Genomic DNA, 115,343 nt, shown 5'->3' on the forward strand with positions numbered 1-115,343 from the left:
CGCATTCAGCGGCAGGCGTTACTCCTTGGCCCCAACGCTGACCACCACCGACTGCGGCTTGATCCGCATCGCCGACACCACCCCCACTATCAGGCAGGCGATACCGCCCAGCGTCAGCAACGGTGGCCAGGCCTGGCGCAGCATAAAGGTGTAAGCCAAGCCGGCCAGAATTTCGAAGACGATCAGCGGCCCGACCAACACCGTCGGCAGACGCTGACTCGCCTCATTCCAACACAGAGCGCCAATCCACGAACACAGAATGCCGATAGTCATCATCAAGGGCACGAACACCTCCGGCCTGGGTCCGAAAGGCAACGCAAACTCGGGCCGGGTAAGGGCCAAATGACCGCAAACCACCAAATAGCCGAGCAGCGCCAGCGGCAGCGTCGCCAGGCCCTGCGCGGTCGCCCAGGTCGCGGGCCTGTGGTTCGGGTTCTCGCGCAGCCAGCGGGAATTGCGCAACGGGAACCAGGTCCAGCACGCCACCGCCAGCAGCGCCAGGCCCAAGCCGCTGGTATAACGCCAGACGTCGATCGGGGCCGTATTGCCCTGCAGTTCGGCAACGTTGACCAACGCCAGACCGCAGGCAATCAGCACCAGCGCCGGCGTCAGTTTGCGCCAGGAAAGCCGCCCATCGTGTCGGCTGTAAAACAGGTTGGCGGTCACCGAGATAACCACCGGCAGCGTACCGATAATCATGGTAGAGACCGGCGCGCCAGTACGTTGAATGGCACTCGCCAGGCACAGGTAATACAGCAGGTTGCCAATCGCCGTCAGCTTTAACGCCTCCAGCCAATCGTGACGATGTAACTTTTTCAGACGATGACGATCAAACCAGGCCAACGGCAAGGCAATCAGCCCAAAGGCCAGATAGCGCCCGGTCGACTGCAACGCCGCCGGGTATTCAGGGATTAACACCGGGCCGACAAAAATCAGCCCCCACATCAGCCCGGCAGACAAGGCAAATAACACGCCGACAAACATAATGACTCCATCAACAACCGGGTACAGCAATGCGAACCCGTGATTAAATACTTGGAGTCAGCCTAACGAGCTCGGGCGGGAAAATATTGTAGCAGGTTGCTGTTTTAGCGGTTGGTGACCTGTTTCTGGTAGCGCACTGGTGTGACACCGTAACGATTGGCAAAAGCGCGCGTCAAATGCGCCTGATCGGTCAACCCCGCTGCGGCGGCCACCTGTGCCGCAGGCATGCCGCGCCCGAGCATCTGTTTGGCCTGTGACAGGCGGATCGCCATCAGCATTTGTTGAGGGGATACATGGTATTGGGCTTTGAATTTACGCAGAAAATGATAGGGACTGAGAGAAACCAGCGCCGCCAACTGATCGAGCGTAATGACGGAAGCAAAATTATCGTGCAGATAGCTTTTGACGATATCAAAACGGTGCGCCGCTTCTGCTTTCAACGGGCGTGCAGCCTGGATATGCGGACGGAAAATGCTGATGACCTGCATCAGAAGATCGTCGATGGTCAGCGGATCACGAGCCTGCCACAGTGCGGCCAGCGTGGCGGACAACTGCCGTGCAGCTAACGGATCCTGGCGTATGGCATCGGTGAACCAAAACCCCTGCTCACCGGACAGCCGTTCCAGCGTGTGCGGTTCAAGATAAAGCATCCGATAATTCCAGCCGCCGGCGGTTTCCGACTCGCCGGTGTGCAACTCGTCCGGGTTCATCAATATCAGCGAACCCGGCGCCGCCAAATGTTGTGCTCCGCGATAGCGAAAGCGCTCAGCCCCCGAATCGACGGTACCAATGGCGAAAGCATCGTGGGTGTGCGGCTCAAAAACGTAGCGCTCAATATGCGCGTGATAAAGCTCAACGCCCGGCATCTGCGGTAGATGCCGAAACTGCGCGCTGTCTTTCTCAAAGGGAAACTGTTGTGGAACACCCTGCACCGTACCGCCCTGCTTCAATTGTGCCGATGCCGATAGGATAGACAACGCCGCAGGTTTTGAGTAGTGCGCAACGCGGTTTTCTGGACGCTGATGCTCATTCAGCGTAGGGTATTTTACTCAGCGTCAGGCATCTGCCAGCCAGCACCGGCGTCTTGATTATCCCGCCGCAGAACGGGAAACCCGTTTTTAACCCCTTGAAAGTAAGAGGCAACAATGTATCCAGATACTCAACTCTATATCGACGGACAATGGCGTAACGCAGTCGCCGGCAAAACCACGCCGGTCACCAACCCCGCGACCGATGAGGTGATTGGCAGCGTGGCGCATGCCGCCGCAGCCGATCTCGATCTGGCACTGGACGCAACCGAACGCGGTTTTAAAGTCTGGCGCGACACCTCCGCCTATCAGCGTGCAAACCTGATGCGCAAGGCCGCAGCATTGTTGCGTGAACGCGCCGAGAAGATCGCCGCCATCATGAGTCAGGAACAAGGCAAACCGGTGGCGCAGGCCAAGGTTGAAATCCTTAATTCGGCGGACGTGATCGACTGGTTTGCCGGCGAAGCCAGCCGCACTTACGGCCAGATTATCCCGTCCCGCAGCCGCGATGTTCAGCAGCAAACCCTGAAACTGCCGGTGGGGCCCGTTGCCGCCTTTACGCCGTGGAACTTCCCGATTAATCAGATTGTTCGCAAACTGTCCGCCGCGCTGGCAGCAGGCTGTTCGATCATCGTCAAAGGCCCGGAAGAGACTCCGGCCTCACCGGCGGAGCTGATCAGAGCCTTTGCCGACGCAGGCGTGCCGGCGGGCGTTATCGCGCTGGTATACGGGACTCCGGCGGAGATCTCCGAGTACCTGATCCCGCATCCGACCATTCGTAAAATCTCGTTTACCGGCTCCACCCGCGTGGGTAAACATTTGGCGGCACTGGCCGGCCAGCACATGAAGAAAGCCACTATGGAGCTGGGTGGCCACGCGCCGGTGCTGATTTTTGACGATGCCGATCTCGACGCGGCCGCCAAAGAGCTGGCGTTGGCCAAGTTCCGCAACGCCGGTCAGGTCTGCATTGCCCCGACGCGTTTCCTGATCCAGCAAGGCGTTTATGAAGCCTTTGTCGAGAAGTTCACCGCGGCGGTGCGTGACATCAAGCTGGGCAACGGTTTGCAGGAAGGCGTCACCATGGGCCCAATGGTACTGCAACGCAGCGTAGAGGCTATTGATGCCTTTGTGAAAGATGCGATTGCCCAGGGCGCTAAAGCCACAACCGGCGGTCACCGCGTGGCGGGTGTCGGTAATTTCTTTGAACCGACGGTATTGCGTGACGTGCCGCTGAGTGCGCGCGCGATGTCTGAAGAACCTTTTGGCCCGGTAGCCCTGCTGCGTCCGTTCGCCACCTATGACGAAGCCATTGCCGAGGCTAACCGCCTGCCGTACGGTCTGGCGGCTTACGCCTATAGCCGCAGCATCGCCACGGTGACGGCGCTGGGGCGCGATGTGGAGAGTGGCATGCTCAGCATCAACCACATAGGTTTTGGCCTGCCTGAAACGCCGTTTGGTGGGGTTAAAGACTCCGGCCACGGTACCGAAGGTGGCAGCGAAGCGATCGAATCCTATCTGGAAACCCGCTTCGTCACCGTCGCCGGCCGTTAAGTCATTCAGGCCGGCAAAAATGCCCCGAATCATCCATTCGGGGCATTTTTTATCAGCCTAGCTTGTCGAACAACAAGCGCGCCGCCGGGGTCAAGCCCAGCATATGAATGCAGGCATGCACCATGCCCGGCAGCCGCTCGCAACGCGCCTCTACACCCGCATCCTGCAACCGCTGGGCATAAAGCTCGGCCTCGTCGCGCAACGGATCGTATTCGCAACTAAGAATGGTCGCCGGGGGTAATCGCTGCAACCTTTGGGCATGCAGTGGCTCTGCGTAAGGATCCTGCGACTCGTCCGCTTTGCCCAGATAGGTGTCCCAGCAAAACTCCATCACTTCCCGCGTCAAATAATACCCTTGCGCATACTCCTCATAGCTTGCGGTATCCATCGCACGACTCAATGCTGGATACAGCAACAGCTGATGCTCAATCTGCGGCCCCTTACGGTCACGGGCCAATAACGCCACCGCCGCGGCCAGGTTACCGCCTGCGCTGTCGCCGCCTACCGCCATGCGGGCAACGTCAACGCCCCACTCATCGGCCCTTTCCACCACGCCGCACAGGGCCTGATACACGTCCTCGAGCGGCCGTGGATAGGGATACTCAGGCGCCAACCGGTAGTCAACCGACAGGATCAATCGCCCGGTGGCATTGGCCAACGCCTGACAAGGCCGGTCGTACAGCGCCAGCGATCCCAGACACCAGCCGCCGCCGTGGGCATACAGCATCGCAGGCAAAGGCTCATCCGGTGTCGCCCCCACCGGCGTATAGGCACGAATGGCGATAGCCTGCCCGTCGTCAGCGGTCACCCAACCATCACGGACGCCACCGCTGGCTTCGGCTTCGCCCTGCAGCGCCAACAACCCGGCCTGGGCGGCCTCTCGCATCTCACCGAGCGATGCAGGCACCGGTGCCTGCGCAGCCTCTGCCAGAAAACGAGCAATCAGGGGATCAAGCGGCATGGTTCTGGCTCCCTGACAGGAAGGGGATCACCAACGCGATAAATTCCTCGTGGCACTCTTCGGTAATGAAATGGCCACAGCCGGCCACGGTTTCTCCTCGCAGATCCACCGCGTTGTCGCGCAGCGTGACGAAGGGCGCGTCGCCGGTGGCGTGTTCTGCACCAATGGTCATCACCGGCATGGTCAGCCGAGTCTCCGCCCGCCGCTGGTTTTGGCGGATGGTTTCCGGAATGGCGCGGTAGTAGTCAAAACCGGCCCGCAGGCTTCCCGGTGCTGAATAGGCGGCAATATAGGTTTCCGCCGCCACCCGATCCCGGCGATAGGACCAGCGGTTAAAGATATAGCTGAGATATTCCCTCTCGCGGCCCTGCGTCAACGTCTCCGGCAGATCCGCCAGTTGGTTGAACATGAAGTGCCACAGGAAAATATTTTGATCTGCCGCGACAAAAATCGGTGGCGCCGGTGCCAGGCCGGGGATCACCGCCTCCGTCAGCACCAGCCCCGTCACCGCCTGCGGGAAGTCGCTCGCCATCGCATAGCCAACCCACATGCCGATGTCATGGCCAATCAGTTGATAACGGTCATGCCCCAGTTGCAGCATGGTCTGGTGCAGCGTCTCGGCAACGCTGCCGGTGTCATACCCACCGATCGGCTTGTCCGAATCGCCGATGCCCGGCGGGTCTACCGCTATCGCTTTAAAACCGGCGGCCGCAAGCGCTTGCATGACATGACGCCAGGTAAACCAGGTCTGCGGCCAGCCTGGGATCAGCAATACCGGCTGCCCTTCGCCCAGCGTGACGCAGTGGATGCGGTTACCCTTTACCCGCGCATAGACGTGTTCCGGCTCAGGTCCATTGGTCATGGACCCGTTATTTTGCAGTGTCATTGTTGTTCTCCGTCGTGGAATTGCGTGGCTCAGCGCAGGCCGAGCAAAGTGTTGATTTGCTGTTGATCAACCGGCGCGCCGGCGAAGTCATCAAACACCTTGTCGGTAACATTGATGATGTGATCACGAATAAAGGCGGCACCTTCGCGGGCCCCATCCTGTGGATGCTTCAGGCAACACTCCCACTCCAGCGTCGCCCAACCGTCGTAACCGTGCTGCGTCAGCCGGGAGAAGATGCCCTTGAAATCCACCTGGCCGTCGCCCAATGAGCGGAAACGTCCGGCGCGCTCGGTCCATGACTGATAACCGCCGTAAATGCCCTGTCGCCCGGTGGGATTGAATTCGGCGTCCTTGACGTGGAACATGCGAATGAAATCCTTATAAATATCAATGTAATCCAGGTAGTTCAGCTGCTGCAGCACGAAGTGGCTCGGATCGAACAGGATTTGGCAGCGTGGGTGTCCGCCAACACGCTGATGGAACATTTCAAAGGTCACACCGTCGTGCAGATCTTCGCTGGGGTGGATTTCATAACACAGGTTCACCCCCTGTTCATCGCAGGCGTTGAGCACCGGCAGCCAGCGTTTGGCCAACTCATCGAACGCCGTTTCGATCAGACCCGCCGGGCGCTGCGGGAACGGGAACAGATAAGGCCAGGCCAGCGAACCGGAAAAGGTGCCCATTTCGGTCAGGCCCAGCCGCGCTGAGGCTTTGGCCGCCAGCAGCAGTTGCTGGTGCGCCCACTCGCTGCGCGCCTGCGAATTACCGTGCAGCTCCGGTGGCGCAAAGCTGTCGCACAGTGCGTCATAAGCCGGGTGCACCGCCATCAACTGACCGAAAATATGCGTCGTCAGTTCGCTGACCACCAGCCCCTGTTCTGCCAGCATGCCGATCAGTTCGTCGCAATAGGTCTGGCTTTCTGCCGCGGTGGCCAGATCAAACAGACGGCTGTCCCAGGCGGGGATCTGCAGGGCTTTAAAACCGGTTTTCGCCGCCCATTGGGCGATCGCCGGCAGGCTGTTAAAAGGGGCAGTGTCGTCACTGAACTGGGCGAGATGCAGGCTTGGACCTTTCAGGGTTTTCATCATAAACTCCTATTATTTGTCGATTGACAAACAATAGGCTCAAATGAATCTCCCGGCAAGCGAATTTTAAAAAATCGTTGGTATTACAGTGGATTTAAGCGATCCTGTTTTACTGAACAACTGAGGACAGGAACCGAGTCATGGCAGGCAGACCACGCGAATTCGATCGTGACCAGGCGTTACTGAAAGCACGAGACTTGTTTTGGCGTCAGGGGTACGAAGGCACCTCGATGTCGGATTTGGTGACCGAACTGGGCATCGCTTCCGCCCGTATTTATAAGGCGTTCGGCTCGAAAGAGTTGCTGTTTCGCGAAGCCATTGCCCACTACGAAAGCCTCGAAGGCGGGTTTGCCGACCGTGCCTTTAGTGAAGAAAGCAGCGTGCGCTCGGCGATAAAACGCATGCTGGATGACGCTGTGGCGCTCTACAGCCGCGCAGACCTGCCGCAAGGGTGTATGGTGGTTTCCTCCGCTGCCAGCGTCAGCGACGAAAACAGCGGGATCAAAGCCTGGCTGGCGGAACATCGTCTGCTTCGCACCCAAGGCATTGTTGATCGGCTGCACGCGGCCGTTGCCAGTGGTGAACTGCCGCCCAATACCGACGCTAACGCCCTTGGCGACTTTTTTGCCGCCTTCTTGCACGGCTTGTCGGTTCAGGCGCGCGATGGCGTTAGCCGGGCAAGGTTGGAAGCGGCGGTCAAGGTTGCGCTCGCCACGCTGGATTGATCACTCCGGCAAATCAAAAATCACCAGGGTGCCCTGGCTGCCCGCCAGCACCCGATGCGGCACACCGGCGGCGGCCTGATACAGTTGCCCGGCATTGACCGTAATGGTCTCTCCCTGTACTTCCAGCCGCAACTGCCCGGCGATCACCAGCAGTCCCTCATGGTAGTCGTGCACCTCATCGGCAATCGCACGCTGATCCATCCGCAGCACTTTGATATTGGCCGCCCCCACCTTTCCAAGTACGCTGGAGCGCCACGCCTGCGGCAGATCGGCGGCCAGCGCAGTAAGATCGAATAATGACATAAACCCTTCTCCAGCAAGCAGCTCCCTTCGCTGCCACGGCAATTTACCTCCTGGCGCGCCAACGGCTAAATAACCTTTGCTTTTAACCTATAGCCAGGGGGCTCAAACCGGCACCCGGCGGCTGATCTCCACCACCTGATCGCTGGGCAGATAATAGTAATCCGTCACATGCATACCGTTGCGCACCATCAGCGCAAAAATGTTGCGCTGCCAGGCTGGCAATCTGTCGCTGGCTTCACGGCGCACCACGCTTTCATGCCCCAGATAGTAGGTGGCGTCGTCAAAGTTGAGTCCGGTTTTCTGCGCCTCCACATGCTGCAGCAAGCGGGGAATATTGGGCCTTTCCATAAAGCCATAGCTGGCTACCGCGCACCAGAAACCCGGCGACTGCTGTCGCATCACCAACCGTTCGGCATTCGTTACCCGCGGTTCGTTAACTATCATGATATGCAGCGCCAGCACATTGGCGTGCAGCGAACCGTTGCGTTTAACGTGCCATTTCATTACCGGTGGCGTGCCGGTTAACGTTCGGGTCAGAAAAATGGCGGTGCCCGGCACCCTTGGGATGTTACGTTCTTCCAGGTGCGCCAGAAAATCCGCCAGCGGCAGGCTCTTTTCCCCTAGCGTCCGAGAGGCTGCCAACACTCCGCGATGCCAGATTAACATCACCCCATAAACCAGCGTGGCCATCAGTAAAGGGACATACCCGCCCTGCATGACTTTGCTGAGGTTAGCCAACAGGAAGCTGAGATCGACGATAAAGAAGCCGCCGGCAACCAGCAAACTGGCGAGGGTTCCCCAGCGCCATACCTCGCGCATGGCCACAAACAGCAGCCCGGTGGTCATGATCATGGTGAGAGACACCGCAATGCCGTAAGCCGCGGCCAGATTGTCGGAAGACTTGAAAAACACCGTAAGAAATACCGTCACCGCCATCAGCAACCAGTTGATGGCACCGATATAGATTTGCCCGTAGCTCTCCTCGGTGGTTTGCTTCACCCGCAAACGTGGCAACCAACCCAGTTGGATTGCCTGACGGGTCATGGAAAAGGCGCCGCTGATGATCGCCTGACTGGCGATAATGGTGGCCAGGGTCGCCAGGATCACCAGGGGGATTTGCAGCATCGGCGGGCACAGGCGGAAAAAGATATTCTGGGTGACGTCGGCACCGGAGAGGATCAGCGCGGCCTGCCCGGCATAGTTCAGTAACAGGCTGGGGAAGACGATACCAAACCAGGCCAGCCAAATCGGTTTTTTGCCGAAATGGCCCATGTCGGCGTACAGCGCCTCCGCGCCGGTGACGCATAGAAACACGCCGCCCAGCACCAAAAAGCTGGTCAACCCATTGGAAAACAGAAAGTGGATGCCGTACAGCGGATTTAATGCCATCAGCACCGCCGGATGCTGCACAATGCCCCAGATGCCCAGTACGGCGATGGAGAAAAACCACAGTGCCATGATCGGTCCGAAGACTTTGCCGATGCGTGCCGTACCCAACGGCTGAATGGCAAACAAGCTCACCAGGATCAGCACCGCCGCCGGCAAAATATAGGGTTTCGACTCGGGCAGCACGATGTTCAGCCCTTCCAACGCCGACAGCACCGAAATCGCCGGGGTAATCGCCCCGTCGCCGTAAATCAACGCCGCACCGAACAGACCGGCAAACAGCACCATCGGCCGGGCCTTTTTCTTGCTGACCAACAACGACATCAACGCCATAATGCCGCCTTCGCCCCGGTTATCGATGCGCATGGCAAACATGGCGTACTTCAGCGAGGTGACGATCACCAGCGTCCAAAAAATCAGCGACAGCAGGCCCAGGATCACCGGCGCGGACGGCGCATCCCCCGAGAGATAGAGCACGGTTTTCAGGGTGTATAACGGGCTGGTGCCGATATCACCAAACACTACGCCCAGTGCGCCACCGGCCAGCAGCGGCAGGCTCATTTTCGGCGTCTGTTCCGGTTCATTCCCTGCGCTCATTGACGTCTCCAGTATTCACCATTGCGGTTTATTCAGGATAGTCAGTTCAGGCGGCTAGCGTGCACCTGTCAGTGAGATAACCTTCAGTTTCCCGCCTCTTTCAGCAGCCAGTGCTGCAAATTTAGCCCCTCGGGCGACAGTTCGTTGTCCTGGCGTACACACAGGTAGTAATCGCGACCGTCGTCAATCGCCAGATCGAACAATTTAACCAGTTCGCCGCTGTTGAGATAGGGTTCGATCAGCGGTTCACGCATCAGCGCGCAGCCCAGGCCCGCCTGTACCGCCGCCAGCGTTAACAGGCCGTCCTCGAACATCGGGCCGGTACTGCGCAGCGGCCGCTTGACGCCGGCCAATTGAAACCACTGCATCCAGGTTGCACGCTCTTCGTCGTGCAACAGCGGCAAGGGTGCAAGCTGCTCTGGCATGTCCAACAGCCCGTGCAGTTGGATAAACCCACGGCTGCACACCGGCACCATTTTGCCGGACATCAGTTTTTCGCTGCGATAGCCACTCCATTGCCCCGAACCAAAGCGAATCGAGATATCTGCGGCGTCGCTGAGGTAATTGCGGTGATTGGCATACACCACGTTGATGTCGATTTCGGGATTCTCGCGCAGAAAGCCGCGCAAGCGCGGAATGAACCACCCCATGCCAAACAGCGGGATCAGGCTGATGGTCACCTGCCGGGAAGCCGACTGCTCACGCACCTGCTCCGTTGCCTGACGCAGCACATTAAATGCCGAGCGGATCGAACGGTAATAGTCCCGCCCTTCGCTGCGCAATATCAACCGGCGCCCCTGACGCTCGGTCAGCGGCATTTGCAGAAAGGCCTCAAGCGTTTTGAGCTGATGGCTCACCGCCGATGGCGATATTTCCAACTCTTTCGCGGCGGCGCTGATGCTCCCCAGACGGGCGATAGCTTCAAAGGTCCGTACGGCGCGCAGCGGTGGATCGTTTGGCAACGGCACATTGTATTGTTCTGTTTTTTTCATATGTTGACTATTTTGCTGAAAGATCGGCGGCAGTTGAAAATTAATATACAAATAAATCAATAAATTAAAAACACACATTTTCTGTATAAGAAATTATATTTCCGTATTTTACAATTTTATTTAATTCTCTACTGTGAGCTTCCTGAATCATTATTTTTCGGGACTCCTCCCTATGGATACGCTGGTACAGCAGACCGTCAACGGACTGATGCTCGGCAGCATTTATGCCTTGATTGCCCTGGGTTACACCATGGTGTACGGCATTCTGCGCATCATCAATTTTGCCCACGGCGATGTGCTGATGGTCGGAGCGCTGAGCGCCCTGTCCGCCATTAACCTGTTGCAGCACCATTTTCCTGCGCTGTCACCCTATGTCGTGCTGTTACTGGCGGCGCTGATCGCCATGGCCGTCTGCGCGCTGGTATCTATGAGTATTGAGCGCCTGGCGTATCGTCGTCTGCGCAATGCTCCGCGCCTGGCACCGCTGATCAGCGGAATTGGCGTTTCTCTGCTGCTGCAAACGCTGGCCATGCTGATCTGGTCGCGCAACCCGTTGATGTTCCCGCAACTGCTGCCAATGGATCCTATCGCCCTCACCCCAGGCAACGCCAACCACGCGCCGGCGGTGATCACCGGTACCGGTATTGCCACGCTGGCAATCGCGCTGCTGGTGATGGCCGGGCTGCTGCTATTGGTCGAGCACTCTCGCTTTGGGCGTGCCATGCGCGCCACGGCAGAAAACCCGCAGGTTGCCGGCCTGATGGGCATAGACCCCAACCGCATCATCGTTCTGACATTCGCCCTCGGCGGCGCTTTGGCGGCAGTGGCGGGCATCATGATGGCCAGCAACTACGGCAATGCCGGTTTCTCCATGGGCTTTCTGCCGGGTATCAAAGCCTTTACCGCGGCGGTGTTAGGCGGCATCGGCAACCTGCGCGGCGCCATGCTCGGCGGTCTGTTGCTGGGGTTGTTCGAGTCGTTGGGCACCGGCTATCTCGGCGAACTGACCGGGGGCACCTTCGGCAGTAACTATCAGGACGTTTTCGCCTTCCTGATATTGATCGCCGTGTTGGTATTTCGCCCATCCGGGCTGCTGGGCGAACGCGTCGCCACCCGCGCCTGAGGAGACAAGATGACTATTTTGACTCACCTACAGCAAACCGATGCCCCTGGCCGTGCCAGACTCGGCGTGGCGCTGTTTATGCTCGGCCTGCTGCTGGCCCCCTGGGTGGCCGGTGCCGCAGGCGGTAACTACTGGGTGCGGGTGATCGATTTTGCCTTGCTCTACCTGATGCTGGCATTGGGGCTGAACATCGTGGTCGGCCTCACCGGCCTGCTGGACATGGGGTTTATCGCCTTTTACGCGGTAGGTGCCTATCTGACCGCGTTATTGTCGTCACCACACCTGACCGAGCAGTTTCCAATATTGCTGCAGTGGTTCCCCGATGGGCTGCATTTGTCGATCCTGCTGCTGATCCCGCTGGCGGCTTTATTGGCAGCGCTGTGCGGCATTCTGCTGGGCGCACCGACGCTGCGACTGCGTGGAGACTATTTGGCGATTGTCACCTTGGGCTTTGGCGAGATCGTCCGCATTCTGATGCGTAATCTGGACCGGCCGCTCAACATCACCAACGGGCCCAAAGGGATCTCCGGCATCGATCCGGTCTCGCTGTTTGGCCTGAAGTTTTCGGGGATGCAACAGTGGTTCGGTTTCCGCTTTTCGTCACTGTATCTCTATTACTACCTGTTCGCCGCCCTGCTGCTGCTGATCCTGTTTATCTGTCTCCGCCTGCAACATTCACGGGTGGGTCGGGCCTGGACCGCTATCCGCGAAGATGAAGACGCGGCACGGGCGATGGGAATCAATACGCGTAATTTCAAGCTGTTGGCTTTCGCCATAGGCGCCACCTTCGGCGGCATCGCCGGTGCTTTATTTGCGGCATTTCAAGGGTTCGTCTCACCGGAGTCCTTTACGCTGCAAGAGTCCATCGCGGTGCTGGCGATGGTGGTGTTGGGCGGCATGGGCCATATCCCCGGGGTGATCCTCGGTGCCCTGTTGCTGGCCGCCTTGCCTGAACTGCTGCGCAGCACCATGGGGCCGCTGCAACAGGCCCTGTTCGGCCAGGTGTGGATCGATCCGGAAATCATCCGCCAGCTGTTCTACGGGCTGGCGTTGATTCTGGTGATGCTGTATCGCCCGGCAGGCCTGTGGCCCGCACGTCATCCACAGGGGGCCACTTTATGACGCCGCTTCTCACGCTCAGTCACGTCAGTAAACGCTTTGGCGGATTAACCGCGGTGGACGATGTCAGCATCAGCATTCGCCAGGGTGAGATTTACGGCCTGATTGGCCCCAACGGCGCCGGCAAAACCACCTGCTTCAACCTGATTACCGGCCTGTATCGCGCCGACAGCGGCGAGTTCCGCCTGCAAGAACAGCGTTACAAGCCACAGGCTATCGATAAGGTGGCGCAGGCAGGCATCGCGCGTACCTTCCAGAACCTGCGCCTGTTCAATGAAATGACCGTGCTGGAAAACGTGATGGTCGGCTGTCACCTGCGCACCCACAACGGCCTGTGGGCGGCAATTTCACGTCATCGGCGCGCCCGCCAGGAAGAGCAGGCCACGCGGGAAAAATCCCACGCGCTGCTGGAGTACGTCGGCATCAGTCAGTTCGCGCATTATCGCGCCGGCGATCTTTCCTATGGCCACCAGCGTCGGCTGGAAATAGCCCGGGCATTGGCTACCGAGCCTAAATTGCTGGCTTTGGATGAACCCGCGGCCGGGATGAACGCCGGCGAGAAAGTGGCGCTGCGCGATCTGCTGCTGCGCATTCGTGACAGTGGCAAAACCCTGTTATTGATCGAGCATGACGTCAAGCTGGTGATGGGCCTTTGCGACCGCATGACGGTGCTCGACTACGGCAAAGTCATCGCCGAAGGCGAACCGGCACAGGTAAGGCGTGAGCCGGCGGTGATCCGCGCTTATCTGGGAGGCGCTGCCCATGTCTGAGCCCTTACTCAGCGTTAAAAATTTAAAAGTGTCTTACGGCGGAATTCATGCGGTGAAAGGCATCGATTTTACGGTGAACAGCGGCGAACAGGTGACGTTAATCGGCGCCAACGGCGCGGGCAAGACCTCCAGCCTGCGTGCGCTGACAGGCCTGCAACCCTTCGAGGGCGACATCCTGTTCGACGGCCGGTCCATTCGCGGCATGCCACCCCATCGTTTGCTGCAACAAGGATTGGTGATGGTGCCGGAGGGCCGCGGGATTTTCGCCCGCATGACGGTGCAGGAGAACCTGCAGCTTGGTGCCTATACGCGCCGTGACCAACCGGCGTTACGCCAGGATCTGGAGCGAGTTTTCACGCTTTTCCCTCGCTTGCGTGAACGGCTGAGCCAACAGGCCGGATTACTCTCTGGGGGAGAACAACAGATGGTGGCGATCGGCCGTGCTCTACTCAGTCGTCCGCGCCTGCTGGTGTTGGATGAACCTTCTATGGGACTGGCCCCTATCGTGGTTGAGACCATATTTGAAGTCATCAAAAGCCTTTCACGTGACGGTGTCACCCTGCTGTTGGTGGAACAAAACGCCAGGCTGGCGCTGGCGTCGACCGATCGCGCCTATGTGTTGGACAGCGGTAACCTCAGCCATTGCGGCCGCTCTGCCGACCTGCTGGATGATGAAAAAATCAAACAAGCCTATCTGGGCGAATAACCGTTTTTACTTTTAACCACACCGGGAGTTTTACATGAACAAAATCACTCGCTTCAAGCCGCTGGCGTTAGCCACCGCCGTTCTGGTCAGCCTGAGTGCCGCCTCGTCGGCGCTGGCCGATGAAACCATTCTGATCGGTCTGGCCGGCCCGTTAACTGGCCCTTCCGCCCGTATCGGGAAAGATTTGGAAAACGGCGCTAAGCTGGCGATCGCCGATGCCAACGCGCAGAAACCCACGCTCAAAGGCAAAGCCGTCACCTTTAAATTGTTATCCGAGGACGATCAATCCGATCCGCGCACCGCCGTCGCGGTGGCGCAGCGCCTGGTCGACGAAGGCGTGGCCGGTGTGGTCGGCCATTGGAACACCGGCACCAGTATCCCGGCCGCACGCATTTACCACGACGCCGGTATTGCCCAGGTCGCGCCGGTCGCCACCGGCCATGGCTATACTCAACAGGGGTTTGATACCAGCTTCCGCGTCATGGGCCATGACGACGATGGCGGTAATTACGCCGGGATCTACGCCGTCACACAGCTAAAAGCCAAGCGCATTGCGGTGATTGACGACCGTACCGCGTTCGGACAAGGACTGGCGGATGAATTTATCAAATCGCTGGCAGCTCAGGGTATCCAACCGGTGGCGCGTGAATATGTCGACGACAAGACCGTCGATTTCAGCGCGGTCCTGACCACCGTACGCAGCAAGAACGCCGATTTGATCTTCTTCGGCGGCGTCGACTCGCAGGCAGCGCCGCTGGCACGCCGTATCAAACAGTTGGGCATGAACACCCCGTTGATGGGCGCCGGCGGTTTTGTCAGCCAGACCTTCCTGACGCTGGCACAGAAAGAAGGTGAAGGCGTAGTGGCGCTGGAGCCCGGTCTGCCGCTGGAGCAAATGCCCGGTGGCAAAGCCTTTGAGCAGGCCTACCGCGACCGCTACCAAACCCATATCGAACTGCATGCGCCGTTTGCCTACGACGCCACCCGGGTATTGATTGCCGCCATTGAGCAGGCGGGTTCCGCCGATCCGGCCGATTATCTGCCGAAGCTGCGCGCCATTCATTATCAGGGCGTCACCGGCACCATTGCATTCGATTCACAGGGCAACCTGCAACAGCCGAGCTTCACCCTGTACCGGGTGGTTGACGGCAAATGGCAGCCGCAGACCGTACTGGGCGGCGCAAAAAAACAATAAAAACCCGCAAGCAATGAGGAGCAAGGCGATGAGCGATGCAAAAAACGAGTTGGGTATTCTGGCCCGCCGCCGCATAGAAGCGGAAATCATCAAACCGATCTACCAGATCCTGGTGCGCGAGATCGGCAAAGAGCGCGCACAGGCGGTCATTGGCGAGGCTATCGAAAATGCCGCCATCGAGGCCGGCAAAAACTTCGCCGCGCAGGAGCCCAATGGCGCGGATTTGCAAAGTTTCGCCGCCTTGCAGTACCTGTGGGAAAAAGACGATGCGCTGCAGGTGAAGGTGATATACCAGGACGAGCAACATTTTGACTATGACGTCACCCGCTGCCGCTATGCCGAGATGTACCATCAAATGGGCTTGGGTGAGATCGGCCATCTGTTGTCCTGCGCGCGCGACAGTCAGTTTATCGTCGGCTATGCGCCAGAGGTAGAACTGCAGCGCACCCAGACCATCATGTCCGGCGCGTCCTGCTGTGATTTTCGCTATGCCGCCAAGGCGCAGGGAGAGGAAAAGTGACGCATCGAGTGAACGGAGATCGCCTGTGGCAAAGCCTGCTCGACATGGCTCAGTTCGGCGCTATTCCAAAAGACGGCGTGACACGGCTGGCTCTGAGTGAAGAAGACCGCCAGGCACGCGATCGGTTACGCGATTGGGCTTTGGCGGCCGGTTGCAGCGTACGCATCGACCGCATGGGCAATATGTTCCTGCGCCGCGAAGGCACTCGCCCCGATCTGGCCCCGGTGGTCACCGGCTCACACGTTGATTCCCAGCCCAACGGCGGCCGTTTCGACGGTATTTACGGCGTGCTGGCCGGGCTGGAGGTGATTCGGACCCTCAACGATCGGCAAATCGCCACCGAGCGTGCGGTGGAAGTCATCAACTGGACGAATGAAGAAGGCGCACGCTTTGCGCCGGCAATGATCTCCTCTGGGGTATTTGCCGGCGTGTTCGAGCTGGAGTACGGCCTGTCGCGCCAGGATGCTCATGGCACCAGCATCGGCGAAGCCTTGCAGCAAATCGGCTACGCCGGCGAGCATCCGGTGGGCAACATGCCGATTCACGCCGCCTTTGAGCTGCACATCGAGCAAGGCCCGATCCTCGAAGCGGAAAACATTGAGATTGGCGTAGTGACCGCTGCGCAAGGGCAACGCTGGTATGAGCTGGAGATCACCGGATTTAGCGCCCATGCAGGCACGACGCCGATGGATCGTCGGCGCGACGCCCTGCTCGGCTTTGCCGACATGGTCAAGGCGGTCAATGAGATCGGTAAAGCCTTTATGCCGGACGCTCGCGCCACGGTGGGTATGGCGCAGATCACGCCCAATTCCCGCAACGTGGTGCCGGGCAAGGTGTTCTTCAGCGTCGAATTCCGTCACCCGCAAGAGGCGGTATTGGCGCAGATGGAACAACGTTTGCTGGCCGCGGTGACCGAAGTGGGTGTCGATGAGCTGAAGGCCCGCGCCGAGCGCATTTTCCAATATCAACCGATACGCTTTGATTCTGGTTGCATCGACAGTGTGCGACAGGCCGCCTGCACGCTGGGTTATTCGCACCGGGATATGATTTCCGGTGCCGGTCATGACGCCTGCTACCTGAGCCGCGTAGCACCGACGGCGATGATATTCATTCCCTGCGTGGAGGGCATCAGCCACAACGAATTGGAGAACATCTCCCCGGAGTGGTCAACCGCCGGGGCCAACGTGCTGCTCAACGCGATATTGGCGCAAACCCACGCCTGAACCCTGGCTCCGGTTAACCCGCCGGGGCCAGAAAAAATATTCAACAAATTGGTTGAATATTAGCCCGCCTGTTCTATATTCAACCATATGGTTAAATTATCTTCCTCACAGCTGGACGCCATTTTCCATGCGCTTTCCGACCCGACACGCCGCGCGATACTGCGGTCGCTGGCCGGTGGCGAGCACAGCATTGGTGAACTGGCCGCGCCGTTGCAGATGTCGTTTGCCGGCGCCTCCAAGCACATTAAAGCACTGGAGCTTGCTGGGCTGGTGCAGCGCACCGTGCAAGGAAGAAACCATATCTGCCGGCTTGAACCCGAGCCCATGGCGCAGGCCATGCAATGGTTGCAAACCTACGAGCATTTCTGGACTGAGCGGCTGGACGCGCTGGAAACAGCGCTGCTGCAGCCGGAACCGAATCCTCCCGAGGAGTGAATGATGAACGACTACGGCATGATTATTGAAACCGGCACGCTGCGCATTCAGCGGCTGCTGCCCGGCCCGATCGACCGGGTCTGGGCCTATCTGACGGAATCCGACAAACGTGCCACCTGGCTGGCCGCCGGCGAGATGAAGCTGGAAAACGGAGCCCAGGTGGAGCTGGTTTTTCGCAATTCCGATCTGACCGGCGAACACGAGCAAACGCCGGCCAAATATAAGCACCTGAGCTGCAGCGTCAGCAACGTCGGCCATATCACCTGCCTTTTCCCACCGCGGTTGCTGAGTTTTACCTGGGCAGAACAGGGGCAAAGCCGCCCCTCCGAGGTGACCTTCGAACTGACCGAACAGGGTAAAGCCGTGCTGCTGACGGTTACCCACCGTCGCCTGGCCAACCGTGATGAAATGCTCAGCGTGGCCGGGGGGTGGCACACCCATCTGGATATCCTGGTCGATCGCCTGCACAATCGCCAACCACAGCCGTTCTGGAGCACCCACACCAGGCTGGAAGAAGAATACCGAGCCAGACTTTAATCACCTCTCGTCCCGCCGTCTGAACGCCAGATAGCCGGTGACCAGCGTAAAGCCGCCGACCAGCAACACCAGCAAAACAAAGCCGTGGTGATTGCTGGCCAGCGGGATCCCTCCCACGTTCATGCCAAAGAAGCCGGCGACGATATTGATTGGCAGTGCCAACACGGTGATCACCGTCAGGGTGTAAAGCGTGCGGTTGTTCTGTTCCATCTGCTTGGCGCCTATCTCTTCCTGCAACAAGCGAATGCGTTCGGTCAAGCTGGCGAGATCGTTTAGCACCACCGTGAACTCTTCGGTGAACTGACGCAGATCCTGTACCACGTCCCGGCTCAGCCAGGTCGGCGGCCGATTCAGCAAACGAAACAGCGCCGCGGGCTCCGGTGCCAGCAGACGCTGAAAACGCAGCAGCATGCGGCGCATCCTCCCCAGTTCGGTACGGTTGCGTTTCACATGGTTGCTCAGCAGGCGATCTTCGATGGTATCGACATACTGGTTGGCCTGCCGCACCACCTGCTCCAGCACCTCTTCCTGCTCCTCCAGCAAATGCGCCAGCAATTCGGTAGAAGACGCCAACTGCAGCGGCCCCAGCCGGCCCAGCAGCCGCTCAATCAAACGCAGCGGTTTGTGCCGAACCGTGACCACCAGGCCACTGCGGCAATACAGCCACAGCGTCGCAATCTCAGGGCTGTTCTCTTTCGGGTGGAAGATCACGTCGTTAAGCACCGCGAACAAATCCTCTCCCTGACGTTCTATGCGCGTGGTATGAGATCCGTGGCGGATCTCGTCGAAGAAAAAGTCGGAAATCGCAAAGTGGTTTTTCAGCCATTTTTCCGCCGCGGCATGGTTCAGGTTGAGATGCAGCCAGATAAATCCCTCCCCCGGCGACAGCGTCTGATAAGCCTGGCAGGCCTGTTGCGAAGAGACCCGCTGCGGCGGCTCTGCCGTACGAAAAACGTGGCCGTAAATCAGCCCGGTGACCTCATCGTCAAAATCAAGTTTGTGTAATTTTTCCGCAACCGTTTGAGCCATAAATCTTTGTCCCGAATAACCGCACGCATGAGTTAACCAATCTCAGTCTTTATATCAACCTTTAAATGCCAACGTTAATTATTTTCACTGTTCCCGATGATTAATATTAGCGTCATAAAAAAGTCACATTATTTCCCAATACTTTGATGGCAACACCGTACAGCACCGTCAGTAATCTAATGAAGTCTATCGGGAAGGTCCTTTATGAGCGATAACAGCGCCGTTCAAGCGGGTGCGCCATCTGCGTCAAGCCTGCCAAAAATCTACCAAAAGAACAGTCGACTCACTGTTCTTTTTTTTATTTTATTATTAGTGCTGGGGATAGCTTTTGCCGGAGTAAATCTATTTAACGACGTCAGCGATGCCGGTGCGGTTTATACCAGTTACGTTCCGTTTCTTTTATTGGGATTGGCGTTATTGATCGCGCTCGGCTTTGAATTCGTTAATGGTTTCCACGATACCGCCAATGCGGTAGCCACCGTGATTTATACCCATTCACTGTCGCCGATGGTGGCGGTGGTCTGGTCGGGGTTCTTTAATTTTCTCGGCGTGTTGCTCTCCAGCGGCGTGGTCGCTTTCGGCATCATTTCGCTGCTGCCGGTTGAACTGATCTTGCAGGCCGGTACCGGCAACGGGTTCGCCATGGTCTACGCCCTGCTGTTCTCGGCGATTATCTGGAACCTCGGCACCTGGTGGCTGGGGCTGCCTGCGTCGTCATCGCATACCTTGATAGGCTCGATCATCGGCGTTGGGGTGGCTAACGCCCTGATCCACGGGCGCACCGGCACCAGCGGCGTCGACTGGGGTCAGGCCATTAAAGTGGGTTATGCCCTGCTGCTTTCACCGGTGATCGGCTTCGTGTTTGCCGCCTTGCTGCTGCTGGCGCTGAAGGTCTTTGTCAAAAACCGCCAGTTGTATACCGCCCCCAAAAATGACTCGCCGCCGCCGCTGTGGATCCGCAGCCTGCTGATCCTGACCTGTACCGGTGTTTCCTTTGCTCACGGATCCAACGACGGGCAAAAAGGCATGGGCCTGATCATGCTGATCCTGGTCGGTACCATGCCCATTGCCTATGCGTTGAACCGTTCGATGCCGCCGGAGCAAATACCCCGCGTAGCGGCATTGGCGGAAGTGACAAAAAACCAGCTGCTGCAACAGTTCCCAGCGGTTAGTCAGGTTCCCGCGCGTGAAGTTCTCACCGGCTATGTTCGCACCAGCGAGCTGACGCCGGAAGTGGTGCCTGCCCTGGCCCAACTGACCGGCGCCATCGGCGATCAAATTCGCCAGTACGGTTCGGTCGACAAAATCCCTGCGCAGGCAGTATCCAACACCCGAAATGATATGTACCTGACGTCGGAGGTCATTAAGCACCTGAAGACGGAAAAACAACTTCAGATCCCCGCTGACTCGCAACGCAATCTGGACGCGCTGAAAGGTGAATTGGACAGCGCCACCCGCTTTATTCCGTTCTGGGTCAAGGTGGTGGTGGCAATAGCGCTTGGGCTGGGCACCATGGTCGGTTGGCGGCGCATCGTGGTCACCGTGGGCGAGAAGATCGGTAAAAGCCATCTCACCTATGCTCAGGGCGCCAGCGCCGAGCTGGTGGCGATGACCACTATCGGGGCGGCGGACGCCTTCGGCCTGCCGGTTTCCACCACCCACGTTCTTTCATCCGGCATTGCCGGGACCATGGCGGCCAACCGCTCCGGCCTGCAAATGTCCACCCTGCGCAATCTGCTGATGGCCTGGGTGCTGACGCTGCCGGCCTCGGTGCTGCTTTCCGCCGGGCTCTACTGGATCTTCACCCATTTTTAAAACCGGGCTAACACGGAGAATCAACTATGGCTATGCATGAATTTAATCACGACGACACCTTCAACCAGCGCCTGCTGCAGGAATTCTACGACAGCTATGACGAAGAGCTGGAAATGGAACTGGACGACCTGCGCTTTGACGACACCGAAGTGGACAGCGACCAGAAAAAAGCCTGGCGCAAACAGTACTTTCGCGAGTTGCTGCGGCTACAGGGTGAGCTGGTCAAACTGCAGGACTGGGTGATGCGTACCGGCCACCGTCTGGTGATCATCTTTGAAGGCCGCGATGCCGCCGGCAAGGGCGGCGTGATCAAACGCATCACCCAGCGTCTGAACCCGCGTACCTGCCGTGTGGCCGCGCTGCCGGCCCCCAACGACCGCGAACGCACCCAGTGGTACTTCCAGCGCTATATCGCCCACCTGCCGGCCGCCGGCGAGATGGTGTTGTTCGATCGCAGCTGGTACAACCGTGCCGGAGTGGAAAAAGTGATGGGCTTTTGCAACGACGAGGAATACGAAGAGTTTTTCCGCAGCGTGCCGGAGTTCGAGAAGATGCTGACGCGCAGCGGCATTCAAATCGTCAAGTATTGGTTCTCGATCACCGACGATGAGCAGGAACTGCGTTTCCTCAGTCGCATCCACGATCCGCTCAAGCAGTGGAAGCTCAGCCCGATGGATTTGGAGAGCCGCCGTCGCTGGGAGGATTACACCGAGGCCAAAGAGGTCATGTTAGCGCGCACTAACATTCCTGAGGCGCCATGGTGGGTGGTTCAGGGTGTCGACAAGAAAAAGGCCCGGCTGAACTGTATCAGCCATCTGCTTAAGCAGCTGCCTTACGAAGAGGCCGAAGGCAACGTGATCACCCTGCCGCCACGCAAACGCAGCCCGGACTACAGCCGCAGTCCGGTCCCGGATAACATGGTCGTGCCAGAAGTGTATTGATGCCCTGCCAGGGAGGCGCATCGCCGCCTCCCTGCCTTACCCTCACGCCAGAACGCCACCGCCGGGTTTTCAGATCCGCAAGGGTCACCTTATTTTCTCCACATTTGCTGTGCAGACTCTTGCTGATATTTTTTCATCAGTCAGGGACGTAGTCACGGTTGCCATGCATTTATTGAATTCCCTTTTTCGCTTTTCCACCTCAGGTTTCGGCGTCAGTTTGATTCTCACGCTGTTGTTGGTTCCCCCTTCTGCACAGGCCGCTGCGCCACTGGCGCTTCATTCTGCTTCGGTGTTGGTGGTCAATCAGCGTACCGGCAAAACGCTGTATCACAAACAAGCCAACCGCGTGTTGCCGATAGCTTCGCTGAGCAAATTGATGACCGCCATGGTGGTATTGGACAGCAAACGCCCGCTGGGCAACCCGATAAAAGTCATTCCTGCCGACCGCGATCTGCTCAAGAAGACCCATTCGCGCCTGACCCTGGGCTCCATTCTCAGCCGTCGCGATATGCTGCACATCGCCCTGATGTCATCGGAAAATCGTGCGGCGGCCGCGTTGAGCCGCAGCTATCCCGGCGGACGAAAAGCCTTTGTGGCGAAAATGAATCAGAAAGCCCGCATCCTCGGCATGAAACACGCCCGTTTTTACGATCCGACCGGCCTGACGCCGCGCAACGTTGCCAGCGCCAATGATCTGCTGAAAATGGTTAATCACGCCTACCGTTATCAGACCATTCGCCGTTTCAGCACCGACAGGCAACAAATCGTCCGGCCTGGTCGCGGCCAACTGGTTTATCGCAGTTCCAATGGGCTGATCAACAATCCCGCCTGGAAAATTCAGCTGCAAAAGACCGGTTTCACCAACGAAGCCGGTCACTGTCTGGTGATGCGAACCCTGATCAAGGGGCAGCCGGTGGTGATGATCCTCCTTGGTTCAAAGCAGCGCTACGGCCACTACAGCGACGCTATTCGCCTGAAGGCCTGGCTGGAATCCTGATGTGAATCGGGCGCGTCAACCACGCGCCCCTTTACCACCCGGTGCATATCTAAATCCGTTTTTTATCAATGGAATATCCTATCTCCAATCAATATTACGCCGGCGGCATCCTGCATGGTATTTGTCATCAATCATCGATGAGAAAGGAACAGGAAAATGGCTTATGCCCTGAGCGTGTTGGAAAAAAGTCCGATTGCCGAAGGAGAAAGCGCCGCCGAGGCGCTCAAGCGCACGCTGCATCTGGCACAGCAGGCGGAGGTCTGGGGGTACCGCCGTTTTTGGCTGGCGGAGCATCACAATACCCCGCAGCTGGCTTGCCCTTCCCCGGAAGTGCTGATTGCCTATTTGCTCGGACAAACCTCGCGGATCCGTATCGGCTCCGGCGGCGTCATGCTGCAACATTACAGCGCTTATAAGGTGGCGGAAAACTTCAATCTGCTGGCCACGCTGGCACCGGGCCGGGTTGATTTGGGCGTGGGAAAAGCGCCAGGCGGGCTACCGCTCTCGACTCAGGCGCTGCAGGCCGCGCACGATCAACAGAATAAACCTGACTTCCCTCAACAGCTCGCGCAGCTCAATGCCTTTCTGAATGATGATGCGCAGCCTGGCCTGAGCGCCACGCCACAGCCGGTGCAACCGGCGCAACGCTTTCTGCTGGGCGCCAGCAACGAAAGCGCCCAACTGGCCGCCGAACACGGCTGGGCCTTTGTGTTTGCCGCCCATCTCAATGGTAACCCGGAGGATATCCGTCGAGCGCTGGCCCATTACAGTGAGCAAAGCGGTGGCCGCAAAGCCCTGTTGGCGGTGGCGGCGATCGTCGCCGACAGCGAAAGCCAGGCTAAAGATCTGGCAGCCGGGATCCAGCAGTACCGTGTCCACGTGACCGGCGGGCAAAGCGTGACCGTCGGCAGCCTGGAGCAGGCGGAAAGCTTTGTGCAACAGGCCGGCGCTACCGATTACCGTATCGAACCGCGCGAAAGCCACATTCTGCTGGGTACCGCCCGGCAGGTGCGCCAACAGTTGGATCAGTTGCACCAGCAGTACGGCGTAGAGGAGTTTGTGATTGATACCCCCATCAGCCAGCCTGCCGCCCGCCTTGCCTCTCTGCAATTGCTGGCGTTAGCGGGTGAGGCTGTTTGATTCAGTTAACCACGGTGCCGGCACCGATGGCGACGGCCAGATCCTGAGCCAGCGTTTCCATCTGCGCCGGCTCAAGGTTAGCCAGACTGATGCGGATCGCCGGACCGCTTTTCAGGCGGAAGGGTTCGCCGCTCTGCACCAGCCAGCCGCGCTGCGCCATCATTTGGCTGGCGGCGGCTTCTGAACGCACCGGCAACCAGATATGCACTCCCTCTCCCGGCGACACCGGCACGCCGGTCAATGCGTGCAGCCGTTCGGACAAATCGTCACGCCGCTGCTGATAAGTTTGCTGCGCCCGTGCAAACAACCCCTCTTGCCGGGCCTGCGTCCACAGTTTAACGGCAATCTGCTGCAGGATATGGCTGACCCAGCGTTCGCGAATGTATTGATCCGCCCGCATGGTCTGCAGCAGTTGCGGCTTGCCGCAGGCCAGCGCAATTCGCAGATCCGGGCTGAGGAACTTGCTCAGCGATAACACATACAGGCCATTGTCTGCGGCAAAGGGCAAATGCAACGGCCGCTGCGACAGTGGTCCCCAGAAGTCATCGACGATCGCCAGACAGCCGGGGTTTTGCGACAGGAATTCCCGCCAACTTGCGGCCCGGCCCGCGCTTAATGACATGCCGGTCGGGTTCTGTGCCCGAGGCGTCATGATCACCGCGGCCCCCAGCGGTGCGGCCTCTTTTTCCGGCAAGCGGCACCCTTGTTCATCAACCGGTAACGGCAAAGGCTTCAGCCGCAGATGCCGCAACAGCGTCAGTAACGGTGGCCAGCAGGGATCTTCCACCCACACCGAGGCGCCCGGCGCCGCATGAATACGCAAAGCCTTCTCGATAGCGTCCAGCGCGCCGGAAAACACCGCCGGTTCACCCAACTCTGCCCCTTGTTGGCTTAACCAGTCGCCGGCAAGCCGGCACAGCGCCGGTAAATCCCCGCTAACGTCATAACCGGTCTGCTGTGGGAAAACGTCTTCGGCACCCAGCGACAAGGCCGGCAGCAGTGCAGCATCCAGATTACCACTCGCCAAATCCCTCATGCCCTCCGGCACTTGCCGAACATTACGCACCGTCATTAAAGGTTGCTCTAGTACCTGAGTACCGGCACGCCCGCGGGTAGCCACCAAACCGGCATCACGCAGTTTGGCATAGGCGCTGGCGACGGTATTGGGGTTGACCCCCAACTCGCCGGCCAATTGACGCACCGGCGGCAGCAGGTCACCCGGCTGCAGATCCCCCTGCTTTATCTGCGTGCTGATCTGTTCAGCAATCTGGACAGCGCTGCCGCCTTTTGCATACAATGAGCTCATACATAAAACCTTTTTGTATTAGTTCAAAATAGATTACCTGTTTCGAACGGAAAAGTTAAGGGGTAAAAATGGAAAAACATTACGTACTGGATATTAAACAGGGCGGAAAAGCCTTTGGCCGGTTGCAGATGTTCACGCCCTGGGCCGCCGAACAGTTGCAGCAGGCTCAGGCGCTGTTCCCTGCCGATCAGGGCTACCAGTTGAGTATCAGTCAAGTCAAAGAGCGTCGGATAGTTTATCAAAGCGGCCTTGGCGGTATCACCATCCTGGGCGATACGCTGGAACTGGAACCTTACCCCCATAGCCAGGAGGCACCACAACAATGAAAAAAGTTGTCGCGATAAGACATGTGAATTTTGAAAACCTTGGCATTCTGGGCTCACTGCTGTCATTGCGTGGCTATCAGATTGATTATTTCGACGCAGGCCGTGACGACATCCGCACCATCGTTAATGAGGATACCGACCTGCTGGTGGTGCTGGGCGGGCCGATCAGCGCCGCTCAGCACTTTGCCGGCCAGCAAAACTATGCGTTTCTCAACGATGAGTTAGCACTGGTTACCCAGCGTTTACAGCAAAAACGGCCTACGATCGGTGTCTGTCTCGGCGCGCAGGTGATTGCCCAGGCGTTGGGTGCCGAAGTCGTTTCGCTCGGTGTTAAAGAGATCGGTTACGCCCCCTTAACCTTGACGGACAATGAAGACTCGGTGCTGGCGCCACTGGCTTCCACGCCGGTGCTTCACTGGCACGGCGATATGTTTATGATCCCCGAAGGCGCGACCCGCCTGGCGGGTACCGATATCTGCCCCAATCAGGCATTTGAGTATCAGGATTTCGCCCTTGGGCTACAGTTCCATCTGGAAGCCGATCACCGCGATCTTGAGCGCTGGCTGGTAGGCCATGCCTGTGAACTTGAACTGGCCGGCATCGTGCCGCAGCTTTTGCGTCAACAGGCTGCGCGTTACGGCACAGAATTGGAACAATGCGCCCGCCAGGTATTTGCGCGCTGGTTGGATAAAATCGAACCCAGGAAGTGATAGATGCAACAAATTTCTCAATTACAGCCGCCGCAGATTGATGTCATCAGCATTCAATCTCAGGTGGTGTATGGCAGCGTCGGCAACGGGATAGCCTATCGCACGCTGTTGAAAAAAGGGCTGGAAGTGCTGCAGGTGCCCAGCGTGCTGTTCGGTTGCCCCCCTTATTACGGCGCACCCAGCGGCGGCGTGATCTCCGCCGAGTGGTTCGGCGGTTTTCTGGCGGATTTGCTTGCCCGCGGCGTGATGAATCGCACCCGCGCGGTGATTGTCGGTTATCTGGGCAATGTCGACCAGTGCCATATTCTGGATGCCTGGTTGCAGCATGTGCGCACGATCAATCCGCAGATAAAAATTTATATCGATCCGGTGATGGGCGATTACGGCGAAGGGGTGTATGTGGATAAACGCATTGTCGATTGCTATCGCTCCCCCTTCCTGCAATTGGCCAATGGCCTGACCCCCAACGGCTTCGAACTGGAACAGCTTTGCGGTCACCCTCTGACCACCCAGGAACAGACGCGGCAGGCCGCACAGGCGTTGCTCAATGACACTACCGAGTGGGTGTTGGTGACCAGCGCACCGGGCGTGGCGGAAAACGACGATCAACTGGGGTTACTGCTGGTCAAACACGACGAAGTGCAAAGCTATACCCACCCCAGAATTCAATCAAAGGTCAAAGGCACCGGGGATATGTTTGCCGCGTTGCTGGTCAGCCATCTGCTGCACGGGAAAAGTCTCGATGAGGCGATCGTGACCGCCGGAGGTGAAGTTTGTGCTGTTCTGGCGGAAGCGGAGCATTTCGGCCTGGAGGAAATTGGCAGCCTGCGTGCCTTGAAATAGGCCGGGAGTGACGGGGCAGCCAGCTGCCCCTCGCGTCTTACTTAGCGTTTTTTCTTTTTGTTGAAGTCCAATTCAAACGCAAACACCGCACTCTGAATTTTTCTTTCCATCGCCAAACCCAGTTTCATAAAGCGGCACGACAGGCGTGAAAAATGCACCATGTTGTCGTCGTCATCCAGCTCATGATCGTCGTTGATCACCACCAGCTCCATATTGACCTTGAAACTGCCGTAGCTGCCAAGATCCAACAACGCTTTTTTGAACTGGAACCCGGGCTGCAGGTTTGGCGGTAACGGGCCATCAACGCGTAGCCCTACACCACCGGCTGACAGATCGTGGATCCTCAGCTGATATTCACTGCCATCGGCGTATTCACCACTGCACAAAAACTGGCGCCAGTGAGGTGTCGTCACGCGAAACTGGCGACGGCGCTGGATGTAAACCAGCTGCTTCGGCAATTGGGTTGAACAAACGTTGACGCCCTGCTGATGGCTGAACTCGGCCCGACCTACGGAGAACTCGATCTTCGCGTCATGGCTTTCAATCACGATGGTGCATTCGCCATCAACCGCCGTATCCGCCTCATCGCCGCTAAACACGATGTTGTCCGGCCCGACGCTCAATAACAAACTCTGAAACTGCTGTTTCTCATTTACGACCCGTAGCGGCGTGCGTTGTTTACAAATCTCACGCAGAATCGCCAGTACTTCAAAGCGCTCCTGCTTGATAAACAATCCGTTATCATTCTGCTCCACTTGACGCTCCTGGCACTTCCCAATGACGTTGACACTTTCCTTACAGTTATCATCACTGGGAATATTCCTAAAGTCAAATTTGCCAGCGATGCCAGGCTTGCGGTAACAGTCTGGCGAAGCGTTCTGCCCAGGCCTGTTGACCTTGTTGATCGGCAAGCAGATCCTGGCGGATCTCGATACCGACATAGGGCAATTGCCGGCGCTCAGCATGCACCGGCAGGGTGTAGTCCGTCGCGTCGGTCATGGCGTAGGGCTCATTGACGCCCACCTGCAAATCCCCTTCTTCACGCAGCAACTCTGCCAGCAACAGCGCGAACTCCGGTTGACGGTTGAACAACAGCCCTACCTGCCATGGGCGCGCATTGCCTTTAAACACCGGCGTAAAGCTGTGCATGGCAACGATCGCCGTCGGCAATCCGCTACGCTGGCGCGCATCCAGACTGTCGGTTATCGCCTGATGGTAAGGCAGAAAAATCTCATGCTCGCGCGCCAGTGCCTGTTCGGCCGCAATGCCCACGTTGCCGGGGATCGGCGTTAGCTCCGACAGCCCAGGTATGGAGCTGGGAATGCCGGGAGTCCGATTACAGTCAATGACCAAACGCGAGTAACGCTGATGAATCAGCGAAGCGTCCAACTGGCGACTAAGGTGACGTGAAACGTTCAGTGCGCCGATGTCCCATCCGATATGACGGTCTATTTCGCCGGGCGGCAGCCCCAGATCGCCCAATTGCTGCGGTATCGCCTGTCCGGCGTGATCGCAAAGCAATAAGAAGGGCGCGAGGCCTTTTGGCGTTTCAATCGCGACGGCGGCGGGATCTTCGGCGGACAACAAAAACGGGGCGAACGGCTGTGGCATGAAAAACTCCGGCGGAGGAACAAAGCCTTATCTTAGGCTATTTTCCCCCGCCGGCGCCAAGCTTCGGATTAGATCAAAAACGCATGAGCGCCTTGCCAATTACTCTATGCACGCCTCCTGCGGCTGATGCACTGCGATGTAACGTTGGAAACGCGCCGGTTTAAGCCGCGTAAGATCGACCAGCACCAGCCCATCAATACAGTTATTGAAGGCCGGATCGGTGCCAAAATCAATGAACTGCACCCCGCCCGGTTCACACAGTTCGGTATATTGTTTATACAGCGTGGGGATGGAACAGCCGATATTGCTCAGCAGGCTTTTTAGCCGCACCAGATCTTCCTGATAGTTATCGCCGGCAAACTGCGCCAGCACCTGAGGTAACGAGGCAGGGTACGGCTGCCGAGACTGCGCCAGCGCACTGTCCGGCGAGAAATACAGCCGGTAGAAGGCGATCAGCAGATCGCGCGCCGTTACCGGCATTCCACCTGAAATGGACACCGGGCCAAACAAATAGCGGTACTGCGGGTACTTCGCCAGGTAGGCGCCAATGCCCAGCCACAGGTAGTCCAAGCCCCGCTTGCCCCAGTAGGCCGGCTGAATGAAACTGCGGCCCAGCTCAATGCCCTGCGCCAGGATCGGCGCCATATCGCGGTCATAATGGAACAGGCTGTTGCTGTAAATGCCTTCCAGACCCTTGCGTTCCAGCTGCTCGGCGGTAGGAATAAAGCGGTAAGCGCCGACGATCTCCAACTCATCCGCATCCCACAGCACCAGGTGGTAATAGTCGTCGTCATAGCTGTCCAGATCGCGGCGGCGACCGGAACCTTCCCCCACCGCACGGAAAGCGATTTCGCGCAGGCGTCCCAGCTCACGCAAGATAGGCGTACGCGCTTCATCCTGACGGCGATACAGGAAGATGATTTTGCCGTCCGGGGTCACCCCCAGCCGCTCGCAGTTTGCCAGCGCTTTCTTCAGCTCCAGCCGGTCTTCCGCCAAGGCGATCGGGGATTCGCTGGCAAATAGTCCTTCTTTACCCTGCCCCAGGCGATAAACATGTCGGCGGAAACGTTCCGCCAGATCTTTCGCGCTGGTATGGCCGTCGTGCCAGTTGGCAAAGGGAATACGCCCACCCACGCGGATTTTGATGCGCCCGCCCTGTTGCTGGAACATTTCGCGCACCAGCAATAGCGTGGACAGTGGGCGATAAACCAGGGAGGTGAAGTAGAACAAATTGCTGTTACGGGCGCTGATGTGGATCGGCACAATCGGGGCGCGCGCCTTGGCCGCCAGACGCAAGAAACCGGTATGCCAGTGCCCGTCGCGAATGCCTTTCGGGCTCATGCGCGACACTTCGCCGGCGGGGAACAAAATCAACGCCCCTTGCTTGTCCAATTGCGCCTGCATGCCTTCAATTTGCTTGCGGCTGGTCTTGTAGCCGACGTTGTCCACCGGCACGAACAGGCTGCGCAGCGGTTCGATATAGGTCAGCAGTTGGCTGGCCACCACTTTGACATCCGGCCGCACCGCCGCGACCGCACGCAGCAGCACCAGGCCGTCAAGTGACCCTATCGGGTGATTAGCCACCAGCACCACCGGCCCCTGGCTCGGAATGTTTTCCAGGTCGCCATCCACCAGTTCACAACTGAGGTTGAAGTAGTCCACCACCTGCTCGATCAGATCCAAGCCTTTCAGATGGGGATAGTCGGCGGCAAACTGTTTGAATTCTTTTTCGAAGAGTAAAGTTCTCAGCAGGCTACGCTGCCAGGCAGGGGTATTGCGGTGTGGAAATGCATCATGCAACAGAGAGTCCAAGCTAAACATCGCGTTATCTCCTGGCTTAGTCGCTGCAAAATTAAGCCAGCGCTATGACCCTAACATGTCAGTAACATGACAAAAAAATGAAATCCCTCGACCTATCAGGTATAGCAAATTATTGAAAACTTGGTGGCGACACTCTGCCTGTCGCCCCCCTCGCCGCATTTTATGCCCATTAAATCAGCGCTTCGATCCGCTGATTCACCGCTTCACGCAGCCGCAGCAGCGGTGCTGCCTGATGCGGATAACGTTTAAAAGTGATACGCATCCCCAATTCCTGTTCAATCAACGCCTCTACCCTGTTGCGGTCCGTCAGGCTTTCCAACAGCTGCAGCGCCCGCATGTCCTGCAACCCCTGATGCAGCACCCGTAACCGCAGCGACTCCACCGGCGTCAGGTTTTCGCCGGGGTAAACCACAAAGGCGTCGCCGGAAGGAAACGCATTTCGGCAATCGGTCACCGCATAGGGGTTAAGTTTTTCTCGCGAATGGCCGCTGTTATAGAAGTTGAACCCCCAGTGCAGAAAACCGCTGATGTTGTACAGGTAAAGCTGGATGCCCAGAATACGATTACGCGCCGAAGGCTGAGCAAAGAAACGGTTGGCTACCTCGGTCTTTTGCACGCAGCAGTAATAGGCCCACAAGCCCGGAACCTGATGCTCAAGAAAAGCGTCTATATGATCGGTAGCGGCCACCGGCGTTTCCACCAGTCCTTGCTGGTAAAAAGCGTAGTCTGACAGCGCGTCAAAAGTGCGGAACCCGGCCAGCAGCGGGCGCAAGGCGGCAACGGCTCGCTGATAAACGGCAATGTTCTCCAGCGTCGGCTCATCCGAGATATGGAACCAGACCTGCTGTTGCAACTGCCGCTCGCGCAACCAGGCGGTCAACGCCGGCAACAGCGCCTGCAAAAACTGTTGATACTCCTGCGCGTGGGCGTCGGTGTGCCAGCCGAACAGCGGGCAAAGTTCGCCGTCGATCTCCACCAAAATTTTTGGCGCGTGCGCCGCGCCCCACTGGGTGAATAACGGGGCAATCTCAAAGTGTTCAATGCCCTCTTCCTGCGCCATATCCACCCACTGGGCCAGCCGCTGGAAATCAAACCGATAACCCTGCGCGGAACGCTGTACGCCAATCAACTGAACCGTGGTGCGTTCACCGCCGACGGCGGTATCCAGCGGAGGCGTGAAAATCGGCGTCAGCAGCATGTTTACGCCGCTGTTGACCGCGCAGCGGACAAGGTTGCGCACCGCCTGCCAGTATTCGGGGCTGAACACGGGAACGCGGTAATAATCCGCCAGACAATCGGTATGTACCCACTCGGTATGCAACAGGGTTTGCGGCGGCAGTTCGGCCGGAACGATATGCAGCGTCAGCACGGCGCTGGCCAGGGCTTCGCCGCTGATAACATCAAACAAGGTCAGTTTAAGCGGGTAGTCCCCGCCTGCCACCGGCGTAGACGGCGGCGTAAAGGTCAGCCAAAGGCAGCCGTAATAATTGTTGGCGACAAAGAAACGCTGCTCGGCCAGCGGTATCAGCGGATCGGGAAATAACCCCGGTTCGGTACGCAGATAGTTCTTATCGGTCTGGGCATAACAGGGAAAGTGGCTGGGTACCGATTGCACCTGACGCACGCTGATATACTCCGCCAGGGATCCCTCAAGACGGTAGCTTAATTCACGTCGAGTTTCGTTATCTGCCCGATGAAGGCAATAGACTCCCTGCCAGGAAAGCATTTCATTGCTCAGGCCACTCAACTTATTTATTTGATCAATCTGTGGTGCATTACGGCTGTGGAATATCTTTTCCAGACTGTGAGTAAAGGTCAATGAAAGGCGCATAGCAGTAATCTCGCTCTAATGGGGAAATACCGATGAGTGATTTTCAGGCTAAACCCTTTTATCGATTCAAACAATAGTGGTCATTCGAAAAACGGCGTTTTAGACGAGACAAAGCTTGCCGATGCAATTTTTTTGTTTATTTGCATCACAAAAATGAAAGATACCCAGGCATGCACAATAAAAATATTTTTAATCCCCATTATGGTGCAAGGGTTATCACTTATTCCTATGACCCCAAAGGCCAGTCATTGCCGTATGGCAGGGCTAAAACCGCCGCAAAAGGTTAACGAATTGTGAACAAGTAACGCTTTCGGTTTACCCGCCAACCCTTTCGATCTTAACAACATCGAAACATTCGCGCCCCATTTTTGGGCAGAACGGGGTGTATTGACACATTGAAAGTTAAGGGATAGAAAGAATTCACGTTACGAAAATATTTATTCGTCGTCCACCGAGGGGAAAGCAATGTCACCGATAAAAAATACCGGCCGTCTTCTGGCGCACTCTGCCATTGCGACGGCATTATTATTGCCGACCATGTTATATGCCGCCGATCAAATAACTTTGCGTTATGCCGTGTGGGACAGAAATCAATTACCGGCCGAGCAGGAAATCGCCAAGCGCTTTGAAAAAGAAAACCCCAATATCAAAATATCCATAGAATTAACGCCGTCGGCACAATACTTCGTTAAATTGGATTCCGCCGCAGCCGGTGGCGTAGCGCCAGATATATTCTGGATAAATATGCCTTATTTTGTTCAATATGCCAAAAACGGCATTATGCAACCTTTAACACCTTATATTAGCGGCAGCGGCGTCAAATTAAATGACGTGGTCGCCAGTTCGGTAAAAGCCTATCAGTATGACGGCCAACAGATGGCTATCCCGCGCGACGTGGACTCCATTGCGGTGTGGTACAACAAAAAGCTGTTCGATCAGGCCGGTGTCAGCTACCCCACCAGCGACTGGAACTGGGACGATCTGAAAACCAAAGCTGCCGCCTTGAAAACCGGCCTGAAAGGCGGCGCCTTCCCGTTGGTGATGGACCTTAGCATCGACGGCCAGGACAGCTACATGAACCTGCTGTTCCAGAACGGCAACCACATCGTACCGAAAGACGGCCAGCCGACCGACATCGCCAACGACAAGTCCATCTGGGTCTATCAGCAGCTGCAGTCAATGATGAAAGACGGGCTGATGCCCAGCGCCCAGCAGATGAGCGAAGTCAAAACCGAGAACATCTTCCAGTCCAACCGTGCGGCCATGGTGTATGCCGGCTCGTGGTTGGCGGCCCCCTTCGCCAACAATCCGTTGATTAACGACCATATCGGCGTGGTAATGATGCCGAAAATCGAACGTCAATCCGGCGTGGCGCACAGCCTGGCGTTCGCCATGTCCGCCAACAGCGCCCATAAGCAAGAAGCCTGGAAATACATCGAGTTTATGAGCACCGAAGCTTCGCAAACCGAGTTGGCGAAAGTGGTGATCCCGGCCAATAAAGTGGCGGCGAAAGCCTGGGCGGCGGAGATCAAGAAGGTCGATGTCACGCCTTATATCGACACCCTTAACGTGACTGAGGCCTACCCAACCGCCGGGACCAATACGCCAAAATGGCAGAACATGTGGATAGCCAGTCTGAAGAAAATCTTTATGGGCGCGGATGCCAAACCTGAGATGGATAAGTCGGTCAAGAAGATCGAACGCATCATGGAGCAGTAATCGCCCCGTGCCGGCGGCGCCTGCCCGAAGGCGCGCCGGCAGCGGAACCCCGCAAAGCCGTTACAGCTGAGGAATGGCAACATGTCGCTGGCAGATACCTACGGTGCCCTAAAACAACAAAAAAGCATCCCACGTCCAGCGCTCAGCCGCCTGGAGCGCGCCGAGCGTTTTTGGGGTTGGGTGATGATTTTACCGCTGTTGATTGGGTTGACGGTGTTTTACTTCATCCCTTTTTTGCAGAACATCTTTTACAGCTTTACCGACCTCAATCAGTTTATGCGCTGGAGCACCCTCAGCGTCGATAACTACGTCAATCTGTTTGAAGACGACGATTTCTACACCGCCGCCGGCAACACCCTGTTCTATGTGGTGGTGTGTGTACCGGTCAGCCTAAGCCTGTCGCTGCTGCTGGCCATTGGCCTCAACCAAAACATCCGCGGCAAGGCGCTGTTGCGCACCCTGCTGTTCCTGCCGGCGGTCACCATGCCCGCCGCGGTGGCGATGGTGTGGCAATGGCTGTTCAACAAGGACTTCGGCCTGATTAACCAGGCGATTGGGCAACTGGGTATTTCACCGGTGGCCTGGCTATCCGATCCGGACGTGGTGCGCATCAGCGTTTCCATCATCATTATCTGGTCGTCGCTGGCGCTGAAAATCATCATTTTACTGGCCGGTTTGCAGAGCATTCCACGCCAGCTGTATGAGGCCGCCGATATCGATGGCATCAGCACCCTGCGTCGCTTCTTCTGTATCACCCTGCCGATGATGGTCCCGACGCTGTTCTTCGTTTCGGTAATGAGTTTTATCGAGATCCTGCAAATCTTTGACGTGGTGTTTTTGATGTTCGACCGCGCGCTGGTGGAAAGCGACGTGATGACCGTCACCAACCTGTTCTACAAATACGCCTTTTACCTGCAGGAGAAAGGTTACGCCTCCGCCATCACCGTGGTGCTGTTCGCCGTCACCCTGCTGATCACCCTGATTCAAATGATGATTGGCAAACGCCTGAAAGTGAGCTGAGGAGCCGCGACGATGAGCATAAGTAAAAGAACGCTGGTGTATCTGTTTATGGTGTTGGCGGCGTTGGCTTCGGTCGTGCCGTTTATCTGGATGCTGGTCACTTCGCTGAAAACTCAGGCCGAGAGTATCCAGATCCCGCTGACGCTGCTGCCGGCCCACCCCAGCCTGCAGGCCTACGGTAAGATCATGCGCGAAATCCCCTTCGCCGATTTTTATCTGAACTCGCTGTTGGCCACCTTTTTCACCGTCACCCTGCAAATGGTGATCGCCACCATGGCCGCCTACGGTTTTTCGCGCCTGCATTTTCGCGGCCGAGATGCGGTGTTTCTGGTGTGTATTTCCATCCTGATGGTGCCCGGGCAAGCCTTTTTGATCCCGCAATTTCTGGTGGTGCAAAAGTTGGGGCTGGTGAACAGCATCACCGGGCTGGTGCTACCGGGCATCTTCAGCATTTATGCCACTTTCCTGCTGCGCCAGTTCTTCCTCGCGGTACCGAAGGAGATGGAGGAAGCGGCGCTGATTGACGGTTACAGCTACTTCGCCATCTTCTGGCGCATCATGCTGCCGCTGATCCGGCCTGGCATTATCGCCTGCATCATCATCAACGGCCTGTGGAGCTGGAACAACCTGATGTGGCCGCTGATCGTCAACACCACCACCGAGAAGCTGACGTTGCCGGTCGGGCTGGCGTCGCTGTCTAGCCGCGCCGGGGTGGAGTACCCGCTACTGATGGCCGGGGCGCTGATGGCAGTGATCCCCATGCTGATGCTGTTCATTCTTTTCCAACGTTACTTCATCCAGGGCATCGCCAGCGCTGGGGTAAAAGGCTAACCGCGAACACAAGGTAAATAACATGGCCGGTATTCAGTTAAACAATGTGAAGAAGGTATACCCCAACGGTTTCAATGCGCTGCACGGGGTCGATCTGGACATTAAAGACGGCGAGTTTATGGTCTTCGTCGGGCCGTCCGGCTGCGCCAAATCTACCCTGCTGCGCATGATAGCCGGGCTGGAGAGCGTCAGCGAAGGCCAGATCCTGATCCACGATCGCTGCGTCAACGACACCATGCCAAAAGATCGCGGCATCGCCATGGTGTTCCAGAACTATGCGCTTTACCCGCACATGACGGTCTACAAGAACATGGCGTTCGGCCTGATCGGCAAGGAAAGCAAAGCCGAAATTGACCGTCGGGTGCGTGATGCCGCAGAAAAGCTGGAGATCACCAACCTGCTGCAGCGCAAACCGGGTCAGCTGTCCGGTGGGCAGTGCCAGCGCGTGGCGGTCGGCCGCGCCATCGTGCGTAAACCCAAGGTGTTTCTGTTCGACGAACCGCTTTCCAATCTGGACGCCAAGCTGCGCGTCTCGATGCGCGTCCAACTGATCGAGCTGCATAACCAACTGAAACAGGAAGGTGCCGCCGCCACCATGGTGTACGTCACCCACGATCAGGTGGAGGCGATGACCATGGGCGACCGCATCTGCGTGATGAACCGTGGCGCCATTATGCAGGTGGATAAACCCATCAACCTGTACCACCAGCCCGCTAACCGCTTCGTCGCCGAGTTTATCGGCAGCCCGTCGATGAACTTGCACGACATGGCAGTGACGCGTAGCGCGCAGGGCATTGGGCTGCGCATCGGCAATGAATATCCGCTCGAACTGCCGCCGGCACTGCAACAACAGTTGGAAAATTATCCGCACTCGCGCGTGTGTCTGGGCATTCGGCCAGAGTCACTGCGGTTGTGCGCGCCCGGCAGCAGCAACTGCTTCCCGGCGAAGATTGTCACCATCGAACGCATGGGCAACGAAGAGTTGCTGCACTGCGAACTGGCTGAACTGCGCTTTGTGCTGCGTATGGCGTCGCAACCAGACTGGGAGCCACGTCTGGGAGAACAGATCCACCTGGCTTTCGATCTGACCCGTGCTCACCTGTTTGATGAAATCAGCGGCCAAAACCTCAAATAACAAGATCGGAGAACGAGCAATGTCGTCAGCTAAACAAAATGGTTTTGCCGGTCGTCCGGTTCAGGTTCTGGTGATTGGCGCCGGGGCGCGCGGTGAAATTTACTCGCGCTACGCGTTGGCGCATCCGGATTTAATGCAGGTGGTGGCGGTAGCCGAACCGCGTGATGTTTATCGACAGCAGTTCGTCGAACAGCACGGTATTTCGGCGGATAAGGTGTTCACCGACTGGCGACAGGCCGCCGACGCTGGAAAACTGGCCGATGCGGTGTTGATCTGCACCCAGGACACCCTGCACCTGGAACCGGCGCTGGCTTTTGCCAAACAGGGTTATGCCATGCTGCTGGAAAAACCGCTTTCGCCGGTGGCCGCCGAGTGTCGTACCATCGTGGAAGAGGTGGTGCGCCAGAAGCTGATTTTCTCGGTCGGCCACGTGCTGCGCTATACGCGCTACACCCAAAAGCTCAAGCAACTGCTGCGCGATAACGTGATTGGCGACATCGTCAGCCTGCAGCATCTGGAACCGGTGGGCTACTGGCATCAGGCCCACTCCTTTGTTCGCGGCAACTGGCGCAACGACAATGAGGCCGCCTTTATGCTGCTACAGAAGTCCTGTCATGACATCGACTGGATCCGTTACATCATGGAACTGCCCTGCGAACAGGTCAGCTCGTTCGGCGGTTTGCGCCATTTTCGCCAGGAGAACCAGCCGGCCGGTGCGGCAGACAACTGCCTGGACTGCTCCGTGGAAGCCAGTTGTCCCTACTCCGCCAAACGTATTTACCTTGGCGAGGATCACAAGGCCACGCCGGGTTTCATGCGGGTGCTGACGCCGGAGGTGAGCCAATCGCACCTGCGGGCGGCGCTGCGTGACGGTCAGTATGGCCGCTGCGTCTACCGCTGCGACAATAACGTGGTCGATCACCAGGTGGTCAATATGCAGTTTGCCGGTGGCCGCACCGCCTCCTTCACCATGACCGCCTTCACCCGGCTGGAAGATCGCAAAACCCGTATTTTCGGCAGCCACGGCTGTCTCGAGGGCGACGGTCGTTATATCCGTATCACTTCATTCGTTGACGACAGTGAAAAAGTGTACGACGTCGAAGAGGCCGACGATCTGCACGCCATGTCCGGCCACGGCGGCGGCGACTACTACCTGATGCAGCATTTCATTGAGGCGATCCGCACTAACGATCCTTCACAGGTGCTGTCCGGACCGGCTGAAACGCTGGAAAGTCATCTGATGGTCTTCGCTGCGGAACGCGCGCGCCGCGAATCTGCGGTAATTACCCTGAGTGGAGCCTGAAACGTGGAAATATCACAGATGCGTTACGGTTTCGACATCGGCGGCACCAAGATTGAAATGGCGGCCTACGATCGTCAATTGCGGCAGGTGCTGTGCCAACGGGTCAGCACGCCTACCGGCGATTACCGCGCGTTTTTGTCCTGCATCCAGCAATTGGTCGACCATGCCGATCGCGAGCTGCACACCCAGGGCAGCATCGGCATCGGCTTGCCGGGCGTGACCGATCCCCGCAGCCGCAAGCAGCTGGCGGTTAACGTCCCCTGCCTCACCGGACACTGCCTGGCGGACGATTTGGCCCATGAACTGGCGCGGCCGGTTGAAATTGAAAACGACTGTCGCTGCTTTGCCCTTTCCGAGGCCAGTACCCCGCAAACCGAGCATCTGGCGCTGGTCTTCGGCGCCATCATCGGCACCGGTGCCGGCGGCGGGCTGGTGATGAACAAGCAATTGCACAAAGGTCGCAACGGGCTGGCCGGCGAATGGGGCCATACGCCGATCTCTGCCCAGTTGGCGCAACGTTACGATTTACCGTTGTTTACCTGCAACTGCGGCCTGACCGGCTGTTTTGAACGCTACGTTTCCGGCAGCGGTCTGCTGGCGCTAAGCCGCCATTTCGGCCACCGCGCCGACAGCGTACCGGCGCTGATCGCCCATTACCGGCACGGAGATCCGCTGGCGCAGCGGCTGATAGCAATGTACGTCGATATTCTGGCCAGCGCCCTGGCAGGGCTGCAATTGCTGCTCGATGTCGACGCCTTCGTGCTCGGCGGCGGATTGTCGAACGTCGGGGAGCTGTACGCCCTGCTACCGCCGGCCATGAGCGCCTGGCTGTTGCCGGGCGCCGAACCGGCAGCAGTCTATCCGCCAGTGCACGGTGACAGCAGTGGCGTACGGGGGGCCGCATTATTACGCCAAAGCTGGCAATAAAAAACAGTGAAACGCCAGACGGGAATAAATGAATGTCGTGGCTTTCATCCTGCTTTCGACAAATTACCCCAGGCGGTGAGTTGCCGCCTGATAAATAACGGATTACCGCTTTTCACTTTATTTTCCGGCTGCTTTCGGTTGATGACCAATCGAAAGGAAAAATAAATATAACCAGTTGATACATATAGTTTTTTATGAATTTATCGGTTGCATTTCATTGTTTCGTTTGCTGTAATTTGCCACGAACAACTGAAAGCACTCCTGTCAGATTAGCTGCGACGCATTGCGCCGCGGCGGGGTATGACTACAGCTAAATCGGGAGTCTCGCGTTAATGATCAATACCGTAAAACGACGGGAATTAATTATCGACCAGCTTTGTCGCGAAGGTTCGGTGCGCGTCGAGCAACTCAGCGCCCAGTTTTCTGTTTCCAGCGTCACCATCCGCAGCGATCTGCGTCAGCTGGAAAAAAGCGGCTGTGCGGTGCGCGCTTATGGCGGCGCAATGCTCAATAAACAGTTTGCCTTCGACCGCCCGTTGCAAGACAAGGGCCGTATCAATCGCGACGTGAAATACGCCATTGCCTGCGCCGCGGCGGAATTGGTCAACGACGGCGATGCCATCATTCTCGACTCCGGCTCCACCACCAGCCAGATGGCACAGCAACTGGCCGGCAAGAAAGACCTGGTGGTGATGACCAATGCGCTGAACATCGCGTTCGAACTGGCCAACAACGAACAGGTTGATCTGATGGTGGTGGGCGGCAGCGTGCGACGCAAATCCTGGTCACTGTATGGCCCGGCGGCGGAGCAGCATATGCGGCAGTTTCGTTTCGACAAGCTGTTTCTCGGCGTCGACGGTTTTGACCTGCTCAGCGGTATCACCACGCCAGATCCCGGTGAAGCGCAGCTCAACCGGGCGATGTGCGACGTAGCACGCGAAGTGATCGCCGTCGCCGATGCCAGCAAATTCGGTCGCACCAGCTTTTGCATGATCCGTGAAATTGGCCAAATCCAGCGTTTGGTCACCGACAGCCGCATCCCGGAAAACTACCTGCATGCGCTGAACCATTTAGGTGTCGACGTGATTATCGCCGACCGTTAACCGAGGCTTTTTAAGGAGTTTTCAACATGAACGGTTATTTTGCTTACGATGCGGGCTGGCTGGAACAACGACATGCGCTGCATACCGCACGTGAGATCTGGCAACAGCCGGACTTATGGCAGGCGCTGCATCGACAGCTGCAGGAGCAGCAGGCCTTGTGGCAGCCTTTCCTTGCTCCGTTGCTGGCCAATCCTCGCCTACAGATTGTGCTTTGCGGTGCTGGCAGCTCGGCCTTCGCCGGCCGTGCGTTAGCGCCCTGGCTGCGAGAAAAAACCGGTCGTGACGTGGTGGCCTATGGCACCACCGATATCGTCGCCAACCCACACCAATATCTGGATCTGACGCGCCCAACGCTGCTGGTGTCCTTTGCCCGTTCCGGCAACAGCCCGGAAAGCGTAGCCACCGTGGAGCTGGCCGACCAACTGCTGCCGGAAAGTTACCACCTGATGCTGGTCTGCAACCCGGACAGCCAATTGGCGCACTATGCCCATCAGCGCGATAACGTCTGCTCGTTGGTGATGCCGCAAGGCTCCAACGATCAAAGCTTCGCCATGACTTCCAGTTTCAGCTGCATGATGTTGTCCGCCGCGCTGTTGCTCGGGCCGCACTCCCTTGCCGAGGCCCAACGGCCACTCGCGACCATGGTGGCGCGCTGCCGCGAACTGCGTGAAACGCTGCAACCGCAGGTAAAAGCGCTCGCTGCCAGCGGTTTTCGACGCTACATCACGCTGGGCGGCAGTTGTTTCACCGGACTGGCGGAAGAGGCTTCGCTGAAGATGCTGGAACTGACTGCCGGGCAGATTGTCACCCGCTACGACTCGCCGCTTGGCCTGCGCCATGGGCCCAAATTTATGGTCGATGACCAAACGTTGGTGCTGCTGATGTTCTCCAGCGGTGACTACGCCCGCCAGTACGATCGCGATTTGTGGAACGAGTTGCATCGCGATGGTCTGGCGATGCAGATGGTCGGCTTAACCGGCAGTGCGCAGCCGGTATCGGACATGATGCTGAACCTGCACCATGCCGAAGACGACGTCTGGCTGCTGTTCCCTTATCTGTTATTCACCCAAATGCTGGCCTTTGAAAGCTCGCTGGCGCTTGGCATGACGCCGGACAACCCATGCCCGACCGGTGAAGTGAACCGGGTGGTTAAAGGCGTCACCATTTACCGTTATCCGTCTTCTGTGGCGTAAGGAATCTCTATGTACCTGATATCCAACCGCGAAATGCTGCAAAAAGCGCAGCGCCAGGGTTATGCCGTGCCGGCGTTCAACGTGCATAATCTGGAAACCGTGCAGGTGGTGGCGGAGACCGCCGCCGAATTGCGCTCGCCGGTGATCATGGCGGGCACGCCAGGCACCTTCAGCTATGCCGGCACCGACTATTTGATCGGTATCTGTCAGGCGGCCGCACACCGTTACGATCTGCCGTTGGCGCTGCATCTGGACCATCACGAAGAGATGGACGATATCGAATACAAGGTCAAAAGCGGCATTCGTTCGGTGATGATCGACGGCTCACATCTGCCGTTCGAACAGAACATCGCCAAAGTGGCTGAGGCCGTCGCCTTGTGTCACCGCTACGGCGCCAGCGTTGAGGCAGAGCTGGGCCGTCTCGGGGGCCAGGAGGATGATCTGATTGTCGACTCCACCGACAGCTTCTTCACCGATCCGGCCGCCGCACGCGAGTTTGTCACCGCTACCGGCATCGATTCGCTGGCGGTGGCCATCGGATCGGCTCATGGGCTGTACCACGGCGAACCCAAGCTGGACTTCGACCGCCTGGCGTTGATCCGCGAGCAGGTCGATATTCCACTGGTGCTGCACGGCGCATCCGGTATTCCTGAAGCCATGGTGAAACGCGCCATTTCGCTGGGGGTGTGCAAAGTCAACGTGGCTACGGAACTGAAAATCGCCTTTGCCGACGCAGTGAAAAGCTACTTCTCCCAACATCCCGATGCCAACGATCCGCGAAAATACATCGTGCCCGGCAAGCTGGCGATGAAAGAAGTTGTGGCTGAGAAAATCCGCATCTGCGGCAGCAGCGGCATGCTGTAACGCAGCATAAATCACCAATCCTGACCGCAGTTTCAGTCTCAACTGCGGTCAGCGCCCGTTTTCCATCGTGATACAGTTCACAGTAAAACCGCCACACCTCCTCCCAAATCATTAAGCCGACTTCACTATGATCTAAATCATGGTTTTGCTTCACCCCCCTCACTATTATCAAATCCATTGGCACGAAAAATTAAGAATAGTATATAAAACTTTTTTTACTGGATATGCATTGCATTCCAACTTCGGCACCATGCAACGCCTCTGATTAATGCTGATTCAACTGGAAGTACTTATTTTTAACTTCATTTTAAAAAGGAATTAATAATGAAAAAATCACTTATGGCGTTAGTCCTCTTGGCCGTTCTTCCAGCCACTTTGCAAGCAGCACAAAACCCCAGCCACCCTGTGGCTTCTGGCACCATTCGCTTTGTTGGTGAAATCACGGCACCGGCATGCAGTATCAAGCATTTAAATGAAGGGATCATTTCGAATTGCTTCGGTATAAAATCAGCAAACAAAAGCGGTCAAATTACCACCACATTAAACAACATGCCGCCAGAATTAGTTTCCAACGTGACCACTGAGATCGTCAATAATAACGACCGTCTCAAGAACATCACGATAAGCTATAAGTAACCCTGGGGGTTTCTTTAACGTTCCTGTGGTGATCTGACTAAAACAACCTTTATATTTTATAAATTTATTTTATAGATTGCAGCATAAGTCAGTCTTATTCAAACCGCGCTTTCAGATGGGCAACCCAGAGTTGCCCATCTTCATGTCCGGAATCCGCCATCGCCACGCCAAGTTTCGTGCAATAATCTGCCCATCAAACGAGAGGAGTGATCAAAATGCAGACTTTTTTTATTGATCGTATGGCGACGCCGGTGGGTGAACTGGTACTGATTGCCGATGAGCAGGACCGCTTGCGCGCTATCGACTGGACTGAACATGAAGTCCGCCTGATGAAGCTGCTGAATACCCATTACCGAGCCGATCGTTTCCAACTGGTAGACAAACGCAATCCCGGTGGCCTGACCGATGCCATGCAGCGCTATTTTTCCGGTGAACTGGATGTGATCAACGATCTGCCGGTCATGACGGCCGGCACTGAGTTCCAGCGCAGCGTCTGGCAGCAACTGCGCCAGATCCCGTGCGGCGAGATCATCACCTACGGTGAACTGGCTAAGCGTATCGGTCGCCCGACGGCTTCACGCGCGGTGGGAATGGCCAACGGTTCCAACCCCATTAGCATCGTAGTGCCCTGCCACCGGGTGATTGGCTCACAGGGCGCGTTGACCGGCTATGCCGGTGGCGTTCAGCGCAAACAGTGGCTGTTGAAACACGAAGGCTACTTGCAGAGCGACCTGCTTTAATTCAACCCACCGGAGTAGCGCAGATCACTATGGGCTATTCCGGTGGCTAACAGGTCATGTCAGCCAAAAGTTCTGTGCGGCAAAAATTGGCATGAGCACGATCGGTTTTCGCCGGCAGCGCGAACAAATATTGGCCTCCCCCTGCCAAAAGGCGCTCAAAAGACAGGGTTAAATGCTGCTTACTGAAAAATACGCTGCGCTACCCCTCATTTCTTGCCGATGCAGAGCGCCAACCGTGACAACCGTTGCCGAGCGTAACTAGCAAATAAATCGAAATATTTCAGGTAACTACAGAATAAACGGCTGTGAGATCGCTTAATATTCGCACAGAATTCCCCCGTTCTTATTAATGCCACCCTTATCACCTGCCGGAAAAGATGTTAAAATTGACGCATATCAATTATTGAATGAGCGTAATCTATGATCCCGGAAAAACGCGTGATTCGTCGTATCCAGTCTGGTGGTTGTGCGATCCATTGTCAGGATTGCAGTATCAGCCAGCTGTGTATTCCTTTTACTCTTAATGCGCACGAGTTGGACCAGCTCGACAACATTATCGAAAGGAAAAAGCCTATCCAGAAGGGCCAGACCCTGTTCAAGGCCGGCGATGAACTGAAATCGCTGTACGCTATCCGCTCCGGGACCATCAAGAGTTATACCATCACCGAACAGGGCGACGAGCAAATCACCGGCTTCCACCTGGCGGGCGATCTGGTCGGTTTTGATGCTATCGGCGGTCTGAAGCACCCGAGCTTCGCTCAGGCGCTGGAAACCTCCATGGTATGCGAAATCCCATTCGAAACGCTGGATGACCTCTCCGGTAAAATGCCTAATCTGCGTCAACAGATCATGCGTCTGATGAGCGGCGAGATTAAAGGCGACCAGGACATGATCCTGCTGTTGTCGAAGAAAAATGCCGAAGAGCGTCTGGCGGCATTCGTCTATAACCTGTCGCGCCGCTTTGCGGAGCGGGGTTTCTCACCGCGCGAGTTCCGCCTGACCATGACCCGCGGCGATATCGGTAACTACCTCGGCCTGACGGTTGAAACCATCAGTCGCCTGCTGGGCCGCTTCCAGAAAAGCGAAATTCTCAGCGTTAAAGGCAAATACATCACCATCGAAAATGTCGACGCCTTGTCCGTACTGGCCGGTACACCACGCATTAACGTCACCGTAAACGCCTGATCCCTATGCTGGGTTAATCATTCGACAGAATTATTGACCCAGCACACCTCTGCCGCTGTTCTGTTTTTCAATGTTGGGTTACTCTGTAAATTGACAGACTGTTGATTTTCAGCTGTAAGGAGGCCCTATGGCGAAGTATCAGAATCTTCTGGTGGCTATTGACCCCAATCAGGACGACCAGCCGGCGCTGCGCCGGGCGGTATACCTGATAAAACGCAATGGCGGGCGCATTAAGGCCTTCCTGCCTATTTATGACTTCTCTTACGAGATGACGACCCTGCTCTCCCCGGACGAAAGAACGGCAATGCGGCAAGGTGTTATCAGCCAGCGCGCCGCCTGGATCACCGAGCAATGTCGTTTTTATCTCGACGAAGGCGTGCCCATCGAAATCAAAGTGGTCTGGCATAACCGTCCTTATGAGGCGATTATTCAGGAAGTGATCGCCGGCAAACACGATCTGCTGCTAAAAATGGCGCACCAACACGACCGTCTTGAATCCGTCATTTTCACCCCAACTGATTGGCATCTGTTACGCAAGTGCCCGTGCCCGGTGTGGATGGTCAAAGATCAGCCCTGGCCTGAAGGCAGTAAAGCGGTGGTTGCGGTTAACCTGGCTAGTGAAGAACCCTACCACGACCCCTTGAATATCAAACTGGTGCAGGAGACCGTCGAGTTGGCGCACAATGTCAACCAAACGGAAGTGCATCTGGTCGGCGCTTACCCCGTCACCCCTATCAATATCGCCATTGAACTGCCTGATTTTGATCCCAGCGTCTACAACGATGCCATCCGCGGACAGCATCTGATTGCCATGAAGGCGCTAAGACAGAAATTCGGCATTAACGAAGAGTTTACCCACGTCGAAAAAGGCCTGCCGGAGGAGGTGATCCCCGATCTGGCGGAACATTTGCAGGCGGGCGTCGTGGTGTTGGGCACGCTGGGCCGCACCGGTATCTCGGCGGCGTTTATCGGCAATACCGCCGAACATGTGATCGACCATCTGAAATGTGACCTGCTGGTGATTAAGCCAGAAAACTTCAATTGCCCGATCGAAGTTGACGAAGATGATGAGCACGACGATGAAGATTGATGTCTGACGCATAAAAAAACGGGCCGGAAGGCCCGTTTTTCATTGCTGGTACGTTACGCCTGCAGCGCTCGCAAGATCGCTTCCACACTCTCTTTGGCATCGCCAAACAGCATCTGGGTGTTGTCTTTAAAGAACAGCGGATTCTGCACGCCGGCGTAACCGGTGTTCATAGAACGTTTGAAGGCAATGACATTCTGCGCCTTCCACACTTCCAGTACCGGCATGCCGGCGATCGGGCTGCGCGGATCTTCCAGCGCGGCCGGGTTCACCGTATCGTTGGCGCCAATCACCAGCACGGTATCGGTATCCGGGAAATCTTCGTTGATTTCATCCATTTCCAACACCACGTCGTAAGGCACCTTGGCTTCCGCCAGCAGTACGTTCATGTGGCCCGGCAACCGCCCGGCAACCGGGTGAATACCGAAACGTACTTTGATGCCGCGCGCACGCAGTTTCTCGGTGATTTCCGCCACCGGATACTGCGCCTGGGCGACCGCCATGCCATAGCCTGGGGTGATGATGACCGAAGTGGAGTTCTTCAACTGTTCGGCAACCTCTTCCGCGGTCGTTTCGCGATACTCACCCATTTCTTCCGCATTACCGGTCGAAGAACCGTCGGTACCGAAACCGCCGGCAATCACGCTGATAAACGAACGGTTCATCGCCTTACACATGATGTAAGACAGGATGGCCCCCGAAGAACCCACCAGTGCCCCGGTCACGATCAGCAGATCGTTGCTAAGCATGAAGCCCGCCGCGGCCGCTGCCCAGCCCGAATAGGAGTTGAGCATCGACACCACCACCGGCATATCTGCGCCGCCGATGGAAGCCACCAGATGCCAACCAAACGCCAGAGCGATAGCGGTCATCAGCACCAGCGCCACGGCCTGCCAACCCACGCTGTCGGCGCGAACAAACACCACCAGCAACAGGAAGGAGATGACCAGCGCCGCCAGGTTCATTTTGTGACGGTTAGGCAAGGCCAAAGGTTTGGATGAAATGATGCCACGCAGTTTACCGAAGGCGACAATCGAACCTGTGAAGGTCACCGCACCGATAAAGATACCGAGGAACACTTCGGTCAGATGGATGTTTTCCATCACCGGTTCCATCGGCGCGCCGTGATCCAGATAGCTGTTCAAGCCCACCAGTACCGCCGCCAGGCCGACAAAGCTGTGCAGTACCGCCACCAGCTCTGGCATTTCGGTCATTTCGACCTTTTTCGCCAGATAGACCCCAATGGAACCACCGATAATCATCGCGATGATGATCCAGCCTACGTTGCCGGAATCCGGTCCCAGAATGGTGGCGATCAGCGCAATCGCCATCCCTGCGATACCAAACAGGTTGCCCCGCTTGGACGTTTCATGGCGCGATAACCCCGCCAGGCTGCAGATAAATAAAATAGCGGCAACAATGTATGCAGCTGTAACTAATCCTCCAGACATGTGCTACCCCTTAGTTCTTGCGGAACATCTTCAGCATGCGCTGAGTGACGGTGAATCCACCAAAAATGTTGATGCTGGCGATCAGCACGGCGATAAAGGAGAGGAAACTCACCCAACCGCCGTGGCCAATCTGCAATAACGCACCGACCACGATAATCCCTGAGATCGCATTGGTGACCGACATCAACGGGGTATGCAATGCATGGCTGACGTTCCACACCACGTAGTAACCTACCACGCAGGCCAGCGCAAACACGGTAAAGTGAGACAGGAACTCTTTCGGCGCGGCGTCTGCCAACCAGCCAAACAGAATAATCGCCAATGCCATCAGGCCATACTTCAGCCAAGGTGATACCGGTTTTGCCTCCGGCTTGGCGAGCGGGGCCGCCGCCTGCGCCTGTTTTGGCTGGGCAGAAACCTGGATTGGCGGTGCCGGCCAGGTGACTTCACCGCTGCGCACCACGGTCACACCGCGGATCACGGTGTCTTCGAAGTCGACGTCAATTTCGCCATTTTTCTCTTTCGACAGCAGCTTCAGCAGGTTAACCAGGTTGGTACCGTAAAGCTGCGAGGATTGAGTCGGCAAACGGCTCGGCAGATCGGTATAGCCAATGATTTTCACGCCGTTATCGGTAACGGTCACGCGGTCGGCCACGGTCAGTTCGCAGTTACCCCCGTTTTGTGCGGCCAGATCGACGATCACGCTGCCCGGTTTCATCGAAGCCACCATTTCTTTGGTGATCAGCTTCGGTGCCGGCTTGCCCGGGATCAGCGCCGTGGTGACGATAATGTCAACCTCTGCCGCCTGCGCGGCAAACAGCGCCATCTCTGCTTTGATAAAGGCTTCGGACATCACTTTGGCGTAGCCATCGCCGCTGCCCGCTTCTTCCTCGAAATCCAACTCGAGGAATTCCGCCCCCATGCTCTGCACCTGCTCTTTGACTTCAGGGCGAGTGTCGAAGGCGCGAACAATGGCCCCCAGGCTGCCGGCGGCACCGATGGCCGCCAAACCCGCTACGCCGGCACCGATGATCATCACCTTGGCCGGTGGAACCTTGCCGGCGGCGGTGATCTGGCCGGTAAAGAAGCGGCCAAACTCATGCGCGGCTTCAACAATTGCCCGGTAGCCCGCGATATTCGCCATAGAACTCAGTGCGTCCATAGACTGTGCGCGTGAGATACGCGGCACCGAGTCCATCGCCATCGCGGTGACGTTGCGTTCGGCCAGCTTCGCAATCAGTTCGGGGTTTTGCGCCGGCCAGATAAAGCTGACCAGGGTGCTGCCCTCACGCATTAACGCGATCTCGTCCTCAAGCGGCGCGTTAACCTTCAAAATCAGATCCGACTGCCACACTTCGGCAGTGTCGGCGATCTCAGCCCCAGCGGCTTGATACGCGCCATCGTCAAAACTTGCCAGTTTGCCCGCCCCGCTTTCAATCGCGACGGTAAAGCCCAGCTTCAGCAATTGTTCCACCGTTTTCGGCGTTGCTGCGACCCGGGCTTCATTGGCCAACCGTTCTCTTGGTACACCAATACGCATAATGTTCCCTTCTCACCTGTCTTTGATGATGTTTATTATCGTCCTGCCCATAGCGATGGCGCCGGCTGACAGGCCTTTGCTTACGCTTGTCGGCATCGAATTAAGGCACCCTCTATAACCTACTGAAAATATGATCGATGATCCATAATTGCTTACGCATTCAGGTCTGTTTTTACATAAAAACCCGGCTAACGACATGACAAATCGCAATTTAAAGTTAAAAAGCCTGTTGGAATGCCGCTTTAGCGGCCAGATTGCAATAGCATCCGGTGCGCGGATATCTGGCACGACGCGGCTGTCGCGCATAAAAGTTATAAAATTGTGAATAATTAACACTTATGACATCAAAGGCTTTATTATTGAAACTTATGGCGATACTGCGCAGAATGACGGACATCATTCTTCAGGGAATTTGTCTCATGAGATGACATAAAATGCTGAGACACTGCTCGAGATTACATGTAATAATCGGCGGCTGAATTACACCTAAACAGTTCAGCACGTTATAAACGTTAATGCGCTAGGCGAAAGGATTTTTTATGAAGCTGAAGAACACGATCATCGCGTCAGCCTTGTTATCACTCACTGCGCTGTCCGCTCATGCGGCGCAAGAGTTAACTCCTGAAAAAGCAGCGGCGTTGAAGCCGTTTGATCGCATCACGATTACCGGCCGCTTTAATGCCATCAATGAAGCTGCTGATGCCATTTCCCGCCGTGCAGACAAACTGGGTGCCGACGCCTTCTACATCCAGGACAGCAACAATAGCAACAACGGCGGCAACTGGCGCGTCACCGCCGATCTTTACCACAAAGATGCGCCGGAAGTGAGCAAAGAACCGAAATACCGCGTGATTAACGGCGTTACTGAACTGCCGAAAGAACAAGCCTTCCTGCTGGAGCCTTACGATACGGTAAGCGTCAGCGGCTTCTACCGCAGCCAGCCTGACATCAACGACGCCATCACCAAAGAAGCGAAAAAGAAAGGTGCAGCGTCCTTCTTTATCGTGCGTCAGGTTGATGCCAACCAGGGCGGCAACCAGTTCATTACCGCCTATATCTACAAAGCCGATGCGCCTAAACGTACCGTTCAGAATCCGGATGCCATCCCGGCCGACTCTGAAGCCGGCAAGGCCGCCTTGGCTGCCGGTGGTGCCGCCGCCGCCAATGTGGAAATTCCGGGTGTAGCCTCTTCTGGTTCGCCAAGCCGTGACGTAGGCCGTTTCTTCGAAACCCAGTCTTCTACCGGTAAACGTTATACTGTCACCTTGCCTAACGGCACCAAGATTCAGGAAGTGAACAACGTGACCGCCGCGCAGATGGTGCCGTTTGACTCAGTGACCTTTACCGGCCACTTCAACAGCATGACCGACGTTTCTACCGAAGTGGCGAAACGCGCGGCTGAGAAAGGCGCCAAGTACTACCACGTAACCCGCCAGTGGCAGAACAAGAGCGGCGGCAACCTGACCGTCAGCGCTGACCTGTTCAAATAAGTTTCACTTTGCGGTTTACCATCGGGCAGCCATTGAGCTGCCCGTTTTTTTTGCCTCGCTTGCCGCCTGCCAGTTGAATAATTTTTTGCAAAAATCGCATATTCAATCATTGCATCCGCAGAGATCCATCCGTAGAATTTGCGCGAATTTTTAGGGCTATTGTCTATTTGTTCAGTAATTATCATTACGTTGTTACTGTCTGGCAGTTCGCTCCCAGTTGTTTATTCTGCGTTCAGGATCCGTCATTGGAAAAGAAACTAGGTCTTACCGCGTTAACCGCATTGGTGCTCAGCTCAATGCTGGGCGCTGGGGTTTTCAGCCTGCCGCAAAACATGGCTCAGGTCGCCAGCCCGGCCGCCCTGCTGCTGGGGTGGGCGATTACCGGTGTCGGCATCCTGTTTCTGGCTTTTGCCATGCTGTTGCTCACCCGCCTGCGGCCCGATCTGGACGGCGGTATTTTCACCTACGCGAAAGAAGGCTTCGGCGAACTGGTCGGCTTCTGCTCCGCCTGGGGCTATTGGCTGTGCGCCGTTATCGCCAATGTTTCTTACCTGGTGATCGTATTTGCCGCACTGAGTCTGTTCACCGATCGCGGCGGCGAGGTCATTTTAGGTGACGGCAATACCTGGCAGGCGCTGCTGGCTGAGTCGCTGCTGCTGTGGATTGTGCATGCGCTGGTGCTACGCGGCGTGCAAACCGCGGCCAGCATCAATTTGGTCGCCACTCTGGCCAAGCTGTTGCCGCTGGGGATGTTTGCCGTATTGGCGGCGGTTGCATTCAAGATGGACGTCTTCACGCTGGACTTCCACGGCGTCGCGCTTGGCCAACCGGTGTGGGAGCAGGTTAAAAATACCATGCTGATCACCCTGTGGGTGTTCATTGGCGTTGAAGGCGCAGTGGTGGTTTCGGCGCGGGCACGCCATAAAAAAGATGTGGGCCGCGCCACCATGCTGGCCGTGGTATCTGCATTGGCAGTCTATCTGCTGGTGACGCTGCTCTCATTGGGGGTGGTACCGCGCAGCGAATTGGCCGAGATGCGCAATCCATCAATGGCGGTGCTGATGGTCGATCTTATTGGCCCATGGGGTAATGTGATTATCGCCGCCGGCCTGATCGTCTCGGTATGCGGCGCTTACCTGAGCTGGACGATCATGGCTGCCGAGGTGCCGCTGCTGGCGGCGCAACACGGCGCCTTTCCTAAAATATTCTGCAAACAGAACAAGAACCACGCGCCTTCGGCTTCGCTGTGGCTGACCAACCTCGCGGTACAGTTCGCGCTGGTGCTGATCTGGCTGACCGGCAGCAACTACAACTCGTTGCTGACTATCGCTTCGGAAATGATCCTGGTGCCCTATTTCCTGGTCGGCGCCTTCCTGTTTAAGGTAGCGATCCGTCGTCAGGACAAGCGGCTGATGTTTGCCGCAACGGGCGCCTGCCTGTATGGCATTTGGCTGCTCTATGCGTCAGGCTTGATGCATCTGCTGATGTCGGTGCTGCTGTATGCGCCTGGGCTGTTGGTGTTTATCTATGCAAGGCGCGGACATGGTGATGTCAAATTGCTGAATCAGCTGGAGAAAGGCAGTATTTTTCTGTTGCTGGTGGCCACAGTGCCGGCCGGCTGGTTTATGCTGCAGTAGTGAAAAACGGCCGGGTGACACCACCCGGTCAGTTAGTTTGGGACAGGCCCAGGCTGATGCTCATGCGTTCCCCCACCTGAGAGATAATCACTCCCTCGACGCACTCTTGCTGGATGGCCGCCAACTGTTGCGCATCCAGCGCGTACGGCAGTTTGATGTCGAACACCGCCAGCCCCTGCTGCTGCGCCAGATCGATCAGGCGCACGATGTTGGTTTCGTCGCTGACCTGGGTGGAAACCACCTGCAGCGCCAACGCCTTCAACTGCTCTTTCCGCGTTTGTGAAGCGGAAGCCTGCGATTTCAATACCATGCCAAAAAATGGCATCACGCCATAGATTGCATCAACAAAGCGCCAGTGCTTCTTGCACGATGCGGACAGAAAATCCATGTAATCGAAACAGATTTTCTCACTGCGGGCGACGGGTGCAAGGTGACTACTGTTCATCCCTTCCTCTCATTGCCGGTGTATGACATCCTGAAATGGATAATCGATGCGAAGCTTTAACGAATTTCCGCCGTATAATGGCATAATTCCCCTATTGTTTGCCAGTCTGTCCAGGAGCTTTAATCAATGGAACCTCACAACTCTGCACCGGTCCTGATCACCGGCGGCGCACGTCGGATTGGGCTGGCCCTGGCCAGGTCATTCTTGCAACGCGATATCCCGGTGATCATTGCCTATCGCAGCAGCTATCCGGCGCTGAGCGAACTGAAAAAACTGGGAGCCACCTGCATACAGGGGGATTTTGCAACCCATGACGGCATTTACCGTTTCGCCGAACAGGTAAGGCAAACAGCCCCGAAACTTCGTGCGGTGATCCACAACGCCAGCGCCTGGCAGGCCGAATCCGCAGAGGTGCCACCGGAACAGGTGATGGCGGCGATGCTGCAAATTCACGTTTATACACCCTACCTGCTGAACCAACTGCTGGAGCCCTGCCTGCTGGGCCAGGGCCAGGCTGGTGCCGATATCATTCACCTGACTGATTATGTGGTGGAGAAAGGCAGCGACAAACACATCGCCTATGCCGCCAGTAAAGCTGCCCTGGACAATATGACCCGCTCTTTTGCCCGCAAGTTGGCACCGGAGGTCAAGGTCAACGCCATCGCGCCGGCGCTGATCATTTTCAACCCGGGCGACGACGAGCATTATCGTCAGCAGGCACTGGCAAAATCGCTGATGAAAATCGCCCCCGGCGAGAGTGAAGTGGTCAATCTGGTGAACTACTTGCTGGAGAGCCGCTACGTCACCGGCCGCACCCATGGCGTAGATGGCGGAAGGCCGCTGCGCTAACGCATGATCTGCATGGCGTATCGCGGAGCCCCGCGCTATGCTGAATTTCGTTATTCTGATAAAACCGCTGAATATGCATAAAATTGTTTTTGTTGAAGACGATCCGGAAGTCGGCAAACTGATTGCCGCCTATCTGGGCAAGCACGATATTGAAGTGCTGATCGAGCCGCGTGGCGACAGCGCACAGGCTCGCATCGAGCTGGAGCAACCGGATCTGGTGCTGCTCGACATTATGTTGCCCGGCAAGGACGGTATGACGTTATGCCGCGATCTGCGTCCGACCTTCCCTGGCCCGATCGTGCTGCTGACCTCGCTGGACAGCGACATGAACCATATCCTTTCGCTGGAAATGGGCGCCAACGATTACATCCTGAAGACCACGCCGCCGGCGGTATTGTTGGCGCGACTGCGCCTGCACCTGCGTCAGCACGGCCATCAGCCAAAGGAAGAATCAACCCAGCCGATCACCCAGCACAACGCCTTGCATTTTGGCTTGTTGTGCATCGACCCGGTTAACCGCCAGGTCACGCTGGGCGAAGAGATCATCACCCTTTCCACCTCGGATTTCGATCTGCTGTGGGAACTGGCCACCCATGCCGGTCAAATCATGGATCGCGAAGCCCTGCTGCAAAACCTGCGCGGCGTGAGTTATGACGGCCTTGACCGCAGTATCGACGTCGCGATTTCACGCCTGCGCCGCAAGCTGTACGACAATGCACTGGAGCCTTTTCGCGTCAAAACCGTGCGCAATAAAGGTTACCTGTTCGCCCCGAACGCCTGGGAGTTCGTGCAGCAATGAGAAAGCTCTTTGTGCAGTTCTTCCTGCTGCTTTTCGTTTGCTTCCTGGTGATGGCGATGCTGGTTGGCCTGGTGTACAAAGTCACCGCTGAGCGTGCCGGTCGTCAGTCGATGGATGACCTGATGAAAAGCTCGCTGTACCTGATGCGCAGCGAACTGCGGGAAATTCCGCTGAAAGACTGGAACAAAACCATCGCCACGCTGGATTTGAACCTGTCGTTTAAGCTGCACATTGAACCGCTCGGCAAACAGGATCTGAGTGAAGACCTGAAAAAGCGCCTGCGCCTTGGCGAAATTATTGCGCTCGACGATCAATACACCTTTATGCAGCGCATTCCCCGCAGCCACTATGTGTTGGTGGTGGGTCCGATCCCTTACCTGTTCTATCTGCATCAAATGCGGCTGCTGGATTTGGCGCTGCTGGTGTTTATCGGCATGTCGCTGGCGCTGCCGGTGTTTTTGTGGATGCGTCCACACTGGCAGGATTTACTGAAGCTGGAGAATGCAGCACAGCGCCTGGGTGCCGGACACCTGGATGAACGTACCCATTTCGATCCCACCTCCAGCCTGAACCGGCTAGGGGTAGCCTTTAACCAGATGGCGGATAACGTCAATACGCTGATCGCCAGCAAGAAGCAGCTCATCGATGGCATCGCCCACGAGCTGCGCACGCCGCTGGTACGGCTGCGTTATCGGCTGGCGATGAGCGATAATCTGTCCGACAGCGAGCAGCAGGCATTAAATCGCGACATCGGCCAGTTGGAGTCGCTTATCGATGAACTGCTTACCTACGCACGGTTGGATCGTCCCCAGGTGGCGCTCAATATCGAGCCGCTCGACTTGCCCAAATGGCTGGAAGACAAGGCGGATGACCTGCGCCTGATCCACCCGGAAAGAGAAATTCAACTGGATATCCCCCACGTCGGCGATTTTGGCGGCGTCGACTTGCGGCTGATGGAGCGGGTGCTGGATAACCTGGTAAACAACGCATTGCGTTACTCAGAACAGCGCCTGCGTATCGGCCTGTGGTTTGACGGCGACCAGGCCTGCTTACAGGTAGAAGACGATGGCCCGGGCATTCCTCCGGAAGAGCGTGAACGGGTATTCGAACCCTTTGTCCGCCTCGATCCGAGCCGCGATCGGGCCACCGGCGGTTGCGGCCTGGGCCTGGCCATTGTGCATTCCATTGCCGTAGCCTACCAGGGCCAGGTTTACGTAGACGCCAGTTCGCTCGGCGGTGCCAGCTTCCGTTTTTGCTGGCCAATAAAGCCCACTTTCGATTTAAAAGCAGACCCGGTGTAACCCAGTTTACGCGCGGCATAAACACGCGTAAGAGTAAGCCGGATGACAATAATATGGAGCTAAACGATGACATCTGCACATACCCCATCCTCATACGACGAGCTGCGCGCCCTGTTCACCCGCCTGTCGCGCTTCGGTCACCTTTCCGCCATTGCCGGCTGGGACATGCAAACCATGATGCCGCCGGGCGGCAGCAAGGCACGTTCGGAAGCGCTGGCTGAACTGAGCGTACTGCAACACCAAATTTTGACGGCAGAAAAAACAGGCCGTCTGTTTGAACTTGCACAGCAGGAAACCCTGGATGACATGGATCGCGCCAACCTGCTGGAAATGCGCCGCCAATATGACAATGCAGTGCTGGTGCCGGAGTCGCTGGTCGAAGCCAAGTCGCTGGCCGGTGCGCGTTGTGAACATGCCTGGCGCGCTCAGCGTCCTGCCAACGACTGGGAAGGCTTCGCGGATAACCTGCGTGAAGTGGTCAAGCTCAGCCGACAGGAAGCGCAGATCCGTGCCGAAGCGGCAGGCACCAGCCGCTACGATGCTCTGCTGAATCTGTATGAACCGGGCATGCGCAGCAGCGATATCGACCGTATTTTTGGCGATCTGAAAACCTGGTTGCCTGACCTGCTGCAGAAAGTGGTGACCAAACAGGCTCAGGAACCTTGCCTGATCCCACAGGGGCCGTTCAATGTGGAGACCCAGCGTCAACTGAGTTTAAGCGTAATGAAACTGCTCGGCTTTAATTTCGATGGCGGACGCGTGGATGTCAGCGCGCACCCGTTCTGCGGTGGCGTGCCTGAAGATGTCCGTATCACCACGCGTTATAACGACAAGGAATTCCTGACCGCTCTGCTCGGTATCGTGCATGAGACCGGTCATGCCCGCTACGAGCAAAACCTGCCGCGTGACTGGCTGGGCCAACCTGTAGCTCAGGCGCGCTCAACGGCCATCCACGAATCTCAAAGCCTGCTGTTTGAAATGCAGTTGGCGCGCGGCAGCGACTTCCTGAAGATCCTGCGCCCGTTGGTGACTCACCAATTCGGCGAGCAGCCGGCGCTGGAAGAAGCTAACTTTATCCGTCTGAATCAGCGTGTAAAACCCGGCCTGATCCGCGTAGATGCTGACGAAGTGAGCTACCCGGCGCACGTGATCCTGCGTTATGAGATCGAGAAAGCCCTGGTCGAGGGCGAGATCGAGGTGGAAGACATTCCGGCCCTGTGGAATGAGAAAATGAAGGGTTACCTCGGCCTGGATACCGTCGGCAATTACCGTAACGGCTGCATGCAGGACATTCACTGGACTGACGGTGCCTTCGGTTACTTCCCGACTTACACTCTGGGCGCCATGTATGCCGCGCAGCTGTTCCACAGCGCACGTGAAGCAATGCCATCGTTGAGCAGCGACATTGCCGAAGGTAACCTGAATCCGCTGTTCCACTGGCTGAAGCAGAATATCTGGCGTCACGGCAGCCGCTTCCCTACCGATACGCTGATCGCTAACGCGACCGGCGAAACGCTTAACCCGGCGTATTTCCGCAAGCATTTGGAAAACCGCTACCTGTAATCCTTCCCCCAGGCACGATGTCCCGTGCCTGGGCATTTTCCCCCTGTTCCGCCAGCATGATTCCATAGCGCACTCTCCCCCCTACGGCTCCTTAGCCGCAGAGAGCGGGTCGGCAACCCCTTATATGTATGTTGTAACTAAAACGCCAGATTCAGTGCCTATTGGGCACCCCCTCTATACAACACGCTTACCGCTCGCCGGCGCTTACATCTCCCTTTTCTGCGGGTTCGTACATTAGGTTACACGCCGAAACCAATCACTCACGGAAAGCATTCTGGCGTTTGCCTACTATCTTTACACCGGCCCCGCAGTGGGCTCGATACATGATGAGTCATTTGAGGAATCTACAATGAAAAAAGTATTAGCTCTGGTTGTTGCCGCTGCAATGGGTCTGTCTTCTGTTGCCTTCGCTGCTGACGCTGCCACCACAACGGCAGCCCCGGCGGCGACGGCCACCACCACCACTGCAGCACCGGCTAAAACCACTCACGTGAAAAAACACCACGCGAAGAAGGCGCCAGTACAAAAAGCGCAGGCGGCGAAAAAGCACCACAAAGCCACCGGCAAAAAAGCCCCGGCTCAGAAGGCCCAGGCCGCCAAGAAACACCACAAAAAAGCCAGCCATAAAAAAGCCACCAGCACGCCAGCGGCATAACCGCAATCTGAAGTGAGGCTCCCCTCACCAGTCCAGGCTTGAGTTGTCCAACACCCGGTTCGCCGGGTGTTTTTTCATCGGGGGTTCTCATCATGCTGCGTCGCTACCTATTTGAAATCATTTTGGCCAGCCTGATCCTTTGCGGGCTCATTGCCGCCTTTTTTTATCTGTAGCCGCTCAGCCCCTCGGGATAAGAAATTATTGAAAAATCAATCACTGCCCATCCACACTGCGACTAAATCAGTCTATAGTTACCATTCAGTGTGTTTATGGATGACCCGTCATTTCCAGGCAAGAAACCTATGCGCATAACCCTTTTGCTGTTGCTGTGCTCATTCCCGCTCGCACTCTCCCTCTCAGCAAGGGCCGACAGCCCTTCCGATGCCTCGCTCGCTGAGCAAACACGCCTGTTTTTTGGCAAAGATGAACGTATCAAGGTCACCGAAACCGACGGCTGGCCGTGGCAGGCGATTGGCCAGGTAGAAACCGCCAGCGGTAATTTGTGCACCGCCACGCTGATCTCTCCTCATCTGGCTCTCACCGCCGGTCACTGCGTGTTGGCACCACCGGGCCAATTGGACAAGGCGATCGCACTGCGTTTTGTGGCCGGCAACAAAAGTTGGCAATACCAGACCGATAATATCGAGACGCTGGTTGACCGCAAGCTGGGCAAAAAGCTCAAGGCCGACGGCGACGGCTGGATCGTACCGCCCGCAGCCGCGGCGTATGACTTTGCCCTGATCCGCCTGAAAGATAAAAAGCCTCTGCCGATTAAGCCGCTGCCGCTGTGGCAAGGCGACAGCAAGGCTCTGACTCAGGCGCTGAAACAGGCCAAACGGCTGATTACCCAGGCCGGGTATCCAGGAGATCACCTCGACGATCTCTACAGCCATCAAAACTGTAAAGTGACGGGTTGGGCGCAACAAGGCGTGCTGTCGCATCAATGCGATACCCTGCCCGGCGACAGCGGCTCGCCGTTATTGCTGAAAACCTCCGCCGGCTGGAAGCTCATCGCCATTCAAAGCTCCGCACCGGCAGCCAAAGATCGCTACCGTGCCGATAACCGCGCATTGGCGGTGACCGGTATCCGCGATGCGCTGGACGCACTGGCCTCCGGGAAATAAGCGGTTATGAGCCGGCGTGGGCTGCTGCGCCGGTTTCGCTTACGACGTTTCCTGCCATAAAGCCCTTGGGCGTGGTGCCGGTGAACTGTCGGAAGAACGCGATAAAAGCGCTGTCGCTGGAAAAACCCAAACGCTGTGCCACGGTGCTGACCCTGGGCATTTCCGCCAGCAGTTCAATCGCCCGCATCAGCCGCCATTGTTGGCTCCACTGCTGATAGCTCAACCCGCTCTCGCGCTGAAAAATGCGCGTCAGCGTTTTGGCATGCAAGTTCAATTCCTGTGCCAGTACGCTCAACCCCGGCAGTTCGTCCCGCCTGTCAAGGTTCTCCAACCAGCGAGCCAAACGAACATCCCTGGGCAGTAGCAGGCCGGTACTCTCTAGCCGTGCCGCATTCAGTTCGTTGATCAGCACCGGCACCAGATCGCGCGCTGCCCGACACTCGATAGCCTGATTAAACGGCCAATAAGCGATACGTTCAATCACCGCTGCCAGCAAGGGATTAACCGCCAATACCGCGCACTCTTGCAGCTTGACGGGCGCCAATTCAGGCTCCAGATAGAGTGAGCGATAGGCCACCTGGCCATGCAGCTGTACCCGATGCCTGATCCCGCCAGGGATCCACAAACAGCGCGTTGGCGGTAAAATCAGCCAACGATCGCTGAGTGTCACCGTCATGCACCCACGCGACGAATAGAGCAACTGCGCACGCCGATGCCGGTGCTCTTTAGAGTCATGATTGGCCAGCTCGGCGGCAATCCCCAGCACCGGTGCAGGCCAGCTATCCGGTTCGAAAACATCCTGTTGGGCTATCAAGGCCATGAGTTGTCCTTTTTTTGTTATTTTTTGTCCTGATGATTGTAATTGAACACTTTGGCTTTCCCTATACTGGCGCGATTATTCATTGTTAAAGGTCAATTCCCATGTCGCGCCTTCCTCTGCCATTGATGGTCGCCAGCATAATGACGCCACAGGTGCTAGAAACCCTCTATAGCCCAGCGCTCACCGCGATCCGCGCCGATTTCAACGTCAGTGCCGCCCAGGCCAGCCAGACGCTGTCGATCTATTTCTTCGCTTTTGCCTTCGGCGTCGCTTTCTGGGGGGTAATGTGCGATCGGCTTGGTCGCAGAGTGACCATGTTGGCAGGGCTGGCACTGTATCTGGGCGGCGCGGTTGTGGCGTTACTGAGCTCGCATTTCACGCTGCTGTTGGCCGCTCGCGCCACCATAGCCTTCGGTGCTGCGGTCGGCTCTATCGTCACGCAAACCATGCTGCGCGACGTGTATCAAGGGCATGCTCTGGGGAAAGTGTTCGCCACCCTCGGCATTGCCCTGTCGATCAGTCCGGTGCTGGGGATGTTGGCGGGGGGAATATTAGTCAGTTGGGGCGGCAGTATGGCGATATTCATTGGCCAGGGGATGCTGGCATTGGCCCTGCTGATTTGGTGCTGGTACGCTCTGCCGGAAACGCAGCCGCCGGGCTGCGCAATACCAGCCTCTATGGCAAGCAGTGGCTGGATTATCCTGCGCGACCGGCATATCTGGTGTAGCGCCTTATTGGTGGCAGGTTTTAATATCATGGTGTTCAGCTACTTCAGCCTGGCGCCGTTCCTGTTCGAACGGCTGGGACTGAGCAGCCGACAGTTTGGCTACTCTGGCGTTGCCCTGGCGCTGGGCAGCCTGCTTGGCGCGTTAGTGAATCGCCACCTGTTGGCCAGGAATATCGGCGCAGAGCGTCAAATCCTGCTGGGTAGCCTACTGGCGTGCGGTGCGGCGCTGGCATTAGGTTACTGGCAGCACAGCATAATAATGTTGCTGCCCTGCATGCTGATCACCCTGGCCTTCGGCCTGGCGATCCCCAACGTATTGAGTCAGGCCCTGAACCGCTACCGGCAGCGACTGGGCACCGCCGGCGCGATTTTTGGCCTGCTCTACTACCTGCTGATTGGCGCCGGGCTTTCTGTGGCCGCCGTCGGGCAAAATCTGCCCGCAACGCTGCTGGCGTGCAGCCTGCTGTGTCTGGTCTGCGCAGGCGGCCTGTTCGCGTTGCCTAGCCCGAAAGCTGCTCGATAGTCTGCAAGATGCGCTTGTCCGAGATGGGGTAAGGCGTGCCAAGTTGTTGAGCGAACAGGCTGACGCGCAGTTCTTCGATCATCCAACGCACCTCTTTCACCTCTTCATCCTGCTGTCGCTTCGGCGGCAGTTTGTTCAGCCACTGTTGCCAGGCCTGTTGCACCTGCTCCACCCGCAGCATCTGCGCACGGTCACGATGCGGGTCGGTCGCCAGCTTCTCCAGACGGCGCTCAATCGCCTGCAGATAGCGCAACGTATCCGACAGGCGCTTCCAGCCGTTGTTGGTGACAAAACCGCGATAAACCAGGCCGCCGAGCTGGGTTTTGATATCCGACAGCGCCAGCGCCAGGGAGATGTCCACCCGGCCTTTCAGCCGTTTATTGATGTTGAACACCGCCGTCAGGATCTGTTCGACCTGTTTGGCTACGCCTACCACCGTTTCGTTTAGCTCGGCGCGCACCCTTTCCTGCAGGCGGGCAAAATCCTCTTCCTGCCACACCGGTCCGCCGTACTCGGCAATCAGCTTATCGATGCCGCACGAGATGCAGTCGTCGATCAAGTCCAGCACTCTGCCATAAGGGTTAAAGTACAACCCCAGCTTGGCTTTGTTAGGCAGTTTTTCATGCAGATACTTGATGGGCGATGGAATGTTCAGCAACAGCAGGCGGCGCGTTCCCTGCCACATCGCCTGTTGCTGTTCCTGCTCGCTGTCGAACAAACGGATCGCCACGCTGTCTTTTTCATCCACCAGCGCCGGATACGCCTTCATCGAATAGCCACCGCGTTTCTGCTCATAAAACTCCGGCAATTTGCCGAAGCTCCAGATATGCAGATTGCTTTGCTCCAGCCCATCGTCCGCCACCGCGGACAGGGTTTCCTGCACCTTGTCTTTCAGTTGCAGCTTCAGCGCGGTCAGGTTTTTACCTTCCAGCAGGGTTTTGTGTTTTTCCCCCACCACCCGGAAAGTCATTTTAAGGTGATCGGGCACCTGTTCCCACTGCCAGTCATCTCGTGACACCGTCACGCCAGTCATGCGACGCAGCTCGCGCTCCAGCGCATCCAGCAGCGGCAATTCCAGCGCAGTGACCCGCCCCAGAAAAGCCTCGGCATAGTTCGGCGCCGGTACAAAGTTGCGACGAACCGGTTTGGGCAGCGACTTGATCAGGGCGATCACCAACTCACGGCGAATGCCCGGAATTTGCCACTCAAAACCCCGATCCTCAACCTGATTAAGGATCGGCAGAGGAATATGCACCGTCACGCCGTCGGCGTCGGTACCTGGCTCAAACTGGTAGGTCAGGCGCAGCTTGAGGTTGCCCTGATGCCAGGTATTCGGATAGTCCAGCGCGCTGACCTTATTGGCACCGTCCTTGATCAGCATCTCTTTTTCAAAGCTGAGCAGGTCCGCGTTCTGTTTAGCGGCGTTTTTCCACCAGTGGTCAAAATGACGCCCGGAGATCACCTCGCTCGGGATGCGCTGATCGTAGAAACTGAACAGGGTTTCGTCATCGACCAAAATGTCACGGCGGCGCGACTTATGCTCGAGTTCTTCCACTTCCGCACGCAGCTTCAGGTTGGCACTGAAAAACGCATGGCGCGTCTGCCAGTCGCCTTCCACCAGCGCATGGCGGATAAACAGTTCCCGGCACAGCAGCGGGTCGATAGTGCTGTAATTAACCTGTCGCGCAGCGACGATGGGCAACCCGAACAGCGTCACTTTTTCGGTGGCCATCACCGCCCCCTGGGATTTGGACCAATGGGGTTCGCTGTAGCTGTGCTTCACCAGGTGCTGGGCCAACGGCTCAATCCACTCCGGTTCGATACGTGCGGCAATACGTCCCCACAGGCGGCTTGTTTCCACCAGTTCGGCCACCATGGTCCATTTCGGCGGCTTCTTGAACAGACCTGAACCTGGGAAAATAGAGAATCTTGCGTTGCGGGCGCCCGTGTACTCTTGCTTATCAGCATCTTTCTGGCCGATATGCGACAGCAAACCGGTCAATAACGCGGTGTGTACGCTGCGGTAATCGGAAGGCTCGCTGTTGACCGGCAGCCCCAGCTCTTTCACCACCTGACGCAGCTGGGTGTAAATATCCTGCCATTCACGCACCCGCAAATAATTAAGGAAATCATTGCGGCACAGCCGACGGAACTGACTGGAGGAGTGCTCTTTCTGCTGCTCTTTCAGCCAGTCCCACAGGTTGACGTAAGCCAGGAAATCCGAATCTTTGTCGGCAAAGCGTCGGTGTTTCTCGTCCGAGGCCTGCTGCTTGTCCATTGGCCGTTCGCGCGGATCCTGTATCGACAGCGCAGCGGTGATGATCATCACTTCACGCACGCTGCCGCTTTTCTGTGCTTCCAACACCATGCGCGCTAACCGCGGGTCGATCGGCAACTGCGCCAATTGACGCCCCTGAGGCGTGAGCTGGTAGTGGCCATTTTCCGCCGTTTTAATCGCGCCCAGCTCTTCGAGCAGGCGCACGCCATCGAGAATATTGCGCTTGTCCGGCGCCTCTACGAACGGGAAAGCGGCGATATCCCCTAACCCGAGCGAAGTCATCTGCAAAATAACCGACGCCAGGTTGGTGCGCAGGATCTCCGGATCGGTAAACTCCGGACGCGACAGGAAGTCCTGTTCCGAATACAACCGAATGCAAATACCGTCGGAAACGCGCCCGCAGCGGCCCTTACGCTGGTTGGCGGAGGCCTGTGACACCGGCTCGATCGGCAGGCGTTGCACCTTGGTACGGAAACTGTAACGGCTGATACGCGCGGTACCGGGATCAATCACGTACTTGATGCCGGGTACGGTCAGTGAGGTCTCCGCCACGTTGGTCGCCAGCACGATGCGCCGCCCGTGATGCGACTGGAACACCCGGTTCTGTTCGCTGTTCGACAACCGGGCATACAGCGGCAGGACCTCGGTATGCGGCAAATTAAGGCGGTTCAGCGCGTCGGCGGTATCGCGAATTTCGCGCTCACCGCTCATAAAGATCAGGATATCCCCCGGACCTTCGCGCCCCAGCTCATCCACCGCATCGAAAATCGCCTGCAGCTGATCGCGGTCGGTGTCGTCGGCGTCGTCCACTACCGGGCGATAACGCACCTCGACCGGATAAGTACGGCCGGAGACTTCGATAATCGGCGCGTTATTGAAATGGCGCGAAAAACGCTGCGGATCGATAGTCGCCGAGGTGATGATGACTTTGAGATCCGGGCGCTTTGGCAGCAGTTCTCGCAGGTAACCCAGGATAAAGTCAATGTTCAGGCTGCGTTCATGCGCCTCATCGATAATCAGCGTGTCATACTGCATCAGCAGCCGGTCCTGCTGGATTTCCGCCAGCAGGATCCCGTCGGTCATCAGCTTGACCAGGGTATTTTCCCCGACCTGATCGTTGAAGCGCACCTTATAACCCACGCTGCCGCCCAGCGGCGTTTCCAACTCGTCGGCAATGCGGTTGGCTACGGTACGCGCCGCCAGGCGTCGAGGTTGGGTATGGCCGATCAGCCCTTTTACCCCACGCCCCAGCTCCAGGCAGATCTTCGGCAACTGGGTGGTTTTCCCCGAGCCGGTTTCACCGGCGACAATCACCACCTGGTGGTCGCGAATGGCCTGCAAAATATCCTGTTTTTTCTGACTGACCGGCAGGTTTTCCGGATAGGTGACTTTCGGACAGGACGCGGCGCGCGACTGCACTTTTTGCAACGCTGCCGTTATGTCACTTTCCAGCTCGGCGGCGACCGCCAACTGAGCATCGGGATTTTTGATTTTTCGTGCGCCCTGCAGCCGACGTTGCAGACGTTGTTGGTCACGGAGCATCAGCTCGCCCAGTTGGGCAGACAATGCCGCGAGCGGAGATTTCACGTTCGGTATTCCTTGTTTCATCGCTGCTGCATCAAGCTTTAGCAACGGTTTGGTAATGGGTTAGCGAGTTTTCAGCTTTAAGTGCGCAGAATAACATAAGCCCCTTTTTCCCCATAATCCCGCCGCTTATGTCGCGGCAGCTTATTCAATAAAATCGAACAAAGGTCTCGAAATATTGCGCTATCACTGCTGAAAAAATGTGAATAGAGTGTACTGCATGCAAAGGACGCGTTGTCCTGATGTCACTGTCATAACGTAAGGAATTACCGATGAGCAAAGTATTGGTTCTTAAATCAAGCATCCTGGCGGGCTACTCGCAGTCTAACCAACTGGCAGATTTCTTCGTTGAGCAGTGGGCAAAGGCTCATGGCAACGACACCATCACCGTGCGTGACCTGGCTGCACAGCCAATCCCGGTATTGGACGGTGAACTGGTTGGCGCCCTGCGTCCTTCCGACACTCCGCTGACCCCGCGTCAAACCGAAGCTCTGGCGTTGTCCGACGAGCTGATCGCCGAACTGCAAGCCAATGACACCATCGTTATGGCGGCCCCGATGTACAACTTCAACATTCCAACCCAGTTGAAGAACTATTTCGACCTGATTGCCCGTGCCGGCGTCACCTTCCGCTACACCGAAAACGGTCCGGAAGGCCTGGTGAAAGGTAAGCGTGCCATCATTCTGACCAGCCGCGGCGGCATCCATAAAGGCACCCCGACTGACCTGGTTGAACCTTACCTGCGTCTGTTCCTGGGCTTTATCGGTATCACCGACGTCGAGTTCGTGTTCGCTGAAGGTATCGCCTACGGCCCGGACGTTGCCACCAAAGCGCAGGCCGATGCCAAAGCCACGCTGGCACAGGTTGTTGCCGCCTGATGCCGGTGCAGGGGTGTGATGCCCCTGCAAAACTTCAACAGAACAAGCCAAATCCTGTCAAACCCGCTCTACCCTCATAAAAATCCAATGTTATATCGCTATTGCGCGCCCCAGGGCGCGCTTTTTTTATTTCTTCAACCATTGGCCATTGATGCCACGTACGTATTCCCCCGCAGGGGCACGCGCGACCAGTTTTTGCCCGGCCATGCGAGCCACATCGTCGATGGCGATATGATTGCTATCCGCCACCTGTTGGTATTTCTCGGTGCGCCCGGCATTGATATTTTTCACCAGCGACAGCGTTTCGGCGTCCTGCTTCACCGGCGCAATATAGCCGTTGAGCGTTTCACCGACGCGCCCCTGTTGCTTGGCCTCATCCAGCGTCAGCGCCATTGCCATGCTGCTGAACAGCCAGGCGGCGCCAATCAAGCCTAAATAACGTTTTTTCATGTTGGCTCCTAGAACAGACCGCTTTTGTCTTTCAGCAGATTCTCGACGTCTTTATCCACTTTGATGTGAATTTCATGTTCGATCTTGACGTTCATATTGATGGTGATCGGATCTTTAGGCGTGGCGACCTCGATGCGTGGCACGCAGCCGCTCAGCATTGAGGTGCCGAGCACGGCGGCCAGCAATGGCCCGCTGATGATTTTCATGGTTGTTCCCCAGGTTTGGTGAGGGCCTGTTCCAGCCACTCCTGTAAATTGTCGCCAAAGCGCAGGCTGCGCCAAAGCTGAAACACGTTTTCCTGATGGCTATAGTTCAGGATAACCTCTCGTTTAGCGCTTTTTTGCGGATTAACCCCGTCAATTCGCGCCTTCAGCGTCAGTTCACCGAGGTTGTCGAGATCGACTCTGGCCTTGGAGCGGTTAATTTCCATATAGCGCAGCCAATCTATCGCGGCGCCGGTCGCCATATTATTACTGCCGATGGCATCGGCCATGTCCTTGTCCAGGCGCAGCGTCAACATGCCGGCGTTGGCAATCCAACCGTTGCGGACCAGCCATTTAGGATGATTCAGGAACAACGGCAATTCGCCGTCGACCCGCCCTGACATGGCAAACTGTTTTGGCTTCAGCGCGGTAAACAAGGCGCTGAGATCCACCTTATCCAGCTTCAATACGGCGGCGTCATGCTGCGGCATGCGCAGCGCGGACAGGCTGATGTGCCCGTTCAAAGCGTCCATACCCACGTTGCTCAGCGTCAACGGCGCCGGTTCGCTGTAGGGATAGGCACCCTGAAGATCGGCGGTGATATTCTGCATTTCAAACAGGTTGCGAAAAGACTTGATGCGCAGCGTCACTGGCTGCCTGGCGCCAAGCTGCCACACATGATTTTTCAGGCGGTAAGACAGGACAAAATCCAGGCCGCTCATCTCACCGTCTTTCAGCCACATGCCGCCATTTTTCACCACCCAGTGACCACCGGCCTCGAAGCCTTGCACCCTGGCGGCAGAGAACGCCGATTGCGCATAGAATTCACCGTCACGCAGTTTGATATTGAGATCCGGCGAGATCAGCGGTTGGAACACTTTCAACGACTGTTTCGGCCACCAGCCCTCTCCGCGCAAGCGCTCGCCGTCCCAACGGCCACGTAACGCTATCGGCCCTATCTGTTCCGCCTGCAACTTGCCCTGCAGTTGGAAATTATCCGGCGTTGTGCCCTTCATCTGAAGCGCCAACACCGGTGCCGGCAGGTAACCACCGTTGGTAAAGCTGACCTTGCCCGAAACCAGTTGCAGTTCGCCATTGAACGCCGGGGTTTTCTCGTCCCGTTGCCAACGCAACGGCTGGCTGAGGCTGAGACGTGGCGCATCCACCGTCACCATGCTGTATTTTAATTGATCAAACCCGGTGGAGAGGCGATCGAGGATCAGCGTGCTGTCCTGCCAGCTGCCGCTGCCCGCTACGTCCCAGGCGGCCTGCAGTGGCGGCAGTTGCCCCTTGCCCCAGTAGCGCCATTGCCAGTTGCCGTGATCCGGCCAAAAATCTTGCGCTTTGCCATCCAGATGCAGCTTAAAACGGCCCCAGTAGCTGTCGCTGGCGTTGATTATGGCCTGCAACCGACCGGTAATGCCTGCGGCGGTGACCTTCACCCCGGCCAACGGCAAACGCGCTTCTTCGAGCTTCATTTCCGGTGAGACATTGCCCCACAGGCGCAGCAGTGAACCTGATTGCAGAACCAGCGTCGGGTTAAGAATGGTGCCGCTGACGATACCGGGAAGGGAGGCGGTCATAGAAAAATCAGCCAGATTGGCCTGGCCGGTCAGTTGGAAACGCAGATCGCTGTCGGTCAGCCCGACCTTACCCGGCCCCAGCGTCAGTACCGCGTTACCTTTACCATTGTGGCCGTCGGTGATGACATTCAACCGGGCGCTGATTTGCGTCTCATCAAAGCCTTTGCTCCAGTCGTGGAGCGCAATACTCAGCCCTCCGTTCAGCGGTTGCTGGCTATAAGGCCAACGCCATTCGCCCTGGCTGATGCTGACCTGCTGCGGGTTGATTTCCCAGGGCAGCGTCGCCAGCGGTTTATCTTCGCCCTTTTCCGTCAGCGTCAGCACCCCTTGCTGTTGTTGCCAGCACATATCCAACAATAAGGGTTTTTCCAGGTAACCGGTCTGTATTTCACCCTGCAACGCCCCTTGTGCCGGGATGCTGTCCAGATCGAGCGGAATGGCTATCTTGCCGCTCAGATGCAGTGGCTGCGGACTGTTGGGCGCAGTGAGCGTCAGGCTGTTCAGCGTTAATTGCTGCTGTGGATCCAACTGGGCTTCGAGGTGAATATTCGGCCCCTGATATTGCAGACGCTGACCTTCCGCGGAGGCATGTATTTGTAATTCACCAGCATAGTACTGCCAAGGCACCAGAGAAAAGTCTTTGATGTTAACGTCCAGCAGCGGCAATTGTTTTTGTAATTGATCCAGCGCCAGTGGCGCACTGTTGGCGTCACCGGCGGGCAATTTTGATAAGCAGGCGGTATCGATATTCAGCTTGTCGCTGATCAACTGCCAGCGCCCTTGCCGATAGGCCAATCGGGTCGGTCCGACGTCGGCAAGCAAACAATCCTGCGCCAGAAAACGCGCGCCGTCCAAGCGCAATGCCCCTTCTCGCCATTGTGGCTTGCCTTGCAAAACCAACTGACTCCCCTGTGGCAGCCAATGAGAGAGCACACGCGGCAACCAGCGCGGCAGAGTTTGCCACAGCACCAGCAGCAAGATCACGGTACTGACCACAATCCCTATGAATACTTTCAATCGCTTAGTCATTAAATGATTGCTTCATTCCTGAGTTAGGCTGCTTACCCTGGCCAGAGGCCGTTTTAAGTAAGTCTATGCCTGAATTGGCAATAATGATGGCATGAATTTGACATAGGGTGAAGCCAACGCCGACGAAGATGCCCCGTTTCGGCGCATTTGCAGCCGTTGATAGGGATACTGTAAATTTTAGTTACATATTCATCACATGAATGCGAACTGTTTCGGACTTTTGTTATTGTCGTTACCTTTGATAATTAATAGTCTTGCAAGCATTCTAACAAAAGTCAGCTGCTAGCTAACTATACTAGAGAAGCCATTCCCCACACCCCCGTGGGGATTTTTTTGCCTGGAACCCAACCTATCTCTCTTCTTACGCACTTCACTTTTCAGCAACTCCGTGCCGAATATTCAACCTGTTGTAACGTTGCCAACTACCCTTAATCAATAAACGCCAACTGCCGCCGTTCAACGCGAGTCAAACAGGCTAACCAATTGTAGAATTTACTAAAAACTGTTAAATTGATCACAAAATCACGCGGGAGAAACCACGATGAAATTGGCGATATACAGCACCAAACAGTATGACCGTAAATATCTCGAACTGGTGAATCAGCAGTTTGGTTACGAGCTGGAGTTCTTCGACTTCCTGCTCAGTAAAAAAACTGCCAAAAACGCCGCCGGCTGCAAAGCCATCTGCATCTTCGTCAACGACGACGGCAGCCGTGAAGTGCTCGAAGAACTGGCGGCGTTGGGGGTCGAAATTTTGGCGCTGCGTTGCGCCGGCTTCAATAATGTCGATTTGGACGCCGCTAAAGAACTGGGCATCAAGGTAGTACGCGTACCGGCCTACTCGCCGGAAGCGGTCGCTGAACATGCCGTGGGCATGATGATGTGCCTCAATCGTCGTATTCACCGAGCCTATCAACGCACCCGCGACGCCAATTTCTCGCTTGAGGGTTTGATCGGTTTCAATATGCATAACCGCACCGCCGGGGTGATTGGCACCGGTAAGATCGGCGTAGCCACCATGCGCATCCTGAAAGGCTTCGGCATGAAGATTCTGGCCTATGACCCGTACCCAAGCGAACAAGCATTGGAGCTGGGCGCAGAATATGTCGATCTGAAAACGCTGTACGCGCAGTCTGACGTTATTACCCTGCACTGCCCGCTGACGCCGGAAAACCACCACCTGTTGAACACCGACGCTTTTGCGGCGATGAAAGACGGCGTAATGATCATCAACACCAGCCGTGGCGGTTTGATTGATTCATCGGCAGCGATTGATGCCCTGAAACAACAAAAAATCGGCGCCCTGGGGATGGACGTGTATGAGAATGAACGCGACCTGTTCTTCGAAGATAAATCCAATGACGTGATTCAGGACGATATCTTCCGTCGCCTGTCCGCCTGCCACAACGTGCTATTCACCGGTCATCAGGCCTTCCTGACCGAAGAGGCACTGACCAGCATCTCGGAAACCACGTTGCAGAACGTCAACCAACTGGATCGCGGTGAGTCCTGCCCTAATCAGCTCAATGCCTGATTTGTCCCAAGGAGGGCCGATGAAAAAGTTCATGTTGGCGGCGTTAATACCGCTGCTGTTAGCCGGGTGTGAAATGAGTCAAAACGGGAAGACGGTGACGGAAAGCGACCTGTTGCATCATAACTTTATTTTGCAAAGCGTCGACGGCGTAGCGGTAAAACCGGGCCGTGGCAACGGACCCAATATAGAGTTCGGTGAGACCCTGCACGTTTCCGGTGCCATGTGTAACCGTTTCTTCGGCAGTGGCCAATTGCAGGACGGCGTGCTGACGGTAAAAGGTCTGGCCTCAACACGTATGCTGTGCGCCGACCCGCAACTCAATCAGTGGGATCGGGTGATTGGCGACGTGCTGGGCAAAGGGGTAAAAGTTACCCTCAGCGCTCAGCAATTAACGCTGAGCGGCGACGACCATACCCTGGTATATATACTGCGCGATTGGGTGCAGTGATCCCTGTGCACCAGGCTGCCCGGCGGCCTGGTGTTGTTCTCCGTTAGCCGGCGCTCGCGCAGGCTCCCCGGCCCAGCGTCGATTCTTCGCACTGTTTGCCATTGGGCATCTGGCACATTCTGATCGCCTCGCCGTTTAAATTGTGGGTCACGGTAGTGACGCCGCCAACGATGGCACAGTTCGCACTGGTCTGTAAGTTATTGATTCTTGCGCTGTTAGCCTGCTGGACTGGTTCTTCGTTATTGCTGCTGCAGGCGGCCAAAAGCAGTACGGTGCCGGCCAGCAACCCTTTTAATATTGTCATTAATCCACTCCTGAACCCGAAACTACGCTGTGTAAAATCGCCATTGCCGATAACTCGCATCACTTTATTGCGGACACGTTAGGTTATCTTTGATGCAAACCTGTTTAATCTAGCCTGATATATTAATAATGAAAATATATTCCTGCAATTATTTGCCGTTTATTTGAACAGCGACGAAATTATTATGGTTACTGGATTTTTCCGCTCTCCCCGCTGAGCAAACATCGAGTATCCCTTGCGCGACCTGAGCAAGAGGCAGCCACTGCAGGGGCAAAGCGACATTTTAGGAGAGACTGACGATTTGAGGCATGCCGAAAGGCACGAAAAGACGGTGTCAAAATGGCGCATTTCTGGCCATTGAAGGGAAGATCTTAATCTGAGGGTAATCTATTATTTTCTGTTATTTATTAATAAGCTTTTTCGCCAGCACCACTGAATGTCGCGCTGGCGATTGATTCGGTTTAAATAAGGATCAGTGCGCTGCGGTTTTCGACAGTAAATTAATCACCAATACGCCGGCAATAATTAAGCCCATCCCCAGTACGGCTGGCCAATCCAGCTTTTGTTGATAAACAAATACCGCGGCAATTGACACCAGAACAATGCCCATGCCCGACCAGATGGCGTAAACAATGCCCAGCGGCATGGTTTTCACCACCATCGACAGCCCCCAGAAAGCCACGCCATAGCCGACCACCACCACCAGCGACGGCCACAAGCGAGTGAAACCCTCAGAGGCTTTCAGCATGGTGGTGGCGATCACTTCCGCGACTATCGCCATGGTCAAATACATAAATCCGCTCATCGTTTTTTCTTCTGTAAGTTCACCTGTTCACCAGTATGACGCGCCGGAAATAAATTGTCGTTAAACAACGATGACAATTTTTCTTCAAGGCCATTAAAAGTCGTGAAATATCCCCTCGTCGCGTTTTTTGTCGATTTATCATCCGCCACACAAACGCGATAAAGGGCCAATATATCCCTCTGCTAGACTTTGTTAATTACTGCGAGAGGTGACTTTCGCAGCTTTTTGAGCAATGAAAGGTAAAGTTGATGATTACTACAGATGGTAATAATGCAGTCGCTTCCGTCGCCTATCGCGCCAGCGAAGTGATTGCCATCTACCCAATCACCCCCAGTTCGACCATGGCGGAACAGGCGGATGCCTGGTCCGGCGACGGCCGTCAGAATATCTGGGGCGACGTGCCGCGAGTGGTGGAAATGCAGTCGGAAGGCGGTGCGATCGCCACGGTACACGGCGCATTGCAAACCGGTGCGCTGTCGACCTCGTTTACCTCATCGCAGGGCCTGCTGCTGATGATCCCGACGTTGTACAAACTGGCCGGAGAACTGACGCCGTTTGTGCTGCATGTCGCTGCGCGCACCATCGCTACCCATGCGCTGTCGATTTTTGGCGACCATTCCGACGTGATGGCCGTACGCCAAACCGGCTGCGCCATGCTCTGCGCCAGTAACGTGCAGGAGGCGCAGGATTTTGCGCTGATTTCCCAAACGGCCAGTCTCAACAGCCGACTGCCGTTTATTCACTTTTTTGATGGTTTCCGCACGTCGCATGAAATCAACAAAATCGTGCCACTGAGCGACGATACCCTGCGCCAGATGCTGCCTCAGGACGCGATTGATGCGCACCGCAGCCGCGCATTGTCGCCGGATCATCCCGTGGTGCGGGGCACCTCCGCCAACCCGGACACCTATTTCCAATCGCGCGAAGCCACCAATCCCTGGTACAACGCGACCTGCCAGCATGTGATCGACGCGATGGACAAGTTTGCCCAGATCACCGGCCGTGCGTATCAGCCTTTCGAATACTACGGCCATCCACAGGCCGAACGCGTGGTGATCCTGATGGGGTCCGCCATCGGCACCTGCGAAGAAGCAATCGACGCCCTGCTGACCCGTGGTGAAAAAGTCGGCGTGCTGAAAGTGCGGCTGTTTCGGCCGTTTTCTGCGCACCACCTGCTCAGCGTGTTGCCGGAAAGCGCGAAAAAAATCGCCGTACTGGACCGCACCAAAGAGCCCGGAGCACTGGCGGAGCCGCTGTATCTGGACGTGATGACCGCATTGGCTGAAGCGTTCAGCCGGGGTGAACGCGCCCATATGCCGATGGTGATCGGCGGCCGTTATGGGCTCTCCTCGAAAGAGTTTGGCCCTGACTGCGCGTTGGCCGTGTTTAACGAACTGGCTCTGGATCGCCCGCGTCCGCGCTTTACCGTCGGTATTTTCGACGATGTGACCGGTCTTTCCCTGCCGCTCAGTGAAGAAACCCTACCGCAGCGCGCGTCGCTGGAGGCGTTGTTCTACGGTCTTGGCAGTGACGGCTCCGTTTCCGCCACCAAGAACAACATCAAAATCATCGGCAACAGTACGTCAATGTATGCCCAGGGCTATTTCGTTTATGACTCGAAAAAGGCCGGAGGCCTGACGGTATCCCACCTGCGCGTCAGCGAACAGCCCATCAACTCGGCCTATCTGGTCAGTCGCGCCGACTTTGTCGGCTGCCACCAGCTGCAGTTTATCGATACTTACCAGATGGCGGAACGCCTGAAACCCGGCGGCATTTTCCTGCTCAATACCCCCTATGGTGCCGAAGAGGCCTGGTCGCGGCTGCCGCAGGAAGTGCAAGCCGTATTGCAGCAACGTCAGGCGCGTTTTTATATCATCAACGCGGCGAAACTGGCGCGTGAATGCCGACTCGGTGCGCGTATCAACACCGTGATGCAGATGGCGTTTTTCCATCTGACCCAAATTTTGCCGGGCGACGTGGCACTCCAGCAATTGCGGGATGCTATCGAACGCAGCTACAGCAACAAAGGCCAGGATATTGTTGAGCGCAACTGGCAGGCGCTGGCCGCCACGCTTGACGCGCTGATTGAAATCCCCCTGCAGCCGGTTAACGAAAGCAGCCCAATGCGACCGCCGATTGTCTCGGATGCCGCGCCTGACTTTGTCAAAACCGTCACCGCCGCGATGCTGGCAGGACTGGGGGATGCGTTGCCGGTGTCAGCCTTCCCGCCGGACGGTACCTGGCCGGTAGGCACCACCCAGTGGGAAAAACGCAATATCGCCGAGGACATCCCCATTTGGCAGCCGGATCTGTGCACCCAGTGCAACCATTGCGTTGCCGCCTGCCCGCACTCCGCCATCCGCGCCAAAGTGGTTCAGCCGCAGGCCATGGAACAGGCCCCTGTCTCGCTGCAATCACTGGATGTGAAAGCGCGCGACATGCGCGGTCAGAAATACGTGCTGCAAGTCGCGCCGGAAGACTGTACCGGCTGTAATTTATGCGTTGAAGTCTGCCCGGCAAAAGATCGCCAGAACCCAGACATCAAGGCGATTAACATGGCATCGCGCCTTGAGCACCTGACCGAAGAAAAAGCACATTACGACTTCTTCCTGCAGTTGCCGGAAATTGATCCCTCGCAGATCGAACGGATCGACATCCGTACCTCGCAGTTGATTTCGCCGCTGTTCGAATACTCCGGCGCCTGTTCCGGCTGTGGCGAAACGCCGTACATCAAGCTGCTGACCCAGCTTTATGGCGATCGGTTGCTGATTGCCAACGCCACCGGCTGTTCGTCCATTTACGGCGGCAATCTGCCGACTACGCCGTATACCACCAATGCCGAAGGCCGCGGTCCAGCCTGGGCCAACTCGCTGTTCGAGGACAATGCGGAGTTCGGTCTGGGCTTCCGCTTGACGGTCGATCAGCACCGCAGCCGCGTACTGCGTTTGCTGAACACCCTGGCGCCGCAGCTACCGGCCCAGTTGGTCAAAGCTCTGCAGATGACCGACATCGCACCGGAGCCGCGTCGCCAGCAGATTAAGGAACTGCGCGGCCTGCTGGCGCAGATTGAAGGCCACGACGCACGTCAGTTAGCGACCGATGCCGATTACCTGGTGGATAAATCCATCTGGCTGATTGGTGGCGACGGTTGGGCTTACGATATCGGGTTCGGCGGGTTGGATCACGTTCTCAGTCTGACCGAAAACGTCAACGTGCTGGTGTTGGACACTCAGTGTTACTCCAACACCGGCGGCCAGCAGTCGAAGGCCACTCCGCTGGGCGCGGTGACCAAGTTCGGCGAACACGGCAAGCGCAAGGCACGTAAGGATCTGGGCGTCAGCATGATGATGTACGGCCACGTTTACGTGGCGCAAATCTCGCTGGGCGCGCAGCTTAATCAGACGGTGAAAGCCATTCAGGAAGCCGAAGCCTATCCGGGCCCGTCACTGATCATTGCCTATAGCCCCTGTGAAGAACACGGTTACGATCTGGCACTCAGTCACGACCAGATGAAGCAGTTGACCGCGACCGGATTCTGGCCGCTGTACCGCTTCGATCCACGCCGTGCCGATGAGGGTAAACCGGCGCTGGCGCTGGATTCCCGGCCACCAAACAGCAATCTGACCGATACGTTGCTGAAAGAACAGCGCTTCCGCCGCCTGAACTCACAGCAGCCGGAAGTCGCCAGCGCGCTGTATCAGGCCGCAGAGAAAGAGCTGAAGGAGAAGTACGACTTCCTCAGCCTGCTGGCCGGCAAGGGGGAAACCTCCTCCGCCGAGTAAACCCCATGGGGCGTGACCGGTTCGCGCCCCGCTTTCCCTTCTTTTTGTCGCTGCATTGTTTTCTTCGCGCCATACCAGAAAAATGCCGTACCCAAGTCTCGTAAAACAAATCCCTCACAGGCCTTGACCTTCCCACAGTGGGAAGCTTTAAGCTTTTCGATATCCGAAACAGCAAAGGGGTAGTTCAATGACTTCCGTCTCTGTGCAACAAGGTTCCAATTCAACTTCGTCTGCCACACATCTTAGCCTGCCGGTCGAAGGCATGACCTGTGCTTCCTGCGTTGGGCGCGTCGAACGTGCGCTTAAAGCGGTTCCCGGCGTCCAGACGGCCGCGGTCAATCTGGCCACCGAACGCGCCGATATCACCTTCAGCAGCCAGGCCGATCCACAGGCGGCCGTTCGCGCCATCGAAAGCGCCGGTTATGCCGTTCGTGAAGAGACCACCGAACTCGGCATCGAAGAGATGACTTGCGCATCCTGTGTCGGTCGGGTTGAGAAAGCGCTCAGGCAAATTCCGGGCGTGATCGAAGCGAATGTCAACCTGGCGACCGAACGTGCCCGGGTGCGTCATAGCACCGGGATCGTCACCACGGCCATGCTTGAAACCGCCGTAGAACAAGCCGGTTATAAGGCCCGCCGTTTGTCCGCAGCAACGGCCAGTGCGGACGATCGGGACAATGAACGACGCGAAAGCGAAGCGCGTGGGCTGCGTCGCTCTTTACTGATTGCCGCCCTGCTCACCTTGCCAGTCTTCGTCCTTGAGATGGGTTCGCATCTGATCCCTGCAATGCACCATTGGGTATTGGGGGTTCTGGGTGAACAGCGAAATGGTTATCTGCAGTTCGCGCTCACCACGCTGGTGCTGTTTGGGCCAGGTCTGCGCTTCTTCCGCAAGGGCGTTCCGGCTTTGCTGCGTGGCGCCCCTGACATGAACTCGCTGGTTTCCGTCGGTACCGCGGCGGCTTATGGTTATTCGGTGGTAGCCACTTTCATTCCCGAAGTGCTGCCGCAAGGTACCGCCAACATCTATTTCGAAGCGGCCGCGGTGATCGTTACCTTGATCCTGCTGGGACGCACGCTGGAGGCTCGCGCCAAGGGGCGAACCTCTCAGGCGATAAAACGGTTGGTTGGGCTGCAGGCCAAAACGGCGCGCGTCGAGCGTAACGGCGAAACCCTGGAAATCCCGCTCGATCAGGTGACCACCGGTGACGTCGTGTTCGTTCGTCCTGGCGAGAAGATCCCGGTGGACGGCCAGGTCGTCGAGGGGGCCTCTTATGTGGATGAAAGCATGATCACCGGCGAACCGGTGCCAGTGTCGAAAGGTATAGGTGCCGAAGTGGTCGGCGGTACCATCAACAAAACCGGGGCATTCAGCTTTCGCGTCACCAAAGTCGGGGCCAATACGGTACTCGCGCAGATTATCCGCTTGGTCGAGGAAGCCCAGGGGTCGAAACTGCCGATCCAGGCACTGGTCGATAAAGTGACTTTGTGGTTCGTCCCGGCGGTGATGGCGGCGGCGGCGCTGACCTTCCTGATCTGGCTGCTGTTCGGGCCAACGCCGGCGCTGACCTTCGCGCTGGTGAATGCGGTCGCCGTGCTTATTATCGCCTGCCCGTGCGCCATGGGGCTGGCGACACCGACCTCGATAATGGTCGGCACCGGTCGCGCCGCCGAGCTTGGGGTGCTGTTCCGTAAAGGGGAAGCCTTGCAGGCACTGCGAGATGTCAGCGTTATCGCGCTGGACAAAACCGGTACGCTGACCAAAGGACGCCCAGAGCTGACCGATCTGGTGCCCGCCGAGGGCTTCGACTATGACGAGGTTCTGGCGTTGGTTGCCGCCGTGGAAACTCGCTCCGAGCACCCCATCGCCGAAGCCATCGTCGCCGCCGCAAAACAGCGCGACATCGAGATCGCCGCGATTGAAGCCTTCGATGCCACGCCTGGTTTCGGCGTCTCGGCCAAGGTCAGCGGCCGAACCGTCTCCGTCGGGGCCGACCGCTTTATGACACAGCTCGGCCTAGACGTGACCAGTTTCCTGCCAACCGCGCAGCGTCTCGGTGAGCAAGGCAAGAGCCCGCTTTATGCCGCGATAGACGGCCGTTTGGCCGCGGTGATCGCCGTTGCCGACCCGATTAAGGACACCACGCCTGAGGCAATCAAGGCCCTGCATGCGTTAGGGCTTAAAGTCGCGATGATCACCGGCGATAACGCAGCAACGGCGTCGGCAATCGCCCGGCAGCTTGACATCGATGAAGTCGCGGCTGAGGTATTGCCCGACGGTAAGGTGGCGGCGCTGAAGCAGTTCCGTAGCCAGGGTGCGCGGGTCGCTTTCGTGGGGGACGGTATCAACGACGCCCCGGCGCTGGCCGAAGCCGATGTTGGACTGGCAATAGGCACGGGCACCGATGTGGCGATCGAGGCGGCTGACGTGGTGTTGATGTCCGGGGACCTGCGTGGCGTGGCAAATGCCATCGCGCTCAGCCAGGCAACGATCCGCAACATCAAGCAAAACCTGTTCTGGGCCTTTGCCTACAACGCGGTGCTGATCCCGGTTGCAGCGGGCATGCTTTACCCGATAAACGGCACCTTGCTTTCACCGATCTTCGCCGCTGCGGCGATGGCACTCTCCAGCGTCTTCGTGCTCGGCAACGCACTCCGTCTCAAGCGTTTCCAGGCACCGATGGGGGGCGAATCCCATCCGGCCAAGCTGGAAAACAACAGGAGCCAAGCTACACAGCAAAACTAAAGAGTCGCCCGGATGCCCTCACGGCACTGCGCGAAGCTGGCTATCCGCTAAGCGTCCACACCTCAGTACATGAGGCGTAAAATCAATCAATGCTCCAACCCGCTAGCGAACATCCCCGTTAGCGGGTTTTTTCTCCGTTAGCATAAGCCTGGCGCGAATGCTGAAAACCGGCTTGGTTTTCAATAATCCAGTACCATAGCGGCAGCATGTTAAGCAGCATCCCTTTTCCCAACTCGGTCAAGCTGTAATCCACACGAGGATGGGGCTTTTTCAGCTGATGATCATAGCGCTCGATAAGGCCATCTCGCTCGAGTTGACGCAAGGTTCTGGTCAGCATTCGCTGCGTGACGCCGGGCAGAGCTTTAGCCAGTTCGGCATGCCTGAGCGTGCCCTGCGTTCCCAGGATATAGATCGCCCCCAGCGACCAGCGATTACCGGTATGCGTCAGAATCTCTCTTTTTAGCGTGTCCGATTCGTCACTGAGCGCCTCGCAAATGGCCGAGAATGTCTTTACTTGTTCTTCATCTAAGGTCATTGCGCATCCCGGTATCAACAGTGTGCCTGATTGTTATCCCTGTTCTGAGCGTTCAGGATTAAGGACAACCAAAGGGGAAAAGTATGCACAATAACGTGATGAGTCAATGCCGCAACATTCTGATCCTGGGCGCCGGTGAGTTGGGAATGGCGGTGATCGAGGGTTTCATTAAACAGCGCAAAGCGAACCCGGATATCCGTCTGACCGTTTTATTACGCGCCTCATCTCTGGTCGGCAATGCCAAACCGGCGCCAACGAACCGGCTGAAAAAACTGACGGACTGGGGAGTCGGGACGCTTGCCGGAGATTTCAATAGCCTGACGACGGAGGCTCTGGGGCAAATTTTTGCCCCTTACGATGCCGTCGTCAACTGTAGCGGCTTTGTCGGCGGGCCGGGAACACAACTCAAAATAACGCGTGCAGTCTTGCTGGCAGGTACCGCACGCTATTTCCCCTGGCAGTTTGGCGTCGACTATGACCGTATTGGCATGGGCAGTGGCCAGCTCGTCTGGGATGAACAATTGGCCGTACGACAGCTGTTACGCGGTCAACAGATGACTAAGTGGGTGATTGTCTCGACTGGCATGTTCACCAGCTTTCTGTTTGAACAAAGTTTTGGCGTGGTCGATTTTCCAGGACATAAAGTGAATGCCTTGGGCGACGCAAACTATGCACTCACCCTCACCACCGCGGAGGATATCGGCAGGCTGACGGCGATGATTTTTTTCCATTCCCCCGTGATTGAAAATGAGGTGGTTTATCTCGCAGGTGACACCGTCACCTATCGGCAACTGACCGAATTGCTTAGCCAACATGATAAAACCCCCTTTTCACTTGAAATAAGCGACAAGGACTCTCTTGAGGCAGCGGCAATAAAGTCACCGGACGATCTTTGCGCCGCTTACCGGCTGGCGTTCGCCAGAGCGGAGGGCGTGGCATGGCCAAAAACCGAGACTTACAATGCCCGTCATCAGATTGAGGTAAAGGACGTAAAAACCTGGCTGTCAGAAAACAAGCCCACCGATTGACGCACAAAAACGGGCGGTAGGGTGTTGGGTGGCCGTACTGCCCCGTAAACGCGCAAAAATGGCATCTGAAAAAAGCCGCGCATTAGTCATCAATACCCAATGCTGTCATGTCCATGATCTAGAAAGCTTTGCCATCGCCATGACGCGATGGCAAAATACAGCAAATCAAATTTTAAGAATTTTGCGCATTGAATACCTTTTTACGTTATGCATCAGTCGGTGTGATGAACACCGGTGCTCACTGGGCCGTTTTTGCGCTCATGCTACTTGGCGGTGCCTCGCAATCACTCTCTAACCTTGTTGCCTTCTGCATCGCAGTAACCCTTTCGTTCTTTGTAAACGCCAGGTGGACGTTCAAATCAGAAGCGACCGCAATCCGCTACGTGGTGTATGTGTTGTTTATGGGTGGCATGGCATTCTTGGTCGGCTGGCTGGCAGACAAAATGGATGTAAAACCCATTGTTACACTAGTGACTTTCTCGGCGGTAAGTCTGATTTGCGGTTTCATTTACTCTAAATTTTTTGTATTCAAGGATGATTAATGAGAGTTTCCTTGGTAGTTCCCGTATTTAATGAAGAGGAAGCAATCCCTGTTTTCTATAAGTCCGTGCGCGAATATAAGCCATTTGCGGATTATGATATTGAGATAATTTTCGTCAATGACGGGAGCTCAGATAAAACAGAAAGCATTATCTCTGCATTGTCTTTGGCAGATAGCCATGTTAAGCCTATAAACTTCACCAGAAACTTTGGTAAAGAGCCTGCCCTGTTCGCCGGACTGGAGTCATCCACCGGAGATGTCATCATTCCGATAGACGTTGACTTGCAAGATCCCATAGAGGTCATTCCACGGTTGATTCAACGGTGGAAAAATGGGGCTGAGGTAGTTTTAGCCAAGCGCATTGACAGGACCTGCGATGGCAGAATGAAGCGTAAAAGCGCGGAGTGGTTTTATAGAATCCATAATAAAATCAGCAAGCCTGCGATAGAGGAAAATGTCGGTGATTTTAGGCTGATGTCTCGCGAGGTGGTAGACAACATAAAACAACTTCCAGAACGCAATTTATTTATGAAAGGGATTTTAAGTTGGGTCGGAGGTAAAGTGGATGTTGTAGAATACAGTAGAGCCGAACGTGTCGCCGGCACAAGCAAATTCAATGGCTGGAAGCTTTGGAATCTGGCCATTGAGGGAATCACCAGTTTTTCAACATTTCCGCTCAGAATATGGGCTTACCTTGGTTTTTTCGTTGCGTCCCTCTCCTTCTTATATGGTACATGGATGATTTTAGATAAAATCATTTGGGGAAACCCTGTAGCAGGCTATCCCTCTATCATCGTATCCATTCTCTTTCTTGGTGGCGTACAACTTATTGGCATTGGTGTCCTGGGTGAATATATCGGCAGGATCTACATTGAAACAAAATGTAGACCACGTTATATAGTGAAAAAGTGAGACGGAATTTTACATGATCTGCAAGAATGACAAAAAAACATTGGCCCTGTACTCAGGCTTGGCTCTGCTATTTATTTACCCTTTGATTCAAGCCGGTGTTTTCTACCGGGATGATCTTGATAGAGCCATCACCGGTCAGTATGGTTGGCGAGGTTTGGGTCGCCCTGTCGCCGATATTCTGATGAAGATTTTATCTGCCAGCGGCCACTATAATCTTGATTTATTCCCCTATACCATGATTGCATCAGGTTTATTTCTAGGTGGGGCATCTCTATTACTTAGCAAATATTTGTCAAAATTAAACGTTCCTTCTTGCACATTAGTTGCGGCCCTTTTGATTTTTAATCCTTTCATGTTACAAAATATCGCCTACAGGTACGACTCCTTAGGTATGTCTATAGCTTTTTTCCTTGCGGTTATGGCTTACACGCATAAGGGTAGCAACCTTGTCAGAGAAATTTCAGTAAAACTGCTCACTGGCGTATTATCTTTGACCTTATATCAGCCATGTGCAAATATTTTTATTGGATTACTTGCTGTAGACATTATGATTCTTGCCGTCAATAACCATTTCAAAACCATCGACACAATAAAGTTAATATTAAATAAAGCAGTTTTATTTATTACGTTCTACGTAATCTACATGTTGTTTTTTGCTTCAGGAAATAATTCACGCTCAGAGATAATTTCACCAAGTGCCGAGGGACTAGAGCACCTGGCAACGACAGCTCACGCGTTAAAAGCTTTGTTCCTTTCATATTTCTATGGGCCTGTATATATTTACTTTTTGGTTCCATCCGTGATCGGTTTGATCTTCATGTTAGTTTCAAACCGCCATTATAAATATACAATATTGCCATTTATTTTTTACGGATTACTTTCAATATTTGTATTCTTGGTATCACTAATGGGACCAACCTTATTACTTCAGGATGCCCCGATTTTTCCCAGAACATTGGTTTCATTTTCTGTGCTCCTGGTTTTGGTTGCCATTCCTATCGTGTATTTTGCACCTAAATTAAAATACCTCTCTCTCATCCCAGTAATAACGGTGCTTGCTTTTAGCGCTCAGTTAAGCAGTGCCATCAAGTCACAGCGCGAATATGAGGATTTTGTTTTCAACATGATCGGGCGCGATCTGGCAAGCTATAAAAATATCGAAACCGTCGGAACGCTCGGTCAAGTCAACATTGATGAGAGAGCAAAACTATTGACGGAAAACAAGCCATTGATAGGCTATTTCCTCAGCCCAGCCTCAGAGTTCCTGGCTTCTTTCCAGCTCATTAACAAAGGGTTCCCACAAACGCTGCATGGTTATGGTGATGAGCAGAATAACATGAATAAGCTTTCCGCCATGATTAACAATGGCGTTAAGCCCGTATCTTCTAACAAGGACTACTCCCTGTTCATTTCCGATAATACGGCCATAGTTAAATTAGGAGAAAATAATAATTAATCCTATCTGCCCTCTACCACGAGGGCTTTATTTTAATACGTAGTGCAAAGTGGTGGATAGTCGTGAGATCCTGATATCCCAACCCGTTGATGCAAGAGATCTCCAGCCAGCCGCGAAACCGATAGCAGTAGGCGCGAAAATGCCGCCCTCGCTCCCGGTTGGGAACATTGGGAATGTCAAAAAACCTTATCGGTGGAACATACGGTCGCCCTACTTGCTCCCGCGTTGAGAACGCGGCGCGGCCAACGGCGATTATCGTCGCTGCCCTCTAAGCCCGAAACCACGTTCTATCATCGCGAATAAGGGAAGCAGAAAAGCAGCATCGCCATTGGGTGTTTTTGCTCGCCGACCAGGCCGACCGTTCTTATCATCAATAGGTTTCGTTGGGACACTGCTGCAAAACTCGCTGGCATTCGGCGGCGTAATCCGTACCATACGCGACATACTTTCGCTTGTTGGTTTTTAACGGCGGGCGCTAACCCGTCTTTCATCGTCGCTCAGATGGGACACCACAACGCGTAAATGATCTATAAGATATACGGCAAGTGGATCGAAGAAATGAACGGGGAGCAGGTGAACATGCTAAATGACAGGCTGTCTCTTTAATGTACTTTGCCTGCGTTTTGCCCCTTTTTATGTTTCACGGAAAATATAATGCAAGAAAATCAACAAATTAATCCTAAAGAGCAATACAACCTCAACAAATTGCACAAGCGTCTGCGCCGCAACGTGGGCGAAGCGATTGCCGACTTCAACATGATTGAAGAAGGCGACCGCATCATGGTCTGCCTGTCCGGCGGTAAAGACAGCTACACCATGCTGGAAATTCTGCGCAACCTGCAGCAGAGCGCACCGGTCAATTTCTCACTGATTGCCGTTAACCTCGATCAGAAACAGCCTGGCTTCCCGGAGCATATCCTGCCGGCCTATCTGGAAAGTTTAGGGGTGGAATACAAGATCGTTGAGGAGAACACCTACAGCATCGTCAAGGACAAGATCCCCGAGGGCAAAACCACCTGTTCTCTGTGTTCACGCCTGCGCCGCGGTATTCTTTACCGCACCGCCACCGAGCTGGGTGCCACCAAGATTGCCCTGGGCCACCACCGTGATGACATTCTGCAAACCCTGTTCCTCAATATGTTCTACGGCGGCAAACTGAAAGGCATGCCACCTAAACTGATGAGCGACGACGGAAAGCACGTGGTGATCCGTCCGCTGGCGTACTGCCGTGAAAAAGACATTGAGCGTTTCTCGGTGGCGAAAGCATTCCCGATTATCCCGTGCAACCTGTGCGGTTCGCAGCCTAACCTGCAGCGTCAGGTGATTGGCGACATGCTGCGCGACTGGGATAAGCGTTATCCGGGCCGCCTGGAAACCATGTTCAGCGCAATGCAAAACGTGGTGCCTTCGCACCTGAGCGACTATAATCTGTTTGATTTCAAAGGCATTCACCACGGTAGCGAAGTCGTTGACGGCGGCGATCTGGCTTTCGATCGTGAAGACATTCCGATGCAGCCGGTGGGTTGGCAGCCGGAAGAGGCGGATGAACCTGCCCCGGCACGTTTAGACGTGCTCGAGATCAAATAAGCCGCTGTTCCGCCCGCACACTGCGGGCGGCTCTTTATCCCCCTCAGTTGGCGATCCCGCTCGCATTTCCAGCAGAATTCACCAGACAGTGCGGTTTTTATCCTATACTGTGTTTTTATACAGTCACCTGGAGATTACCGATGAACATCACGCCCTGCTTGTCTCACGTTTCTCTCGGCAGCAATAATTTTCACGCCGCAGCTAATTTTTACGATCGCACCCTCGCCGCCTTAGGTTGCCGCCGAGTTTTGGAACACCCAGGGGCCATTGGCTATGGCCGCGATTATCCGGAGTTTTGGCTGCAGCTGCCGATCGACGGCAAACCGGCCACCACCGGCAACGGGATTCATGTGGGTTTTTTCGCCACCAGCAAGCAGCAGGTTGATGATTTTTACCGGCAGGCGCTGCTGGCCGGGGCGAAGGATGAGGGCGCTCCCGGTTCAAGACCGCACTATGGCGAAGCCTATTACGGCTGCTTTGTGCGTGACCTGGACGGGCACAAGATCGAGGCCAGTTTCTGGGATGAAAGCGCGGCCTGAGGGGCAAATTGCGGACAAAAAAATGCCGGTGATTAAACCGGCATTGTATGAATCAATGTGCTATGCAGTAATTCTAAATATAAGAAAGTAAGACAATTATGGAGCGCAACGCCCATCGCTTGACGTTGCATTCACCTGCGAGATAGATCATGCCTCATTTCCCCCCGGCAAAAGTTGATATCGCTCAATGTTAACCGGGGTTTTACCTCTTTTTGGCTACAACCAACGGCGTCTCTTCAGCCACCAGCCCACGCCAAACACCAGACCGGCCAGCATCAGGCAAAAAGCCGCAAAGCCGAATGGATTGCCGCCCCCAGGGATCCCGCCCAGGTTGACGCCGAACAACCCGGTCAAAAAGGTCGTGGGTAAAAATACCATCGCCAATAACGACATGGTGTAGGTGCGGCGGTTCATGGCATCGGCCATCACGGTGGTGATTTCGTCAGAAAGGATTGCGGTACGCGCAATGCTGCCGTCCAGGTCGTCCAGCCCGCGCCCCAGCCGATCGGCAATATCCTGCATGCGGCGACGATCGTCGTCATTCATCCAGGGCAAACGATCGCTGGCTAAACGCGAGAACACGTCGCGTTGCGGCGCCATATAACGACGCAGCACAATCAACTGTTTGCGGATCAGCGCCAACTGCCCCCGTTCGGGGACCTGCTGCTCCAGTAACGAATCTTCCAGATCGATGATTTTATCGTGCAGATCTTCGATAAACTCGCTGGCGTGGTCGGTCAGCGCGTCCGATATCTCCACCAGCCAGTTGCCGCTGTTGGTCGGCCCGCTACCGCTTTGCAGATCGTTCACCACCTGATCAATGGAATACACTTTGCGATGGCGGGTAGAGACGATGAGTTTATCGGTCATGTAAACGCGGATGGTGACCAACTGATCCGGCCGCGAGTTGGCGTTAAAGTTGATGCTGCGCAGCGTGATCATGGTGCCGTCGCCCACCTTGCTGACGCGCGGCCGGGAACTCTCCCCGGATAAGGCCTCTCTTACCGCATCCGGCAACAGCGACGTCGTGGCCAGCCACTCGGCACTGGCCGGGTGCGCATAATCGAGATGCAGCCAGCAAGGCTCGTCGCAGGTGACTTTATCATCGTAATCAATCGACGTTACACCGCCCTTGCCATCAAGCTGGTAGGCATAGACTGCGTCAGGAACCTGTAACTCGCGCCCCTCAATGACTTCCATTCCTCATCCTCTTTGCTTTTCAGTTATTCCAGAGTCTAGCGTTAATGGTAGGCGGATCAAAGATGAAGGCGTGCGAATGCTGCTCTGTACTGCGCTTATAGGCTAACATGGAGGAAGAATGAACAACCTGGTGCCCGATGATGCCGACTCGAACCTTCGTATTAGCCTCTGTTTTGGCGCTGGGGCTGACCCCTTTTTATCCGCTGCTTGCCGCAAAGCATTCTCTCAACGGTTTCGCCAATACCTACCGGGTCAAGCTGGGGCCTGCGGCTGGTGATTTGCCCTACTTTGTCGCGCAACCCCAGGATGTCGCGCCGGATAGCGCCTTAATCGTCCTGCACGGGTATCCCAGAGATGCGGGGAAAACCTTGGCCGCCGCGGTAAAAGCGGCTCAACTTGCAGGCAAAACCGGCCAGGCGCTGTTGGTCGCCCCGCTGTTCCCGGTCAGCAATGCCCAGGCTGGACGCTGTCACTCCCCCGGCGTTCCGCAGGCCCAGGCCGGGGACGCGCTGTGGAGTTGCAGTTCCTGGATCGAAGGCGGTTTGGACAACCAGGGGAAAACCAGCTCGTTTGCCGCGCTTGATCGCCTGGTTGCCGAACTGAAAGTTAAATGGCCACGGATACGTTGGGTCACCGTTGCGGGGTTTTCCGCCGGCGCACAGTTTGTGCAGCACTATGTCGGTTTCGCCAATCCGCCGCCCGGCATAAGGCTGCGCTATGTGATATCCGATCCCGGTAGCTGGCTCTATTTTGATCGCCGTCGGCCACAGCCGGTAATTAAAGGTCGCCCTGTTGACTGGCGCGACTGTGATTCTACCAGGGGCTGCACCTTTGATTGGGTTGAGGTTAACAGCGACGCCTGCCCAAACGTCAATCGCTGGAAATACGGCATTGAGCAGATCCCGCCTTTCCTCGCCCAAAAGTCTGAGTCGATGCGCGAACGCTATGCCAGCGCAGACATTACCTACATGGCCGGCGAAAAAGATACCGGCGACGCGGCCGGCAGTTTTTATAAAATACTCGACAAATCTTGCGCAGCGCAGGCTCAGGGCCCCTATCGGCTACAACGCGCTATCGCCTATACGGCTTACGATCGACGTTTTATTACCCCGCATGCCAAACGTGATTTAGCGATCGTTCCCGATTGTGCACATGACGTGTCCTGCGTATTTCCCTCCCCCGTTGGGCGTCAGGTATTATTTAACAAAAATGCAGACTAATAATCACGGATATGAAATAAAATGGGGCTGAACAATGCGGATATCGTGAAATAAAGCGCTGGCTATCGCGCCATTATTATGACTTAACATATTCACATCAATTTTAATTCATAATGACAATAAAAAATTAACAGAAAGCTGTTCCAGCGCAAATTTGAGAGGCATATACTTCCCTCACTACGAGGAGGTAGTTATGTTACGCGACCATTTAAAATTAAACGACAGCGATACGCTGGAGAAAATCCGCAGCGTTAATTTTCAAAATCAGGGCCAGGAAGAAATCAGCGAGTTTATCGTAAAGAATGCCAGCGGTGCGCAGGTTGGTAAGGTGTCGGTACATGATCACCTCAGCACCCGGCGCTCTTACCCGACCAGCTATCGCATTACCCAAACGGACATGAGCGGCCGCATTCTGGTTGATGCCATGCGGGACAGCTTATAAAGCATAAATAACGACCGGTTTTACCCACAATTCATTGCCGAATAGAAATACCGTTGCGGTTATTTTGACGGACGGCATCGCTCTGGCTGAAAAAAGCCATTGAGATTAATTCTATTATTCGACAAATATTCATAACCAGGCCCCGAATTAACGGAGCCTGGTTAATTGCAGTTATTAATGCTTGATAATATACATCGTCTGGCTGTAGGCCACGTCTTCCGGATTGGTGATCGGGTAACCTTTTACCCAAGGCTTGATCAGGCGGCCATTGGTATACTGGTAAATCGGCGCGATCGGTGCCTGTTCCGTGATGATCTGCTCCAGTTTGTTGTAATCCGCCGTCAAGGCCGCGGCACTGGTTTCACGGCTGGCCTGCGCCAACAGCTTATCGTAATTTTCGCTCTTGAATTTGGCGATATTGCCGCTGTGGGTGGAGCTCAATAGCGACAGGAAGGTCGAGGCTTCGTTGTAATCGCCCACCCAGGAAGCGCGCACCACGTCGAAATTACCGGTGTTGCGGCTGTCGATGTAGGTCTTCCACTCTTGGTTCTGCAACTTGACGTCGATCCCGAGCGTTTTCTTCCACATTGAGGCCACGGCAATGGCAATTTTCTGGTGGCTTTCCGAAGTGTTATACAACAGCGTCAGCTTCAACGGGTTGTTCGGGCCATAGCCGGCGGCCTGGATCAGCGCCTTGGCCTGAGCATCCAGTTCGGCCTGCGGCTGCTGTTGCAACAGGCTCACTTCCGGTTTGAAGCCTGCGGTGACGTCCGGCGTAAAGTGGTAAGCCGGTTTCTCGCCGGTACCCAACACTTTTTCGGCGATAATTTTGCGATCGATCGCATAAGACAGCGCCTTGCGCACCCGTACATCACTGGTCGGCGCCCGCTGGGTGTTGAAAGCGTAATAATAAGTCCCCAGCTGATCGGGGGTATAAACCTGATCCGGAATATCCTTCAGCAGTTTTTGGTACATGTTTTTAGGAAAGGATTCGGTGATGTCGATGTCGCCGGCCAAATAGCGCTTGGTGGCGTTAGACTCCTGGTTGATCGGTACAAAGGTCACTTTGGTTAAAACGGTATGCGCGTGATCCCAATAGTGTTCGTTTGGCGTCAATACCAGCTTCTCGTTGACCACCCGTTCCTGCAGTTTAAACGCGCCATTACCCACCAGGTTACCCACCTTGGTCCAGTCATTGCCATATTTCTCCACCACCGCCTTGTTCACCGGGAACAGGCTGAAGTTGGCCGTCAGGCTGACAAAATAAGGGACCGGTTTGTTCAATTGCACTTTAAAGGTGTAATCGTCCAGCGCCGTTACGCCCAGCTTGTCCGCAGGCAATTTGCCGGTGATGATCTCATCGGCGTTCTCGATCCCCGCTAGTTGGGCAAACCAGGCAAAGGGAGACAAATTTTTCGGCTCGACCAGGCGTTGCCAGCTATAGACAAAGTCTTTTGCCGTGACAGGGTCACCATTCGACCAGCGTGCGTCTTTACGCAGTGTGAAAATATAGGTTTGGTTATCCGTGGTTTGCCAACGGGTAGCAACACCGGGGATCACTTTGCCGTTCGCATCCTGATTAACCAGGCCTTCAAACAGATCGCGCGCCAATTGCGCTTCCGGCAACCCGACCGCCTTGATGGGATCGAGCGAGGCAGGCTCATCTTTGATATGGCGAACAATTTCCTGCTTTTCCGCCAGAGTGGTACCCGGGGGAACCTGCGCCGCCATCGCGCTGCTCAACCCTGCACCGATCGCCACTGCACACAGCGCCAAACGAAAACCCTGTTGAATTTTTTTTCTCGTCATTCTGATTCATCCCCGTTAACCATCTGAATTTTTTATCTTATAGCACAAGATTAGTCTCACCTAGAGTTCCAGGCGGACAAGATGTAAAAACTGGGGGCCAGGCAATAAAAAATGCCCGTGCGACGAGGTCGGCACGGGCATTTTTTACTCGAAGAGGGTTATTCGTACAGATGAATGCTGTTGATACGGTAGCTGAACTCCTCGCCCTCTTCTTCATCAAAGATGGTGAAGAAGCCTTTCTCCGCCAGCGGTTTGGCATGGATATCGGTCTTTTGCATCTGGCGCGACTCGGCATCGTCATAGCCATAGTCCAGATAGAAGCTGTTTTTTTGATAGTCGACGTGCAGCGTAAACGGATAGTTGGACTCATCGCCGCGCCCATCGTCGTTCTTCACCACGCCGAACCACTCACCCTGGCGGATTTGGTTTTCCTCGTCCACGCCGCACAGCAGCGTGATGGTGTCTTTTTCATTTTCGCTATAGCTGGCAATAATTCTGGCTACTGGCATGTTAAATCCCCTGTTTGGTTATTGGGTTAGCTTTGCCGATAGTATAACAACAGCGAATTGACCGGCGGGGTTTTATTGTTACCTGCGTTAACGCACAGTTCACATATCAGGCAATGGCCGAACAATAGCTCTGGGAAAGTGCGGTCAAAGCGTAATACACTGAATAAAATGATAATCACTCTCGACCTTTAAATCAGGGAACGCATCATGATCCAGCATCGACCGCGCAGTGAACGTGGCCAATTGGCCGTTGCAGGAGAGAATTACGGCAGTTCGCTGCTGGGCGCACCGCTGCTCTATTTCCCTGCGGCCATCAGTAGCCCGGATACCGGGCTGATCATCGCCGGTACGCACGGTGACGAAGGTGCCGCTATTGTCACGCTGTCCTGTGCGCTGCGCAGCATCGCCCCCAATCAGTTGCGTCATCATGTGGTGCTGGCCGTCAACCCGGATGGTTGCCAACTCGGGCTGCGCGCCAATGCCAACGGTGTCGATCTGAACCGCAATTTCCCGGCGGCCAACTGGCGCTCCGGCGATACGGTTTATCGCTGGAACAGCGCGGCGGAAGCTCGGGACGTTAAGCTTTCGACCGGTGGTCGTCCGGGTTCCGAGCCGGAAACCCAGGCGCTGTGCCACCTGATCCATCGGCTGAAACCGCGCTGGGTAGTCTCCTTCCACGAGCCTTTGGCCTGCATCGAAGATCCTGCCAGCTCCCGGCTCGGCGTCTGGCTTTCGCACAAATTTGCCCTGCCGCTGGTCACCAGCGTCGGTTACGAGACCCCAGGCTCGTTCGGCAGCTGGTGTGCCGATTTGTCGCTGCCCTGCATTACCGCGGAATTCCCGCCCATCTCTGCCGATGCCGCCAGCGAAAGCTATCTCGACGCCATGGTGGAATTACTGACCTATCCTGACTGAGTCGGTTACGGGGCGAGATTGATCGCCCCACACTCGAAACTCAAACCCGGCTCAACGTCCTTCGCCAGCCAGGTTGGACCGTCCAAATCGACGAATCGCGCCCCAGGAGCCAAGGGTAACGCCGCGCCGATCGCCCGAGAAGTGCAGAGCATACAGCCGAGCATGATGGCGAACCCTTGTTCCCGCGCCAATGCCGCCAACGCCAACCCTTCCGTCAGACCGCCGGTCTTGTCCAGCTTGATATTGACCATTTGATAACGGCCGGCCAACCGCGGCAGATCGCTACGCGTGTGGCAGCTCTCATCGGCGCAAATCGGTAACGGGTGGATAAAGTTTTCCAGCGCGCTGTCGTCCTTCGCCGGCAGCGGTTGCTCCAGCATTGCCACGTCCAGATCTGCCAACAGTTGACAACGTGCCGCCAGCCCCTCCGCCTGCCAGGACTCATTGGCGTCGACGATCAAGGTTGCCGTCGGCACTGCCGCACGGATCGCCACCAGTCGTTCACTGATCAGGTGGTTATCCAGCTTGATTTTCAACAGGCGGGCCCCCTGCTGCTCAAGCTCACGCGCGGCGAAGGCCATCGCCTCCGGCGAGCCGATGCTGACGGTTTGCGCCATCACAATGCGCTCCGGTTCCGCGACTTCGCTACGCTGCCACAGGCTCTGACCGTTCAGGCGACATTCCAGATCCCAAAGCGCTGAATCCACTGCATTGCGCGCAGCGCCTGCCGGCATTAACTGCTGCAGTTGCTCCCGCGTCACGCCCTGTTCCACAGCCGTTGCCACCTCTGCCAGCTGTGCCATTACCGAGGCTTCACTTTCGCCGTAACGCGCATAGGGCGTACATTCGCCGCTGGCACGCACGCCTTGCTGTTCAATTTCGACCACCACGACTTTGGCTTCGGTCCGGCTACCGCGAGCTATCACAAAGGCAGTATGCAGCGGCCAGGCTTCTGGGTAAAAACGCATGCTTCTCATAACGGCTCCTGAGGCGAAAATTGCGCATAAACGAGGGCGGCCAGAAGAATAAATTCTGGACACAACCTAATATATACAACTATTTAGCAAACTTTATATATCCAACCCGCAATTGTTGACATAAACTGATGCCAGGGTGTGAACCTAATGTTAAACGCGGCGCAAAGCCGCTTTCATTAGGCTCATGCCCTTTGTATAAACACCTGTAAAAGGAATCAAGCTAATGACTCAGACAGTACATTTTCAAGGCAACCCGGTTAGCGTTGCAGGCCATCTGCCACAGTCCGGCGAACAAGCCAAAGCCTTCTCTCTGGTTGCCAAAGACCTGTCAGATGTGGCGCTGAGCAGCTTCGCGGGTCAACGCAAAGTTCTGAACATTTTCCCAAGCATCGATACCGGCGTTTGTGCGACTTCAGTGCGTAAATTCAACCAGTTGGCCAGCGGCCTGGATAACACCGTAGTGTTGTGCATTTCATCTGACCTGCCTTTCGCACAGTCACGTTTCTGTGGCGCGGAAGGCCTGAGCAACGTGGTGACCCTGTCCACTCTGCGCGGTGCAGAATTCAAACAAGCCTACGGCGTTGAAATCGCAGAAGGCCCACTGGCCGGTCTGACTGCACGTGCGGTGGTGGTGCTGGATGGCCAGGATAACGTGTTGTACAGCGAGCTGGTCAATGAAATCACCAACGAACCAGACTATGACGCGGCGCTGGCTGCATTGAAATAATGTCATAAGGCTCGCGAATGACGGGCTTTGTTAGTTATGGTTAAAAACGGGCGCCTAAGGCGCCCGTTCTTTTTACTCTTCGCTTTCCCCAGCCGGCTTGCGGCTGCTGAGCCCATACTCGCGCAGCTTGTTGGCGATCGCGGTATGTGAAACCCCCAGGCGTTTCGCCAGCTTTCGCGTGCTTGGGTAAGTGCGGTACAGCCGCGTCAGCACCGAGCGTTCAAAGCGCTTGCTGATGTCGTCAAGCGAGCCATCCAACACTTCATCGCCTAGTGACATTTCAACTTCAAATTCCGGCAGGACGATATCTTGCGGACGAAGTTCGAAACCTTCCGTTTGCGTCAGCGCGCGATAAATGGCGTTCTTCAACTGCCGCACGTTGCCCGGCCAGCCGTATTTGCTGAGGAAGCTGCCCAGATCGTTGGACAATTTCGGCCGCGCCACGCCCTGCTCATCGGCAAAGCGCGCCACGAACAGTTCAGTCAGCGGCATGATGTCCTGCGGACGTTCACGCAACGGCGGAAGGGTAATGGTCAGTACGTTAAGGCGATAATACAAGTCCTCACGGAACTCACCGCGTTGCACCAGTTCGGTCAGGTTTTTCTGCGTCGCGCAGATCACACGCACATCGACATGCACTTCGTGTTCTTCGCCAACCCGGCGGAAAGTACCGTCGTTAATAAAGCGCAACAGTTTGGTTTGCATGCGCGGTGACATTTCACCGATTTCATCGAGCAACACCGAACCGCCGTGTGCCTGCTCGAAGAAGCCCTTCTTGCCTTCCAGTGCATTGGGATAAGCGCCCGGCGCATGGCCGAACAGCTCGCTTTCCGCGACGTCATCCGGCAAGGCGGCACAGTTTAGCGCCAGGAACGGCTGTTTGCCGCGCGGGCTTCGCAGGTGACAGGCCCGGGCCAGGATGTCTTTACCGGTACCGGTATCCCCGACAATCAACAGTGGCGCATCCAGCATCGCCAGCTTGCGCGCTTGCTCCAGCACCTGGCGCATTTTCGGGCTGGCAGCGACGATATGATCAAATTCGGTATCGTCGTTCACCGACAGATTCTGTAGCTGACGGCCCATGCGCGCCGTGGATTTCAGCATCACGACCGCGCCGACGGTGTCTTTCTGTTGATTTTCGTCTTCCAGATAGATCGGGGTGATATCCATCAGGAAATCCTGACTGCGGATCACCACCCGCTCAGATTGCGGTGTCGCCTGCTCGCTTTCCAGCCAGCGGCTGAAGTTATAACCACCGATCAGCGCAGTGGCGGTCTGGTTGCGGATTTTGTCTTCGCTGAAACCGAACAACGCCTGAGCCGCCGGGTTAGCCAGCTCGACCTTGCCCTTCATATCAATCGAGAAGACCGGTTCCGGCATCGACTCCAGCAACGCACGCAGGGCGCGGTGCTCGCGCTCGGACGGCATGAAATTCACGGTGCGTACGTCGGTCACGCCGGCAATGCGACGGATCTCTGCCATCAAGGCACGGAAGGTGTCAAAATCCAGCTGGGAAAAATTGAGGTAAATGCGGCCGATGGGATCGATTTCGATGCCACGTAAATCTATGCTGCGCAATACCAAAAGATCGAGTAACTCTCGAGTCAGACCGATTCGGTCTTCGCAAAAAACTTCCAAACGCATCAGTATTGGCCTTATCTCTGCAGGTGCGGGGATGACTGGCAATGATGATACTCTCTCACCCCGAACGGTAGAAGCAATCTGTCAGCAAAAGTTGACAGAACTCTGATTTATCGCTGTTGTTGATGTTTTTAAACGCAAGTGAATAACACCATCGGCGTCATTTTAGCTGATCGGCAGAGAGTTATCACAACCGCCAATAAATTTGCAGATAAATATAATGTATTTGCAGGGGGATCGTCTTTCGTCAAGTGAAGGTTACGTCTTGGCTTTTGCGTGGCGCGACAGAGGCAGAAAGGAAGCACGGCGCCCAAATGGACGCCGTGAGGAGATTATTTGGCTTTGCTGTCGCCTTTCTTCATGGTTTCTTTTAGTTGGCTGACCAGTTGGCTACGGAAATCACCCAGCTTGGGTTTCTCACCTTCCAGCCAAGGCAGCGGACGGCACAGTTCCATCGCCTTGATGCCGAGCCGCGCGGTCAGCAAACCGGCGCCGATCCCCTGTGCTGCACGGGCAGACAAGCGAGCCGCCAGATCTTGCGACATCCAGTCCATCCCCACTTCGCGCACCAGTTCGGACGCACCGGCAAAAGCAATGTTCAACAGGACCAGGCGGAATAACCGCAGACGACTAAAGTAGCCCAGCTCGATGCCATACAGCGCCGCGATGCGGTTGATAAGGCGAATATTGCGCCAGGCGATAAAAGCCATATCCACCAGCGCCAGCGGACTGACGGCGATCATTAACGTGGATTCCGCCGCCGAACGGCTGATTTCACGCCGAGCCTGGTTGTCCAGCACCGGCTGTACCAGCTTGGCGTACAGCGCCACCACTTCACGGTCGTTTTGGGTTTCATGCAGCGAGGCCTGCCAGCGCTGCAACGCCGGATGCCCTTGATCCAGACCGGCCTGGCGCGCCAACTTCTCGCAGAACTCACGCCCTTTGCCCAAACCGTGGCTATGCAGTAATTCCCGAGCCACATCGCGCTCTTCCGCGCGCTGGCGCAGGCGATACAATCGCCGCCATTCGGTCACCACCGAGCCCACCCCGGCAAAGACGATCAGGCCGCCCGCTACGCCACCACCCAGAGCAATCCAATCCTGCTGCACCCAGGCGGTGTGTAGCCACTGTACGCCCTGCGCCACCACGCTGACGCCAAACAGCGCCAGCCCGGCAGTGACCATTTTGCGCCACAGGCTGCGCTTGGGTTTCAGGGCCGCATTGATGATGCCTTCGGCGCGCCCCTCTTCGTCTTCCTGCTGCAGCTCCGGCGCAGCCGGGAAAAAACTTTCCGCCTGCTGTTCATCAAAAGCCACGTTGGCACGCAGTACGGGCTCCTGCGGCGGTTGCAGCGGTTGTTCAAAATCGATACGCGGTTTTATCGGCTCGCTCATCGCAATTTATCTCCCAGTAAAAACTCCATCACCGCGTCCAGGCGAATATGTGGTAACGGGCTGTCCACGCTCATGGCACGTGGGCGAAATTCATCGAAATGGAAACCCTGGTTTTGCCAAAACGCCGGCCCAGGCAAGCGTGCCGGCACTTCGCCGGGGAAAACCGTCAGCGGCGCGCCGTCGTTCAGACGATTGCCTTTTAACGCCGGGATGCGCTGCCCCTGATGGTCAACGATACCGCTCTCGGTAGCCTGTACCGAGGCCAGCCCAACGCAGTCCATGCTGATGCCTTCAAACGCGGCGTTCTGCCACGCTTCCTGCACCAACTGCTGCAGCAGCGACACCAGATTGGCGTGCTGATCGGCAGTGATGTGGTCGGCTTTGGTGGCGGCGAACATCAGCTTGTCGATGGTCGGCGAAAACAAGCGGCGAAACAGCGTGCGCTTGCCATAGTGGAAACTCTGCATCAACTGGGTCAGCGCCAGGCGCATATCGTTAAACGCCTGCGGGCCGCTATTGAGCGGCTGCAAGCAATCCACCAGTACAATCTGACGATCGAAACGGACAAAATGCTCTTTATAAAAGTTTTTGACGATCGACTGACAGTAATAATTGAAACGCGCGCGCAGCATACCGATGTTGCTGTGCTTATCCGCCTGCGCCAGCTTTGATTCACCCTGAGCGTCCACATTTGGCCACGGGAAAAACTGCAACGCCGGCGCACCGGCCATATCTCCCGGCAGGACAAAGCGGCCAGGCTGAATAAAGTGCAGCCCTTCGCTTTTGCAACGCAGGAGATAGTCGGTGTAGGCCTGAGCGATAGCCGCCAGTTTGTTTTCATCAGCCGGAGCCAGCGGATCGCAGCTTTTGCAAAGCTCGAGCCAGGGCTTGGCCCACTCGGCGCGATCGCCCTGCAGCAGGCCGGCCATTTGCCGTGACCAGGCCAGATAGTCCTGTTCCAGCATCGGCAAATCCAGCAACCACTCGCCAGGGTAATCGACGATTTCCAGGTACAGGGTCGAGGTGTCTTTGAAATGGCGCAGCAGCGAATCATTGGAACGGTAACGCAGCGCCAGGCGAATTTCGCTGACGCCACGCGTCGGGGTCGGCCAGCTCGGCGGTGTGCCATACAGCTGTGCCAACCCTTCATCATAGGTAAAACGTTGAATGCCCAGATCGCGCTGCGGAATGCGCTTCACGCCCAGCAGACGCTCTTCACGCACCGGTGAGAACAGCGGCATCCGCGCGCCGCTGTGAACATGCAGCAATTGGTTGACGAAAGCGGTGATAAAGGCGGTTTTGCCGCTACGGCTCAGGCCGGTCACCGCCAGGCGCAGATGGCGATCCATACCGCGGTTGACCAGCGACGTTAACTCATTTTGCAGTCGTTTCATTGTTCTCCTTGGCATAACGCCCAAATACCTTGTTCAGGCCTTTGCGGAACAAAGGTTCCAGCACCAGCGCCAGGACAAAGCGAATCGGTTTGCGACCCACGGTCCGCAGCAGCCAGCTGGCCGCCCCTGCCGGGCCGTAATTCAGTAACACTATGATGATGACTTTAGACACTGTCTTCAACATTGCACCTGCTCCTCGTTTAAATCCACCGGATTTAGCGGCGCTTGCGGCATAGGTTTTGTTCATTATCAATGCCCTCCGGCACGGTTCGGGTCAATAAAGGATGATGACGGGTACAATGCCTGACCTGCGCACGGCGCAGGCCATAGCATGCGGGGCGGGTTACAGCTTGCGGAAACGGCTCTGTACGCCGAAAGTGTCCGACGTGACGTAACGCTCAACCTGTCGCAGCTGTTGTTCGCCGCTGCCCAGTTGATATTCAAGTTGGTCGAGCAACTGACGCGGTGTTTTTTGCTGTTCGCCGTCAAAACGGCTGGCCGGCGCTTCATCCAACACGAACACCAGCGCGAAATAAGCAATCAGGGTGAAGAAAAACAGCCCGAAGAACATCGATAACACCACGATCACCCGGATCAGGCGTACCGGCACGTCGAAATAATGGGCCAGACCGGCGCAGACGCCCTTCACCATCCCTTCTTCAGGTACGCGATAAAGCTTTTTACTGCCCAGAGTGTTGTTCATCAAGACTGTCTCCAGTTCGGGTGTTCTGCATCGAGGATCTCTTCCAGCGCCTGAATGCGTTCACGCATACGCTTGGCATCTTCGGCCAGCTGTGCCAGACGCTGCATTTCCTGATGGCTCAGTTGAATGCCGCTTTGTTGCCGATTGCTGTAATGCAGCCAAAGCCAAATCGGTGCGACAAACAACACAAAGATTGTCAACGGAATGGCAAGTAATAGAGCACTCATTTCTTTTCCTTCTTAATCTTAATGCGTCGTTGGTGGGCGGCCACCTTACCGTGGCCGCTATTGCCTTACTCGGAACGATTCATTTTCGCTTTCAGCGCCGCCAACTGCTCGCTGATGGCGTCGTCGGCTTTCAACTCGGCAAATTCTTGATCCAGAGACTTCTTTTTACCGATGCTGACGCTTTCCGCTTCGGCTTCCATATGGTCGATGCGACGTTCGAACTGCTCGAAACGCGCCATTGCCTCATCCAGTTTGCCGCTGTCGAGCTGACGACGCACTTCGCGGGAAGACGACGCCGCCTGATGACGCAGCGTCAGCGCCTGCTGACGTGCACGGGTTTCGGTCAGTTTGTTTTCCAGCTCACCGATTTCGCTTTTCATGCGGGCCAGGGTTTCTTCTACGGTCGAGACTTCATGAGTCAGCGTAGAGATCAGGTCGGCCACTTTCTGTTTTTCGATCAGCGCCGCACGGGCCAGATCTTCTTTATCTTTACGCAGCGCCAGTTCGGCTTTGTCCTGCCAGTCGCTCAGTTGGTTTTCACCCTGCTCGATACGGCGCAACAGCTGCTTTTTCTCCGCCAGCGCACGCGCCGAGGTAGAGCGGACTTCGACCAGCGTGTCTTCCATCTCTTGGATCATCAACCGCACCAGTTTTTGCGGATCTTCTGCCTTATCCAGCAGAGTATTGATGTTGGCGTTCACGATGTCGGCAAAACGAGAAAAAATACCCATAATTCACTTCCTCTTGGTTCTGATGGCGTCTGAAGCGCCGCGGTAAATCATACAGATTGCCCAAAGACTTAATCAAAACCCGTGCCAACTTTTATTTCATTGAATCATAAGGATTATTTATTTTTGACTCTCTGAGCGCATCCTGTAGAGTGATTATTTTCACCAAACATTGGCGAATTTCATCATGAGCGAACAGTTAGAAAATCTGCTGGGCGAAGCAAACGCCTTTGTCGAAGTCTTGGAGCAAGTCTCGCAACTGGCAAAATTGAACAAGCCGGTGTTGGTGATCGGTGAGCGTGGAACCGGTAAGGAGTTGATCGCCCACCGTTTACATTACCTCTCCAACCGTTGGCAAGGGCCTTTTATCTCGCTTAACTGCGCGGCCCTGAATGAGAACCTGCTGGATTCGGAACTGTTCGGCCATGAAGCCGGGGCTTTTACCGGTGCGCAGAAGCGCCACCTGGGCCGCTTTGAACGCGCCGACGGCGGCACCTTGTTTCTCGATGAACTGGCGACCGCGCCGATGCTGGTACAGGAAAAACTGCTGCGGGTGATTGAATACGGTCATCTGGAGCGTGTCGGCGGCAGCCAACCGCTGCAGGTCGATGTGCGATTGGTGTGTGCCACCAACGACGATTTGCCCGCGCTGGCGGCGGCAGGAAAATTCCGCGCCGACCTGCTGGACCGCCTGGCGTTCGACGTCGTGCAGTTGCCGCCGCTGCGCCGGCGCCAGCAAGACATCATGTTGCTGGCAGAACACTTTGCGATCCAAATGTGTCGTGAACTGTCGTTGCCGCTGTTCCCCGGCTTTACCGAGCGTGCCAGAGATACCCTGCTCGGCTATCACTGGCCAGGCAACGTGCGCGAATTGAAAAACGTGGTGGAGCGTTCGGTTTACCGCCACGGTACCAGCGCCGAGGCGCTGGATAATATCGTCATCAACCCGTTCGCCCAGCGGGAAAGTGCGTCATTGCCTGTAGAGGTTGAAGCGCATGATGGCCTGCCGCTGCTGCCGCTGGATTTAAAAGCCTGGCAATTGGCGCAGGAAAAGTCTCTGATCGAGGCGGCACTGCAACAGGGAAGATTTAACCAACGTAAAGCGGCGGAGTTGCTCGGCCTGACCTATCACCAGCTTCGCGGCATGCTGAAAAAACATGCGTTAATGCAAAATGGCGAGGCGGACGACGAATAGCGGGCAAAAAAAAAGCCAGCACCCGAGCTGGCTTAAAAAACACTGGAAGCAATGTGAGCAATGTCGTGCCTTTCACAGCAGAACCACAGGGAGTGGCCTTCCGTGAACTGCCAAGCGATGATAATAGTTATCAGTATCATCTGTAAAGCACTTTGTTGAGAATTTTTCTCATTACCACACTGTCATTGTGCAATTACCACTCAGGGAAGGGATCGGCCATCTCGTGCCAATAATCTACCCCGGCGGCCATTTCCTCATCGTTTAGCAGGCAGGCGTCCAGCAAACGCGTTATTTTGGCCTGCTGCAGATGCTGGCCGATGAACACCAACTCCTGACGCATGTCACCGAAAGGCTCCACCCATTTTTCCATAATATGCGCCCTCGTCTCTTCGTCTTCCGGCCACCTGTCTTGCGCTATGGCACGCCAGAAGGTACCTGCCAGTCCATAATGGGCAATCCCTCCCGCCTGGCTCCACTGCCCGGCCTGACGGGGACGCGTCGCCAGCCAGAAAAACCCTTTGGAACGTAGGAGCTTGCCACCGCCCCAGTCACCGTTGATCACCCGGTAAAATTTGTCCGGCGCAAAAGGACGGCGGGCCTGATAAACAAAGCTGCCGATCCCGTAGTTTTCCGTTTCTGGCAAGTGCTCGCCCCGCAGCTCCTTCAACCAGCCCGGTGCCTGTTGCGCCTTGTCGAAGCTGAAGCTTTGGGTGTTCAATACCGCTTCCAGCGGCAATTTACCTGGCGATATGGGCAAAATACGGGCATCCGGGTTTAAACTGGCCAGCAGCGCCATCACTTCGCCCTGCTGTTCTGGCGTCAGCAGGTCGGTTTTGCTCACCAGCATCACGTCGCAGAACTCAATCTGTTCGATCAACAGGTCCGCTACGCTGCGCAGATCGTCCTCGCCCAGGCTCTGACCGGCCTCCTGCAGCGTCTGTGCCTGCTGGTACTGCTGGATAAAATTAACCCCGTCTACCACGGTGACCAAGGTATCCAGGCGCGCAAACTGCGACAGGCTTTCTCCCTGTTCATCCTCAAAGGTAAAGGTTTCCGCTACCGGTAAAGGTTCGGAAATGCCGCTGGATTCGATCAGCAGGTAATCGAAGCGCCCTGCCTGAGCCAATTCTCGTACCGAAATCAGCAGGTCTTCGCGCAGCGTGCAGCAAATGCAGCCATTGCTCATTTCCACCAGCTTTTCCTGTTGGCGATCGAGCTGGACTTCGTTCTCGACCAAGGCGGCGTCAATGTTGACTTCGCTCATGTCGTTGACAATAACCGCCACGCGCATGCCCTGGCGGTTGTTCAGAATATGGTTTAACACCGTTGTTTTACCGGCGCCGAGAAAGCCGGAAAGCACGGTTACGGGTAATGGATTCATGGGATTCCTCACTCAAAACTCATTGCGTAATGCCTGGTAACCGCGCACCAGTTCAACGTTGGTGGCGGCCACTTCTTCAGAAAATTGCAATGCGCCGCGATCTACCTGCCGGTAAAGCGACAGATCGCTGTCGGCGCCGACGCGCTCGGTTGACGGGATATACAGGTTCTGCGGCAACGTCACGCCATCCACCACCGCGTTGTAGCGCACCACGCAGCCAGAACCGATGTGACAGTTGAACAACACGCTGTTGAAACCGATAAACACCCGGTCTTCGATGCGGCACGGGCCATGGACAATGGCGCGATGGGCGATGGAACTGAAGCGGCCGATGGTGACCGCCGCGCCGCTTTTCGAGTGGATCACCACGCCGTCCTGAATATTGGAATGAGAGCCGATCACGATCGGTTCCATGTCTCCGGCCGCATTGAGTTCGTCCGCACGGATCACCGCGTACGGCCCAACGTAGACAAAGTCCTCGATAATCACCCGGCCGCAGATTATCGCGGTAGGATCGATATAGGCCTTCGGTGAGACCTGCGGCAGGTGTCCACTGGGGTTTTTACGCAGCATCCTGATCCTCCCGCCAGCTCAACTCCGCCACGGCATTGTGGGCATGCAGGCTTTCATGATGTTCGACCCGCAGCGAAAAGGCGCGGTGGCTGCACTGGCTGCGCAGCATTTGGTACAGACGGCGAGCGGCATCCTCGCAGAACATCAGGTTCTGGCCGTTAGCCAGGGCAAACGCCTGCTCGTCACTGCGTTTCACCAACGTCTGCAACGGCGTGCCCAGCGCGTGTTCGATGCGATCTATCAGGTTGACCACCGGCAATGCCGTTTCGCGCTCATTGAGCGTTACCGTCACCCAGGCCCAGCTACGCTGACTGTGCGGCGTCGCCGGCATACCGTGCTCACCCAGCCAGTCGATGACCTGCTGCTGGTCGACCTTTTGCGCCGAATGTTCGAAATCAAATTGAAACTGCTGCTGCGCCAGTTGGCGACTGAGCGCCGCCGAACTCGGACAAGTGGACGAATAGGGCACGCCGACCGTCAGCGTCAGGGTAAGTGCGCTGCTCAGCGAGGCATTAATTTCCAGCGGGTAGGCTTTCCATCCCCGGTGTGGCGAAAGCAGCGCCGGACGCGACAACAACAGCTCACCGCTGATGTGCAGGCTGGCGCGGTCACTGTTCTCCGGTTGCGATGCCAAAAAAGCGTGCAGTTGGTCGGCAATGCGTTGCGGCGTCAGTTCGCCCTGGGTTAACTCATCCAGCGCCAGATACAGCCGCGACATGTGTATACCCCGCGCACCTTGGCTGCTGGCGCGTAAATTGATCCCGGCATTGACCTTTGCCATCAACGGCTTTCCAGCCAACTCCAGCGGCAGCGCTATCCCTTGCATCCCGACCCAATCGAGCCCGACATCACTCATTGCGCCCTGCCAGGCCTGCGCGTCCGGCAGCGACTGGCGTGGTGGAAGTGCAACCTTGTTCATACATCCCCTTGCTATTATCAGTACATTGCCAGGGAACGGTATCATGATTTTGTTATGTTATAACATATCAATTGTAACTTTTTTGCCTGCGTCGCCGAATTGTTCAATCAAGTAGCAGAAAACTCAGCCATTTTGCTCAATGGATTGGGCTGTTCGCCAGAGTGCGATACACTAAGGCTATTGCTTATTAACCCATGAAGCCTCTATGCGTGGTTTACCCCTTTGGATATTGTCATTGAGCTGCCTGGCCGGCAGCGCTCTGGCCTCCACACCCCCTGCGCCCACTGCGGCATCGCCGTTGCCGGACATCCGCCAAAGCGGCTTTGTCTATTGCGTCAGCGGCATACTGAACACCTTCAACCCGCAGATGGCCAGCAGCGGCCTGACGGTCGATACCCTGGCCGCACAGCTTTATGACCGTTTGCTGGACGTCGATCCCTACACCTACCGGCTGATTCCCGAATTGGCGCAAAGCTGGGAAGTACTGGATAACGGCGCGACTTACCGTTTTCACCTGCGCAAAGACGTGCCGTTCCAGACCACCGACTGGTTCAAACCGACCCGTATGCTGAACGCCGACGACGTGGTCTTCAGCTTCGAGCGCGTGTTTAACCAGAAGCACCCTTACCATGACGTCAACGGCGGCGAGTACCCGTATTTCGACAGTTTGCAATTTGGCGACTCGGTACAAAGCGTGAAGAAGCTGGATGAGTACACGGTGGAGATCCGCCTGCAGGCGCCGGATGCCTCCTTCTTGTGGCATATCGCGACCCACTATGCGCCAGTGCTTTCGGCGGAATACGCGGATGACCTGACGCGAGAAGGCCGTCAGGAGATGATAGACCGCGAACCGGTCGGCACCGGGCCCTTCATGCTCAATGAATACCGCTCAGGACAATATATCCGCCTGGCGCGCAACGATGTTTACTGGAAAGGTAAACCGCGCATGCCGCAAGTGGTGATCGATCTAGGCGCCGGCGGTACCGGACGGCTATCGAAACTGCTGACCGGCGAGTGCGACGTGCTGGCCTATCCTGCCGCCAGTCAGCTTTCGATTCTGCGCGATGACCCGCGTCTGCGCCTGACGCTGCGACCGGGGATGAATATTGCCTATCTGGCCTTTAACACCCGTAAGCCGCCGCTTAACGATTTAAACGTTCGTCAGGCGATTTCGCTGGCGATCAACAACCAGCGTCTGATGCAGTCGATTTACTATGGCACCGCGGAAACCGCCGCCTCCATCTTGCCACGCGCCTCGTGGGCCTACGATAACGAAGCGCACGTTACCGAATTCAACCCGGCCAAATCGCGCGAAATGCTCAAGCAGGCGGGTATAGAGTCGCTGAACCTGCGCCTGTGGGTACCGACCGCCTCGCAATCCTACAACCCCAGCCCGTTGAAAACTGCCGAGCTGATCCAGGCCGACCTGGCCCAGGTGGGCATTACCGTCACCATAGTGCCGGTTGAAGGCCGTTTCCAGGAGGCACGGCTGATGGAGATGAACCACGATCTGACCCTCACCGGCTGGGCCACCGACAGTAACGACCCGGACAGCTTCTTCCGGCCGCTGCTGAGCTGCGCGGCAATCCGCTCGCAAACCAACTATGCTCACTGGTGTGACCCGGCGTTTGACGAAGTGCTGCAAAATGCCCTGCTGTCACAGCAGCTGGCGCAGCGCATCGAAAACTATCAGAAGGCGCAGAAAATTCTCGAGCAGCAGCTGCCGGTGTTGCCGCTGGCGTCTTCATTGCGCCTGCAGGCCTACCGTTACGACATTAAAGGACTGGTACTGAGCCCGTTCGGCAATGCGTCCTTTGCCGGGGTGTACCGTGAATCCGCGGAGGGGCCGAAAAAGTGATTATCTTTACCTTACGTCGTTTCTTGCTGCTGCTGATCACCTTGTTCTTCCTGACGCTGGTCAGCTTTAGCCTCAGCTATTTTACCCCGCGGGCACCGCTGAACGGCGCCGCCCTGCTGGATGCCTATCAATTTTACTTTGTCAGCCTGCTGCACTGGGACTTTGGCGTCTCCAGCATTAACGGTCAGGCGATCAGCGAACAGCTGCGCGAAGTGTTTCCTGCAACCATGGAGCTGTGCCTGCTCGCCTTCACCCTGGCGCTGTTTATCGGCATTCCTCTGGGCATTATCGCCGGCGTGATGCGTGGCAAATGGCAGGACACCGCCATCAGTACCTTTGCGCTGTTGGGTTTTTCGATGCCGGTTTTCTGGCTGGCGCTGCTGCTGATGCTGTTTTTCTCGCTGCACCTTGGCTGGCTGCCGGTCTCCGGACGTTTCGATTTGTTGTATCAGGTCAAGCCCATTACCGGCTTCGCCCTGATTGACGCCTGGCTGTCCGATTCGCCCTACCGCACGGAAATGATCGGCAGCGCGCTGCGCCATATGATTTTGCCGATTGCCGCACTGGCGGTAGCGCCCACCACCGAGGTGGTACGTTTGATGCGTATCAGCACCGACGACGTGCTTAATCAGAACTACATCAAAGCCGCCGCAACCCGCGGCTTGTCCCGTTTCACCATTATCCGCCGCCACGTACTGCACAATGCGCTGCCGCCTATCGTGCCCAAGCTGGGGTTGCAGTTTTCCACCATGCTGACGCTGGCGATGATCACCGAAGTGGTGTTCAGTTGGCCGGGCCTGGGGCGTTGGATGATCAATGCCATTCGCCAGCAGGATTATGCGGCGATCTCCGCCGGCGTTATGGTGGTCGGCACGCTGGTGATCACCATTAACGTCCTGGCCGATATTTTAGGTGCTGCTACCAACCCACTGAAACATAAGGAATGGTATGCCCTTAGATAACGTATACCGCGAAAAGAAAATGCCGAGCCCGCTGCTTTATACCTGGCGGATTTTTTACGGCGATGCGCTGGCGATGATCGGCTTCTACGGCGTGATAGCGCTGCTGCTGCTTTCCGTGTTCGGCAGCCTGTTGGCCCCTTATGCGCTTGATCAACAGTTCCTGGGTTATCAACTGTTGCCGCCTTCCTGGTCACGTTACGGCAACGTTTCCTTCTTCCTCGGCACCGACGATCTCGGCCGCGACATTCTCAGCCGCCTGCTGACCGGCACCGCCGCCACCTTCGGCTCCGCACTGCTGGTGACGGTTGCCGCCGCCCTGGTCGGGGTGATCCTCGGGGTGTTTGCCGGGGTAACCCGCGGCCTGCGCTCGGCGGTGCTCAATCACATTCTCGACACCCTGCTCTCCATCCCTTCGCTGCTGCTGGCGATCGTGGTGGTGGCGTTCCTTGGGCCAAAACTCGAGCACGCCATGCTGGCCGTCTGGCTGGCGCTGTTGCCTCGCATGGTGCGTACTATTTACAGCGCAGTGCATGACGAGTTGGAAAAAGAATATGTGGTGGCAGTGCGCCTCGATGGCGCTTCAACCTTGCAAATACTCTGGTACGCCGTGATGCCCAACATTGTGGCGGTGCTGGTGACCGAGTTTACCCGTGCGCTGTCGATGGCGATCCTGGACATTGCCGCCCTCGGCTTCCTCGATCTTGGCGCACAGTTGCCGTCCCCTGAATGGGGCGCCATGCTCGGCGATTCACTGGAGCTGGTGTACGTCGCCCCCTGGACGGTGATGCTGCCCGGCGCGGCAATCCTGGTCAGCGTGTTGCTGGTTAACCTGTTGGGAGACGGTATGCGCCGCGCAATCAATACGGGGGTGGAATAATGCCATTACTTGATATCCGCAACCTGACGATTGAATTTATGACCGCCGAAGGCCCGGTAAAAGCGGTCGATCGCGTCAGCATGACGCTGAGCGAGGGAGAAGTCCGCGGCCTGGTGGGCGAGTCCGGCTCCGGTAAGAGCCTGATCGCCAAAGCGATCTGTGGCGTCACCAAAGACAACTGGCGCGTCACCGCCGACCGTTTCCGTTTCGATGATATCGACCTGTTGCAGCTAACACCGCGTGAACGGCGCAAGCTGGTCGGGCATAACGTGTCGATGATTTTCCAGGAGCCACAATCCTGTCTGGATCCTTCCGAAAGCATCGGCCGTCAGCTGGTGCAGGCCATCCCGGGCTGGACCTACAAAGGCCGCTGGTGGCAGCGCTTTAACTGGCGCAAACGCCGTGCCATAGAGCTGCTGCACCGCGTAGGTATCAAGGACCACAAAGACATCATGGGCAGCTTTCCTTATGAGCTGACCGACGGTGAGTGTCAGAAAGTGATGATCGCCATCGCCCTGGCCAATCAGCCGCGCCTGCTGATCGCCGATGAGCCGACCAACGCCATGGAACCGACCACTCAGGCGCAGATTTTCCGTCTGCTGGCGCGTTTGAACCAAAATAACAACACCACCATTTTGCTGATCAGCCACGATCTGCAAATGATGAGCAAATGGGCCGATCGGGTCAATGTGTTGTACTGCGGGCAAACGGTAGAAAGCGCCCAGTGCGAAGACCTGCTGGCCGCCCCGCACCATCCTTATACTCAGGCGCTGATCCGCGCGATGCCGGACTTTGGTCGCGCATTGCCGCATAAAAGCCGTCTCAATACCCTGCCGGGAGCCATTCCGTCGCTGGAGCATTTGCCGATAGGCTGCCGCTTGGGGCCGCGCTGCCCCTATGCGCAGAAGAAATGCATTGAGACACCTCGCCTGCGTCCGGTGAAAAACCACCTGTTCGCCTGCCACTTCCCGCTGAACATGGAGGAGCAATAACATGGAAACGCTGTTGGAAGTGCGCAACCTGAGCAAAACCTACCGTTACCGCACCGGGCTGTTTCGCCGCCAGCATGTGGAAGCGGTCAAATCGGTCAGCTTTACCCTGCGTGAACGGCAAACGCTGGCGATCATCGGTGAAAACGGCTCTGGCAAGTCCACCCTGGCCAAGATGCTGTCCGGCATGGTCGAGCCCTCGGCCGGAGAACTGCTGATTGACGACCATCGGCTTAACTATGGCGATTATCGCTACCGCAGCCAGCGCATCCGCATGATATTTCAGGATCCGAGCACCTCGCTCAATCCTCGTCAACGTATCGGCCAGCTGTTGGACGCCCCGCTGCGGCTCAATACCGAAATGGCCGCCCCTGAACGTGAACAACAAATCAACCGAACCCTGCGTCAGGTGGGGATGCTGCCGGATCACGCCAATTATTACCCGCACATGCTGGCGTCCGGCCAGAAACAGCGGGTGGCTTTAGCTCGGGCATTAATCTTGCAGCCCAAAGTGATCGTAGCCGATGAGGCGTTGGCCTCGCTGGACATGTCGATGCGTTCGCAAATCATCAACCTGATGCTGGAACTGCAGGAGAAACACGGCATTTCCTATATTTATGTGACTCAGCACCTGGGTATGATGAAACACATCAGCGATCAGGTGATGGTGATGCACGAAGGGGAAATCGTCGAACGTGGCAGTACGGCTGAAGTCTTGGCTTCACCGCTGCATGAGCTGACCAAACGCCTGATTGCCAGCCACTTTGGCGAAGCACTTACCGCAGACGCCTGGCGACGCGACGGCGGCAGGTTCTGATCGTCAAATCATCAAACTAACCCGCTTTAAAGCGGGTTTTTTATCGCCCTGGTTTAGTGAGCGCTTAGCCAAAAACCGCAAATACAAATTACAATCTTGCTATATATCATTATATTTTATTCCATTCAGTTATTGATTAGTCCTTAACATTATTTTATCTCGCCAATCGAATCGGTGAGGATATCCCCTACGTTGAGCTTATTAAACGACAGGATATCGCACTGATGAACAGCCCTCGCCATCGCCGACTCTCGCAGTTTCTACTCGCTTTAGCCGCAGGTTTCTCTGTTTATGGTCACGCGCTGTGTTGTGATGGCCAAGGTTGATCCTGTCATTCCGTGCCCCTCCGCGGGCATGTTGCCATTTTGCCTTGCCGCCGCTGCCTGTTGCACCGGTGGCTGTTGCTCATGATTAAGGATCATCCCCTATGGAACTACTACGTCGACAACATAATGCCCAGTGGTATCACGAAACCCAAAGCAGCGTGCGCGGCGATCAGCCGTTGGAGCCGCAGGCGGCCGGCATCCGCGATCGATTTTTGCTGGGGCTGGGCGCTTTTGCCGACGAAGCGCTGAACACCGCGCTGACTGCACGCGCCGGGGTGTTTAACGCCTCCCTGGCCAGCTATCACGTGCTGTTTCCGGATCGGGTCGAACTGTCACGATTAGTGACATTGTCACCTTATGACCGCCTCAGCACTGCGTTAACCGTGGCACAGGTGACCGGTGTTCAGTCGCTTTGTAGCCACTACGCCGCTCGCCTCGCCCCCCTGTACAGCCCCGACGCCTCACGTGAAAGTAATATCCGCCTCGCTCAAATCACCCAGTATGCCCGCCAGCTCGCCAGTCAACCGACGTTGATTTGCAGTAAAGCGTTGCAGCAGCTCAGCGACGTCGGGTTGAGCCCGGCGGATATCGTGACCTTCTCGCAGATTATCGGTTTTGTTAGCTACCAGGCACGCGTGGTCGCCGGTGTGGCGGCCCTGGCCGGGCGGCCAACGGGAGTGGTGCCCGGTTTCCCGAACATAGCCGACGCCGAAGGCATTGCGTTCACCGAGCAGGAACTGGCGTGGCAAGCGCGGCTTCCCTGGGTGGAGCTGGAAGAGGCCCATGCCGAACAGCTCGACGTGCTGGATCAAAGCCATCCCGACGCTCGCAGCGAATCCTATTATCTGTTGCTGGCCCACGATGCACCGGCGCTGCGTGAACGCAACGGCGTGTTCAACAGCATCAACGCCGATGGTTATGGCCTGTCGGCGCGGCTGAAAGCGCTGGCGACGCTGGCAGTTTCCCGCATTAACGGCAGCCGCTACTGCGCCGCGACCGTCGCACAGGATATTCAACAGGAAGAACTGGTCGGCGCCCTGTTCAATAACATTGAACAGGCGCTGGAGAAGACCACTGATCCGGTTTACCAGGCTGTGATCCGCGTAGCAACCGACCTGACCCGCACGCCTGAAAAGTTCACGCCGCGTAGCGTGCAGCCGCTGTTTAACAGTGGGTTGAATCAGGCGCAGGCGCTGGATGTGATCCTTACCGGCGCGCTGTATGCCTGGGAGAACCGCCTGCGTCAAACGCTCGGCGACACGCAACTTCTCAGTGAAAACCTGGCGTAACCGCTAGCGCAGCAACCAACCTCGCGCGGCATCAAAGAAATGCTGCGCCAACGGCGATGCGCGTCCCGGCTCGGCGACCACGACCGCAGCATGACGTGACATCGCCGCTATCGCTATCGGTCGGTGTTGCAGCTCCGGCATCATTGCCGGTAACAGGTTGCCATGCGGGAAAAGCCCACAGCCCAGGCCGACGAAAATGCCCTGCAACAGTTGGAATATTGAGGTGGTTTCCATTCGAACGTGCAGCGCCAGTCCGGCTTCACGGAAGTTTTGATCGAGATAGCGGCGGAAGTAACGCGTCGGCTCAGCCAGGCACAACGGCAGCGCGGCCACATCCTCCAGCGTCAGAGGGGTATCTCCCACCAACTCAGGAAAATGCTTCGGGTGGAAAACTAGCTCGACTCCGGCGTCCGCCAAGGGCTGAGACTGAAAATGCAGCTCTTGCAGCGTGGAAAGCTCAAAGAAGCCGATGCCGATATCTACGGTATGTGCCGTCAACGCCTCCAGCAACTGATCGGCGCTCAGTACCGCCACCCGGTAATCCAACTGCGGGTAACGTTCACTGACGTCCTTTAGCATTTGCGCCAGCGAAATGCTGCATTGCGGTACCGCGCCGATGCGTAACGTGCCGTTAAGCCCGTGTTTAAGCGACTCGACCTCCAGCTTCAGCCCCTGATAAACCGACACGATCTCACGCGCCCACGACAGCACCCGCTCACCTTCGGCAGTAAAACCTTCGAAGTTGTTGCCGCGGTTGATTAAGGAAACGCCCAGCTCTTTTTCCAAATTTTTCAGCCGCATAGACAATGTTGGCTGACTGACAAAGCTGGCCTCTGCCGCACGGCCGAAGTGGCGCTCGCGCTCGAGATTACACAGGTAGATCAGTTGCTTAATATCCATAAAACGGCTCAATAAGTCATGACTGACCTGAGTATACCATCGCTGTGGGATTTCGGGCGCAGCAGGCCACGCCCTGAGGGATCAAATCTTCAGTTTTATAAAGTCCATTAACCGCGAAAACACGCCACCTTGCTGAACCGGTTGCAATGCCACCAGCGGCAAGGTTTTGAGCAGCTTGCCGTTATCGCTGATACGGATTTCGCCAATCGTCTGCCCTTGGGTCAACGGGGCGTCAAGGCGCGAAGCGCTGACCACATATTGCGCCTTCAGTTTGTCGGCTTCGCTTTTCGGCAGGCTGAGATATTCCTCTTTTGCACTGCCCACCGCGACCTCATGACGGTCGCCATACCACACTTTTTCCTGCCCCAGATTTTGCCCGGCGCTGAACAGATGGACGGTAGCGAAATCACGCAGACCCCAGGTCAGCAATTTGCGCGCCTGCTCTTCACGCCCTTTCGAACTTTTACCGCCCATCACCACCGCAATCAGCCGTCGGTCCCCTTCGGTGGCAGAAGCAATAATGTTAAAACCGGCCGAGGCGGTATGGCCGGTTTTCAACCCGTCGACGTGCAGGTTCTTATCCCACAGCAACCCATTGCGGTTTTGCTGGGTGATACCGTTCCAGGTCAGCGATTTTTCGCTGTACATGTGATACTCCGCCGGTTCGCTCATGATGATAGCGCGTGAAATCACCGCCAAATCGCCTGCCGTAGTGAATTGCCCCGGCGCATCCAACCCATGCACGGTTTCAAAATGGGTATTCTGCAGGCCAAGCTGGGCGCTCTTTTCATTCATCAGTTTGACGAATGCAGCCTGGCTGCCCGCCATGTAGTCCGCCATTGCCACACAGGCATCGTTGCCGGAATCAATGATGATACCGCGGCTGAGATCGCGAACAGTGACCCTGTCACCTGGTTTCAAGAACATCAATGATGATCCCTTAAACACCGGGTTGCCCTGCGCCCAGGCGTCCTTGCCGACTGTCACTACGTCATCCAGGCCAATCTTGTGTTGATCGAGCGCGTGATCAATCACCAATCCGGTCATCAGTTTGGTCAGGCTGGCCGGATTGCGTCGCTGATCTGCGTTCTCCTGTGCCAGCACCTGACCGGTGGTGTAATCCATCAATACGTAAGAGGCGGCGTCTATCGCCGGCGGTGTATTTTGCGGAATACTGAACGGGACATCTGCTGCCTGTACTGCCAGCGGCACTAACATGCCGGCGACCATCACCCATACTGAACGCTTCAATCACTGTTCCTCAGGCCCTGCGGGCTAAATAAAATGCCAATATAATCCGTGATATAGACTGCATTAATTGCCGGGAAAGCGGAAACGATACTCTTTTTCAGCAGGTGTCATAATGCAACGATTTGTTTGCTCGGTGCCGCTACGCGATAAACCTGCTCTATGCCGCCATTGTCCCATTCGATTAGACGCTCACACCGCCCCAACCTAAACTTGTGACATAAACACTGAAAGCGCTTAAAAAAGCGTTCACTTTTTAGCTACAACCACCTGCGAAGATCAATATGAAATTTAAACCGTCAATAAAGCCGTATACCGGCGCGGCGGGCGGCTGGGGCTCACTCGAAGCCACCACTCGCTATGTGCTCGACAGCAAACAAACGCTGAAAAACCTGCGTAACCTGATGCGCGTGAACAAAGCTCGCGGCTTTGACTGCCCAGGTTGTGCCTGGGGTGACGACAACCACAGCACCTTCAGTTTCTGCGAAAACGGCGCCAAGGCGGTCAGTTGGGAAGCCACGCGCAATGCGGTTGAGCCGGAGTTTTTCGCGGCTCACAGCGTGAGCACCCTGCTGCAGCAAAGTGATTATTTCCTGGAATACCAGGGCCGCCTCACCCACCCCATGCGCTATAACGCCGAAACCGACCACTACCAGCCGATCAGTTGGCCGGACGCGCTGGCGTTAATCGCCCAGCACGTTAACCAGATGGATAACCCGAACCAGATCGAGTTGTATACTTCGGGCCGCGCCAGCAATGAAGCTTCTTATCTGTATCAATTGTTTGGTCGTATGCTCGGCACCAGCAATTTCCCTGACTGCTCCAACATGTGCCACGAAGCCAGCGGCGTGGGCCTGAAACAAAGTATCGGCGTAGGTAAAGGCACCATTCGCATGGACGACTTTGAAAAAGCCGACGCCATCTTCGTTTTTGGCCAGAATCCCGGCACCAACCACCCGCGCATGCTGCATAGCCTGAAAAACGCCGCTAGCCGCGGTGCACGCATCGTCAGTTTTAACACCCTGCGCGAACGTGGCCTGGAGCGTTTTGCCGATCCACAAAGCCCGATTCAAATGCTGACGCCCAAGTCGTCGCCGATCAGTTCATCCTATTACCAGCCCAACCTCGGCGGGGATATGGCGGCAGTGCGCGGCATGGTGAAAGCCCTGCTGGAAAGTCATCGTGAGCGCCTGGCGGCCGGTGAATCCGGCCTGTTCGATCAGGCATTCATCAGTCAGCACAGCGTCGGCGTCGAGGCTTATCTGGCGCAGGTCGATGCTACGACCTGGCAACAAATCACCCAGCAGTCCGGCCTCAGCGAGGAACAATTGCGTCAGGCGGCGGCTATTTATCAGGGTGCCGAACGCGTGATCTGCACCTGGGCGATGGGCGTTACTCAGCATAAGCATTCGGTGCCAACGGTACGTGAGATCACCAACCTGCAGCTGCTGTTCGGTCAGTTGGGTAAATCGGGTGCCGGCCTGTGTCCGGTACGCGGCCACAGTAACGTGCAAGGCAACCGCACTATGGGCATTGACGAGAAGTCCCCCAAGGCACTGCTCGACAGCCTGGAGCAGCACTTTAACTTCTCGCCGCGACGCGAGCCGGGCCATAACACCGTAGAGGCCATTGAAGCGATGCTGCGCGGTGAGGTTAAGGTCTTGCTGGCTTTGGGCGGCAATCTGGCCGCGGCGGCGCCGGACACCGAACGCACTGCCCGCGCCTTGCGCTGTTGCGATCTGACGGTGCATATCAGCACCAAGCTCAACCGCAGTCATCTGGTCACCGGCAAAGACGCGCTGATCCTGCCGACCCTGGGCCGTACCGAACAGGATATGCAGGCCAGCGGGCCACAGTACATTACGGTGGAAGACTCTTTCAGCATGGTGCATGCGTCGGAAGGCGTCGGTAAACCACTGGCGGAGACCCAGCGTTCTGAAACCGCCATCGTATGTGGCATCGCCGATGCGGTGTTGGGCAACCAGCAGCTCGACTGGCTGGAGCTGGCAGACGATTATTCGTTGATCCGCGACCACATCGCCGCCACCATTCCCGGTTTCGAGGATTTCAACCGGCGCTGCGACCAGCCCGGTGGTTTCTACCTGGGTAACGCCGCCGCAGAACTGCGTTTTGCCACCCCAAGCGGCAAGGCCGAGTTTAGCGCAGCGCCTCTGCCAACCAGCCTGTTCCCGCAGTTAGATGGCCGACAAGCGCCCTTCACGCTGCAGACCCTGCGTTCTCACGATCAGTACAACACCACTATCTACGGACTGGATGATCGTTATCGCGGCGTCTACGGCCAACGTGAAGTGCTGTTTATACACCCTGAGGATCTGGCGGCGCTGGGCATGCAAGACGGTGAGCTGGTAGAGATCGAAACGCTGTGGAATGACGGCATTACACGCAAGGTCAGTGGCTTCAAACTGGTGAGCTACGATATTCCACGCGGAAATCTGGCGGCTTACTACCCAGAGACTAACCCGTTGGTGCCGCTGGCCAGCTTTGGTGACGGCACCGGCACGCCAACGTCGAAGTCGATACCGGTGGAGATCCGCCGTTGCGTCACGCAACCGACGCTGCGTATTGCCTGAATGGATGCACTCGGTTCACGCCGGGTGCATTAACAGATCGAGCGCCGTCTGCAACTCGTCAGAGAGCTGATGGCGGCGCCACACGAAGTACAGGTTGCTTACCCCTTCCGCCCCCATTTCCACCACTTTTAACGCCTGCTCGGGCAG

General features: G+C 56.3%; 105 protein-coding genes (1 of these 105 cut by a window edge). 63 read left to right on the forward strand and 42 right to left on the reverse strand.

The genetic code is table 11. The features are described from left to right. Positions 1-18: 18 nt before the first annotated feature. A complete protein-coding gene (locus tag LQ945_RS01740; RefSeq protein ID WP_044551380.1) occupies positions 19-984 on the reverse strand; it encodes a DMT family transporter in 966 nt (321 codons plus the stop codon). Positions 985-1,088: 104 nt separating this feature from the next. Next, positions 1,089-1,916: an AraC family transcriptional regulator gene (locus LQ945_RS01745; RefSeq protein ID WP_044551382.1), complete on the reverse strand. Its 828-nt coding sequence runs from the start codon at positions 1,914-1,916 to the stop codon at positions 1,089-1,091. Between the two features lie 213 nt (positions 1,917-2,129). On the opposite strand from LQ945_RS01745, the gene LQ945_RS01750 reads away from it, so the two are divergent. Further along, positions 2,130-3,563, forward strand: coding sequence for an NAD-dependent succinate-semialdehyde dehydrogenase (locus LQ945_RS01750; RefSeq protein WP_044551384.1), 1,434 nt, complete (start codon positions 2,130-2,132; stop codon positions 3,561-3,563). 52 nt (positions 3,564-3,615) lie between these two features. Here the strand turns inward: LQ945_RS01750 and LQ945_RS01755 are convergent, their stop codons facing one another. Genes LQ945_RS01755 through LQ945_RS01765 form a run of 3 tightly spaced genes read right to left on the reverse strand, consistent with a single transcriptional unit; the run spans position 3,616 to position 6,495 of the window. Next, a complete protein-coding gene (locus LQ945_RS01755; protein WP_270102147.1) occupies positions 3,616-4,524 on the reverse strand; it encodes an alpha/beta hydrolase in 909 nt (302 codons plus the stop codon). Further along, entirely contained in the window at positions 4,514-5,410 is an 897-nt protein-coding gene (locus LQ945_RS01760) for an alpha/beta fold hydrolase (protein WP_269935508.1), read from the reverse strand. Before LQ945_RS01760 ends, LQ945_RS01755 begins: the two co-directional genes overlap by 11 nt. A 29-nt stretch (positions 5,411-5,439) precedes the next feature. Further along, positions 5,440-6,495 carry a sugar phosphate isomerase/epimerase family protein gene (locus LQ945_RS01765; protein WP_270102949.1) on the reverse strand — a complete coding sequence of 352 codons (1,056 nt, stop codon included), beginning with the start codon at positions 6,493-6,495 and terminating at the stop codon, positions 5,440-5,442. Positions 6,496-6,635: 140 nt separating this feature from the next. Here LQ945_RS01765 and LQ945_RS01770 point away from each other — a divergent pair, with 140 nt between their 5' ends. After that, complete coding sequence (locus LQ945_RS01770; RefSeq protein WP_270102148.1) at positions 6,636-7,220, forward strand: TetR/AcrR family transcriptional regulator; 585 nt, start codon at positions 6,636-6,638, stop codon at positions 7,218-7,220. On the opposite strand, the gene LQ945_RS01775 is transcribed toward LQ945_RS01770, so the two are convergent. From LQ945_RS01775 to LQ945_RS01785, 3 genes are all read right to left on the reverse strand, one after another. Next, entirely contained in the window at positions 7,221-7,523 is a 303-nt protein-coding gene (locus LQ945_RS01775) for a cupin domain-containing protein (protein ID WP_182823737.1), read from the reverse strand. Between the two features lie 102 nt (positions 7,524-7,625). Further along, on the reverse strand, positions 7,626-9,506 hold the full coding sequence (locus LQ945_RS01780; protein ID WP_270102149.1) for a potassium transporter Kup: 1,881 nt from the start codon (positions 9,504-9,506) through the stop codon (positions 7,626-7,628). Between the two features lie 83 nt (positions 9,507-9,589). After that, the gene (locus tag LQ945_RS01785; protein ID WP_420136174.1) at positions 9,590-10,498 is read right to left on the reverse strand and encodes a LysR substrate-binding domain-containing protein; all 909 of its coding nucleotides are present in this window, start codon (positions 10,496-10,498) and stop codon (positions 9,590-9,592) included. A 172-nt stretch (positions 10,499-10,670) separates the two neighbouring features. On the opposite strand from LQ945_RS01785, the gene LQ945_RS01790 reads away from it, so the two are divergent. From LQ945_RS01790 to LQ945_RS01830, 9 genes are all read left to right on the forward strand, one after another. Continuing rightward, positions 10,671-11,621 carry a branched-chain amino acid ABC transporter permease gene (locus LQ945_RS01790; RefSeq protein ID WP_270102151.1) on the forward strand — a complete coding sequence of 317 codons (951 nt, stop codon included), beginning with the start codon at positions 10,671-10,673 and terminating at the stop codon, positions 11,619-11,621. Between the two features lie 9 nt (positions 11,622-11,630). Beyond that, positions 11,631-12,743: an ABC transporter permease subunit gene (locus tag LQ945_RS01795; RefSeq protein WP_270102152.1), complete on the forward strand. Its 1,113-nt coding sequence runs from the start codon at positions 11,631-11,633 to the stop codon at positions 12,741-12,743. Beyond that, positions 12,740-13,510 (forward strand): ABC transporter ATP-binding protein, encoded by a 771-nt coding sequence (locus tag LQ945_RS01800; protein ID WP_270102153.1) that lies wholly within the window; start codon positions 12,740-12,742, stop codon positions 13,508-13,510. Before LQ945_RS01795 ends, LQ945_RS01800 begins: the two co-directional genes overlap by 4 nt. Continuing rightward, a complete protein-coding gene (locus LQ945_RS01805; RefSeq protein ID WP_270102154.1) occupies positions 13,503-14,216 on the forward strand; it encodes an ABC transporter ATP-binding protein in 714 nt (237 codons plus the stop codon). The genes LQ945_RS01800 and LQ945_RS01805 overlap by 8 nt, the downstream gene beginning before the upstream one ends. 34 nt (positions 14,217-14,250) lie before the next feature. Beyond that, positions 14,251-15,411, forward strand: a complete 1,161-nt coding sequence (locus LQ945_RS01810; protein WP_182823116.1) for a branched-chain amino acid ABC transporter substrate-binding protein — start codon at positions 14,251-14,253, stop codon at positions 15,409-15,411. Between the two features lie 28 nt (positions 15,412-15,439). Then, the gene (locus LQ945_RS01815; RefSeq protein ID WP_270102155.1) at positions 15,440-15,931 is read left to right on the forward strand and encodes an L-2-amino-thiazoline-4-carboxylic acid hydrolase; all 492 of its coding nucleotides are present in this window, start codon (positions 15,440-15,442) and stop codon (positions 15,929-15,931) included. Further along, a complete protein-coding gene (locus LQ945_RS01820) occupies positions 15,928-17,154 on the forward strand; it encodes a Zn-dependent hydrolase (RefSeq protein WP_270102156.1) in 1,227 nt (408 codons plus the stop codon). The genes LQ945_RS01815 and LQ945_RS01820 overlap by 4 nt, the downstream gene beginning before the upstream one ends. Before the next feature lie 87 nt (positions 17,155-17,241). Beyond that, complete coding sequence (locus LQ945_RS01825; protein WP_044551417.1) at positions 17,242-17,589, forward strand: ArsR/SmtB family transcription factor; 348 nt, start codon at positions 17,242-17,244, stop codon at positions 17,587-17,589. Positions 17,590-17,592: 3 nt separating this feature from the next. Continuing rightward, the gene (locus LQ945_RS01830; protein ID WP_333482961.1) at positions 17,593-18,126 is read left to right on the forward strand and encodes an SRPBCC family protein; all 534 of its coding nucleotides are present in this window, start codon (positions 17,593-17,595) and stop codon (positions 18,124-18,126) included. Here LQ945_RS01830 and LQ945_RS01835 read toward each other — a convergent pair whose 3' ends face one another. After that, a complete protein-coding gene (locus LQ945_RS01835) occupies positions 18,127-19,155 on the reverse strand; it encodes a transporter (protein ID WP_270102158.1) in 1,029 nt (342 codons plus the stop codon). A 204-nt stretch (positions 19,156-19,359) separates the two neighbouring features. Between LQ945_RS01835 and LQ945_RS01840 the strand changes: the two genes are divergently transcribed. The 4 genes from LQ945_RS01840 (at position 19,360) to LQ945_RS01855 (ending at position 24,048) form a co-directional block, all read left to right on the forward strand. After that, entirely contained in the window at positions 19,360-20,970 is a 1,611-nt protein-coding gene (locus LQ945_RS01840) for an inorganic phosphate transporter (protein ID WP_262239510.1), read from the forward strand. 26 nt (positions 20,971-20,996) lie between these two features. Next, entirely contained in the window at positions 20,997-21,911 is a 915-nt protein-coding gene (ppk2, locus tag LQ945_RS01845; protein ID WP_044551423.1) for a polyphosphate kinase 2, read from the forward strand. A 163-nt stretch (positions 21,912-22,074) separates the two neighbouring features. Further along, positions 22,075-22,908, forward strand: a complete 834-nt coding sequence (gene pbpG, locus LQ945_RS01850; protein ID WP_270102159.1) for a D-alanyl-D-alanine endopeptidase — start codon at positions 22,075-22,077, stop codon at positions 22,906-22,908. Positions 22,909-23,064: 156 nt separating this feature from the next. Beyond that, positions 23,065-24,048, forward strand: a complete 984-nt coding sequence (locus LQ945_RS01855) for an MsnO8 family LLM class oxidoreductase (RefSeq protein WP_270102160.1) — start codon at positions 23,065-23,067, stop codon at positions 24,046-24,048. Position 24,049: 1 nt separating this feature from the next. Here LQ945_RS01855 and LQ945_RS01860 read toward each other — a convergent pair whose 3' ends face one another. Next, the gene (locus LQ945_RS01860) at positions 24,050-25,354 is read right to left on the reverse strand and encodes an aminotransferase class I/II-fold pyridoxal phosphate-dependent enzyme (protein ID WP_270102161.1); all 1,305 of its coding nucleotides are present in this window, start codon (positions 25,352-25,354) and stop codon (positions 24,050-24,052) included. 68 nt (positions 25,355-25,422) lie between these two features. Here LQ945_RS01860 and LQ945_RS01865 point away from each other — a divergent pair, with 68 nt between their 5' ends. From LQ945_RS01865 to pdxY, 3 genes are read left to right on the forward strand one after another with little or no spacing between them, the layout of a single operon-like run. After that, complete coding sequence (locus LQ945_RS01865) at positions 25,423-25,680, forward strand: hypothetical protein (RefSeq protein ID WP_182823098.1); 258 nt, start codon at positions 25,423-25,425, stop codon at positions 25,678-25,680. Further along, complete coding sequence (locus LQ945_RS01870) at positions 25,677-26,390, forward strand: glutamine amidotransferase (protein ID WP_269935493.1); 714 nt, start codon at positions 25,677-25,679, stop codon at positions 26,388-26,390. The genes LQ945_RS01865 and LQ945_RS01870 overlap by 4 nt, the downstream gene beginning before the upstream one ends. Positions 26,391-26,393: 3 nt before the next feature. Further along, entirely contained in the window at positions 26,394-27,233 is an 840-nt protein-coding gene (gene pdxY / locus LQ945_RS01875) for a pyridoxal kinase (RefSeq protein ID WP_270102162.1), read from the forward strand. A 41-nt stretch (positions 27,234-27,274) separates the two neighbouring features. Here pdxY and LQ945_RS01880 read toward each other — a convergent pair whose 3' ends face one another. The 4 genes from LQ945_RS01880 to LQ945_RS01895 form a co-directional block, all read right to left on the reverse strand. Beyond that, a complete protein-coding gene (locus tag LQ945_RS01880) occupies positions 27,275-27,988 on the reverse strand; it encodes a flagellar brake protein (protein ID WP_044551440.1) in 714 nt (237 codons plus the stop codon). Positions 27,989-28,061: 73 nt separating this feature from the next. Further along, a complete protein-coding gene (locus tag LQ945_RS01885; protein ID WP_270102163.1) occupies positions 28,062-28,844 on the reverse strand; it encodes an N-formylglutamate amidohydrolase in 783 nt (260 codons plus the stop codon). A gap of 99 nt (positions 28,845-28,943) precedes the next feature. Continuing rightward, the gene (gene olsF, locus LQ945_RS01890) at positions 28,944-30,665 is read right to left on the reverse strand and encodes an ornithine lipid synthase OlsF (RefSeq protein ID WP_044551443.1); all 1,722 of its coding nucleotides are present in this window, start codon (positions 30,663-30,665) and stop codon (positions 28,944-28,946) included. A 169-nt stretch (positions 30,666-30,834) separates the two neighbouring features. Further along, positions 30,835-32,496, reverse strand: a complete 1,662-nt coding sequence (locus tag LQ945_RS01895; protein WP_270102164.1) for a DUF4091 domain-containing protein — start codon at positions 32,494-32,496, stop codon at positions 30,835-30,837. Between the two features lie 465 nt (positions 32,497-32,961). Between LQ945_RS01895 and LQ945_RS01900 the strand changes: the two genes are divergently transcribed. The 13 genes from LQ945_RS01900 to uspE all read left to right on the forward strand — a co-directional run bounded on the left by LQ945_RS01900 (position 32,962) and on the right by uspE (position 46,242). Further along, positions 32,962-34,215 carry an ABC transporter substrate-binding protein gene (locus tag LQ945_RS01900; protein WP_270102165.1) on the forward strand — a complete coding sequence of 418 codons (1,254 nt, stop codon included), beginning with the start codon at positions 32,962-32,964 and terminating at the stop codon, positions 34,213-34,215. A gap of 81 nt (positions 34,216-34,296) precedes the next feature. Then, positions 34,297-35,235 (forward strand): carbohydrate ABC transporter permease, encoded by a 939-nt coding sequence (locus LQ945_RS01905; protein WP_020827041.1) that lies wholly within the window; start codon positions 34,297-34,299, stop codon positions 35,233-35,235. Positions 35,236-35,247: 12 nt separating this feature from the next. After that, complete coding sequence (locus LQ945_RS01910) at positions 35,248-36,066, forward strand: carbohydrate ABC transporter permease (protein ID WP_044551448.1); 819 nt, start codon at positions 35,248-35,250, stop codon at positions 36,064-36,066. A gap of 22 nt (positions 36,067-36,088) precedes the next feature. After that, entirely contained in the window at positions 36,089-37,201 is a 1,113-nt protein-coding gene (locus LQ945_RS01915) for an ABC transporter ATP-binding protein (protein ID WP_262239498.1), read from the forward strand. 19 nt (positions 37,202-37,220) lie between these two features. Continuing rightward, positions 37,221-38,504 (forward strand): Gfo/Idh/MocA family protein, encoded by a 1,284-nt coding sequence (locus tag LQ945_RS01920; RefSeq protein ID WP_270102166.1) that lies wholly within the window; start codon positions 37,221-37,223, stop codon positions 38,502-38,504. Positions 38,505-38,522: 18 nt separating this feature from the next. Then, positions 38,523-39,431: an ROK family protein gene (locus LQ945_RS01925; protein ID WP_270102950.1), complete on the forward strand. Its 909-nt coding sequence runs from the start codon at positions 38,523-38,525 to the stop codon at positions 39,429-39,431. Positions 39,432-39,763: 332 nt separating this feature from the next. After that, entirely contained in the window at positions 39,764-40,534 is a 771-nt protein-coding gene (gene agaR, locus LQ945_RS01930; RefSeq protein ID WP_044551455.1) for a transcriptional repressor AgaR, read from the forward strand. 26 nt (positions 40,535-40,560) lie between these two features. Continuing rightward, positions 40,561-41,727: an SIS domain-containing protein gene (locus LQ945_RS01935; protein WP_044551457.1), complete on the forward strand. Its 1,167-nt coding sequence runs from the start codon at positions 40,561-40,563 to the stop codon at positions 41,725-41,727. A 9-nt stretch (positions 41,728-41,736) separates the two neighbouring features. Next, positions 41,737-42,591 carry a tagatose bisphosphate family class II aldolase gene (locus tag LQ945_RS01940; protein ID WP_182823080.1) on the forward strand — a complete coding sequence of 285 codons (855 nt, stop codon included), beginning with the start codon at positions 41,737-41,739 and terminating at the stop codon, positions 42,589-42,591. Positions 42,592-42,915: 324 nt separating this feature from the next. Then, on the forward strand, positions 42,916-43,227 hold the full coding sequence (locus tag LQ945_RS01945; RefSeq protein ID WP_270102167.1) for a hypothetical protein: 312 nt from the start codon (positions 42,916-42,918) through the stop codon (positions 43,225-43,227). Between the two features lie 215 nt (positions 43,228-43,442). Continuing rightward, the gene (ogt, locus tag LQ945_RS01950; RefSeq protein ID WP_270102168.1) at positions 43,443-43,967 is read left to right on the forward strand and encodes a methylated-DNA--[protein]-cysteine S-methyltransferase; all 525 of its coding nucleotides are present in this window, start codon (positions 43,443-43,445) and stop codon (positions 43,965-43,967) included. Between the two features lie 420 nt (positions 43,968-44,387). Next, a complete protein-coding gene (locus LQ945_RS01955) occupies positions 44,388-45,152 on the forward strand; it encodes an FNR family transcription factor (protein ID WP_012145310.1) in 765 nt (254 codons plus the stop codon). A 127-nt stretch (positions 45,153-45,279) separates the two neighbouring features. Continuing rightward, positions 45,280-46,242: a universal stress protein UspE gene (gene uspE, locus LQ945_RS01960; protein WP_020827051.1), complete on the forward strand. Its 963-nt coding sequence runs from the start codon at positions 45,280-45,282 to the stop codon at positions 46,240-46,242. 53 nt (positions 46,243-46,295) lie between these two features. On the opposite strand, the gene pntB is transcribed toward uspE, so the two are convergent. Both pntB and pntA read right to left on the reverse strand, forming a co-directional pair. Continuing rightward, entirely contained in the window at positions 46,296-47,690 is a 1,395-nt protein-coding gene (gene pntB, locus LQ945_RS01965) for a Re/Si-specific NAD(P)(+) transhydrogenase subunit beta (RefSeq protein ID WP_044551474.1), read from the reverse strand. 10 nt (positions 47,691-47,700) lie between these two features. Then, positions 47,701-49,230 (reverse strand): Re/Si-specific NAD(P)(+) transhydrogenase subunit alpha, encoded by a 1,530-nt coding sequence (gene pntA, locus LQ945_RS01970; protein ID WP_270102169.1) that lies wholly within the window; start codon positions 49,228-49,230, stop codon positions 47,701-47,703. 539 nt (positions 49,231-49,769) lie between these two features. Between pntA and ydgH the strand changes: the two genes are divergently transcribed. Both ydgH and LQ945_RS01980 read left to right on the forward strand, forming a co-directional pair. Then, positions 49,770-50,720 carry a DUF1471 family protein YdgH gene (gene ydgH, locus LQ945_RS01975; protein ID WP_048758739.1) on the forward strand — a complete coding sequence of 317 codons (951 nt, stop codon included), beginning with the start codon at positions 49,770-49,772 and terminating at the stop codon, positions 50,718-50,720. 245 nt (positions 50,721-50,965) lie between these two features. Continuing rightward, a complete protein-coding gene (locus LQ945_RS01980; protein ID WP_182823068.1) occupies positions 50,966-52,357 on the forward strand; it encodes an amino acid permease in 1,392 nt (463 codons plus the stop codon). Positions 52,358-52,385: 28 nt separating this feature from the next. On the opposite strand, the gene LQ945_RS01985 is transcribed toward LQ945_RS01980, so the two are convergent. Further along, a complete protein-coding gene (locus tag LQ945_RS01985) occupies positions 52,386-52,802 on the reverse strand; it encodes a hypothetical protein (RefSeq protein ID WP_044551483.1) in 417 nt (138 codons plus the stop codon). A gap of 126 nt (positions 52,803-52,928) precedes the next feature. Between LQ945_RS01985 and folM the strand changes: the two genes are divergently transcribed. The 6 genes from folM (at position 52,929) to LQ945_RS02015 (ending at position 59,093) form a co-directional block, all read left to right on the forward strand. Continuing rightward, entirely contained in the window at positions 52,929-53,651 is a 723-nt protein-coding gene (folM, locus tag LQ945_RS01990; RefSeq protein ID WP_262239487.1) for a dihydromonapterin reductase, read from the forward strand. Between the two features lie 73 nt (positions 53,652-53,724). Then, positions 53,725-54,450, forward strand: a complete 726-nt coding sequence (gene rstA / locus LQ945_RS01995) for a two-component system response regulator RstA (RefSeq protein ID WP_044552954.1) — start codon at positions 53,725-53,727, stop codon at positions 54,448-54,450. Continuing rightward, on the forward strand, positions 54,447-55,751 hold the full coding sequence (gene rstB, locus LQ945_RS02000) for a two-component system sensor histidine kinase RstB (RefSeq protein ID WP_044551487.1): 1,305 nt from the start codon (positions 54,447-54,449) through the stop codon (positions 55,749-55,751). The genes rstA and rstB overlap by 4 nt, the downstream gene beginning before the upstream one ends. Before the next feature lie 66 nt (positions 55,752-55,817). Then, positions 55,818-57,314 (forward strand): carboxypeptidase M32, encoded by a 1,497-nt coding sequence (locus LQ945_RS02005; protein WP_270102170.1) that lies wholly within the window; start codon positions 55,818-55,820, stop codon positions 57,312-57,314. Between the two features lie 349 nt (positions 57,315-57,663). After that, the gene (gene asr / locus LQ945_RS02010) at positions 57,664-57,969 is read left to right on the forward strand and encodes an acid resistance repetitive basic protein Asr (RefSeq protein ID WP_044551492.1); all 306 of its coding nucleotides are present in this window, start codon (positions 57,664-57,666) and stop codon (positions 57,967-57,969) included. 302 nt (positions 57,970-58,271) lie between these two features. After that, positions 58,272-59,093 carry a trypsin-like serine peptidase gene (locus LQ945_RS02015; RefSeq protein ID WP_270102171.1) on the forward strand — a complete coding sequence of 274 codons (822 nt, stop codon included), beginning with the start codon at positions 58,272-58,274 and terminating at the stop codon, positions 59,091-59,093. A gap of 4 nt (positions 59,094-59,097) precedes the next feature. Here the strand turns inward: LQ945_RS02015 and LQ945_RS02020 are convergent, their stop codons facing one another. After that, the gene (locus LQ945_RS02020; protein ID WP_270102172.1) at positions 59,098-59,913 is read right to left on the reverse strand and encodes an AraC family transcriptional regulator; all 816 of its coding nucleotides are present in this window, start codon (positions 59,911-59,913) and stop codon (positions 59,098-59,100) included. Positions 59,914-60,014: 101 nt separating this feature from the next. On the opposite strand from LQ945_RS02020, the gene LQ945_RS02025 reads away from it, so the two are divergent. Next, the gene (locus tag LQ945_RS02025) at positions 60,015-61,163 is read left to right on the forward strand and encodes an MFS transporter (protein WP_270102173.1); all 1,149 of its coding nucleotides are present in this window, start codon (positions 60,015-60,017) and stop codon (positions 61,161-61,163) included. On the opposite strand, the gene hrpA is transcribed toward LQ945_RS02025, so the two are convergent. Further along, a complete protein-coding gene (gene hrpA / locus LQ945_RS02030; RefSeq protein WP_270102174.1) occupies positions 61,141-65,028 on the reverse strand; it encodes an ATP-dependent RNA helicase HrpA in 3,888 nt (1,295 codons plus the stop codon). The genes LQ945_RS02025 and hrpA overlap by 23 nt on opposite strands. A 269-nt stretch (positions 65,029-65,297) precedes the next feature. Between hrpA and azoR the strand changes: the two genes are divergently transcribed. Then, a complete protein-coding gene (gene azoR, locus LQ945_RS02035; protein ID WP_020827068.1) occupies positions 65,298-65,903 on the forward strand; it encodes an FMN-dependent NADH-azoreductase in 606 nt (201 codons plus the stop codon). Positions 65,904-66,029: 126 nt separating this feature from the next. Here azoR and LQ945_RS02040 read toward each other — a convergent pair whose 3' ends face one another. The 3 genes from LQ945_RS02040 to LQ945_RS02050 are packed head-to-tail and all read right to left on the reverse strand — an operon-like array spanning position 66,030 to position 69,168. Beyond that, the gene (locus tag LQ945_RS02040) at positions 66,030-66,353 is read right to left on the reverse strand and encodes a YdbL family protein (RefSeq protein WP_020827069.1); all 324 of its coding nucleotides are present in this window, start codon (positions 66,351-66,353) and stop codon (positions 66,030-66,032) included. An 8-nt stretch (positions 66,354-66,361) separates the two neighbouring features. Further along, entirely contained in the window at positions 66,362-66,559 is a 198-nt protein-coding gene (locus LQ945_RS02045) for a YnbE family lipoprotein (protein WP_020827070.1), read from the reverse strand. After that, on the reverse strand, positions 66,556-69,168 hold the full coding sequence (locus LQ945_RS02050) for a YdbH family protein (protein ID WP_270102175.1): 2,613 nt from the start codon (positions 69,166-69,168) through the stop codon (positions 66,556-66,558). Before LQ945_RS02050 ends, LQ945_RS02045 begins: the two co-directional genes overlap by 4 nt. 541 nt (positions 69,169-69,709) lie before the next feature. Here LQ945_RS02050 and LQ945_RS02055 point away from each other — a divergent pair. Both LQ945_RS02055 and hslJ read left to right on the forward strand, forming a co-directional pair. After that, entirely contained in the window at positions 69,710-70,702 is a 993-nt protein-coding gene (locus tag LQ945_RS02055; protein ID WP_270102176.1) for a 2-hydroxyacid dehydrogenase, read from the forward strand. A gap of 19 nt (positions 70,703-70,721) precedes the next feature. After that, positions 70,722-71,150: a heat shock protein HslJ gene (gene hslJ, locus LQ945_RS02060; RefSeq protein WP_270102177.1), complete on the forward strand. Its 429-nt coding sequence runs from the start codon at positions 70,722-70,724 to the stop codon at positions 71,148-71,150. Positions 71,151-71,193: 43 nt separating this feature from the next. On the opposite strand, the gene LQ945_RS02065 is transcribed toward hslJ, so the two are convergent. Both LQ945_RS02065 and LQ945_RS02070 read right to left on the reverse strand, forming a co-directional pair. Then, the gene (locus LQ945_RS02065) at positions 71,194-71,454 is read right to left on the reverse strand and encodes a DUF333 domain-containing protein (protein ID WP_046373425.1); all 261 of its coding nucleotides are present in this window, start codon (positions 71,452-71,454) and stop codon (positions 71,194-71,196) included. Positions 71,455-71,926: 472 nt separating this feature from the next. Next, positions 71,927-72,259: an SMR family transporter gene (locus LQ945_RS02070; RefSeq protein WP_044551516.1), complete on the reverse strand. Its 333-nt coding sequence runs from the start codon at positions 72,257-72,259 to the stop codon at positions 71,927-71,929. 248 nt (positions 72,260-72,507) lie between these two features. Between LQ945_RS02070 and nifJ the strand changes: the two genes are divergently transcribed. Both nifJ and LQ945_RS02080 read left to right on the forward strand, forming a co-directional pair. Continuing rightward, positions 72,508-76,041, forward strand: a complete 3,534-nt coding sequence (nifJ, locus tag LQ945_RS02075) for a pyruvate:ferredoxin (flavodoxin) oxidoreductase (protein ID WP_270102178.1) — start codon at positions 72,508-72,510, stop codon at positions 76,039-76,041. Positions 76,042-76,228: 187 nt separating this feature from the next. Beyond that, positions 76,229-78,787, forward strand: coding sequence for a heavy metal translocating P-type ATPase (locus tag LQ945_RS02080; protein ID WP_270102179.1), 2,559 nt, complete (start codon positions 76,229-76,231; stop codon positions 78,785-78,787). A 118-nt stretch (positions 78,788-78,905) separates the two neighbouring features. On the opposite strand, the gene LQ945_RS02085 is transcribed toward LQ945_RS02080, so the two are convergent. Further along, positions 78,906-79,322: a winged helix-turn-helix transcriptional regulator gene (locus tag LQ945_RS02085; RefSeq protein WP_270102180.1), complete on the reverse strand. Its 417-nt coding sequence runs from the start codon at positions 79,320-79,322 to the stop codon at positions 78,906-78,908. Positions 79,323-79,468: 146 nt separating this feature from the next. On the opposite strand from LQ945_RS02085, the gene LQ945_RS02090 reads away from it, so the two are divergent. From LQ945_RS02090 to LQ945_RS02115, 6 genes are all read left to right on the forward strand, one after another. Further along, entirely contained in the window at positions 79,469-80,350 is an 882-nt protein-coding gene (locus LQ945_RS02090) for an aromatic alcohol reductase (protein ID WP_270102181.1), read from the forward strand. 224 nt (positions 80,351-80,574) lie between these two features. Beyond that, positions 80,575-80,892, forward strand: coding sequence for a GtrA family protein (locus tag LQ945_RS02095; RefSeq protein WP_044551524.1), 318 nt, complete (start codon positions 80,575-80,577; stop codon positions 80,890-80,892). Continuing rightward, complete coding sequence (locus tag LQ945_RS02100) at positions 80,892-81,803, forward strand: glycosyltransferase family 2 protein (protein ID WP_269935186.1); 912 nt, start codon at positions 80,892-80,894, stop codon at positions 81,801-81,803. The genes LQ945_RS02095 and LQ945_RS02100 overlap by 1 nt, the downstream gene beginning before the upstream one ends. Positions 81,804-81,816: 13 nt before the next feature. Beyond that, positions 81,817-83,259 carry a glucosyltransferase domain-containing protein gene (locus LQ945_RS02105; RefSeq protein WP_270102182.1) on the forward strand — a complete coding sequence of 481 codons (1,443 nt, stop codon included), beginning with the start codon at positions 81,817-81,819 and terminating at the stop codon, positions 83,257-83,259. Positions 83,260-83,913: 654 nt separating this feature from the next. After that, a complete protein-coding gene (ttcA, locus tag LQ945_RS02110; RefSeq protein ID WP_269935184.1) occupies positions 83,914-84,846 on the forward strand; it encodes a tRNA 2-thiocytidine(32) synthetase TtcA in 933 nt (310 codons plus the stop codon). Positions 84,847-84,986: 140 nt separating this feature from the next. Beyond that, a complete protein-coding gene (locus LQ945_RS02115) occupies positions 84,987-85,385 on the forward strand; it encodes a VOC family protein (protein WP_270102183.1) in 399 nt (132 codons plus the stop codon). Positions 85,386-85,601: 216 nt separating this feature from the next. Here LQ945_RS02115 and zntB read toward each other — a convergent pair whose 3' ends face one another. Continuing rightward, positions 85,602-86,585 carry a zinc transporter ZntB gene (zntB, locus tag LQ945_RS02120; RefSeq protein ID WP_044551533.1) on the reverse strand — a complete coding sequence of 328 codons (984 nt, stop codon included), beginning with the start codon at positions 86,583-86,585 and terminating at the stop codon, positions 85,602-85,604. Positions 86,586-86,722: 137 nt separating this feature from the next. On the opposite strand from zntB, the gene LQ945_RS02125 reads away from it, so the two are divergent. Next, entirely contained in the window at positions 86,723-87,805 is a 1,083-nt protein-coding gene (locus LQ945_RS02125) for a hypothetical protein (protein WP_270102184.1), read from the forward strand. A 193-nt stretch (positions 87,806-87,998) separates the two neighbouring features. Continuing rightward, the gene (locus tag LQ945_RS02130) at positions 87,999-88,247 is read left to right on the forward strand and encodes a hypothetical protein (protein WP_020827088.1); all 249 of its coding nucleotides are present in this window, start codon (positions 87,999-88,001) and stop codon (positions 88,245-88,247) included. A gap of 174 nt (positions 88,248-88,421) precedes the next feature. Here the strand turns inward: LQ945_RS02130 and LQ945_RS02135 are convergent, their stop codons facing one another. Next, entirely contained in the window at positions 88,422-90,056 is a 1,635-nt protein-coding gene (locus LQ945_RS02135; RefSeq protein ID WP_270102185.1) for a peptide ABC transporter substrate-binding protein, read from the reverse strand. Positions 90,057-90,214: 158 nt separating this feature from the next. Next, positions 90,215-90,565, reverse strand: a complete 351-nt coding sequence (locus LQ945_RS02140) for a hypothetical protein (RefSeq protein ID WP_182823037.1) — start codon at positions 90,563-90,565, stop codon at positions 90,215-90,217. Between the two features lie 207 nt (positions 90,566-90,772). Here LQ945_RS02140 and mpaA point away from each other — a divergent pair, with 207 nt between their 5' ends. After that, complete coding sequence (mpaA, locus tag LQ945_RS02145) at positions 90,773-91,480, forward strand: murein tripeptide amidase MpaA (protein ID WP_259218634.1); 708 nt, start codon at positions 90,773-90,775, stop codon at positions 91,478-91,480. A gap of 5 nt (positions 91,481-91,485) precedes the next feature. On the opposite strand, the gene ycjG is transcribed toward mpaA, so the two are convergent. Further along, positions 91,486-92,457: an L-Ala-D/L-Glu epimerase gene (gene ycjG / locus LQ945_RS02150; protein WP_270102187.1), complete on the reverse strand. Its 972-nt coding sequence runs from the start codon at positions 92,455-92,457 to the stop codon at positions 91,486-91,488. Between the two features lie 223 nt (positions 92,458-92,680). Here ycjG and tpx point away from each other — a divergent pair, with 223 nt between their 5' ends. Further along, positions 92,681-93,184, forward strand: a complete 504-nt coding sequence (tpx, locus tag LQ945_RS02155; protein WP_020827093.1) for a thiol peroxidase — start codon at positions 92,681-92,683, stop codon at positions 93,182-93,184. Positions 93,185-93,256: 72 nt separating this feature from the next. Here tpx and tyrR read toward each other — a convergent pair whose 3' ends face one another. From tyrR to pspA, 7 genes are all read right to left on the reverse strand, one after another. Continuing rightward, positions 93,257-94,828, reverse strand: coding sequence for a transcriptional regulator TyrR (gene tyrR / locus LQ945_RS02160; protein ID WP_044551546.1), 1,572 nt, complete (start codon positions 94,826-94,828; stop codon positions 93,257-93,259). A 329-nt stretch (positions 94,829-95,157) separates the two neighbouring features. Continuing rightward, complete coding sequence (locus tag LQ945_RS02165; protein ID WP_270102188.1) at positions 95,158-96,219, reverse strand: YcjF family protein; 1,062 nt, start codon at positions 96,217-96,219, stop codon at positions 95,158-95,160. After that, complete coding sequence (locus LQ945_RS02170; RefSeq protein WP_270102189.1) at positions 96,216-97,613, reverse strand: YcjX family protein; 1,398 nt, start codon at positions 97,611-97,613, stop codon at positions 96,216-96,218. The genes LQ945_RS02165 and LQ945_RS02170 overlap by 4 nt, the downstream gene beginning before the upstream one ends. Next, positions 97,594-97,860 carry a phage shock protein PspD gene (gene pspD, locus LQ945_RS02175; protein ID WP_270102190.1) on the reverse strand — a complete coding sequence of 89 codons (267 nt, stop codon included), beginning with the start codon at positions 97,858-97,860 and terminating at the stop codon, positions 97,594-97,596. The genes LQ945_RS02170 and pspD overlap by 20 nt, the downstream gene beginning before the upstream one ends. A 96-nt stretch (positions 97,861-97,956) precedes the next feature. Then, complete coding sequence (gene pspC / locus LQ945_RS02180) at positions 97,957-98,316, reverse strand: envelope stress response membrane protein PspC (protein ID WP_020827098.1); 360 nt, start codon at positions 98,314-98,316, stop codon at positions 97,957-97,959. Continuing rightward, positions 98,316-98,543 carry an envelope stress response membrane protein PspB gene (pspB, locus tag LQ945_RS02185; RefSeq protein WP_044551554.1) on the reverse strand — a complete coding sequence of 76 codons (228 nt, stop codon included), beginning with the start codon at positions 98,541-98,543 and terminating at the stop codon, positions 98,316-98,318. Before pspB ends, pspC begins: the two co-directional genes overlap by 1 nt. A 65-nt stretch (positions 98,544-98,608) precedes the next feature. Next, positions 98,609-99,274: a phage shock protein PspA gene (gene pspA, locus LQ945_RS02190; RefSeq protein ID WP_020827099.1), complete on the reverse strand. Its 666-nt coding sequence runs from the start codon at positions 99,272-99,274 to the stop codon at positions 98,609-98,611. Between the two features lie 184 nt (positions 99,275-99,458). Between pspA and pspF the strand changes: the two genes are divergently transcribed. After that, the gene (gene pspF, locus LQ945_RS02195; protein WP_270102191.1) at positions 99,459-100,466 is read left to right on the forward strand and encodes a phage shock protein operon transcriptional activator; all 1,008 of its coding nucleotides are present in this window, start codon (positions 99,459-99,461) and stop codon (positions 100,464-100,466) included. Positions 100,467-100,659: 193 nt separating this feature from the next. Here the strand turns inward: pspF and zigA are convergent, their stop codons facing one another. From zigA to folE2, 3 genes are read right to left on the reverse strand one after another with little or no spacing between them, the layout of a single operon-like run. Next, a complete protein-coding gene (gene zigA / locus LQ945_RS02200) occupies positions 100,660-101,847 on the reverse strand; it encodes a zinc metallochaperone GTPase ZigA (RefSeq protein ID WP_044551560.1) in 1,188 nt (395 codons plus the stop codon). 12 nt (positions 101,848-101,859) lie between these two features. After that, complete coding sequence (locus LQ945_RS02205; protein WP_044551561.1) at positions 101,860-102,420, reverse strand: carbonate dehydratase; 561 nt, start codon at positions 102,418-102,420, stop codon at positions 101,860-101,862. Further along, on the reverse strand, positions 102,410-103,339 hold the full coding sequence (folE2, locus tag LQ945_RS02210; protein WP_270102192.1) for a GTP cyclohydrolase FolE2: 930 nt from the start codon (positions 103,337-103,339) through the stop codon (positions 102,410-102,412). The genes LQ945_RS02205 and folE2 overlap by 11 nt, the downstream gene beginning before the upstream one ends. Positions 103,340-103,544: 205 nt before the next feature. Between folE2 and sapA the strand changes: the two genes are divergently transcribed. From sapA to LQ945_RS02240, 6 genes are all read left to right on the forward strand, one after another. Next, positions 103,545-105,197 (forward strand): ABC transporter substrate-binding protein SapA, encoded by a 1,653-nt coding sequence (gene sapA / locus LQ945_RS02215; RefSeq protein ID WP_262239460.1) that lies wholly within the window; start codon positions 103,545-103,547, stop codon positions 105,195-105,197. Continuing rightward, positions 105,194-106,159 (forward strand): putrescine export ABC transporter permease SapB, encoded by a 966-nt coding sequence (sapB, locus tag LQ945_RS02220; RefSeq protein ID WP_044551567.1) that lies wholly within the window; start codon positions 105,194-105,196, stop codon positions 106,157-106,159. The genes sapA and sapB overlap by 4 nt, the downstream gene beginning before the upstream one ends. Further along, positions 106,146-107,036, forward strand: coding sequence for a putrescine export ABC transporter permease SapC (gene sapC / locus LQ945_RS02225; RefSeq protein WP_044551569.1), 891 nt, complete (start codon positions 106,146-106,148; stop codon positions 107,034-107,036). Before sapB ends, sapC begins: the two co-directional genes overlap by 14 nt. Next, positions 107,036-108,028: a putrescine export ABC transporter ATP-binding protein SapD gene (gene sapD, locus LQ945_RS02230; protein ID WP_020827107.1), complete on the forward strand. Its 993-nt coding sequence runs from the start codon at positions 107,036-107,038 to the stop codon at positions 108,026-108,028. The genes sapC and sapD overlap by 1 nt, the downstream gene beginning before the upstream one ends. A 1-nt stretch (position 108,029) precedes the next feature. Further along, the gene (gene sapF / locus LQ945_RS02235) at positions 108,030-108,842 is read left to right on the forward strand and encodes a putrescine export ABC transporter ATP-binding protein SapF (RefSeq protein ID WP_020827108.1); all 813 of its coding nucleotides are present in this window, start codon (positions 108,030-108,032) and stop codon (positions 108,840-108,842) included. 427 nt (positions 108,843-109,269) lie between these two features. Next, the gene (locus LQ945_RS02240) at positions 109,270-110,457 is read left to right on the forward strand and encodes a CMD domain-containing protein (protein ID WP_044551572.1); all 1,188 of its coding nucleotides are present in this window, start codon (positions 109,270-109,272) and stop codon (positions 110,455-110,457) included. 3 nt (positions 110,458-110,460) lie between these two features. Here LQ945_RS02240 and LQ945_RS02245 read toward each other — a convergent pair whose 3' ends face one another. After that, positions 110,461-111,357, reverse strand: coding sequence for a LysR family transcriptional regulator (locus tag LQ945_RS02245; protein WP_044551574.1), 897 nt, complete (start codon positions 111,355-111,357; stop codon positions 110,461-110,463). An 81-nt stretch (positions 111,358-111,438) separates the two neighbouring features. Then, positions 111,439-112,587 carry a serine-type D-Ala-D-Ala carboxypeptidase DacD gene (gene dacD, locus LQ945_RS02250; RefSeq protein WP_420136181.1) on the reverse strand — a complete coding sequence of 383 codons (1,149 nt, stop codon included), beginning with the start codon at positions 112,585-112,587 and terminating at the stop codon, positions 111,439-111,441. Positions 112,588-112,889: 302 nt separating this feature from the next. Between dacD and LQ945_RS02255 the strand changes: the two genes are divergently transcribed. Next, a complete protein-coding gene (locus tag LQ945_RS02255; RefSeq protein ID WP_044551578.1) occupies positions 112,890-115,196 on the forward strand; it encodes an FdhF/YdeP family oxidoreductase in 2,307 nt (768 codons plus the stop codon). A gap of 15 nt (positions 115,197-115,211) precedes the next feature. Here LQ945_RS02255 and LQ945_RS02260 read toward each other — a convergent pair whose 3' ends face one another. Continuing rightward, positions 115,212-115,343, reverse strand: partial view of a LysR family transcriptional regulator gene (locus tag LQ945_RS02260; RefSeq protein WP_044551580.1) — the 3' portion only. The gene runs 723 nt beyond the window's last position; only the last 132 of its 855 coding nucleotides appear in the window; its start codon lies off the right edge, out of view; the stop codon is at positions 115,212-115,214.

The sequence above is a fragment of the Serratia liquefaciens genome, from assembly GCF_027594825.1.
GTDB lineage: Bacteria > Pseudomonadota > Gammaproteobacteria > Enterobacterales > Enterobacteriaceae > Serratia > Serratia liquefaciens_A.

Coding starts and splice junctions, on each gene's coding strand:
- LQ945_RS01740 (WP_044551380.1), bottom strand. CDS start 984: ATGTTTGTCGGCGTGTTATTTGCCTTGTCTGCCGGGCTGATGTGGGGG.
- LQ945_RS01750 (WP_044551384.1), top strand. CDS start 2,130: ATGTATCCAGATACTCAACTCTATATCGACGGACAATGGCGTAACGCA.
- LQ945_RS01755 (WP_270102147.1), bottom strand. CDS start 4,524: ATGCCGCTTGATCCCCTGATTGCTCGTTTTCTGGCAGAGGCTGCGCAG.
- LQ945_RS01760 (WP_269935508.1), bottom strand. CDS start 5,410: ATGACACTGCAAAATAACGGGTCCATGACCAATGGACCTGAGCCGGAA.
- LQ945_RS01765 (WP_270102949.1), bottom strand. CDS start 6,495: ATGAAAACCCTGAAAGGTCCAAGCCTGCATCTCGCCCAGTTCAGTGAC.
- LQ945_RS01770 (WP_270102148.1), top strand. CDS start 6,636: ATGGCAGGCAGACCACGCGAATTCGATCGTGACCAGGCGTTACTGAAA.
- LQ945_RS01775 (WP_182823737.1), bottom strand. CDS start 7,523: ATGTCATTATTCGATCTTACTGCGCTGGCCGCCGATCTGCCGCAGGCG.
- LQ945_RS01780 (WP_270102149.1), bottom strand. CDS start 9,506: ATGAGCGCAGGGAATGAACCGGAACAGACGCCGAAAATGAGCCTGCCG.
- LQ945_RS01785 (WP_420136174.1), bottom strand. CDS start 10,498: ATGAAAAAAACAGAACAATACAATGTGCCGTTGCCAAACGATCCACCG.
- LQ945_RS01790 (WP_270102151.1), top strand. CDS start 10,671: ATGGATACGCTGGTACAGCAGACCGTCAACGGACTGATGCTCGGCAGC.
- LQ945_RS01795 (WP_270102152.1), top strand. CDS start 11,631: ATGACTATTTTGACTCACCTACAGCAAACCGATGCCCCTGGCCGTGCC.
- LQ945_RS01800 (WP_270102153.1), top strand. CDS start 12,740: ATGACGCCGCTTCTCACGCTCAGTCACGTCAGTAAACGCTTTGGCGGA.
- LQ945_RS01805 (WP_270102154.1), top strand. CDS start 13,503: ATGTCTGAGCCCTTACTCAGCGTTAAAAATTTAAAAGTGTCTTACGGC.
- LQ945_RS01810 (WP_182823116.1), top strand. CDS start 14,251: ATGAACAAAATCACTCGCTTCAAGCCGCTGGCGTTAGCCACCGCCGTT.
- LQ945_RS01815 (WP_270102155.1), top strand. CDS start 15,440: ATGAGCGATGCAAAAAACGAGTTGGGTATTCTGGCCCGCCGCCGCATA.
- LQ945_RS01825 (WP_044551417.1), top strand. CDS start 17,242: ATGGTTAAATTATCTTCCTCACAGCTGGACGCCATTTTCCATGCGCTT.
- LQ945_RS01830 (WP_333482961.1), top strand. CDS start 17,593: ATGAACGACTACGGCATGATTATTGAAACCGGCACGCTGCGCATTCAG.
- LQ945_RS01835 (WP_270102158.1), bottom strand. CDS start 19,155: ATGGCTCAAACGGTTGCGGAAAAATTACACAAACTTGATTTTGACGAT.
- LQ945_RS01840 (WP_262239510.1), top strand. CDS start 19,360: ATGAGCGATAACAGCGCCGTTCAAGCGGGTGCGCCATCTGCGTCAAGC.
- ppk2 (WP_044551423.1), top strand. CDS start 20,997: ATGGCTATGCATGAATTTAATCACGACGACACCTTCAACCAGCGCCTG.
- pbpG (WP_270102159.1), top strand. CDS start 22,075: ATGCATTTATTGAATTCCCTTTTTCGCTTTTCCACCTCAGGTTTCGGC.
- LQ945_RS01855 (WP_270102160.1), top strand. CDS start 23,065: ATGGCTTATGCCCTGAGCGTGTTGGAAAAAAGTCCGATTGCCGAAGGA.
- LQ945_RS01860 (WP_270102161.1), bottom strand. CDS start 25,354: ATGAGCTCATTGTATGCAAAAGGCGGCAGCGCTGTCCAGATTGCTGAA.
- LQ945_RS01865 (WP_182823098.1), top strand. CDS start 25,423: ATGGAAAAACATTACGTACTGGATATTAAACAGGGCGGAAAAGCCTTT.
- LQ945_RS01870 (WP_269935493.1), top strand. CDS start 25,677: ATGAAAAAAGTTGTCGCGATAAGACATGTGAATTTTGAAAACCTTGGC.
- pdxY (WP_270102162.1), top strand. CDS start 26,394: ATGCAACAAATTTCTCAATTACAGCCGCCGCAGATTGATGTCATCAGC.
- LQ945_RS01885 (WP_270102163.1), bottom strand. CDS start 28,844: ATGCCACAGCCGTTCGCCCCGTTTTTGTTGTCCGCCGAAGATCCCGCC.
- olsF (WP_044551443.1), bottom strand. CDS start 30,665: ATGTTTAGCTTGGACTCTCTGTTGCATGATGCATTTCCACACCGCAAT.
- LQ945_RS01895 (WP_270102164.1), bottom strand. CDS start 32,496: ATGCGCCTTTCATTGACCTTTACTCACAGTCTGGAAAAGATATTCCAC.
- LQ945_RS01900 (WP_270102165.1), top strand. CDS start 32,962: ATGTCACCGATAAAAAATACCGGCCGTCTTCTGGCGCACTCTGCCATT.
- LQ945_RS01905 (WP_020827041.1), top strand. CDS start 34,297: ATGTCGCTGGCAGATACCTACGGTGCCCTAAAACAACAAAAAAGCATC.
- LQ945_RS01910 (WP_044551448.1), top strand. CDS start 35,248: ATGAGCATAAGTAAAAGAACGCTGGTGTATCTGTTTATGGTGTTGGCG.
- LQ945_RS01915 (WP_262239498.1), top strand. CDS start 36,089: ATGGCCGGTATTCAGTTAAACAATGTGAAGAAGGTATACCCCAACGGT.
- LQ945_RS01920 (WP_270102166.1), top strand. CDS start 37,221: ATGTCGTCAGCTAAACAAAATGGTTTTGCCGGTCGTCCGGTTCAGGTT.
- LQ945_RS01925 (WP_270102950.1), top strand. CDS start 38,523: ATGCGTTACGGTTTCGACATCGGCGGCACCAAGATTGAAATGGCGGCC.
- agaR (WP_044551455.1), top strand. CDS start 39,764: ATGATCAATACCGTAAAACGACGGGAATTAATTATCGACCAGCTTTGT.
- LQ945_RS01935 (WP_044551457.1), top strand. CDS start 40,561: ATGAACGGTTATTTTGCTTACGATGCGGGCTGGCTGGAACAACGACAT.
- LQ945_RS01940 (WP_182823080.1), top strand. CDS start 41,737: ATGTACCTGATATCCAACCGCGAAATGCTGCAAAAAGCGCAGCGCCAG.
- LQ945_RS01945 (WP_270102167.1), top strand. CDS start 42,916: ATGAAAAAATCACTTATGGCGTTAGTCCTCTTGGCCGTTCTTCCAGCC.
- ogt (WP_270102168.1), top strand. CDS start 43,443: ATGCAGACTTTTTTTATTGATCGTATGGCGACGCCGGTGGGTGAACTG.
- LQ945_RS01955 (WP_012145310.1), top strand. CDS start 44,388: ATGATCCCGGAAAAACGCGTGATTCGTCGTATCCAGTCTGGTGGTTGT.
- uspE (WP_020827051.1), top strand. CDS start 45,280: ATGGCGAAGTATCAGAATCTTCTGGTGGCTATTGACCCCAATCAGGAC.
- pntB (WP_044551474.1), bottom strand. CDS start 47,690: ATGTCTGGAGGATTAGTTACAGCTGCATACATTGTTGCCGCTATTTTA.
- pntA (WP_270102169.1), bottom strand. CDS start 49,230: ATGCGTATTGGTGTACCAAGAGAACGGTTGGCCAATGAAGCCCGGGTC.
- ydgH (WP_048758739.1), top strand. CDS start 49,770: ATGAAGCTGAAGAACACGATCATCGCGTCAGCCTTGTTATCACTCACT.
- LQ945_RS01985 (WP_044551483.1), bottom strand. CDS start 52,802: ATGAACAGTAGTCACCTTGCACCCGTCGCCCGCAGTGAGAAAATCTGT.
- folM (WP_262239487.1), top strand. CDS start 52,929: ATGGAACCTCACAACTCTGCACCGGTCCTGATCACCGGCGGCGCACGT.
- rstA (WP_044552954.1), top strand. CDS start 53,725: ATGCATAAAATTGTTTTTGTTGAAGACGATCCGGAAGTCGGCAAACTG.
- rstB (WP_044551487.1), top strand. CDS start 54,447: ATGAGAAAGCTCTTTGTGCAGTTCTTCCTGCTGCTTTTCGTTTGCTTC.
- LQ945_RS02005 (WP_270102170.1), top strand. CDS start 55,818: ATGACATCTGCACATACCCCATCCTCATACGACGAGCTGCGCGCCCTG.
- asr (WP_044551492.1), top strand. CDS start 57,664: ATGAAAAAAGTATTAGCTCTGGTTGTTGCCGCTGCAATGGGTCTGTCT.
- LQ945_RS02015 (WP_270102171.1), top strand. CDS start 58,272: ATGCGCATAACCCTTTTGCTGTTGCTGTGCTCATTCCCGCTCGCACTC.
- LQ945_RS02020 (WP_270102172.1), bottom strand. CDS start 59,913: ATGGCCTTGATAGCCCAACAGGATGTTTTCGAACCGGATAGCTGGCCT.
- LQ945_RS02025 (WP_270102173.1), top strand. CDS start 60,015: ATGTCGCGCCTTCCTCTGCCATTGATGGTCGCCAGCATAATGACGCCA.
- azoR (WP_020827068.1), top strand. CDS start 65,298: ATGAGCAAAGTATTGGTTCTTAAATCAAGCATCCTGGCGGGCTACTCG.
- LQ945_RS02040 (WP_020827069.1), bottom strand. CDS start 66,353: ATGAAAAAACGTTATTTAGGCTTGATTGGCGCCGCCTGGCTGTTCAGC.
- LQ945_RS02045 (WP_020827070.1), bottom strand. CDS start 66,559: ATGAAAATCATCAGCGGGCCATTGCTGGCCGCCGTGCTCGGCACCTCA.
- LQ945_RS02050 (WP_270102175.1), bottom strand. CDS start 69,168: ATGACTAAGCGATTGAAAGTATTCATAGGGATTGTGGTCAGTACCGTG.
- LQ945_RS02055 (WP_270102176.1), top strand. CDS start 69,710: ATGAAATTGGCGATATACAGCACCAAACAGTATGACCGTAAATATCTC.
- hslJ (WP_270102177.1), top strand. CDS start 70,722: ATGAAAAAGTTCATGTTGGCGGCGTTAATACCGCTGCTGTTAGCCGGG.
- LQ945_RS02065 (WP_046373425.1), bottom strand. CDS start 71,454: ATGACAATATTAAAAGGGTTGCTGGCCGGCACCGTACTGCTTTTGGCC.
- LQ945_RS02070 (WP_044551516.1), bottom strand. CDS start 72,259: ATGAGCGGATTTATGTATTTGACCATGGCGATAGTCGCGGAAGTGATC.
- nifJ (WP_270102178.1), top strand. CDS start 72,508: ATGATTACTACAGATGGTAATAATGCAGTCGCTTCCGTCGCCTATCGC.
- LQ945_RS02080 (WP_270102179.1), top strand. CDS start 76,229: ATGACTTCCGTCTCTGTGCAACAAGGTTCCAATTCAACTTCGTCTGCC.
- LQ945_RS02085 (WP_270102180.1), bottom strand. CDS start 79,322: ATGACCTTAGATGAAGAACAAGTAAAGACATTCTCGGCCATTTGCGAG.
- LQ945_RS02090 (WP_270102181.1), top strand. CDS start 79,469: ATGGCGGTGATCGAGGGTTTCATTAAACAGCGCAAAGCGAACCCGGAT.
- LQ945_RS02095 (WP_044551524.1), top strand. CDS start 80,575: ATGAACACCGGTGCTCACTGGGCCGTTTTTGCGCTCATGCTACTTGGC.
- LQ945_RS02100 (WP_269935186.1), top strand. CDS start 80,892: ATGAGAGTTTCCTTGGTAGTTCCCGTATTTAATGAAGAGGAAGCAATC.
- LQ945_RS02105 (WP_270102182.1), top strand. CDS start 81,817: ATGATCTGCAAGAATGACAAAAAAACATTGGCCCTGTACTCAGGCTTG.
- ttcA (WP_269935184.1), top strand. CDS start 83,914: ATGCAAGAAAATCAACAAATTAATCCTAAAGAGCAATACAACCTCAAC.
- LQ945_RS02115 (WP_270102183.1), top strand. CDS start 84,987: ATGAACATCACGCCCTGCTTGTCTCACGTTTCTCTCGGCAGCAATAAT.
- zntB (WP_044551533.1), bottom strand. CDS start 86,585: ATGGAAGTCATTGAGGGGCGCGAGTTACAGGTTCCTGACGCAGTCTAT.
- LQ945_RS02125 (WP_270102184.1), top strand. CDS start 86,723: ATGATGCCGACTCGAACCTTCGTATTAGCCTCTGTTTTGGCGCTGGGG.
- LQ945_RS02130 (WP_020827088.1), top strand. CDS start 87,999: ATGTTACGCGACCATTTAAAATTAAACGACAGCGATACGCTGGAGAAA.
- LQ945_RS02135 (WP_270102185.1), bottom strand. CDS start 90,056: ATGACGAGAAAAAAAATTCAACAGGGTTTTCGTTTGGCGCTGTGTGCA.
- LQ945_RS02140 (WP_182823037.1), bottom strand. CDS start 90,565: ATGCCAGTAGCCAGAATTATTGCCAGCTATAGCGAAAATGAAAAAGAC.
- mpaA (WP_259218634.1), top strand. CDS start 90,773: ATGATCCAGCATCGACCGCGCAGTGAACGTGGCCAATTGGCCGTTGCA.
- ycjG (WP_270102187.1), bottom strand. CDS start 92,457: ATGAGAAGCATGCGTTTTTACCCAGAAGCCTGGCCGCTGCATACTGCC.
- tpx (WP_020827093.1), top strand. CDS start 92,681: ATGACTCAGACAGTACATTTTCAAGGCAACCCGGTTAGCGTTGCAGGC.
- tyrR (WP_044551546.1), bottom strand. CDS start 94,828: ATGCGTTTGGAAGTTTTTTGCGAAGACCGAATCGGTCTGACTCGAGAG.
- LQ945_RS02165 (WP_270102188.1), bottom strand. CDS start 96,219: ATGAGCGAGCCGATAAAACCGCGTATCGATTTTGAACAACCGCTGCAA.
- LQ945_RS02170 (WP_270102189.1), bottom strand. CDS start 97,613: ATGAAACGACTGCAAAATGAGTTAACGTCGCTGGTCAACCGCGGTATG.
- pspD (WP_270102190.1), bottom strand. CDS start 97,860: ATGAACAAAACCTATGCCGCAAGCGCCGCTAAATCCGGTGGATTTAAA.
- pspC (WP_020827098.1), bottom strand. CDS start 98,316: ATGAACAACACTCTGGGCAGTAAAAAGCTTTATCGCGTACCTGAAGAA.
- pspB (WP_044551554.1), bottom strand. CDS start 98,543: ATGAGTGCTCTATTACTTGCCATTCCGTTGACAATCTTTGTGTTGTTT.
- pspA (WP_020827099.1), bottom strand. CDS start 99,274: ATGGGTATTTTTTCTCGTTTTGCCGACATCGTGAACGCCAACATCAAT.
- pspF (WP_270102191.1), top strand. CDS start 99,459: ATGAGCGAACAGTTAGAAAATCTGCTGGGCGAAGCAAACGCCTTTGTC.
- zigA (WP_044551560.1), bottom strand. CDS start 101,847: ATGAATCCATTACCCGTAACCGTGCTTTCCGGCTTTCTCGGCGCCGGT.
- LQ945_RS02205 (WP_044551561.1), bottom strand. CDS start 102,420: ATGCTGCGTAAAAACCCCAGTGGACACCTGCCGCAGGTCTCACCGAAG.
- folE2 (WP_270102192.1), bottom strand. CDS start 103,339: ATGAACAAGGTTGCACTTCCACCACGCCAGTCGCTGCCGGACGCGCAG.
- sapA (WP_262239460.1), top strand. CDS start 103,545: ATGCGTGGTTTACCCCTTTGGATATTGTCATTGAGCTGCCTGGCCGGC.
- sapC (WP_044551569.1), top strand. CDS start 106,146: ATGCCCTTAGATAACGTATACCGCGAAAAGAAAATGCCGAGCCCGCTG.
- sapD (WP_020827107.1), top strand. CDS start 107,036: ATGCCATTACTTGATATCCGCAACCTGACGATTGAATTTATGACCGCC.
- sapF (WP_020827108.1), top strand. CDS start 108,030: ATGGAAACGCTGTTGGAAGTGCGCAACCTGAGCAAAACCTACCGTTAC.
- LQ945_RS02240 (WP_044551572.1), top strand. CDS start 109,270: ATGGAACTACTACGTCGACAACATAATGCCCAGTGGTATCACGAAACC.
- LQ945_RS02245 (WP_044551574.1), bottom strand. CDS start 111,357: ATGGATATTAAGCAACTGATCTACCTGTGTAATCTCGAGCGCGAGCGC.
- dacD (WP_420136181.1), bottom strand. CDS start 112,587: ATGGTCGCCGGCATGTTAGTGCCGCTGGCAGTACAGGCAGCAGATGTC.
- LQ945_RS02255 (WP_044551578.1), top strand. CDS start 112,890: ATGAAATTTAAACCGTCAATAAAGCCGTATACCGGCGCGGCGGGCGGC.